Here is a 115,343-nt window from a genome sequence, read left to right on the forward strand (position 1 = left end):
TTCTGCCGCGTCATGGGTGCAACTGTAGCCACCATCGAGCTCTCGTACCCGGCAGTAACCCAGCGAACTCGGACCGATCCGGCATACCGTGGAGCAATGACCGACGAATTCGATGTCATCGTGATCGGCGGTGGGCCCGCCGGCGAGAACGCCGCCGCATACGCCATCGCCGGAAGTAATCGCACCGCCGCAATCGTGGAACACGAACTGGTCGGTGGTGAATGCTCGTATTGGGCCTGTATGCCCAGCAAGGCACTACTGCGCCCGGGGCAGGTCCTCGAGGCGGCCGACGCCTTGCCCGGGATCCCGGCCGGACCGCTGGACGTCGATGCCATTCTGAAACGGCGCGACTCGTTCACCCACAACCACGACGATTCGTCCCAGGTCGACTGGGCAACCTCCGCGGGCATCACCGTGATCAAAGGCCACGGGGTCATCGACGGCGAGCGAGCAGTGACCGTCGACGGGACCCGTAAGCTCCGTGCCCGCCAGGCCGTCGTACTCGCCACGGGAACGACCGCCACCGTCCCGAAGACACCGGGATTGCGCGAGGCACTCCCGTGGACCTCGCGCGACGCCACCAACCTGCACGAGGTTCCGTCGCGAGTGGCGGTCATCGGCGGCGGAGTGGTCGCAACTGAGTGCGCAACGTGGTTGTCGTCGTTCGGCGCTCACGTGACGTTGCTCGTGAGGGGCGATGCTCTGTTGAAATCAGCAGAACCGTTTGCCGGAACGATGGTGGCCGAAGCACTCGGCGCCCGCGGTGTGGACGTTCGACTGAGCACTGCCGTCAACTCGGTCTCACGCCCCGATGCCAAGGACACCGGCGAAGGTCACATCCACGGTGGACCCGTCAGCATCGAGACATCGTCCGGCGTGATCGAAGTCGACGAGGTCATCGTCGCGGCGGGCCGCGGGCCGACATCTGCCGATCTCGGCTTGTCCGTCATCGGCCTCGAGGACGGCAAGTACGTCACCACTGACGATCACCTCTGTGCCCAAGGTGAGTGGCTCTACGCCGTCGGCGACATCAACGGTCGTTCTCCCCTCACCCACATGGGCAAGTATCAGGCGAGAGTCTGCGGAGACGTCATCGCCGCGCGGGCCGAGAGCCGCGGACTCAGGGGACCTCGGTACACGGCGTCGGCGGACAACGGACAGGTCCCCCAGGTGGTGTTCACCTCACCCGAAATCGCCTGGGTGGGACGCACCGAGAAGAAAGCTCGCGACGACGGCTACGACGTCGAAGTCGTGGAGATCGAACTCGCCGTCGCGGGATCTTCGCTGCTGCGCGACGACTACTCGGGGCGCGCGAAGTTGGTGATCGACAAGGCCACCGACGTGATCCTCGGCGCTACCTTCGCCGGGCCCGAAGTATCCGAGCTGGTGCATGCGGCGACAATCGCGGTCGTCGGCGCCGTACCACTGGAAACTCTCTGGCATGCGGTGCCCTCGTATCCGACGGTCAGTGAAGTCTGGCTTCGATTGCTGGAGGCTCGCCGCTGACGCGCTCCCGAAGTACGTATAGTCGCGACATGGCGTCCGACATACTTGTGACCACGGCCGACGGCACCCTGCGCGGCCGCCGGGTGGGAAAACTTCGTGCCTGGCGCGGAATTCCCTACGCCCGGCCGCCGGTCGGAACACTGCGTCTGACGCGACCCCAGCCGGTCACGCCGTGGACCGGAGAACGCGACGCGACCAGGTTCGGCGACGCGTCTGTCCAACACAAGAAGGGGCTGTTGCTCGCGCCCGGGAAGTACCAGCCGAGCAGCGAGGACTGCCTGACGCTCAACGTGCTCGCCCCCGCGAACACCGGCAATACTCCGCGTCCCGTCATGGTTTTCATCCACGGTGGGGCAAACACCATCGGGACCTCGGCCACCGGCTTGTACTCGGGCGTGTCCCTCGTCGAACGCGGCGACGTCGTCTACGTCTCGATCAACTACCGACTCGGCGCTCTGGGCTACCTCGATTTCACCCCGTTCTCCACATCCGAGCGCGTATTCGACTCCAACCTCGGACTGCGCGATCAGGTCGCGGCCCTGCAGTGGGTGCAACGCAACATCGCCGCCTTCGGTGGGGATCCTGAAAAAGTCACGATTTTCGGTGAATCCGCCGGAGCCACCGCCGTCACCACCCTGATGGCGACTCCGGCCGCCAAGGGACTCTTTGCCGGCGCTATCGCCGAGAGTTCGGCTCCGGATCTGGTCTCGAGCACGCAGCGATCGCATGCCTGGGGCGCGCGTTTCGTCGAGATCCTCAATTCCGGCCTACCACCCGCGAAGGCCCTGACCTCGGCGACAGCCGTCGAATTGGGCAGAGCCGGAAGCAGACTGGGCGCCGAGGTACTCGCGAACACACCTGGACTACATCCCTTCGGACCGGTCGTCGACGGCGACTTCCTGCCGCGCTCCCCCTTGGACGCATTCAAAGAAGGATCGGCACACCAGGTGCCGATGATCATCGGCACCAACAGACGGGAGGGGACGCTGTTCCCGAAGGTGCTCGACGCACTTCCGACCAACCCGTCGCGCATCGACACCATGTTTGCCCTCACCGATCCCGAGGCCGGGAAGCGCATCCTCGCAACCTATCCCGGCTACCCGGACGAGCAGTCCGCGATCGACGTCGGCGGAGACGTCACGTTCTGGCACCCGTCCGTGGAGTTGATGCAAGCGCACGCACAATCGGCGCCGACATACGCCTACCGATTCGACTTCGCGCCGACGATGATGCGCTGGCTCGGCCTCGACGCCACACACGGATTCGAGCTGTTTGCAGTCTTCGGCATCGGTGACACCCTTGTCGGGCGCGGCCTCACCCTTCCCGGCGGTCGACGCGGACTGCGCGCAGTCACCGAATCTGTTCAGGGACACTGGCTTCACTTCGCCGAGCACGGCTCGCCGCGCGGATCGTGGCCGCGCTACGAGGGGCAGGAGCGTCGGACCATGATCTTCGACGAGATCGTCCGCGTCGAGAACGATCCCAGACGTGAACAACGCTTGGCCTGGGCGGGATACAGCGGTTACCGTAGCCACGGCACCGACATCTCCCTACCGTGACGAGCCCCCTCGAGATCACTCTCGATTCCGGGGTCGTACGCGGGCGCCTCGATCGAGGACTGCGCACCTGGCGAGCAATCCCCTACGCAACGGCCCCGACCGGTCCTTGGAGATTTCGCGCACCGCAGCCGGTCGAGGCTTGGCATGGTGTCCGCCCGGCGGAAGCATTCGGCTCTCCGTCTCCGCAGCGCAAGAGCAACTTCGACGAGAACTCACTCTTCGTCAATGTCGTGGCTCCGCAGGTACCGTCGGATTCGTTGCGACCGGTCATGGTTTTCATTCACGGCGGCGCGTACAACGGCGGGAATCCGTCGACGCCCATGTACCGCGGAACTAGCCTGGTCGAACGTGGCGACATCGTCTACGTCTCGATCCAATATCGTCTCGGCGCGTTGGGCTACCTCGATTTCAGTGAATATTCCACTGCGGAAAGATCATTCGAGACGAACCTCGGATTGCGCGATCAGATCGCCGCGCTGACGTGGGTCCAACGCAACATCGCCGCTTTCGGCGGCGACCCGAACGCCGTCACCGTCTTCGGTGAATCGTCCGGCGCCAACGCGGTCACCACTCTGATGGCAACGCCGGCGGCACGAGGGCTGTTCGCCCGGGCCATCGCTCAAAGTCCGCCGGCTGCTTCGGCATACGGAAAAGAGCGAGCGCACCGTTGGGCACGCGAGTTCCTCGAGATCGCACAGGCTCCGGATGCCGATCCGGCATCGTGGCTGCGCTCCGCTTCGGTGAAGGACCTGGTCGATGCCGGCGAAGAACTTGCGCGCCGCGGCGCGGACGAAGAACCCGGAACGCGGGCATTTGCCCCCGTGGTGGGTGACGACGTCCTTCCCGAACACCCGCTCGACGTGTTCGCCGCCGGACGCGCCCACCCCGTTCCGCTGCTCGTCGGTTCGAATCTCCACGAGGGAAGAATCTTCCCGCGCGTTCTCGACATCTTGCCTACCGACCCGGTTCGGATCGAGAAGATGTTCTCCCACACCACCCCTGAAGTGAAAGCACGTGCGCTCGCGGCGTATCCCACGTATCCGCACCGGTTTGCTGCCGCAGATCTCGGCGGCGACATCACGTTCTGGGAGCCCGCGATACTCTGCGCACAGGGTCATTGCCAGGTAGCTCCTACCTACAGTTACCGCTACGATTTTGCGCCTCGCCTGCTCAGACTCATCGGCATGGGCGCTACCCACGCCACCGAATTGCTTGCGGTCTTCGGGCGTTCGGATGCACTCACCGCGGCCTTGACAGCGGTCGGTGGGCGCCGCGGACTGACTGCGGTGACCTCCACCATGCAGCGCCACTGGATCCATTTCGCCCGCCACGGAGTGCCGGACCGGGATTGGCCCGCCTACTCCGTACCGGAGCGGCAAACAATGATCTTCGACGAGACGTCCCGAGTGGAGAACGACCCGATGGGTGAGCGTCGACGGGCTTGGATCGGCTACGAGCACAGGCGCTGAAGCCCGATCAGAAGAACTGGCCTTTCACGAAACCTGCGAGTAGGACGGCAAATCCGCCCACCTCGCCGAGAATCAGCAGAAACATCCCGAGGTGCAGGGGCGGACCGGCGGACTCGAACTGATTGTCGGTGTCCTTCATCGCACCGTGAGCGATGTAGCTGAATATCGCTGCGAGAAAGAAGAACACGACCACTGCGGCACTGGTCAGGTTGATCCACGTCGGCCACGCACTGAGTTCGACGAACACCGCGATCAGCAGCGTCGCAAACGAGTACATCAGGGCAGCGCGGTGTGCGATGTCGACATACGGATGGGCGAGGTGATTGTCCGAAGTGGCCATCTGTCGGTATTTCCAGATTCCCAGGCACAGGGAGAGAAGGAAGATCAGACCGGCCGCGAGAAGCGTCAGTGTCGTGTCGATCCCCAGCGTCATCTGCCCACCCCGCAGTGCGTTTCCAGCGAGTCACCGCTGGGTGATCCAGCCGAAGGCTTGTCGTAGACGACAACCAGCACCACCGCACGATCCGCCGACACCGACCGCATCCGGTGCGGCGTATTCGCGTCGAAGTACAAGCTGTCGCCGGCGTCGAGGTGCATCGTCTGCCCGGGGATTTCGAATTCTACGGATCCGGAATGCACGAACACGAACTCCTCTCCCGTGTGGTCCATGAACTTGGGACCCATCACCGAGGCCGGATGAACCACGAACGGCTGCATGGCCTTTCCGACCAGTGAGGGCGCGATCGGATCGTAGACGGAAGACTGCACGGAGTTGGCCGGGTCGATCACGCGGTCCTTCGCGCGCACGATCGTCATGGCATTTCCCTCCATACTGTCCGAGAACAGTTGCCCCACATCGGCGTCGAGCACACGCGCAATCTTGAGTGCCACCGCGATCGACGGGGTACTGATACCCCGCTCGACCTTGGAGAGATAGCTCTTCGTCAGACCGGTCTGCTCGGCCAGGCCCTCGAGCGTCAGACCGGCGCGACGCCGATGTGTTCGCAAAAACGCTGCCATTCGGTTCCCCTCACGAGACTTTGTGTCATCACCCTACCAATACATTGACCTGCGGCGATCAGCGATGCAGGAATCGAAGGTTGCACATTTCCGTCCTATATGACACTTTGTGTCTTATAGGTGACTGAATGTCATTGATTCCCGGGTCCCGAGAAAGGCACACCCTATGACCGACACGATGCATGCGAGCAAGCAGGAACTCATGGCCACCGCCGAGACGAAGATGCTCACCGAAGTAGCGACAGGTAGTTGGACTCTTCGACAGAAGATCGCACTGACCTGCCGGGCACTGTCGGACGCCGGCCACGACTCCGGCCTTGCCGGACAGATCTCCGCCCGCGGTGAGCAGCCAGGAACGTTTGTCACACAGCGACTCGGCCTCGGGTTCGACGAGATCACCGAGGACAACCTCCTGCTCGTCAACGAGGATCTCGAAGTCCTCGACGGGGAAGGCATGCCGAACCCCGCCAACAGGTTCCACAGTTGGATCTACCGCGCACGACCCGACGTCAACTGCATCGTCCACACACACCCGCTACATGCGACGGCGCTGTCGATGCTCGAGATTCCCCTCGTCGTCTCCCAAATGGACATCGCGCCGCTCTACGACGACTGCGCATTTCTCGCCGACTGGCCCGGGGTTCCCGTGGGAAACGAGGAGGGCGAGATCATTTCGGCTGCACTCGGCGACAAGCGGGCAATTCTGCTCGCCCACCACGGCCAACTCGTCGTCGGCAACACGGTCGAAGAGGCATGCTCTCTCGGGCATCTGATCGAGCGAGCGGCCAGACTGCAGTTGCTGGCGATGGCTGCCGGAGACATCAAGCCGCTACCGCCTCGCCTGGCGAAGGAGGCACACGATTGGACACTGACTCCTCGGCGCAGCGAGGCGAACTTCGCTTACTACGCCCGTCGCGCTCTCCGCAATCATCCCGACACACTGACCAACTGACTTTTGTTTCCCACCAACAGAACTGAGAGCCTCATGAGCAGCACCATCAAGGGAATCGTCGCCTATCCCATCACCCCGTTCGACCGGGACACCGGAGCATTCGACCCCAAGCCGCTACACACGCTCCTCGACAGCATGATCAGCAGTGGTGTCGACGCGATAGCCCCACTCGGCAGTACCGGCGAGAGCGCCTATCTCGACGATGCAGAGTGGGAGACGGTCGCTCGGGAGACTGTCGACTACGTCGACCGCCGAGTCCCCACCGTCGTCGGAGTGTCGGATCTGACGACGGCGGGAGCACTCCGCCGAGCATCGATCGCGGCAGACGCCGGAGCCGACGCAATGATGATCCTCCCCACGTCGTACTGGCATCTGGGTGAGCAGGAGATTCGTGAACACGTCACCGCGGTGGCCGATTCCGTCGACATTCCCACGATGATCTACAACAATCCGGCCACCACCGGGATCGACATGTCGCCGGAGTTTCTCGTCGATCTCGTCTCCACCGTCGACGGCATCACGATGATCAAGGAATCCACCGGCGACATCACCCGGATGAACCGCATCACCGAACTGAGCGGTGGCACGATCCCCTTCTTCAACGGCAGCAATCCTCTTGCACTGCAATCTTTCTCTGCCGGTGCAAGCGGATGGTGCACGGCAGCCCCGTGTCTGGCCCCCGAACAGGTGGTGCACTTCTGGCGTCTACTCGAATCCGGTGATCGGTCGGGTGCCGCCGCTGTGTTCGAACAGATCGAGCCGCTACTGAAGGTCCTCGTCAGTCGCGGACTGCCGTCGACGGTCAAAGCCGGGTTGGAATCTCTCGGCGTCGACGCCGGCCTTCCCCGCCGGCCCCTGCTGTCCCTCGACGACAACACCAGGACAGCTTTGTCCGACGCTCTGTCGGTGGCTCGCGGTGTAATCGTCGCGTCGTGACCTGACGTGGGAGTGGGTTCCGGCAAGATGGGATGCACACCGACCGAAGGAGGGGCACCATGTCCGTAGATTCACGGTCTGCGAGGATCGCCGTCACCGGCGCGACCGGTCATATCGGCGGACTGGTGGCCCGGTCGTTGGCCGACGCCGGTGTCCCGCAGCGGCTGATCGCACGGTCGGTCAACCGATTACCGCAGCTCCCCGGTGCCGATTCGGCCGAGACCACGTACGGGGATCAGGAGCGCGCTCTCGCGGCTCTGGCCGGAATCGACACCCTCTTCATGGTCTCGGCGGCCGAAAGCGCAGATCGCCTGGATCAGCACCGCACCTTCATCGACGCCGCAGCGGAGGCCGGGGTCAGGCACATCGTGTACACGTCTTTCCTCGGCGCTGCTCCGGACGCGACGTTCACGCTCGCTCGCGATCACTGGGTCACCGAAGAACATATCCGCGCTTCCGGGCTCGCATTCACCTTCCTGCGCGACAGCTTCTACCTCGATTTCCTACCCGCTCTCGCCGGTGAAGACGGTGTGATCCGCGGACCCGCAGGGGACGGTCTCGTCGGCGCGGTAGCGCGCTCCGACATTGCTGCCGTCGCTGTGTCGGTTCTGCAGGATCTGGATTCTCATGTCGGACAGACGTACAACCTGACCGGACGGGAGGCACTGACGCTCTCCGAGGCCGCGAGCATCATCACCGAAGTCACCGGCAAGCGAACCACGTACGTCGAGGAAACGCTCGAGGAAGCTTACGAATCGCGGGCGTCGTACAACGCACCCGCTTGGGAACTCGACGCATGGGTGTCGACGTACACCGCAATCGCGCAGGGTGAATTGGCGCTGATCACGGGCACCGTGGAGGACCTTGTCGGCCGGCCTGCGCTCACGCTGCGTGAATTCCTCACAGCAGAAACCGCCTGATGCCACCACGCAAAGCAACCACGGCACGCAAGGCTGCCGCAAAGAAGGCTGCACCGAAGAAGGCTGCACCCAAGAGGACCACGACCAGAAAGACCGCCCCGAAGAAGACTGTCGCAAAGAAGAGCTCACGCGCGACGATGCCGGATGTGCCGACTGCCGGCCCTGGTGAGAGAGTCTGGCTCCTCGACGTTCCCTTTCGGACGCCGGCGCCTGGTGCGCAATTCGTCAAGAAATGGAAGAGCTACGCGTGGGTCGGTACGGAGTTGCCCGTAGAACTCGCTCCATTCAAGGCACTCCCCTTCTCTTATCCGCAGTGGGTAGAGGACGACATCAATGACAGCACCGGTGAACGTCCCGTTGCTGCACCCAAAATTCCTCGGCCCGAGCAGGTTTCGGGGGCTGCAGCCGTCGTCGATGCCGCTCGCGCCGGCAAACGCGGGTTTCTGTTGGCAGACAATGCAGGCCTGGGTAAGACGCTGATCGCAGTGATGTCTGCCAAGACGATTGCCGAGGAGCGCGGCGAAACCAACATCCTCGTCCTCGTCGATCGACCCGCACAGATCACCATTCCGCATTGGCGCTATTCCATCGCCTCGGTGGGCGACGGTGGATTCCGCTGGTTGATCATGTCGCCTGACCAATTGAAGAAGCTGATCGCGCGAAACGGCCGCCCCAAGTACACGTTCGGTGTGGTGATTGCCGACGAGGCCCAGCTGTACAGCAACGACACACAGCGCACGGCGGCATTCGAGAAGGTCGCGCGCTTTTCGAATGCTCACGAGCAAGCGCCGTTCGTCCTGTCCGTGACGGCAACACCGGGACACACGCCGGCCGACCAGCGTTACCTGGCACCGCTTTTCGCGCAGCTGCATTCAGAACCTTCGGAGTACTGGTCCGACCTGGGCGCCAGGCTGGTCGAGTCCGGCCTTCCGCTGGACAAGTCCTACGGGAAGTGGACGTGGAGCGCAGAGGCGAAGGAATCACCTACGCTGCAATCTCGAGCGCTCGAGACCGTGCGTGGGTGGATGTCGAACAGCAAACCGCCCTTGATGATTCATCGACCGACTCCGTGGGGACCTGTTCCGCTCGACGGTATGCCGATCGACCTCACCCATGCCCAGCGCGCCGAGTACGAGACGGAGTGGGCCGAGTACGCCTACGAAATGGGATTGGCCCGCAAGAGTCGCAACATCGCGCGCGGCCGTGCGCTGGTTCTGCGCTACCGACAGAAAGCGGGCATGATCCGCGCCGAGTCGACGGCCCAGTGGGCGCAGGCGCAGGTCAAGGCAGGCAAGCAGGTGTTGGTGGCCGTCGAATTCGTCTCCACGGCAGGTGATCCACTGGTCGAGATGATCGAAGACGCCGGGATCTCGGTGGCAAAACTGTTCGGTGCGGTGCCGGACAAGGAGGGTCAACGTCTGCGGTTTCAACGCGGGGACGCACCGGTCATCGTCTTCAATGTCACGACCTCGATCTCGCTCCATGCCAACGAAGCACTCCCGGACGGCACTCACGCGTCCCCGTTGCCACGGACGGGAATCTTTCATCAACCGCGATACTCAGGGATCGCGGCAGAACAGACGTTCGGTCGGTCGCATCGCGACTACCAGACGTGCCCGTGGGTCATACCCTTCGGCGTGGGCACCAAGGAAGAGGACGTCGCCACGGTCATGTTGCGCAATCTCAATTCGGTCACAGGTCTGAAAGGTGGTGATCGATCCGGTCTGCGGTCGCTGTCCGAACTGCTCGGCGTCGAGTGGCTCGAGCCTGATGTCTTGACCTCGGAGGGTTGATCTTCCAACGACCGTCCAACGCGCACAAACGAACGGTTTCGGCGGTATGCCCCAATTCTACTCCACCAAAACCGAATTCGGCTGACCGCTTCATTCCTTTCGGGACCTTGGGACTCAGGTATCTGTGACCAGACGTGGCAGACTCTTTCGAGTCGAGGTGCACCAGCCTCGAAACAGTGCCGAGAATGCGAGGGGTCCGATGCGCAATATCTACCGGTCATTGATGCGCAATGTCGGCCATACACAATGGTTCTCGGATCTCGGCAAGGATCTGGTTCCGCTCGATCGAGCAGTGCAGAGAGTGTCGGGAGGCAAGCTCTCGCTGGTCGGAGAGAACACCGTGACTCAGCTACTGCTCACCACGACGGGCCGTAAGACCGGCCGTTCTCGAACCACGCCACTCCTGTACGCACCCGACGGCGATGCGTTTGTCGTCGTCGGTTCGAACTGGGGGCAGGATACGCATCCAGCATGGACACTCAATTTGATGGCAAACCCCACCGCAATCGTGACAGTGAAGGGCGTCGAAATACCGGTCGGTGCGAGTCTGGCGGAGGGCGCCACGCGTAAGAAGCTGTGGGAGCTCGCGACCACCACGTGGCCGCCGTACGAAACCTACGCCGATCGAGCATTCGGGCGCCAGATCCGCGTATTTCGACTCCAACCTGTCAAATAACTGCTGCCGGGCGCAGGATGGGAAGGACCACCCTGCCGATCTCAGGAGCATTCGCGAATGTCCACAGCACTGACTCACGCAGAAGACACACAGATCACAGCTTCCAACGGGCGGATCGCACTGGAGTCGAACCCCCGCCGAATTCGAGCCTTCTTCGCTGGTCACGCCGTCGCAGACACCACTCGTTCGGTATACCTTTTCGAACGCGGCCGCCTGCCGATGTACTACATCCCCCTCGCGGACGTTCGTACCGAATTCCTCGTCCCGACGTCGACGACCACCCATTGCCCATGGAAAGGTGACGCCACCTACTGGACGATCGAGATCGGGGATCGCCGGGCCGAGGACGCCGTCTGGACCTACCCTGAACAGTTCGACGGTTCCCTGGATCTGAGTGAGTACGTCGCATTCTATTGGGATCGCATGGACGCCTGGTACGAGGAGGATCAACAGGTCTTTGTCCACGCCCGCGATCCATACGTACGTATCGACGCACTCCCCTCGTCCCGCCACGTCCGGGTTTTTGTCGGCGACGTACTGGTCGCCGAGACGAGACGACCCAGACTGCTCTTCGAAACCGGACTGCCCACGCGGTACTACATTCCGAGAATCGACGTTCACAGCGAGTACTTTGCGCCGTCCCCGACCACCACGGCCTGCCCCTACAAGGGCACTGCGTCGTATCTGTCGTTCACCGGCACAACCGAACTCGCTCCGATCGAGGATCTGGCGTGGTTCTATCCGTTCACTACCGCCGAAGCGTCCGGGATCGACGACCACGTGTCGTTCTATCCCGAACGCGTCGGCAAGATCCTGGTGGACGGTGCCGAAATCTGAAAGGTGCTGGAGCCGAGAAGGTGTGGGTGCCTACCCCACTGCAACAGGGGATTCCGGGATTCGCAGTTCAGCCGTCTCCAGTCGGCGATCATGCACCCACACCATCGCCGTTGCAACGGAGAAGACCAACCCGGCGATGCATACTCCGTTCCAGCCGTACGACTTCCACACCACTGACCCCACCGCCGAGCCCACGGCAGCACCGACGAAGTAGGTGGTCATGTACACGGAATTCACACGCGAACGCGCTTCGGGGACAAGGGCGTAGATCACGTTCTGGTTGCTGACGTGCACTCCCTGCAGCGCGAGGTCGGCAAGGACGATGGCAACGAGAAACCACACCACGTGGGTGGCACCGGCGACAAAGGGAAGCCACGACACCAAGAGAATCGCGATGGCGCCGCCGGTCGCCAGCTGACCCAATCCCCGATCGGCCAGTCTGCCCGCCACCGTCGCCATCAAAGCTCCCGCCACACCGAGTAGTCCGACCAAGCCGATTTGAGTGTCGCTGTAGCCGAATTCGCCGGACAGAAGAAAGGCCATCGTCGTGAAGACGGTGCTGACAGCAGCAAAAGCCAGTCCGCCCATGGCCGATCGGGTTCTCAGGCGCGGCAAGGTCGCAGCCAACTTCCCTACCGAAGCGAGCGTTGCGCGGTAGCTTGCCTTCGGGCGATCTGCGGAATCGGAAGGCAGAGATCGCCACAATGCCACGGCCATCACCACCATCAGCACCGCCGCAACCTTGTATACCGTCGACCAACCTCCCAGTCCGGAGAGGACGCCGGCAACGCTGCGCGCCAGCAGGATTCCGATCAGCAGTCCGCTCATGATCGTGCCGACCACCTGACCGGACCTCTCAGGTTCGGCCAGTGAGGCGGCAAACGGAATGAGCACCTGGGCAGCGACCGAAAAGACTCCAGCGACAGCGATTCCCACTGCCAGCGTGGCAAAGTTGGGCGCAAATCCGCTGACCGCTTGACCGGTCGCCGCCAGCAGCATGAGCCCTACCGTCAGCTTGCGTCGGTCCACCATGTCGCCCACCGGAACCAGAAGTATCAATCCGAGTGCATACGCGACCTGCGCGATGGTCACCGTCGCGGCCGCTGCGGAGGCCGACACATTCAGGTGATCTGCGATGGAATCGAGGAGTGGCTGGTTGAAATAGTTACCGCCCGCGCACAGGCCCGTCGCCGCAGCCATCAGCAGCACTATCGGTAGTCCGAGCCTCGGACGCGCGTCGCTTGAAATCATGTCGTCAAGCATGACCGCCTACACCGACGCGCGTCTAATAGATAGATATGCATGATCTATCTCCAGAAACGATAGATTGGTGCAATGGAACTACGTCACATCCGCTACGCCCTGGCAGTCGCGGAAGACAGACACTTCAGCCGAGCAGCGTCGCGGTTGCACGTTTCCCAGTCCGCCTTGAGTGCCCAGATCAGAGACCTCGAAAAGGAACTGGGAGTCGAATTGTTCAACCGGAACAGCCGAAACGTCGGCCTGACTGCTGCAGGCGAGGTTTTTGTCGCCCGCTCCCGCGAGGTACTCGGCGCCGTGTCGAGACTCGTCAGTGATGTCTCGGCACGGAGCAACGAGCAAGTGCGGTTGACGGTCGGCACCATCACCTCGGCGGGGCGCGTCGACGTCGGACGCGCGCTGGCAGATCTGACACGGCGCCACCCTGCAATCAACATCACCGCGCGACCGTACGGCAGTGAAGTAGTTATCGAGGGAGTCCGGTCCGGTGCAATCGACGTCGGCATTGTCGGATTGGCCGCAGGTCGCCTACCCAAGAGCTTTGCCGCCGCACCGCTGTGGAGTGAACCCACCGCAGCGTTCGTTGCTCCTGACCATCCCTTCGCCCAGGCTTCGTCGATCAGGCTCGAAGACCTACGCGATCACACTCTCGTGGACTTCGCCTCCGGCAGCGAGGCCCGTGTCCAAACCGACCAAGCCTTCGCCGAATCACAGGTCCCTCGGGGAAAAACACTTGAAGCCAACTCGGTAGACCTGATCTGTTCACTGACCGCCAACGGCCTGGGCGTAGGTTTGCTCCCCCAGTCCATGAGCGCCCTGCACCCCGAATTGGTCTGTATTCCGATCACCGATGCGCCGCATCGGATCGTCCACGCAATCACCGAACCCACCCATTCGTCGGCGCTCGCCCGCGAGTTCGTCGAACTACTCGCAGCGCAGTTCGCTACTTGAGCAGTTTCGACATTCGCCTGTCCGCCAACGGTTTACCGCCGGTCTGGCACGTCGCGCAGTATTGAAAAGAGCGCTCCGCGAACGACACTTCGCGTACGACGTCACCGCACACCGGGCACGGAAGTCCGGTACGAGCATGCACTCGCATCCCCGAGCGTTTCTCACCTTTGAGCCGGGCCGCGTCCTGACCTTCCGAACGCTCGATCGCGTCGGCCAGCGTAGATCGCATCACGGCATACAACGTCGAAATCTGATCCGGCGTCAGCCGCGACGAGGTCGCGAAAGGCGAGAGTTTCGCGGTGTGGAGGATCTCGTCCGAGTAGGCGTTCCCGATACCGGCGATCAACGACTGCTCGACTATCGAGTTCTTGATCCGCGCCGACGTTCCGCCCAGAATCTGTGCGAACTCGGCTTCGGTCACAGCCATCGCGTCCGGCCCCAACCGGGCGATGCCCGGAACCTCCTGCGGATCGTTCACGACCCAGACGGCGAGGCGTTTCTTGGTGCCGGCTTCGGTGAGATCGAATGCCGGCGTCAACCCTTCGGGTGTGAAGAAATGAACGCGCAGCGCCAACGGCCCCTTCCCCGGCTTCGGCGGCGTCGCCGATGGATTGTCCAGCCAGCGCATCCAGCCGGCACGGGAGAGATGCGTGACCAACCACAACCCGTCGCAATCCAGAGCCAGATGCTTCCCGAAGCGGGCGGCGCCCGTGACGTCACGCCCCTGCAGAGCAGTGATCGGCGGATCGAAGGTCTTGAGCACACTCAATGCAGCGATGTCGACGCGTCCCACCACTGCGCCGACCGCGTGCTGACGAAGGAAACCTGCCAGCGCTTCCACCTCGGGTAGTTCAGGCATGGCAACAGACTAACGCCGACCACGGACACTCACAGCGCGCTCAGTCCGTTTCCGTCTGCAGCACCACCGAATGCCCACCGCGTGCCTTCGCGGAGTACATCGCCCGATCCGCTCGCCGCAGCAGAGTCGGGTATGCGACCAGCGCATCATCCGCTGATTCGAAAGGCCCTGCAATCTTCGCGATTCCGACGCTCATCGCCACCTCGGGATGATCGGGCGAGGTGATCGTCGAACGGAGTAGCTCATGTTCGAGTCGATGGAACGAGCGTTGATCGACCGAATCGACGATGACGAACTCGTCGCCGCCTATCCGTGCGATCAAGGCCGCCGGGCCGGCGCATTCGACCAGCCTCGATCCGACTTTTTCGATCACAGCGTCACCGACGGTATGTCCGTACTCGTCGTTGATGGCCTTGAATCGATTGATGTCGACGGCGGCGACTACCAAGAGCGCCGAGTGCGTGTACGACCGCTCCAGCAACAGTCGTACTTCGTCGGCCAGTCCCCTCCTGTTGAGCAGTCCCGTCAGTGGGTCCAATTGCGAGTTCAACGCGTCGGTGCCGAGGATGGAGAAAATGAACTGACAGGCAAAGGGAATCACGTAGATTGCCGCGCCGACCAGTACTACCAACGCGACCAGAACCGGAGCATCCACATCGTTTTCGACCACCGCCGTACGTGTCACGATGCCGATGACCACGACGAGTACCCACAACATGTGAAGGCTCTGTATTCGAGCATTGTGGAAGAACGCGATGTATCCGCCGATCACCGAGAACATCACGGCGTGTGCCAGTGCTGCAAGTGGATTGGAGTACAGCAGCATTGCGGCCGCTATTCCCACTTCCGAGTAGAGCACAAAGGCGTAAGACCAGGAACGGGAGAGATTGCGCCTCGTCGAGAGGGCGACGGCCATCATCACGGTTATGACCATGATGACTGCGTTCGCGGTGCGCGCGTGCGAAGTGGTCGGTCCCTGTGGACTGAAGCGAGTGAGGAACATGATCACGGTGACCAGCACCAACGAGCAGACGACGAGAAACCGCGAGGCGACGGTCAACCCTTTGTCCGCGAGATAGCGATTGAAGGTGTCGAATTGGTCCGGACGCCGATACCAATCGACAAGTTGAGAAGAGATCAGCCGGAACGCGGGACCCGAGAGCGGTCGTCGAGACGCCACGGCGTCCGAACGCTCAACACTCTCGGCAGATTCCATAGGGTCAGGGTAATCCAGTCAACTCCCCGCAATCAGACAATTTTCACTGTTTGCCGTCCCACATCACAACCTGATCGCCGCCGGCGGCCTTCGCGCGGTACATCGAGGCATCGGCTACTCGAAACAGTTCCGTCAACTCCTCGTCGGAAATAATCGACGACCATTCGGCAGAGGTGATCGCGACTCCGACGCTGGTGGTCACTACCGGATCACGATCGTCGATTCGCAAGTGCCTTCGCAGATTGTCTTCGAACGCAGGCGCTGCGCCGACGTCTATCGTGTCTACCAACACGAACTCGTCCCCACCGAATCTGGCGAAGAGCGCCTTCTCGCCGCCGCACCACCGCAGTCGATCAGCAATCTGGCGAAGTACGAGATCGCCTTCTTCGTGCCCCTGTGAGTCGTTGACGCTCTTGAACGAATCGACATCGACAATCGCGACGACATACGACGACTTGCTCGACGCATGCCCCGTCGCCCCCATTTCGACAACAGCTCGCTGCAGCCCGCGCCGATTCAGAAGCCCTGTCAACGGATCCACGTCCGAACTGTCCGCGTCGGAGCCGAGAAGTGAGAGGACGAACTGGCAGGCGAACGGGATGACCACGATCCCGGTGGCGATGATCAGACACAGTGCGGTGGCCAACGCAGGATCCGCGTAGACCGCAACCTTTCGGCCGACCACTGCCAGAACCACGATGGACAGCGCGATGTGAACCGCCTGGAGTCTCGCGTTGTGAAAGTACGCGATGTAACCACCGATCAGTACGAAGAGCACACACTGGATCAACCCGATGAAAGGGTCGTTGTTCAAGAACACACCGACGAATACGCCGACCTCGCAGTAGGCGACAAAGAAGTACGACCACCGACGCGTGATTTCGGGCAGAAGGCAGAAGAGCACGATCACCGCAATCGTGACGGCGATGATGACGGCGTTGACGACGCTGGTGACGTGGTTGTGCACGCCCGCGTCGCTGAAGCGCAGCAGAGTCATCGCAATGATGACCGTCGTCAGCGAGCCGATGACCAGCAATCGGACAGCTAGCTCCAGGCCCTTCGTGGCGAGGTATCGATTGAAACTGTCGAATTGATCAGGACGCCGATACCACTGAACCAGAAGGTCGAAAGCCGACTTCACAGCTGATTTTTCACGGCCACGCGGCGCGGGCAGAATCGACTGCAGTCGGTCCTGCCCGAACGATGTCATGCGCAGATCATAGGTGCGCAGACCGTCGTTCGGGATCAAGAGTGCAGGATCGAGGCGGCAAATTCAGGGTCGGTTGTCAGCGCCGAACGAGGTACGTGTCCATGATCCAACCGTGCTTCTCACGCAACTCCGCCCGGCGAGCGACGATCCGATCTTCGACGTCACGCAGTTTGCCGGAAATCAACTCCTCGTCCGGGGTCCCGAGGTACGCGCCCCACCAGATCTCGGCGTCGTTTTCGCTTACCTGAGTGAAGGTGCAATGCGCGTCGAGCATCACGACGGCATTGTCCACGCCGTCGGGCAATCCCTCGGCCAGTTTGCGGCCGGTCGTGATGTGGATGGGTTCGCCGATTCGGTTCAGGACGATCCGGTGTTGTGCAGCCAGCGACTGCACGCTGGTGATTCCCGGGATGACGGAGTAGTCGAACGAAACTCTCCCGCGAGCGAGCACGCGCTCGACGATCCGCAGAGTGCTGTCGTAGAGGGAAGGGTCACCCCAGACGAGAATCGCGCCGACGCCAGGTTCGGCCGCGAATTCCGCTTCGAATTTCGCGGCCCGACGCTCGTGCCAGTCCTCGACGACGCCCTCGTAGTCGGTCGGGGTTCGGTCCCGCGGCGGGTCCGTGATCTCGACCACCTTGTAGTCGAGGTGAACGTGCTCGTCGAGTATGCCGGTACGCAAGTCGACCAGGGCCTGCTTCTCGTCACCCTTTCCGATGATGAAGAAGGTATCGGCCCTGTTCATGGCCTTGATCGCCTGAACCGTCACCTGGTCGGGATCACCAGCACCGATACCGATCACCAAGAGTTCGCGCATGTGCCGAGGCTATATTGCCGTGCGCCTTTATTAACCGCCGGAGGTTAATAAAGGCGCACAGCAGGGCAGGCCCTAGACTGATTCCCGTGACTGTCTCCACTGCTTACGAAGACCTCCTCCGGCTCGTCATGGAGACGGGTACCGCCAAATCCGATCGAACCGGAACCGGCACCCGCAGCATCTTCGGTCACCAGATGCGTTTCGATCTTGCCGACGGCTTTCCGCTCGTCACCACCAAGAAGGTCCACCTCAAGTCGATAGTCAACGAACTCCTGTGGTTCCTGCGCGGCGACTCCAACGTGGCGTGGCTGCACGAGCACGGCGTCTCCATCTGGGACGAGTGGGCCGACGAGAACGGTGAACTCGGCCCCGTCTACGGCGTCCAGTGGCGTAGCTGGCCCACCCCTTCGGGCGAGCACATCGACCAGATCACGCAGACCGTCGAGGCTCTGCGCTCCAACCCCGATTCGCGGCGGATCATCGTTTCGGCGTGGAACGTCGCCGACATTCCGCAGATGGCCCTGGCGCCGTGCCACGCTTTCTTCCAGTTCTACGTCGCCGACGGCAAGCTCTCCTGCCAGCTGTACCAGCGCAGCGCCGACATGTTCCTCGGCGTTCCGTTCAACATCGCCAGCTACGCGCTGCTCACCCACATGATGGCCCAGCAGGCCGGACTCGACGTCGGCGAGTTCGTCTGGACCGGCGGCGACTGCCACATCTACGACAATCACGTCGACCAGGTGACCGAGCAGCTCGGCCGCGAACCGCTGCCGTTGCCGACCCTGAAGCTGAACAAGCGCGACTCCATCTTCGACTACACCTTCGAGGACGTGGAGATCGTCGACTACCAGCACCACCCCGCGATCAAAGCACCGGTAGCGGTCTGACGATGACCGATCGCACAGTCACCCTCATCTGGGCGCAGGCCCACGGCGGCGTCATCGGCGCCGACAACTCGATCCCGTGGCGCGTGTCCGAGGACATGGCTTACTTCAAACGCGTCACCATGGGCCATCCGGTAATCATGGGGCGGCGCACCTGGGACTCCATTCCATCGAAGTTCCGTCCGTTCAGCGGGCGTCGGAACATCGTCGTCACACGCGATCCGCAATGGCACGCCGAAGGCGCCGAGGTGGTCCGCAGTCTGGACGACGCCCTGGCGTTGCCGGACGGTGACGTCTTCGTCGTCGGTGGCGGGCAAATTTATTCGGCTGCACTGCCATTCGCGACGCATCTACTGGTGACCGAGATCGACCTCGACATCGCCGGTGATGCTTTTGCTCCCGAGATCGGCCCCGAATGGAACCTGAAATCCGACGAGCCCTGGCAGACCTCGGAGAAGAGCGGCCTGCGCTTCCGCTGGTTGGAGTACACGCGCTGACCGACTTCCGCCGATAACGAGGCACCTCGCGAGTGAGTCGGTCATACTCCAAGAAGGACATTCACCGCTTCCGAGAGGTCTTCGATGGACAAGAAGTCACTGACCGCTCTCGCTCGCCAACAGTTGAAACTGGCGGGCTCGGCGACCAGCGGTCGCAGTTCACAAACCGTCTACGGCGGCCACCAGCGCAGCCTGCGACAAACGGTGATCGCGCTGAGCGCCGGCAAGAGCCTCGCCGAACACGACAGTCCGGGCGAAGCCACATTGTTGGTACTGAGCGGGAAGCTGAATCTTGTATGTGGGAGCGACCAGTGGAAAGGATCCACGGGTGATTTCCTGACCGTCCCGGCCGACCGGCACAGCGTCGAAGCGCTCGAAGACGTTGCATTTCTACTGACCGTCGCCATGAAGGGCTGAAATCGGTAGCGTCTTCCGCGTGAGCGAAACCGTGATCGAAGTGTCCGTCATCGCAGCCCCGTCCGTACTCTGGCCCGCGCTGCGCGACCCGTCGCTGATTCGACGTTGGTTCGGCTGGGAGTACGACGGACTCGACGACGAAATCACCCAGATCTACTCCACCGCTGAGGCCGACCCCGAAGCGTTGACGCTGAAACTCGGAAACGGCGACCGTTTCTCACTTCGCGAACAGGACGGCAAGACGGTCGTCCGCATCGATCGGCCGGCCAAATCTGCCGACGACGACTGGTACGACGACATCACCGAGGGCTGGACGACATTCCTCCAGCTGCTCAGATTCGCAGTGGAGCACCACGGACTGGCCGAGCGTAAAACCATTTATCTCGACGGCCTTCTGCTCCCCGGTGAGAACGTGGCAAGCGTCCTCGGGTTCACCGAAATCGAATTGGAAGCGGGAAGTCGGTACGCGGTGACAATCGCTCCCGGCGACTATTTCGAAGGCGTAGTCGACTACGTCACCGACCACCAATTCGGGTTGACAGTCGAGGATCTCGGCCCTGGCCTGCTGTCTGTCGCCACCCAGTCGGTGACGGCGCAGCGGCCCGACGGAGGCATGTCCATCCTGCTGACCACCTACGACCTGAGCGATGACGAGTTCGACGAGATCAAGCATCACTGGTCGTCGTGGTGGGAAGGTCGCCGCCAGGAGAGCTGACGTTCGGTGAGGCGATATGCTTCGACCATGGTCGAAGCTTCGGGTCACAGTCCGGCACGTACGTTCGGCGAGTTGCTCGACCGCCTGGGCGATTCCAATGCCGACATACCGACACTCCACCGCCTGCTCGAGGCGGTCCTGGTGGTCGGCTCCGGCCTGGACCTCGACCTGACGCTTCAACGGATCATCACCTCTGCGACAACGGTTCTGGATTGCCGCTACGGCGCCCTGGGGGTCGCGGCGCCAGGGGGCGGGCTCTCGGAATTCGTGTACGAGGGAATCTCCGGGTCCCAACGCGCGACCATGGGACATTTCCCCGAAGGTCATGGCGTGCTGGGTGTTCTGATGAATCACCCGCAGACTTTGCGTGTGGCCCATCTCGGCGACCATCCCGAATCGGTGGGATTCCCCGCAAATCATCCACCGATGGAGAGCTTCCTCGGGGCGCCGATCATGATGCGGGGAAAGGTGTTCGGAAGCATCTACCTGACCGAGAAACGGGGACAGGCCGAGTTCACCCAGGAAGACGAGGTCATTCTCGAAGCCCTCGCCATCGCAGCCGGTATCGCTGTGGAAAACGCCCGACTGTTCGAGCAGTCACGAACTCGTGAAAGATGGCTCACCGCAACATCTGCCATCCGCTCGCGGTTGCTGGCCGGTGACTCGCTCGAGGACGGCCTGCAACTTCTTGCCAGTCGCGTTCGGGACCTGACCGGCGTCGACGACGTGATCGTGGTGATCTGCGAGAACGGCTACGCACAGGTTCACGCCGCGGCCAGCGCCCGGACCACGTCACGTGGAGTCAGAATCCCGGCGACCACTTATCCGTTCGACGTGGTGCGGAGCACTCGAAAGCTACAGGTACTCACCACTTTAGGCGCACTCACCGAACTGGTGCCGTCGGCTGGGAGTGCGGTCGTGGCACCGATGTGCGTCGCCTCGGGTGTAGTCGGCGCGGTCATCGTGGCGTCGAATTCCACCAACACGCACTGGGATCACGACGAACTGACCCGGATCGAGTCGATGGCCGAACTCGGCTCCGTTGCAATCGAGTTCGACGAGAAACAAAAGGCGCAACGCCTGTTGTCCGTTCTCGCCGACCGCGACCGCATCGCACGAGACCTGCACGACAACGTCATCCAGCGACTGTTCGCGAGCGGAATGAGCCTGCAGAGCACGCTTCCGGACGAGACCCTCCCGGAGTCGGCGCGCGCGATTGTCAAACGATCCCTCGAACAGCTCGACAAGACAGTCCGCGAGATCCGGACAACCATCTTCGATCTGCAGACTCCCACAGCCACCGATTCGTCGAGCCTGCGCCGGCGCCTCCTCGATGTCATCGGCGACGCCACCGCACAGTCCGCTGTTACCCCGAGCGTCCAATTCTCCGGCGCCATCGACACTCTGGTGAATCCCGGGATCCACCAGCACGCCGAAGCCGTGCTGCGTGAGGGGTTGAGCAACGTCCTTCGGCATGCACACGCACGCCACATCACCATCGCTGTCACCGCGGACGTCGAATTTGCGATCACGATCGAGGACGACGGCGTCGGACTCCCCTCCGACTTCCACAAGAGTGGACTGCACAATCTGGAGCGCCGCGCCGAACATTGCGGCGGTACGTGCACGATCGTCAATCACGATCCGAGCGGTGCACGCCTGCTCTGGCGAGTACCGCTCGGTCGCACCAACTCGAATCGACCGAAATCCGGTCGTTAGATCCTAGCGACTGCCGCTACGGATTTCGGTCGCCAGCACCGCAGTCTGAGTACGACGCTGCATGCCCAGCTTCGAGAGCAGACGCGTCACGTAGTTCTTGACCGTCTTCTCCGCGAGGAACAATCGCGCGCCGATCTCCCGGTTGGTGAGCCCTTCTCCGATGAGGTCGAAGACTGCTCGCTCCTGATCGGAAAGTTCGGCCAACGGATCAGCTGTACGGTCGCTGCGGATCCGCTGCATCAGCGCCTCGGTTGCACGACTGTCGAGCAGTGAACCGCCGCGCCCGACTGTGCGGACTGCAGCGACCAGATCGGTTCCGAGAATCTGCTTGAGGACGAATCCCGAGGCGCCCGCCATGATCGCGTCGAGCAACGCCTCGTCGTCGGCGTACGACGTGAGCATCAGGCAGCGGAGGTCGGGAAGCATCGAGCGGAGTTCTCGGCACAGTTCGACGCCGTTGCCGTCAGGCAGGCGTACGTCCAGAACAGCGACGTCGGCGTTGCTCTGCGGTACCGCGGCCAGCGCTTCCCCCACGGACGCCGCCTCGCCCACCACCACGAAGTCCTCGACCCCACCGAGTAGGTCGAACAATCCGCGTCTGACGATCTCGTGATCGTCGACCAGGAATATCCGCGTTGTCATCGAACCCCTCCAAAAGACATCTCACGTCGAACGGTACCGGAGACGGTGGACTCAGAACTCATGGAATGCATTCTCTTCACTTGTTGACGTGCCGGACGATGAGAACCGGGCAATCCGCGGTGTGCAGGAGCGCCCGACTGGTCGATCCGAGGAGCATTCCTGCGAATCCGCCGCGCCCGCGACTGCCGACGACTATCAACTGCGCCGTCTCCGCGTATTCGCTCAGGACTCGGACCGGACGGTCACGCGCGACGACTCTTTCGACGACGACGTCCGGGTAACGCTCGGTGAATCCGGCCAATTGCTCGGCGAGGACAACTTCCTCGCCCGTCTGGATGCTGCTCCACAGGGGGTCGTCGGGGGTGGCACCCAACGAGGGCTGCACACTCACGTCGCTCCACACGTTGACGGCAATCAAGGTGGCGCCCCGCGCGGAGGCCTGCTCGAAAGCGTGCTCGACTGCCTCGATGCTGCTTTCGGATCCATCGACACCGACGACGACGGGGCCCTCGGTCGGCGGCCGACCGTCGAGCGTCCGTCCTCGGACAACTGCAACCGGAGATTCGCCGTGCGAGACAACCGAGACCGTCGCAGAACCGACGACCAATCCGGTGAATTCGCCGTGCCCGCGAGGGCCGAGCGCAATGATGTACGCGCCCTTGGACAATTCGATCAGGCGATCGGAGACGCTGCCGTCGAGTAGTTCGGTGACGATCTCGAGGTCGTCGTCGATGCTTTGCCGCGCGAGAATCTGTGCGCTGTCCAGACGAGCGGTGGCAGTGCGCCGCAGTTCGTCCTTGAAGCTCTCGGCGAGGTAAGGCTCGGAGTAGTAGAAGGCTGGGATGTGCACCACCGTCGCGATGTGGAGCGGTCGACCGAGCGCCACCGCGGTCCTCGCCGCCCAGACGACAGCCGACGACGCCGATTCCGAACCGTCTACCGCTACGACGACGGGTTTGGTTGCACTCATGTTCGTCCCTCCACAATCGACCACAGAATCTCTTCGCCCTCACACTATTGCCCAATGACGGCAAAAAGGATTCATCAGCCGACGCGAGTCCCGAATCGGACATTGGGTGTTCGGGTGGACTGCGGCAACGGCCCCGCCAACATCCCTTTCGGGCGTCAACGAGGCCACCGGTGCCGGATTCGCACGCAAACCCTGGCTACTCGATCCACGTTAGGTGAAGAACCCGACCGGTCAGAAGTGAAAAAAGTCCTGTAAACAAGCGCCCAAAATCGGGTTTCGTACGCAGGAGATCCCGAACCACCTGCTCTGCTGTGCGCCTTTGTTAACCGCCGGCGGTTAATAAAGGCGCACAGCAGGGTCAGTCACAAATCTTGCGGAACTTCTCGATCAGCTGCACTCGGCCGTTGCGGTCGGCCGCCAACGGCGTGACGTTGAGCGTCGTGACACCGGCTTCGGCGAAGGCTGCGACGCGTTCCTTGACGTAGCTCTCGGGACCGATCAACGACACTGCGCGAACCAGTTCGTCCGGCACTGCTGCTGCGGCTTCGTCCTTCTTGCCCGCGAGGTAGAGATCCTGGATCTTCTCGGCGGCCTCTTCGTAGCCGTAGCGCACCGCGAGATCGTTGTAGAAGTTCTTGCCCTTGGCGCCCATGCCACCGATGTAGAGCGCAAGGCTCGGGCGTACCCAGTCGAGCATGTGGTCGACGTCGTCACCGATGGCCAGTGCCGGCGACGCGTACACCTGAAGCTCACCGAGGCTCGGATCGCGCTTGGCCTTGCCCTTGGCGATCGGCTCACCCCACACGCTTGCTGCCTTCTCCGGATGGAAGAAGATAGGTTCCCAGCCTTCGGCGATTTCCGCCGTCAGCTCGACGTTCTTGGGTCCGAGCGAAGCGATCAGGATCGGGATGCGCTCACGCACAGGATGATTGATCAGCTTGAGCGGCTTTCCGAGTCCGGTGCCCTTCTCGGCGGGGAGGGGAACCTGGTAGTACTTGCCCTGGTACTCGACCTTCTCGCGGCGCCATACCTGACGGCAGATCTCGACGACCTCACGTGTGCGTCCCAGCGGAGCGTCGTACTTGACGCCGTGGAACCCCTCGATCACCTGCGGTCCGGAAGCGCCCAGTCCCATCACGAAGCGACCGTTGGAGACGAAGTCCAGGCCCGCCGCCGTCATGGCGGTCAACGAAGGGGTACGGGTGTAGATCTGAAAGATTCCCGAAGCGAGTTCGATGGTCGACGTCTTGGCCGCCAGGTAACCGAGCTGGCTGACGGCGTCGAAGGAATACGCCTCCGGGACGAAGGCGATGTCGAGGCCCGCCTTCTCCAGGTCACCGACCTCTTCGACGGTTTCGGCGAACCCGCCGCTGTAGTTCAAACCCATACCGATACGCACGTTGTAACCCCAATCCTGACGATTGCTGCCGTGTGCGACGCGCACACGAGCAGTGGTACTCCCATCGAACACTTACTCACATCGAACACTACGGAACCTGAGTCCGCATTCATGTGACTACCCCGTTCATATTCGATGACCGAAATGAACGGGGTAGTGGGAGAGCCTGTCGAGGGTCAGGATTCTTCGGGGCGAACCACCATGACGGGGCACTTGGCCGAAGCGATCAGGGTGTTGCTGGTCGAGCCGAGCAACATGCCGCGGAATCCACCGCGACCACGGCTTCCGACTACGACGAGCTGCGCTTTTGCCGACCAGTCCAACAGCCGTCCGCGTGGGTTGTCGAGGTATACCTCGCGCCGGACCTTCACGTCCGGGTATTGCTCCGACCATCCGGCCAAGCTCTCGCTGAGTACCGCGTGCTCTTCCTCTTCGAGAGACTGCGGGGCAAGCGCAGCGGCCCTCGGGTCTTCGAATGCCGCACTGCCGAGGTCACTCCACACGTGCAACGCCACCAACTCGACTCCGCGGAACGACGCTTCCTCGAAAGCCGCACCGACGGCCTGGGCGCTCAATGCGCTGCCGTCGACGCCGACCACTACGGGTCCTTCCGAGGGCACCGCACCATCGCGGTCTCGGACGACGATGACCGGACACTTGCCGTGACTGGCCACACCGACCGCGGTATTGCCGAGGACTGCTGTCGCCGCCTTGCCTGACGCCGACGCTCCGACAACGACCCGCCTGGCCTGTGCCGAACTCTCGATCAGCCACTGAGTTGCGCTGCCGATGGCGATTTCGGTGTGAACTTCGAGTTTCGGATCGATCTCACGGGCGAATTGTTCCGCCTCTGCCAAGATCGCTTTTCCGGCCTCTTCGACCCATTCGTACACCCCACCCGCGTCGACGTACGGTCCGCCGAAACCGTAAGGCGCGAAGTCGAGAGCGTGGATGATGTCGAGTCGCAATTCGCGCTGGGCGGCGATTTTCGCGGCCTCGCGGAGCGCTGTGGACGCAGTGTCCGAACCCTCGACTCCGACAACAACACTGTTATGTTCGCGTGAACTCATGTGCCCACCTTCCTGAAGAAGTAACCGAGCCACTTTCACTCTAACCATCCCACTTGTCCGGCTTTTTTGGGGTCGCCCCCTCTTCATTTCGGGGACTTAGGTCCCCGAAACTGTTGACGGATAGGAGAATTAGCAGAGCAATCAGGACCAGGTGTGAACAGGATCTCCCGTCCGCATGTTCTCCACGTAACCGCGGAGCATTCCGGTGAGCGCAGTCGAGCGGTCCGCGCCCGAGGCCTCCGCGTGCGCCACTTGCTCGCGTTGCCAGGCGGCACCGGTCTGCCGATTCATGCACCGCCCTTCGATCACGCCGAGGTACCGATCGCGGGCCGCGGCGGACAATCCGAAGTCGGCCAAACCCTCGTCCGCCAACGGCAGCAGCCTTCGCAGGACCAACTCGTCGGCACCGACCCAACCGATCTCCGGCCAGTACAGGGTGGCGTCGAGTCCGTACTTGGCGCCGATGTGCAGGTTCTCTTCGGCCGCATGGAACGACATGTGCGACCACAGTGGCCGCTCCGCGTTCACCAATGCGCGAACGGTTCCGTAGTAGAAGGCCGCATTGGCCATGATGTCGACGACGGTCGGCCCGGCCGGCAGCACCCGATTCTCGATACGCAAGTGCGGCTTGCCATCCGAGCAGTCGTAGACAGGCCGATTCCAGCGATAGACCGTGCCGTTGTGCATCTGAAGCTCGCTCAACTCCGGAACCCCGCCCGCCGCGAGCACTTCCAGTGGATCGGTGTCCGAGACATCAGGGAGCAGCGCCGGGAAGTACCGTGAATTCTCCTCGAACAGGTCGAGAACCGAATGGATCCACCGCTCACCGAACCACACTCGCGGTCGCACACCTTGGTTCTTGAGCTCGAAAGTTCGGGTGTCCGTTGCCTGTTCGAAGATCGGAATGCGTGATTCGTGCCAAAGCGCCTTCCCTGCCAGGAAAGGGGAATTGGCCGCAAGCGCCACCTGTACTCCGGCCAGACACTGCGCGGCATTCCAGTGCGCTGCGAATTCTTCCGGCGCGACGCGCAGGTGCAACTGCATGGACGTACAAGCCGCCTCCGGCACCACCGAATTGGTGTCGGCCCGAAGGATTTCCACGTCGCCACCGGGTAGCGCGACACCTTCGACGTCGAGTTCGATGTCCTCTCCTCGCGCGGCAAAAATTTGCTCGTTGAGCAATTCGTAGCGCGGGTTGGCGGTGATCCACTCACGATCGAGATGCTCGAGCTGCAGTGTCGGCAGCATCCCGATCATCACCATCTCGGCGTCGTGCGCGTGGATTCGCGCGTCTGCGACGTCGAGGGACGCCCGCAGTTTCTTCTCCAATTCGAAAGTCGCATCACCGGTGAGTGGGCCGGGCTCGACGTTCATCTCGACGTTGAATTGTCCGAGCTCGGTTTGGAAAACCGCAGAGTCGTCGATGGATTCGAGCACTTCACGGTTGGACATCGCGGGCGTCATGTCGCCGGTCACGAGGTTGAACTCGATCTCCATGCCCAACAGCGGAGCGGGCTTGTCGACGGCGTCTCGGAAGTCACCACCGTCGAGCATCTGCTTCATGGCGTCGACGCACGAGCGCACCTTCTTACGAAAGAGCCTACGGTCGGCTCTGGTGAATTCTCGCGCCGTGACCTCTGCACCCATTGCGCATTCCCCCCTTCGACGATCAACGTCACTGAAGGCTATCCGTCCGGTGTCACCGACAAACGAGAACTGCGGTGGCACCGGGAAGAATTTCCCGACGCCACCGCAGTTCTCCGAAAGTTTCTTCTACGAGTTGTCGACCCAGGTGACAGCTACGCCGCGAGCCTGCAGCCACGCTGCGGGATCGACCTTTGCGCCGTTCTCGGCAACCTCGAAGTGCAGGTGCGGGCCGGTGGACTGGCCACGGTTACCCACGGTGGCGATCTGCTGGCCGGCGTTGACGCGCTGGCCGACGTTGACCTGGTAGTCGTTGACGTGGCCGTACGTGGTGACCGTGCCGTCGTCGTGCTGGACGCGGACCCAGAGGCCGAAACCTGACGCCGGGCCGGCGTCGATGACCTGGCCGTCGGCTGCAGCCAGAATCGGCGTACCGATCGGAGCCGCGATGTCGAGGCCACCGTGGTGTGCTCCCCAGCGCGAACCGAAGGTGGAGGTCAGCGTTCCGGACACCGGCTGCACGGTACGAGCTGAGGTGCCGGGGTTGATCCCAGCGAGGAACTGCTGTGCCTGCGTGTTGAGGTCGGCAGCAAAATCGGGAAGCTCGGGGATGTCGAGAGCCGGAAGTGCCGCCAATTCAGCCGGAACGACAACGCCCTCGGGAAGCAGACCCTGCGGGATTTCGATGCCGGCGATGGTCTGTGTTGCCGGCGCCGCAGCAGCGGTTCCTGCACCCATCTGGCCTGCACCGACGAGGAGCGCACCGGTAGCCGCAGCTACGACACCTGCCTTGACACCGGCACCAGGGCCAGCCGACGGGGTGCGGTGGCGGCCGCTTGCTGCCTCGGGATCGATCTCGAAGACAACATCGTCATTGCCCGTGCGGTGGTGGTTTCCCACAGTGTGTACTCCGTCAGTCGTCGGCGTGCAGCGTCCTTCTGATGAAGCCCGCTCCTCTGTCTGCCGAAGAATGTAACAGTTTGATCAAGGCGGCCGCCACCGTTACCCGATCTTGACCAAAACTATTTCTCGCCGTTCTGTCGGCTGGCGTCCAGTTCTGACTTGAATGCGTCGTATCGTGCCCGGTGAGCGGGTCGACGCCGGATGATCGCCCACGCGATGCCCAGAACCACGAACCAGATCGGCGTGACGAGAAGTGCCTGCAGGGTGTCGTCCTTGGTTGTCAGTGCCCAGAGAATGAAGACGAAGAACGCGAGCACGACCCAGCACATCACGATGCCGCCGGGCATCTTGAACTTCGACGCCTCGTGCAGGTGCGGACGACGCTTCCGGTACACCATGTAGCTCGCCAGGATGATCGTCCATACGAACATGAACAGCAGCGCCGAAATGGTCGTGACGATGGTGAAGGCCTCGATCACGGAATCGCCCGAGAACAGCAGGATCAACGACGCCAGCAGGAAGATGCACGAGAACATCAGGGCGTTCGCGGGGACCTTGCGTGAGTTCAGCTTGCCGAGGGCCCTCGGTGCGTCGCCCTCCTGCGCAAGGCCGAACACCATGCGCGAGGTGGAGTAGATACCCGAGTTGGCCGAAGATGCCGCGGAGGTCAGCACGACGAAGTTGATGACAGATGCAGCGATGCCGAGGCCGGCGAGTGTGAACATGGCGACGAACGGACTCTTGTCTGCGCTGATTTCACGCCACGGAGTCACCGCGATGATCACGGTCAGTGCAACGACGTAGAACAGCAGGACACGAATGGGGATGGAGTTGATGGCCTTCGGCAGATTCTTCTCCGGGTCCTTGGCCTCGGCTGCCGTCGTACCGACGAGCTCGATACCCACGAAGGCGAACACGGCGATCTGGAAGCCGGCGACGAAGCCCATGAATCCGGTCGGGAACATCCCGCCGTCGTTCCAGAGGTTGTCGATACCCGAGGTGGCACCGTTCGGCGCCGTGAACCCGGAGACGACCATGACGATGCCGACGACGATCAGGCTGACGATGGCGATGATCTTGATCAGCGCGAACCAGAACTCGGTTTCACCGAAAGCGCGAACGGTCGGGAGATTGAGGAGCAACAGCGCCGCGATCGTCAGCAAAGCAGGAATCCACGCCGCGAGCCCTGGCCACCAGTACTTGAAGTACCCGGAAATCGCGATGACGTCCGCGATGCCGGTGACGATCCAGCAGAACCAGTAGGTCCAGCCGGTGAAGAATCCAGCCCAGGGGCCCAGCAGATCCGCGGCGAAGTCGGAGAACGACTTGTACGCCATGTTCGAGAGCAGCAGCTCCCCCATCGCCCGCATGACGAAGAAGAGCATGAATCCGATGATCATGTACACGAAGATCACGGAAGGCCCGGCGAGCGAGATCGTCTTGCCCGATCCCATGAACAGTCCGGTGCCGATGGCACCACCGATGGCGATCAGCTGGATATGCCGGTTGGACAGCTGACGTGAGAGGTGGGGGTCTTCGCCGGACGGCTTCGTCAGGTCTGGTGTATTCGCGTGGTCGGACACGGAGGATCCCCCTCGTCGTTCGGTTCATCCGGGGCATCGAAATCGTGCCCGTCGGGGGAACCTCGGAAAATGTGCTCTCTCAAAGTACGCGTGCACTGGCTCACATCACGCATCGGAAAGCGGACGCCGATAACCTGTCGAGGTGAACACTGACAGCACGGCCCATCAAGACGGACATATCGCCGCGACGCTGTTCGATTTCTCCGGAACCCTCTTCCGTTTGGAGGAGAGCGACGATTGGACCGAGCACCTCGTCGATCACCAAGGCGATCCGCTCGACGTGCACGCTCAAGCCGAGCTGATGCGTCGGATGACCGCGCCGGTGGGCAGAACCGTGGAGATGGACGAAGCGGAGATCTACGCGTGGGAGAACCGCGACCGGGATCCGAAGTTGCATCGTCAGGCTTACCTCGACGTGTTGAGTAAGTCCGGGGTGCCCGATCCGGTTCGGGCCGAAGCTTTCTACGCCCTGCTGGTCGATCCGGATCAGTGGTCGCCGTACCCGGATACCGGCGAGGTCCTGAAGTCACTGTCGGAGAAGGGCATACGCACTGCCGTCTTGAGCAACATCGCCTTCGACATCCGTCCGGCGTTCGCCGACCGCGGCTGGGACGTCTGGGTCGACGAGTTCGTTCTCTCGTTCGAGGTGGGTGCAGTCAAGCCTGAACCGGCGATCTTCGAGTACGCCCTCGCACAACTCGATGTGGATGCGGCGCAGACTCTGATGGTCGGTGACAGCGACATCGCCGACGGCGCTGCCCGTGACGTCGGTTGCCAGTTCGCACTCGTCGATCCCCTGCCGACGACCGAACGCCCGCACGCGCTACTCGACGCAGTGCGGAAGTTCGGGCTTCTGTAGGGAGCGCTCAGACACCTTCGGTGAGTTCGCGCAACGACGCGTAGCGCTCGCGCACGTGGGGAGCTGGTTCGGCGTCGAATCGTCGCTCTTCCGGTTTCGGCCACACCGGCGGCTGCGTGTCCCCGGACAGTGCCCATGCTGCTTGCCTGCATGCCCCTTCGGCGACGTACTCACCCGGAGCAGGGATCACGACCGGCACTCCGAGAATTGCCGGCGCGATCTCACAGAGAGCGCGCGACTTCGCTCCGCCTCCCACGAGGAGAACTCGCTTCACCTCGACGCCTTGACGAACCAGGTCGTCGACGCCGTCGGCCAAGCCGCACAGGAGCCCTTCGATTGCGGCTCGTGCAAAGTGCGCAGGCGTCGAGTTCTGCAGCCGGAATCCGTGCATGGCCCCCGTGGCGTCAGGGCGGTTGGGCGTCCGTTCACCCTCGAAGTACGGAATCATGACCAGCCCGTCGTTTCCGAGGGGCGCCGTCGACGCCAACCGCGACAGTTCGGCGTGATCGACACCGAGAATGGACGCCGTCGCATCAAGAATGCGCGCGCCGTTGAGAGTGCACACCAGCGGCAAGTGCAGGCCGGTTGCGTCCGCGAATCCTGCCACGTTCCCGCCGGGATCATGCGTGGGGGTGGCCGATACAGCCGAGACGACGCCGGATGTTCCGATCGAGATGATCACGTCACCGGGAACTGCCCCCAAACCCAGTGCGGCTGCGGCATTGTCACCGGTGCCAGGCCCGACAATACCTCCGGAACGTGTACTTCCGATCTTTTCGTTCGGCGATGCAACTCGGGGAACATGCGGGGTTCGACCGCGAAATGCCAACGCCAGCAAATCTTTACGATATTCGCGCGTCGAGGCAGCATAATAGCCGGTTCCACTGGCGTCGCCCGCGTCGGTAACAAGCTCCTCGATCGAGCCGGACCCACCCAACTTCCAGGACAACCAGTCATGCGGAAGACACACCGCGGCAGTGCGATCGGCATTGCCGGGTTCGTGATCTGCCAGCCATCGAAGCTTGCTTGCCGTGACCGCGGCGACCGGAACTACACCAACTGCGTCTGCCCACGCCTTGGGTCCGCCGAGCTCTTCGACCAGATCGGTCGCAGCCTTCGCCGAGCGAGTGTCGTTCCACAGCAACGCCGGTCTGACGACCTCGCCGCCACTGTCCAGACACACCATGCCGTGCTGTTGAGCTCCGACCGATACGGCTGCGACGTCGCCGAGCCCACCCGCTGCGGCGATTGCACTGTCCATCGCCTCGAGCCAGCATGCCGGATCTATCTCGGTACCGACGGGATGCGCCGCCCGCCCTTCTCGTACCAGCTCTCCCGAATCGGCATCACGGACAATGACTTTGCACGACTGGGTAGACGAATCGATACCGGCTACGAGGGCCACACTGGCGTCCTTTCCGAAGGACCGTCAGCTCGCGTTGGCGACCGCGGGCATCCGGTTGCTGCGCTTACGCAGCGATCGCACATATTCTGCGCGCTCGGTCTCCGTCATTCCACCCCAGATGCCGTACGGCTCGTGGACGGAGAGTGCGTGTTCGCGGCACTGCTGGAGTACAGGGCACGTCGCGCAGACCTTCTTGGCGTTGCGTTCACGGTTCTCGCGGGCGTGTCCACGCTCGCCGTCCGGATGGAAGTACACCGCGGAATCGTGCCCGCGGCAGGCTCCCTGCAGCTGCCAGTCCCACACTTCGGCGGTCGGGTACGGCATCGGAAGGTGCTTGTGCATGATGGCGACCTCAATTCCTTACTCGGGTGACACGGATTCGGGTGACTCTGGGCTGACGCCGGGTCGGACTTATCGACGCCTGACCGATTGGCCGAGTCGATGTGCACAGACCGTTGCGAGTTCGCCGGTGACCGGCGGAGTCAGCGCTACGACGCCGTCGTCGAGAATTGCCTGCAGCCTGCGGAAATACTCGTCCGGGGCGAGGCCGAAGGTTACAAAGATCTCTTCGTCAGGTCCACCGTCGAACTGCTGCCACTTACGTGCGAACTCGACGATCTCTTGTGTATCGGTGCGGCTCATCAGGTTCTCCCCTGTTTGTGCGCCCTGCTTCACAGAAACTGCGACTCGTCTCCTCGGACGCCCGTGGCAGTGAGTCAAGACACAGACTATGCCTACTTCTGCTTTTTCACAAGACCTACTTACGTCTTTTTGTGGACAAAGTATGCGAACTTTCGCACGCTGAAGTTACCGACGAGGAATGCTTGAATAGGACAATGACCCGACCGTCCACGACTCCGGCTACCGCGGGAGAGGTATTCACGCTGATACGCAGCGGTTCCGCGACCACGCGCAGCGAGATCGGGAAGCTCACCGGCCTGTCCAGGACGGCGGTATCGGCCAGGGTTGCAGCACTTCAATCGCTTGGTTTGATCGCCGATGACGACGAGGGCCCGTCGACGGGCGGCCGGCCGCCGTCCACTCTCACCTTCGCGAACTCGTCCGGCGTGGTTCTCGTCGTGGCCATCGGTCGATCGCGGGCACAACTTGCCGTCACCGACCTGGCGGGCACGATCCTCGCGGCAGAAGACATCGACAAGTCGGTCGGGGTCGGCCCCGACGAACTGATGCCCGAAATTGCCGAGCATCTTTCGTCACTACTGGCCCAGGTCCACCGCGCGTCTACCGAGGTCATCGGAATCGGACTGAGCATTCCCGGAACGGTCGACGTCGCCGCGGGAGCAAGCCTCGACTCTCCGATGATGGCGGGATGGGACGGAGTCGCGCTTGCCCCCTATCTGGCATCGGTGACCACGGCTCCGCTGTTCGCGGACAACGATGCCAACGTGATGGCTCTGGCCGAATTGAGCGAGCGACGCGAGAGTGCGCCCAACCTCCTGATGATCAAGGCGTCAACCGGCCTCGGCGCAGGAATCGTCATGGGCGGAGTCCTCCAACGCGGTTCACTCGGAGCGTCCGGCGAGATCGGGCATACCAAAACCGCTGCAGCGCGGGGCATGAAGTGTCGCTGCGGCGACGTCGGCTGCGTCGAAACTGTCGCCAGCGGTTGGGCTCTCGTGCATGCCCTCCGAGATCAGGGCCGAAGCGTCGGTCACGTGCGTGATGTCGTCCGCCTCGCCCTGGACGGCGACAGCGAAGCCCGCCGGCTCATCAGAAGCAGCGGCCGACTGATCGGCGACGTCATTTCCGGCGCGGTCAATCTCCTCAATCCCGAGGTCCTGATCATCGGCGGCGACATGGCCGAGGCGGACGAACTCTTCCTCGCCGGGCTTCGGGAGTCCGTCTACGGCAACGCAACGGCGCTTGCCACCCGAAAGCTTCAGATCGCTTCGGTCAGCCACGGCGCACAATCCGGCATCCTCGGTTGTGCGGTTCTCGTCCTCGACCATCTGCTCAGCGCCAGGGAAATCGATCTGCGGATCGCGGCGTCACTCCACACGTGAGTCGCTGACTTCTCGCACGCTCCGCATCAAACAATCAGACTTTTCCGGCATCGCTTGTGTTGACGCTCACACTTCTGCATAATTCATTACCTACCGATCATTCGGTTGCCGATATCGACGATGAGATCGCGCAGGAACGCTCCGAGTCAGCCAAAAGCATGCACCGAGCACACCGGCAACGTCGCAGATCGAACAGCGTTTCTCCCCTGTTCCGACTTCGCAGTTTCACCGTGTCGGTGAACCACGTGACTGGCAGAAAGTAGCTCGATGACCACAACCAGAACTGGCACCAAGCCCGCCGCGAAGGAATACGACCGCGCCGCGATGGCGTCGATGGTCGGCACCACCGTCGAGTGGTACGACTTCTTCATCTACGCCCAAGCTGCAGCCCTGATCTTTGCCGACCTGTTCTTCAAGCCGATGGGCTCGGCAGGCCAGATCGTCTCCTACGTCACGGTCGGCATCAGCTTTGTCTTCCGTCCTCTCGGTGCCATCGTGGCCGGCTATCTCGGCGACAGGCTCGGCCGCAAACGTGTCCTGGTCGCGACGTTGGCGATGATGGGTGCCGCGACGGTTCTCATCGGCGTGCTGCCGACGTATGCATCGATCGGAATCTGGGCACCGATCCTGTTGATCCTGCTTCGCGTCGTCCAAGGATTCTCGACGGGCGGCGAATGGGGCGGGGCCGCTCTTCTTGCCGTCGAACACGCACCCACCAAGCGTCGAGGATTCTTCGGAGCGTTCGTACAGATGGGAGTACCGCTCGGAATGTTGCTCGCCACCGGCGTTTTGGCACTGTGCACGTTCACCCTCACGGACGAACAGTTCACCACCTGGGGATGGCGAGTGCCGTTCCTGCTCAGCGTCGTGTTGATCGGCGTCGGCTTCTACATTCGAAGCAAGGTCAGCGAGTCACCCGTATTCGCCGAACTCAAGGAACGCCGCACCGAGAGCAACACGCCTATCCGAACTCTGTTCAAGAAACACCCGAAGCAGGTCGTACTCGCGGCGCTGTCCTTCATCGGCACAAACGGCAACGGCTACATGGTGATCGGCGGATTCATCGTCGCGTACGCAACCAAGACCTATGGCCTGGGTAAGACCGAACTACTGATTGCCACGCTCGCAAGTGCCGTCACGTGGGGCGTTTTCACCATGATCGGCGCCTACTGGTCGGATCGACGCGGCCGCACCACGGTGATGAACGTGGGCAACCTCGCAATGGTCCTCTTCGCGGTGCCGTTCTTCCTCCTCATCGACACCGGGAATCTCGGCTGGATCTACGTGGCGATGATCCTGTTCTCGGTCGGACTCGGGCTGTCGTACGGACCTCAACCCGCGTTGTTCGCCGAACTGTTCCCGGCTTCGATCCGTTACAGCGGTGCGTCGATCTCCTATGCGGTAGGCACCATCTTCGGCGGCGCCTTTGCTCCCACCGTCGCACAGTGGCTCCTCGGCAAGACCGGTGGCACCCTTGCCATCTCGATCTACCTCGCCCTGCTGGCGGCGGTCTCGTTCGTCGCCACGATGCTCATCAAGGATCGATCAGGACGAGACCTGATGGTGTGATCGACCTGAATGTGGACGCCCAACGGCGTCGCGATGCCGGAGTTTGTCAGCCGAACTTTCGAAAGGCGAACTCCGGCAACTTCTTCGCAGCATTCGCTGTACGCACGATCTTGTGGTTCTTGCCTCGCATCAGCGCCAGTTGGATCCGCGATTCGATCCAGAACGCGCCGCGAGGCGAGCGGTTCCAGGTCTTGTGCAGCAACGTCTTCGTCGCTGCGACGGCGTCCGGCGAGCGAACCGCGATCTGCGACAGCAGTTCCTGTGCCGGCTTGATCGGATTGTCGCTGACTCCGCTCACGAACCCCCACTCGAGAGCCTGATTTCCGTCGAACAGTTCAGCAGTCATGGCGAGGCGTTTCACGACGTCCATTGCCGCGAGTTCGCGCATCGTGACCGTTCCGGTCATGTCGGGGATCAATCCCCACTTCGCCTCCATCACCGAGAACGTGCAATCGGGGGTGGTGAATCGAAAGTCTGCGGCGAGCGCCAATTGCAGTCCCCCGCCGAAGCAGTGCCCGTGAACGACCGCGATGACCGGCACGGGCAATTCGCGCCACACCCAGCACGCGCGTTGGAAGAGGTTGGTCTTCTGACCGGGAAATTTCGCGAAGGCCTTCGCCATCCGCCTCGGCTGCTTGCCCGCAGAAGCGAAGTCCAACCCGGCCGAGAATGCGTCACCCGCGCCTTGCAGAACCACGCCCCGAATCGAACGATCAGCTTCGATAGTTCGAGCGGCGTCCACCAGGGCGTCGAGCATGTCCAGATCGAGACCGTTGAGTTTCTCCGGTCGGCTGAGCGTCACGTACGCCACCGACTGCACTACCTCGACACGAACGCGATCACTCACGGCTACTCCTTCGGTTAGACATACCCCCGACGAACTTACCTGAGAGTAAGTTCGTCGGGGGTCCGTCATGCCATCTCCGCAAGAAGTTCCATGGTCACTTTGCCGGCAGGATCCGAATCAGTGGATGAAGGCACGGCCACGACGGAGTCCACTCCCGCCGCTCGGTACGCCTCGAGTTGCTCGCGGGCATCGGCCGGAGTCCCGACGATTCCCACCGTTGCCACCATCGCGTCCGAGACCTGGCTCAAGAGCTCGCGCGGCGCGGCCCCGGCCCTGGCTGCCTCGATCACATCAGCGAAGCCCGCGCGGACGAACATGTCCGAGTACCCCGGAGCAGCCAGATACGGTACGAGCCCGCGTCGAAGTTGATCGATCGACACCTGTGACGGTCCATTCTCGGCGACGGCAGCCGGTGCCCACACCGACACGAAAGGCATGCCGGTTTCCAACTCGGCAGCGATTTCCTTGCACCGTGTGATCAGGCGCCCCGCTTGCTCCGGGCTGACCAGATTGAGCACCAGTTCGTCGCCCAACTCCACCGCGGCCCGAAGCGCCTTGTCCCCGAATGCCGCAACGATCAGCCGGCCGCCCGGCGGTTGAAGTCGCAGCCGGTATCCACTGGTCCGCATCACCGTGCCGGCGACTTCACCCCGCTCGCCGTTCATGAGCGCTCGCACACCGCGGGCGGACTCCGCAAGTGCACGTGCCGCCCCGGATCTGCTTCGCCCATGCCATTTCTCGACCACGACAGTGCTGGAAGTACCCAACGCGATCGATACGTCACGCCCGGTCAGGTCGGATACCGACGCCGCCCCGATCGCGATCATCGCCGGATCACGAACCGTCACCGCGAGCGGGCCGACCACTAGTTCGGAGTGCTCGAATCCGGTGCCGACTGACGTCGCCAGAGCAAAGGCGTCGTACGTCGCCATCTCCCCCACCCACACTCGGCCGAACCCGAGTCTGTCGGCGAGGCGTGCAGTAGCGGTCACCTCCTGCGGCGGACGGTCCTGCCACAACCCCAGGGAGATGTCGATGGTCGGCAAACCTCTACTCGAAGTCGGAGACAAGACCCATTCCCTCCAACAGTGTCGGACGGTCGTAGTACTCGAGCCACTCGGTGATCCGTCCGTCTGCCATGCTGAGGATTCCGACAACAGGAACGACGCCATGGGTACCGTCGAAGTGGAAGTCGTCCACTCGCTGCACAAATACCCTTCCGTCGATCACGCCGAGAGACTCGATCTTCAGTGTGATCCGTTCACACTTGCTTGCCAGTAACGCAATTCGGCCCGCAACGGCCTCCTTGCCGACAAGAGGTTCCTGCATGACGCTGTGGAGCACACCGTCCTCGGCGAACAAGTCGACGACGCGTGTCCAGTCCATGACGTCCCACGCCTGGAACATCTCACGCGCCAACGCAAGCTTGTCACTGTCGTTCATCACACTCATGCCACACTCTTCTGTCGAAGCTCACGCTTGAGGATCTTTCCGGTCGAATTGCGCGGCAGTTCTTTCCGAATCTCCAGCCGCTCGGGAAGTTTGTACGACGCAATGCGCTTGTCCTTCAGGAACGCGACCAGAGCGTCCAGCTCGAGTTCCGTCTCGGGCCGCAGCGTGACCACTGCTGCGACGCGCTCACCGAGTACTTCGTCGGGGTCGCCGATGACGGCCACATCCGCGACGGCCGGATGCTCGGCGATCAATCCCTCCAGTTCGGCTGGGGCGATGTTCATTCCGCCGCGGATCACGAGGTCCTTCCCCCGGTCCAGGTAGCGGAGAAACTGCCCGTGATCACCGGCAATCTCGAAGATGTCTCCGGTGCAGAGGAATCCGCGTTCGTCGAACGGAGACGGCCGATCGCCGAGATAGCCGGCAAAGACCGTCGGTCCGCTGATTCGCAACTCACCCGGGTGCCCGACTTCGGTGATGTCCTCGCCGGTGACCACGTCGACCAAGCGCACGTCCATCCAGTCGGAGATTCTGGTGCTCCAGCGAAAGTTCTCGACACCGAAGCGGGGGAAGTACCGTGCGCGGTCGTCCGGATCCGGCATGTCCGCAGGCGAGGAGAGCAGACTGATGCCTTCGTTGGATCCGAAGAAGTTGATGACTCCGATTCCGTATCGCTCCTGCCATCCCCGGACCATCGGAGGTTGCAGTGGCACCGAACCCGAACCGATCCGAGTCAAGCTCGACAGGTCGACCGCCGCGAGCATCGACTCGTCGGCGAGCAGCATCCACAACAGCGCAGGCGGCGCTACCGTGTACGTCACGCGCTCGGCCTCGATCTGCCCGAGGAAAACTCGAAGATCGAACGGGTGGTGCTGTACCAGTACACATCCCGTGCGGAGCCACGGCAGGAACATTCCGTTGATTCCGGCCATGTTGACCATCGGGAACGGGTTCAGCAAGACGTCGCCGACGCCGATGTCGGGAGCGTCGATCGTGGCCCAGCAGATGGCCAGCCACTCGTAGTGCGAACGTGGGACCCCCTTCGGTTCGCTTTCGGTCCCGGAGGTCCAACAGATCGTCATCGCATCGTTGGGGTCGTTGGGATCTTCGGTGATTCGGACATCCAATTCACTGCGCTGTGTTTCGGTGGCCGCCCGAGGACTCAGCCCCACGACACCGGCCGGCAACTGGGCCGGAAGCTCGGATGCGGGAGCGTAGGCGAACACCGATCTCAGAGAGGGAATCCGGGATCTGATTGCAGCGATCTCCGTAGCAGGGAGTCTGTCACCAAAACTGGGTACGGTGACAAATGCTGCAAACGCCGCCTGGTTTGCCATTCCTTCCACTTCACGTTCGCGGTACTGCATGGGCAATGGCGAGACCACGATCCCCAGAGACCACGCTGCAAGGTAGACCTCGACCAATTCGACGGTATTGGGCATCTGCACGCCCAGAACATCTCCCCGGCCCAAACCCACCTCGGAGAAGCCGGCAGCGAGCGCGATGACTTCGCTCTCCAGTTGGTTCCAACTGAGGCGTCGCGGATCTCCGCCGGACAACTCGCTCCGGTTCGCCGGATCAACCACGGCAAGTTCGTCACCGCGTACCCGCACCTGCGCCCGGAACACCTGATCGATCGTCTCGTCGGACCACCACCCCTTCGAGGTGTATTCGTCCACCTTGACGCGAGGGTGCAATCCCCTGTGTGCCTTGTTCATTCGCGTACTCGTTTCAGTTCTCGTAACGGCCGGAAATGTCGATCACGTCGCCTTGCTTCTCGAACGCCTGGGTAGCGGCGTTCCACTCGAACGGCTGGAATGCCAGGATTCCCAATGCATGGTCCGCGGTCATCGTGAATTTGATTCCGTCGATGAACATCGGCGGGTGGTAGTCCTGCGTTCGTGCGGCACTCATGATGCTGGCGCGTGAGAGTCCGTCGGATGACTCAGAGGCCCGAGTGAAGTTGTCCACCAACAGGTCACCGATGGCCCAGCCGTTCACGGTGTAGCTGTTGGTCGGGGAATCGGCACCGTGAGCAGCCGCACCGGCCAGGTAGTCACGTACCGCCGCGTCATCCTTGTAGAGGGCGTTGTTGGGATCCTTGAGCCACACCATCACCTGCTGCCCGTCGGCAGCATCACCGGCGGGCGCATACAGCGTCGCACCGTCGACGCAGTTCGACGGTTGAATCACGGTGTCGGGCTTCCATCCGACACGTCCGATCGCCTGGGTGATCGCGAGGCAATCGGTGGTGACACCGGCCACCACCAATACCTCGGCGCCACTGGCTTTGAGGGTCGATGCCGCCGTCTTGGGGTCGGTCAGCGCCTCTTCGGCTGCGATCTCGAAGTTCGTTCCTTCGATCGCGGACTTGAAGCCGTTGGCGATCCCTTGTCCGGACTCGGTCTGGTTCGTGGCCAAGGCAACCTTGGCGCCGCTCGGATACTTCTTCTTCAGGCTTTCGACCACTACCTCCATCTCGACGCCCGGATCCGGTAGATACTCCGTGGTCCACGGAAAGTCTTCGATCACCCGGAACTCGGGCATGCCTGCCTGCGCGAAGAGCAGTGGAACACAGGCAGTGGTCTGGTCGTCCGCGATGGCGTTCAACTGGCCTGCTCCGAACGTGCCCAGAACGTCGACCTTGTCCTTCTGAATGAACTCTCCGACATTCGCTTTGGCGCGCTCCGGGGAGAAGGCATCGTCCTTGACCACGACGTCGAGCTTGACGCCGCCGACGCCGCCGGCCGCGTTCTCGACCTCGAACCGTGCTCGCATTCCTTCGATCACGTTGCCGACCGCGTCGGCGAGCGGGCCGGACGTCGGCCCACTCCACCCCACCGTGAGTTTGTCGGTGATCGGCGCCGCGGCACCACTGGGATCGCTGCAGTCGTCGACCGATACTGCTCCGGCCGAGGTCGACGTGTTGCTCTCTGCGTCGGAGTTACCTCCGCAGGCCGAAAGGAGTAGTGCCGCAGCGGCGATGACTGCGGGAATCGTGGTCTGCCTTTTCATATCGTCCAGTTCCTTGCTGTGAGTTGAGAGAAACGAGAGTGGGCGAGGGAGACGGCGCTCAGGTGCGGGGTTCACCTTCGCGATACTTGGGATGATCTGCGGGAACCACGAGGACAAACCGTCGGAGAACGCTGTTGATCCGGCCGACGATTCCGTCCGGCATCAAGAACACGATCGCGATCAGCACCGCGCCGAACACCACTCCCGACACGGGGCCGTCGGTGACGCTTCCGGTGTAGTACGGCAGGAACACCACTGCCGTCGCCCCGACGATCGGGCCGAATTGCGTTGCGATTCCGCCCAACACCAGTCCGGTGATGAACTCGATCGACTTCATCAACGAAAAGGACTCGGGTGAGAGCGCGCCGATGTACATCGTGAACAGCGAACCTGCCAGACCGGTGATCGCGCCGGAAAGTCCGAAAGCGAGAATCTTGACCCGCGCGACGTTGATGCCGTTTGCACTCGCCGCAATCTCGTTGTCGCGCACCGCAACCATTGCCAAACCGAATCGACTCTTGACGAGATTGCGGATCAGGAGCATGACCACTGCCAGCGTCACTACCGAAACCCAGAAGATCCAGAGATAGGTGTCCGCGCGGGTCAAACCCGTCCATTTCGGCGGGACCAGAAGATTCGCACGAACGACCATGCCGGCCGCGCCACCGGTGAGATCCCCGGTCTTGCGGATCACTTCGGGAAACGCCACAGCGACGGCGAGGGTAACGAGGGCCAGATACAGCCCTTTGATCCGCAAGGAGGGAAGCCCGACGAGAAGTCCTAGTACGAAACACAATACGACTGCCATCGGGATTGTGGTCAACGGCGAGTATCCGCGATCGACGATCAGAACGCCGGTCGTGTACGCGCCGAGGCCGAAGAAGGCAGAATGGCCGATCGACAGAAGTCCGGTGTACCCGCTGACGATATTCAGTCCGGCGATGGCAATCGCGATGATGAAGACACTCGTGAACTGCCCTACGCGAAACGGCGCGCTCTGCGACACGAGGAGCAGGGCACAGACGGCAGCCACCAGCAGAACCAGTTGGAGTATCCGGTACGACGTCGATCCGGCAACCACCACGCGCGGCTGCCTGACTGCCTTTTCGGCGACCGCGGGTTCATTTCTCTCGGCAAGCGTCGTCATACCCGCTCCAGTTTCTTGGTACCGAACAGTCCATTGGGTCTGACGAAGAGGATCACCACGATGATCAGTAGCGCGGATGTCTGCTGCAGCGAACCGCCGATGACCGAAATGTAGCCGCTGAGCATCGATTCCAGAACACCGATCGTCAACCCACCCACAACTGCGCCGACAAGACTGTCCAGACCGCCGAACAGCGCTGCCGCAGATGCTGCGATGAAGATCGGGAACATGGTCGTGAGGCCGAGTTGTTGCGGCGAGAGCGGAGTGACCAGGACACCGGCCAGTGCGCCGATCGCTGCCGCAACACCCCAGCCGATTGCGAGTATCCGGCTGGTCGGAACTCCGGCGAGAGTGGCAGATTCGGCATTGTCCGCGACGGCACGCATGTGCAGACCGACTCTCGTCTTGCGAAAGAGCAAGGACATCAACACAAGTAGGACAACGAGCGCAACCAGTACGCCCAGTGCGTCGCCGTACACGCGCGCGCCGCCCACTGAGATGTAGTCGGTGGGACCGTTGGGAAACGGGCTCGGCATGATCTTCGTTTCGCTCCCCCACAGCATTCCGGCCAACGAGTTGAGCCCGGTGAACAATCCCAGTGCCACTATCAGCACTGCCATGTCACTTCTACGTTGAACCGGCCGGATGAGCAGACGCTCCATCAACGCCCCGAGCAGGAAGCCGAGAGCGAGAGCCGCTCCGATCGCGGCCCAGATCGGCCAGGACATCGTTGTGAGCCACCACGCCACGAAGGTTGTGAACAGGGCCAACTCGCCCTGAGCGAAGTTGATCGTGCCGGTGGCACGGAACACCACCACGAGTGCCAGCGCGAGAATTGCGTAGATCGAGCCGTTGGTCAATCCGGAGATGAGTCGTTCGAGAAAGAGTGTCACCGTTTACTCCTGGTACCCGAGATAGGCGCTGCGCACGACGTCGTCCGAACGAAATTCCTCGGGCGTGCCGGCAGCGACGATGGTGCCTACGTCGAGCAGGAAGACCTTCGACGCGAGTTTCATCGCGAGATCGGCATTCTGTTCCACGATCAGCAGTGCAGTTCCGTCGCTCCGGTTGATCGCACCGAGCGTGTCGAACAATTCGGCGATGACGATGGGCGCCAGACCCAGGCTCGGTTCGTCGCACAAAAGCAGGGTGGGACGGCTCATCAATGCCCGCGCGACCGCGAGCATCTGCTGTTCACCGCCTGACAGCGAACCTGCCAACTGTGTGGACCTCCTCGCGAGCACCGGAAATGTCTCACACCACCGCTCGATGTCGGCCTCGATCTCCGCCTTGTCGTTGCGAAGCGCAGCGCCGACGAGCAGGTTGTCACGTACCGACAGTTGACCGAGAGTTCCACGGCCCTGTGGGACAAGGCTGACGCCGGCGGCCACGGCGCGTTCAGGTTTGGATCCGAGCGGCGAACCGTTGAAGGTGATCGTTCCCTGGTGCGGAATCAATCCGGCAAGCGCACGCATCATGGTGGTCTTGCCGGCACCGTTCGCGCCGAGAACGACAGCGACCCCGCCGGGTTCCACGTCGAGCGAAACCCCGTGCAGTACATTGCCTCGCCCGTAACCGGCATGCAGATCATCGACGCTCAGCAGGCTCATGCCGCTCGCCCCAGATAAGCATTGATCACGGCGTCGTTCTGCTGGATCTCCGCCGGAGTACCTTCAGCGATCTTGTGGCCGAAGTTCAGTGCGACAACGTGATCGGAGATACCCAGCACCAATCCCATGTGGTGTTCGACCAGAAGCGCTCCGAAGCCGAAGTCGTCGCGGAGCGAGACGATCAGTTCTCCCAGCTCCTTGACTTCGCTGTGTGTGAGCCCGCCGGCGGGCTCGTCGAGCAGAAGCAGCGAAGGCTCGGACATCAATGCTCGTGCCAGTTCGACGCGCTTGAGTGTTCCGAACGGAAGGCCTGCTGCCGGCGCGTTCGCGACGTCGACGAGTTCGAGGCGTTCGAGCAGGTACCAGGCCTTCTCTCGCAGTTCTCGGACTCGGGCGCGCGCTGGAGGCCAGCCGAGAACCCCGCTCGCCAGTCCGAAGCGGCCCCGAGACGATCCGCCGACCATGGTGTTGTCGAAGACGCTCATGCCGCTGAACAGTGCGAGATTCTGGAAGGTCCGAGCGATCCCTGCAGATGCCAATGCATAGGGCCGCAATCCCAAGAGGTCGGTTCCTTGCCAGGTGATGATACCGCGACTCGGTTCGTAAATCCTTGTGATGCAGTTGAACAGCGTGGTCTTACCAGCGCCGTTCGGCCCGATGAGTCCGCAGATCTGGCCGGCGTGGACGTCGAAGCCGACGTCGTCGAGAGCCGTGACTCCGCCGAATTCGATCGATACATCGGAGAGCGTGAGTACGACCGGGTCATTCGCGGGTTGTGCGGGTGGTGTGTTTCCAAGCATTGGTTTCACCTCCTCGTGACACTTCAATTAACAGTGTGATAGAGATTACTACAGTAAACAGAGGCACTCCGTCAACGTGCGGCCCCCGATCCGGAGCCGAGAAGGGACATCATCGTGAGGTCCAACAACATTCACGCAGTCGACAGCGGCGGGGGCCCAGACGTCAGGGACTACAGCCCGGTCGACGCTCTCGTCGCCAAGCAGGAAATCTACGAGGTTCTGGCTCGTTTCCTCCGAGCTGCCGATCGCGGCGACGTCGAGGACGCCAGGCGGTGTTATCTACCCGGCGCAACCGAAGACCACGGGGGTGTCTTCACCGGCACCGCCGACGACTACATCGACCACATCGCCGGGGCCATCACTCACCCACGGTCACTGACCACCCACGCAATGACCAACGTCCTGATCGAACTCGACGGGGACACAGCACACGTCGAGTCCTACGTGCTTGCCTTCGCACGAATCAAGCACTCGGACGGCATAGCCGACACACTCACCTCGGCGCGCCTGATCGACCGCTTCGGCTACGAGGACGGCAGGTGGGGAATCCGCCACCGCGCCCTGCGGTGGGACTGGAACCACGACATGGCCACAGCCGAAGGCTGGATCTTCGGGATGCTCGCGCCTGAAACGTCCTTGAAGAAGAGCAAGAAATTTCCCGACGACCTCATCTACACCCGGCAGACACAGGAGCACTCATGACAAGGTTTCGCGGAACGCCGATAGAGGGCGCGACTGTCCTCGTCACCGGCGCCAATCGAGGGCTCGGCTTGGCCTTCGTCCAACAGGCGAAGTCGATGGGTGCCGCCAAAATTTATGCAGGGGTGAGAAATCCCGACGAGGCGCCCGCCGAGCTGCGATCCACCGGAGCACACATCGTCGAACTCGACGTGACCGATCCAGGACTCGTCGATGCAGCGGCCAGGGAGTGCGGTGACACCACAGTGGTCGTCAACAATGCCGGACTGTTCACCGGGAATCGGTTGATCGAGGCCTACGACCAAGCGGCTGCGCGAGCCGAGATGGAGGTCAACTACTTCGGGCCTCTGACGATGATCCGCGCCTTCGCGCCGGTACTCGCCGCCCGCGGCGGAGGATCGATAGTCAACGTCCTGTCGGTGGCCGCAATCGCTCCGACCGCCTTCATGGGTGGCTATTCACCGGCCAAGGCGGCTGCTCTGTCGCTCGGCGGCATCGCTCGCGCCGAACTCGAACCGCACGGCATCACCGTCACGTCGTTGATCGTCGGCAGCGTCGACACCCGCATGGCGTCACATGTGCAGGGCCACAAGGAAAACCCTCTCGACATCGCGGCAACCGGACTCGCCGCCATGCAACGCGGCGAGTGGACGTGCGACACCGATTTCATGGCAATCGACGCGCGTGCGCGCCTGGCCCGCGACCCGATTCGGTACGAACGCGGACTGGGCAAGCTCCTCTTCGCCGGCGAACTGACCACCCGATCATGAGCGATCCGATTCGTGTTGCCCAGTGGGCGACCGGTGCCATCGGCAAGACAGCGCTACGCGGAATCATCGATCGTCCCGACCTCGAGTTGGTCGGCCTCTACGTGTACAGCGACGCCAAGGCGGGTCGAGACGCCGGTGACATCGCCAGACGAGCACCGACGGGGGTGATCGCTACACGCGACGTGGACGAGATCATCCGCTCGCGCCCACAGGTTCTCATCCACAGTCCGCGGTTGCAGATTCCGTACGAACGCCACGACGACGATCTGTGCCGTCTGCTTCGCGCCGGGATCAACGTGATCACGACGGCCGGGCAGCACTTCCCCCGCGCACACGGCACCGAACGCGAGCACATGTTCGCCCAAGCATGCAAGGAAGGCGATTCGACGCTCTTCGGGGTCGGCGTGAGCCCAGGTGTCATCGGCGAGCGATTGGCGTTGGCGCTGACGGGAACATCGATCGAACTCGACCGAATTACGATCGACGAGGTGCTCGACGCTCGCGGCATGCCTGACCCCGACTTCGCGTTCACCGTCATGGGAATGGGTTCGCCCCCGGAGGAACTGGACGGAACCGGGCCGTTGCCCTCGCTGTACGCGTCGCTGTACCTCGAGACCATCGCGTTCATGTGCGAGCGCCTGGGCGTCACCTACGACGAGGTCGTGTCCGATCACAGGGTCGTTCCGGCACGTACGGATCTCGACGTCGCCGCCGGACGCATCGCCGCGGGAACCGTCGGAACCACCGAATGGCGCTGGCACGCAATGGTCGACGGAAAGCAGTTCCTCACCCTCGCCATCATCTGGACCATGGAACCTGATCGCGACGAATACGCGGGACGGGACCAATGGGAAGTCCACCTCTTCGGCAAACCCGAGATCGTGATGACCGTCAACCTGGTCGAACCACAAGATCCGAACAGTCGCACGACAGCCGGTCAGTTCATCACTGCAGGCCCGGCACTACGCGCCGTCGAGCATGTACTCGCTGCTCCCGCCGGCATTTTCGAACCCCCTGTCTTTGCCCCCTTCAGATTGGAGCATTCAGTATGACAACTCAGCCGACGGCCGTAGGTTCGACTGCCACCCGTGAACCTGCCACCCGTGAACCTGCCGTCCGTCAACCTTCCGTGAACGCGCTCCTGCCCGACGGTCGCCCCGTGCAGAATCTGGAAGACTTGCTGCGCAGCCGGGCGATTGCCAGTCCGGAGAGCACCGCCGTCATCTCCGATGACGGGCGTACCAGTTTCCGTGAACTCGACATCGAAACAAATCGTGTCGCGAATGCACTTCTGCGCGATGGTGTTCGACCCGGCGACCGGGTGGCGTACATCGGGGCCAATGCACCGTCTTTCCTCTCCGTCCTGTACGGATCTTCGAAGATGGGCTCGATTCTGACGGCCGTCAACAATCGGCTGGCACCGGGCGAGGTCGACTACATCCTGAGCAACAGCGAGCCGACCGTCGTCGTACTCGGAGCAGGCGATGAGGGCCTCTCCGACGTCGCCGCGGCGGTCGGTAGCGTCCGGACCGTCGTCACGGTGGATGGCGCCGGAAACTCGATCTCGTGGAACGACTGGCTTTCCGGTGTCGGCGACGACGATCCGGGGTCGTCGCGCCGCCCCGACGACACAGCGCTGATCTTCTACTCGTCGGGAACCACCGGTCACCCCAAGGGAATCGAACTCACCGGCGCCAACCTCGGCCGTGCCCTCGCCACCATGTATCACCTGCTCGATCTCGACACCGACTCCGTGGCTATGTGCCCGGTTCCGTTCTTCCATGTGGCCGGACTGGGTCTCGCCCTGGTCACGACGCTCGGCGGTGGCGCTCTACTGCTCGAGACCATCGCCGGACCTCTCGAACTCGTCGCGCTGATGCAGGAGTACAAAGTCACGCATGCGGTCGCCGTTCCCGCGGTGATCAGCGTCCTGACCTCCCTTCCGGCTGTGCGCGAGGCAGATTGGAGTGCCCTGCAGTTCCTGGTCTACGGAGCCGCGCCGATGCCACTGCCCCTGTTGCAAGACGCGACCGAGGTCTTCGGGTGTAGTTTCCTGCAGGCATACGGACTCACCGAGTCGACCGGCGGCGTCACCATGCTGACCCCGGAAGATCATCGGGCGACCGACGAGTCGACCGCGCATCGGTTGAAGTCCGTCGGGCAGCCGATGTTCGGAGTGCCCATCCGCATCGTCGATCCCGTGACGCTCGAAGACGTCCCGGTCGGTACCCGCGGCGAGGTCGTCATCGGCGGCGCTCACGTCATGAAGCGTTACTGGCGTAACGAAGCAGCCACTGCGGCCACCATGTTGGACGGTGACTGGCTTCGCACCGGAGACGGCGGATCGTTCGACGAGGACGGCTATCTCTACCTCCACGACCGCCTCAAGGACATGATCGTCTCCGGCGGTGAGAACGTCTATCCGGCCGAGGTGGAGAGTGTTCTCTCCGGGCACCCCGGCATCCGCGAGGTCGCGGTAGTCGGCGTTCACTCCGATCGGTGGGGTGAGACTCCCCTTGCCGTGGTCGTTCGAGCTGCTGATTCGGATGCAACCGAAGCGGAGATCATCGAGTGGTCACGCGAGCGACTGGCTCACTTCAAGTGCCCCAGTGCAGTTCGGTTCATCGAGGAGCTGCCACGCAACGCTAGCGGGAAGCTGCTCAAGACTCGTTTGCGACAGGACTTCGCTTGAGTCCATGACACGAATTCGGGGCCGGTCGCTTCGAGCGATCGGCCCCGAATTCTGTCGTTCGATGTGAAGCACGCTCAGCGTGGGTGAATCCGGAACTCCACGCCGCCGACACTCAGCCCGGGCTCCACGGCAGACGCGCCGCTCGACGCCGCCAGATCAATTGCAGTGAGCATCGACCGCTCCCCCGGAACGAACGACACGACGCGTGATCCCAGCCTGATCGAGAGTGGTTGCGCCGAGACCGGTTTCTTTCCGAACACTTCGGCCCACAGCGTCGCCGTCCTGGCCGGATCGGGCGAGGACACGTCGACGCCGAGGATGTCGTCGACCCAGGGATCGAGGGAAACCTCCTTCTCCGTCTCATCCCAGAACCACTCGTCGGCGTCGGGAATCTCGTCGAGTTCTACGAGCAGTCCGAGATCACCGGGATGAAGTTGGACGATCCGGTGACCGTAGGCCTCGAGATCTGCCACCGTCCGAACATCGGCCGCAGCTGCACGTTCCAGATAGGGCTCGATGTTCGAAACCTGGATCGAGAGTGCATAGCCGCCCTCCCCTCCGCCCTTGCGGATCCATCTCGCCAGCGAGACCTTCTCGTCGAGCGGCGCGACGATCTCGAGAAATGCCTGCGGCCCGACGGCCAAGGTCTCGTCGGCCAAACCGATGTCTTCGAGCAGTGGATCCGCGAATCCTGGTGCCAGATTCAATGCTTCGCGCAATTGGTGACCGGTCTTGTCCACGTCTCGTGCACCGATCACCACCTGTCGCAGGATCTCCCACGTGCCCGCGTCGTGCGTGCCCGTCACAGTCCGACCGCTTCGGCGGCGGTGTCGGCACTCTGCCAGCGTCGGAGCTCGGCGCCCGGCGCCCACGTCGAGTGGGTGCCACTCGAAATTCGTTCGGGAAGGCGAAGTTTACACAACGGTCCGTCTCCGACGCGGGCAGCGTCGAAGATCAAGCAGAAGGACGCATCCTCGTTCATGTCAGTGGTCAACGTGATGAGATAGCCGTCGTCTTCAGCGGTACCACCCACGCGCGGCGCCATCGAAGTCTCGCTGCCGTACACACCGTCACCGAAGGAGAATCGTTCCTCGTTGCCCGTCAGCAGGTCGTGTTTGACCAAGCCGTCGAACAGGAACCACGACGGTTTACCAGAAGCCGCATAGGCGTATCGGTACTTCTCGCCCGCGAAATTCCCGTTCATCATGCCGAATTCGGTGATCGAGTCACTGAGTTGCTCTTCACGCGTGACTCCGGTGACCAGGTTCAAACGCCAGCGGTGAAGCCGGGTCTGCATACGATCGAGAGCGAGGAAACGGAAGGCGCGCTCCCACTGATTGCCCATACCGTTGTCCGACGGTTCCGGATCGCCCTGGTAGAAACCGTCCAGAACAATCTCGTCGCCCTCTTCGTAGGCGTTCACGAAGTGCAGGACATAGGTCGGATCGGCTTCGAACCACTTGATGTCAGAGGTATTTCCGCGGCGTGGGATGACTCCGAGACGCAGCGGGATATCGGGATGGAAATTCGCGACGTGCGCGCCCTTCTCCAGCAGAACCGGATCCCAGAACAAGGGGCAGTCGTTGAGGATCGCGTAGTTCTCCGTGAAGGCCATGTCGTGCGGCAAGCGCGGACCGGGAAGTGGGACGTCGACGTAGTGGACCAACTCGTTGGCCGAGTCCACGACGCCGTAGTGCATGTACGGCGCTTCCTTGCTGTAGTTGAAGAACAGCATTTCTCCGGTCTTGTCGTCCACCTTCGGATGCGCGGACACACCCCATTCGAAGGGGAACTTGCCGTTCCAGCTTTCCTTGCCGAGTGTCTCCGCCGACATCGGATCGAGACGATACAGATCTCCGCACTGGTAGAAGCTGGTGAGAGCAGTCCCCCGGTGAACGACGACGTCGGTGCTGGACGCGTCCTTCATCCGGGTGCGCGCACCCTTGCCGCCCTCGGGGCGACTGAGTTTGGGAGACTCGGCAAGCCCGGCCCACAACGCAGCGCCGGCATCCTGCTCGGCCGCCAAGCCGTCGGTACGTACGAATCGGTTGCGGTAGAACGACTCTCCGTCGCGAAAGCCCACGATGTGAATCATGCCGTCACCGTCGAAGGGGTGATACGCCTTCATCGAGGGATGGAGCGGATTCTCGGTGTTACGCAGGTAGACACCGTCGAGGTCTTTCGGAACCTCACCGAATACGACTTCGAGGTTGTCCGCTTTGAACTCGGTGGTCTGGGGTTGCCACGGGCCGGTGCGATACGGGTGATCGTCATCGGCGGGAAGGGTGGACAACAACTTGCCTACGATTTCGACGTCCATGGAATTCTCTTTTCGACTGATGGGGAAAGGCTGGGCTGCACTTTCAGGAAACTGCGTCGACGACAAAACTGACGGTGGTGGCCGTACTTCCACCGAAGTTGAGCGTCGCAAAGCGGCTCGCACCCTCGACTTGGAAACCGCCGGCCGTTCCCGTCACCTGATGGGCCGCGTCGAGAAGCATTCGAACACCACTGGCACCCACCGGATGACCACCGCCGATCAGACCGCCGCTGGGGTTGATCGGTAGCTTGCCGCCCATGGCGATGTCACCACTCTCGATGGCTTTCCACGACTCGCCGGGCGCGGTCAGACCGATGTGGTCGATCGCGAGATACTCACTCGCCGTGAAACAATCATGTGTTTCGATCCCGTCTATCCCGGCCAGGTCGACTCCGGCCCGGGAGAAGGCACCCATCACCGCATCCCGAACGTGTGGCATCACGTAGGGATTATCGGCGTCGCGGGCCAGCTTCTGCTCGAGACCTAAACCAACTGTCCGGTGACCCCAGCCCGCGATCTGGGCCAGCGGAGTCGCCGCGGCATCAGGATGCTCTCGGAGGTACTTGTCCGTCACCAGCACAACACCTGCGCCACCGTCGGTCACCTGACTGCAATCGAATCGTCGAACACCACCTTCCACAACGGGATTGGTGGTGTCGTCACCACCTGCATTTCCGAGTAGATCGGGCACCGCCCAACCGCGTGTCTGCGCGTTGGGGTTGTTCTTCGCGTTTGCGAAGTTGATCTGCGAGATCGCGCGAAGGTGAGATTCGTCGATCCCGTAACGCCGCCCGTACTCCTTCGACACACGGTCGAACATGTACGGCCACATGAATTTTGCTTCCTGACCTTCGTGTCCGACCCAGGCTGCAGCGCCCAGATGGCCAGCCGCGTCATCACCCGGAACCGTCTTCTCCAGTTCGATACCCATCACCAGAGCCACGTCGTAGTTGCCGGCGCGCAGGTCTGCCATCGCTGCAAGTACAGCGATACTGCCCGATGCGCACGCCGCCTCGTGCCGAGACGAGGGCACACCCCACAGGTCTGGATGCACGGTGGCGGGCATCGCGCCCAGCTGACCTTGACCGGCAAACAATTGCCCGAAGGCATTACCGACGTGGATCACCTCTATGTCGGTGGCAGGAACCTTCGCCGCGTCCAGGGTGTGGTTCACCACCTCTTCGGCAAGGTTCGCGAAATCGAGTTCCTCACGGGTGAAGTTCCGTGCGAAGTCGGATTGGTACCCGCCGAGAATCCAAATGTTCGAAACAGTCATGACCTCTCCCCTTGCCGATCCGGCCTCGGTGACGTCACCGAGATACCCGCGCAACGGCGGTTGTAATTTCACCGCAACCGTACTACAACTAGCAGAGTAACTCTACTAATTGAAGGGTTGAAAATGACTGATGCTTTTGTCCTCGACTACGTGCGAACGCCGCGCGGTCGAGCATCGGCGCGAGGCGCCCTCCACGAACACAGCCCAGTCGATCTTGTCGTCCACCTGGCCAAGGCTTTGCAGGGTCGAACGAACCTCGCCGCAGAACAGATCGACGACGTCGTTCTCGGTTGCGCATCGCAGGTGGACGAGCAGGGCGCGAACATCGCGAGAACTGCCGCACTCCTTGCCGGTTGGGGCGATTCCGTTCCCGGCGCGACCCTCAATCGTTTCTGCGCATCCGGCGTCGACGCAGTCGGCCAGAGCGCGGCCCGCATTCGCGGCGACGACGTGTCCCTCGTCGTGGCCGGTGGCGTCGAAAGTGTCTCCCGGACTCCGATGTTCAGTGATCGCGGACCGCTGTGGACCGATCCGGCAACTATCGCGCAGATCGGTTCCATCCATATGGGTGTTGCCGCCGACTTGAATGCCACGATCGAGGGGTACTCCCGCGACGAGTTGGATGCGTACGGCGTCGAAACCCAGCACAAGGCTGCCGAGGCCTGGCGCAACGGCGCATTCGAGCGGTCCGTTGTGCCTGTCCCCGGCAGAAATGGTGAAGCCGGAATCGCGCACGACGAACTGGTCAGGGCAGAGACGACGGCAGAGGGACTCGCCGCGCTGCCTCCGGCCTTCGAAGGGCTCGGCGCCGCCGGTCAGGATGCACTCGCGCTCGCCGCCTACCCTGAGGTCGGCAAGATCGAACACCTGCACACCGTCGGATCCTCTCCCGCCATGGCCGACGGCGCAGCGCTCCTACTCCTAGGATCCGAGAAAGCCGCGGCGAGAGCCGGCTTGACCCCTCGCGCACGGATCATCGGATCCGCCTCGACTTCGGTGAATCCGGTCCTCATGCTCACTGCGGGCCAGAGCGCCGTGGAGGCAGTCATCGCGCGAGCCGGGCTTCGTCCACAGGACATCGACGTGTTCGAGTTCGCAGAGGCGTTCTCCGCACTCTGCCTACGGTTCCGCCGCGATCTTGACGCCGGGCCGGACCGCATGAACCCCAACGGAGGCACGATGGCGATGGGCCATGCATTCGGCGCCACCGGAGCAATTCTCGTCGGCGCATGTGTCGACGAACTGGTACGGAGCGACGGACGCTACGGTGTGGCCGCGGTCAGCGGCGCCGCCGGTGTCGGAGTCGCGGTGCTCGTCGAACGGATCGCCTCATGACCGTCAGTTCACTCTCCGGCCGCGTTGCCGTCGTCACGGGAGGGGGTAAGGGCCTCGGCCGTGCCGTCGCACTGCATCTCGCGAGCCGAGGGGTCACGGTGATCGTCAACAATCGGAATCGCACACTCGATTCGAGCGGCCGAGGCCCTGCAGATCAGGTCGTCGACGAAATCCTCGAAACCGGTGGACAGGCCGTCGCCAACCACGACGACGTCACCGACCCCGAGGTCGGCCGAAAGTTGGTGGACGACGCTCTCACTCGGTTCGGACGACTCGACTTCTGCATCACCAGCGCCGCGGTCAGCGGTCCACAGATGCTTCATCGCACCACCGCCGAGAACCTCAGCACCGTCATCACGACAAACGTCGTCGGAACCGCACTGGTCGCCGCCGAAGCCTCCCGTGTGATGCGCGAAGCCGGATTCGGGCGCATCGTGATGATTGCCTCGACCGCAGGACTGCACGGAGAACCCACCGTGTCCGCCTACGCCGCCAGTAAGGGTGCCGTCATCGCACTGGGCCGCACCGCGGCCGGCGAAGGCGCGAGTCGCAATGTGTTCACCAATGTCGTACTGCCCTATGCCACTACGCAGATGACCGAGTCCGGAATGGACCCACGATTCATCGACATCATGGGGGCCGACCTGGTAGCCCCGGTGGTCACTGCTCTCGTCGATCCCGAGTCCACGACCAACGGGCAGGTGATCGTCACCGCAGGTAACGGAGTGCGTTCGGCCGACGCCGTCGAGGGCTCGACCGAATTCTTACCCACCACCACAGAACTCGATGCCAAAGCGCTCGACGCACTGCTCGTGACCAGCCGGCTCGGCACTCCTCACACCTATCCGAGCGCACAGGAAGCCTTCGCGGACTTCGCTTCCGAACTGCTCGACCACCACAATCAGAAAGCGCGCGCATGACCGACATCCCACTGGGCGACCTTGCACTGAACTTCGGTGTGAGCGCACTCGCCGTGCTCGTCTTCATCGCAGTCGTGATGGCCGTAGCCATCCGCATGAACAATCACTCGATCATCGACATCTGTTGGGGGCCTGGCTTTGCCGTCGTCGCCGCCGTCTCGTACCTGACGTCCATCGGATCGGACGGCAACGATCTGCGTCGCCTCGTCGTGCTGGCACTGACCGTGGTGTGGGGAATGCGACTCGGCCTCTACATCGGCTTCCGAAACCGTGGGCACGGGCAGGACAAGCGCTATACTGCCCTGCTCAAACATCAACAGGGACCGCTGGTTCCGTTCCTGATTCGCAAAATTTACGGCCTCCAGGGCGTTCTCATTCTCGTGGTGTCGCTGCCCGTCCAGTTCGCGATGTACGAGTTTCGCGCCCTCGGAGTCCTCGGCGCGATCGGCATCGCGGTCTGGACCGTCGGCTTCGTCTTCGAATCGGTTGGAGACTACCAACTTTCCCGCTTCAAAGCTGATCCGGCCAATGCCGGGAAGGTGATGGACCGTGGGCTCTGGGCCTGGACCCGCCATCCCAACTACTTCGGTGATGCATGCGTCTGGGTCGGACTGTTCATCCTCGCGCTTGGTGATCCATTGGCGCTGATCACGATCGTCTCTCCGATCGTCATGATCAAACTGCTGGTGAGCTACAGCGGTAAGGCCCTTCTCGAACGCGGCATGCGCAAGAGCAAGGGGCAGGCCTACGACGACTACGTCGCCCGGACCAGCGGATTCTTACCTCGTCCACCCCGTCCGGCACGAAACCACGCGTCGTGAGCGCCCCCACGAGTGGTCTCGCCGACGTCTTCGATCTGGAATCGACCGGCCCGGACCGGTGGCAAGGGTCGAACGACGGTGTTCGGCTGCCTCAGCTGTTCGGCGGCCAACTGGTAGCCCAGTCGATTCTCGCAGCCGGGCACACGGTTACCGACGGCAAAGCGATCAGTTCCGTCCACACCCACTTCCTTCGCCCGGGGTCGACGAATCGCGCGACCGAGTTCTCGGTAGATCGCCTTCGGGACGGAAAACGCCTGTCCACCAGAGGCGTCGACGTCCACCAGGACGGACGACTCGTCTGCCGTTCGACGGTCTCTGCCTCCTCGATCGACGAGGGCATCACTCACAGTCGCGCAGTACCTACCGCACTCCCGCCCGCTGAGTGCGTGACGTTGCAGGAGTTGGCCGAGGCAGACGGCGGGCTGGGAGAGGTGTGGGAGGAGTTCTCCGCCATCGAGATTCGTGTGTCCCCCATCGATTCGCAGGCCCCCACGACGCATTCGGCGGCGCCTCCGCGCAACATCTGGATGCGTTCGGCTCAGCGGCTGAGCGACGATCCACTGATTCACGTGGTTGCTCTCGCCTATGCCAGTGATCTGATGCTGATGGCAACCGCACTGACTCCGCACGGCTACGACATCGGGCAGGAGCACTCGCTCGACACGGACTGGACTGGTGTGTCCCTCGATCACACGATGTGGTTTCAACGCCCTGTGCGGGCGGACGAGTGGCTGCTCTTCGAGCACTCGACCCCCACAGCTCACACCGGCAGAGCAGTAGTGAATGCGGCGGTCTTCGATCGATCCGGACTCCAGATCTGCCAGATCACTCAGGAAGCGTTACTCATTGCCCGCACCGAGTGATTCCCGACTCTTTCTGCAGACCATTCGGTACGGTCTCGCGGCGCCGCAGGGTGCGCGGCCTATGATTTCGGGGTGGTACGAGTGAATGCAGCCGGATCTTCGACACCCACCGCGTCGGCGGGCGTCACCGAGTTGCCTGCCGGCGGTCCGAACGCACTGGCCGTCACGCTCGGGTTGTTGGGGGACGAGTGGAACCTCTGGATTCTGCGATTCGCCCTGTTGGGGTCGCGGCGATACAACGACTGGCTCGCCCTCGGGGGAATCTCCAACTCCGTATTGTCCTCACGGTTGGCGGTCCTGACGGCCGGCGGAATGCTCGAGCGTCGTGAGTATCAGCAGAACCCGCCCAGGCACGAATACTCGGTCACCCGCAAAGGGCAGTCGATCTGGCCCGTCCTCATCACCATGTGGTCGTGGGAGAAGCAGTGGGCGCCCAACGAAACCCAGCCGCTTCCACCACTGCGGCACAGCACCTGCGGAAACGACTTCACCCCGATCCTGCGCTGCAAGGAGTGCGGCGAGGACGTGGACGTACGATCCCTGGACTCCCAAATGGGTCCGAGTGGGGACTTCTCACGCAGTGTCCCGGAAGCAACATCGCGGCGACGCTCCACCAAGTCCGAACGCCGTCCGGAGATTCTGGCTCACACGATGGAACTTGTCGGCAATCGCTGGTCAGCGGCGATCATCGGTGCAGCTTTCCGAGGCGCTCGCCGCTACGGAGAGTTCGCCGAGATCACCGGTGCACCACCGGCGATAGTCGCGGATCGCTTGAAGCACCTCACCGAGATCGGTGTGATGGAAACGCGTCCGCTTCCGGATCGCCCACAGTGGTCGGAGTATCGACTCACCGCCAAGGGCACGGCGTATTTCCCCGTGGTGATGTGCATGATCTCCTGGGGTCAGCGTTGGTTCAGATCCGCGGACGGCCCGGACATCGTTCTCCATCACAAGGCCTGCGGTAAACGGTTCGAAGCACGCTTGGGTTGCAGTGTGTGCGGTGAAGAGTTGAGGTCTTCGGACATCGAGGCCGTCGACCTCACCACCTCGGTTCACGTACCCGGGTCCGGCTGGTCCTGAGGTCCCCGCTCAGCCGGCAGTGCGGATCCGGTCGAAGCTCCGGCCTCGGTGTTCGAGCGGCAGCCTGTCCCCTCGCCCGAACAGTTTGTTGCGCAGCGTTCCCTCGTCGTAGTCGCTCTGGTAGGCACCTCGTTTGGTCAGCTCCGGAATCACATGCTCCACAATGTCTTCGAAGGTTCCGGGAGTCACCGCGTACGCGAGATTGAAACCGTCGACGTCGGTCTCGGACACCCACTCCTGCAATTCGTCGGCGACCTCCGCGCCGGAACCGACAACGATCGGGCCGAGCCCGCCGATGCCCGCCCACTCCGCGATGTCCCCCACCGTCCATTCGCCACCTTTCTCGTCGGCCTGACGAAACGATGCGACCGCGGATTGAATGGCATTGCTCTCGACGTTCCCGATCGGCTCGTCCGCTCGGTATCCGGAGAGGTCGATTCCCATCCACCCCGAGGTGAAAACGAGCGCGCCTTCACTACTCGCGTAGCTGCGGTAGTCCTCGAGTTTCGCCTGGGCCAACTCAGGGGTTCGGTCGGTGATGATCGTCAACAGTGTGTAGATGCGGGCCGAGTACGGATCTCGCCCGACCTTCGTCAGTTCGTTTCGGATTCGGGCAACGGTGTCTTTGAGAATCGCCTTTGTCGGTGCACCGACAAAAATTGCTTCGGCATTCTCAGCGGCGAACCGCACCCCACGAGGCGACGCGCCGGCCTGGAAGATGACCGGCGTCCGCTGCGGAGAAGGTTCGGAGATGTGGATGCCCGGAACGGTGAAGTGCTTGCCTTCGTGCTCGATCGGATGAACCTTGGCGGGGTCCGTGTAGACCCCGGTGGTTCTGTCACGCACCACCGCGTCGTCTTCCCACGACGTTTCCCACAACTTGTAGAGAACTTCGAGGTACTCGTCCGCGTGGTCGTAGCGATCGTCGTGCTGGAGTTGGTCGTCCTCGCCCATGTTCCGTGCGGCCGAGGGGAGGTATCCGGTGACCACGTTCCACCCGATTCGCCCGTTCGTCAGGTGGTCGAGGGTGCTCAAGCGCCGAGCGAACGGGTAGGGATGCTCGAAAGCTGTACCTGCGGTGATCCCGAAGCCCAAGTGCTCGGTCACGGCAGCCATCGCCGACGCCAGCAGTAGCGGGTCCGAGACCGGTACCTGCGCGCCCTGCCGCAGCGCTGCGTCGTGATTGCCGCCGTACACGTCGTACGTTCCCAACACGTCGGCCAGGAACAGCCCGTCGAATCGTCCACGCTCGAGGAGCTTCGCCAATTCCGTCCAGTACCTCAGATCCGTGTACCTGGACGACTGGTCCTCCGGGTGGCGCCACAGACCTGGCGATTGGTGGGCGACGCAGTTCATGGCAAAGGCGTTGAATCGGATTCTGCGGGTCATTCCCGCACGATGCCGTGCCTGCTCCGCGGTGAACACCATTGCGATCAGTGCGATCGGTTCGGCTCCTGCTTGCACCCGGCGATACCGTCGACTTCGCGACCTCGTCGGCGGGCCGCTACACTGACTAGCGCAGCTGTGACGCCCGAGGCTTCGTGCCGACAGGTCGAGCGGATGCAACAGCAGTATCGGGAAGCGAAAACCCCGGCAGCACAGGGTTTTCAGTGCTTGTCGGTACGCTCCCCGCCCTCGTAGCTCAGGGGATAGAGCATTCCTCTCCTAAAGGAAGGGTCGCAGGTTCGAATCCTGCCGAGGGCACCAGGTGGGACTCTCCCCACATCGGCGTGACCAACGTGCCATTCTTGAATTCATGACGACGCCTCACTCCACGGCTACTCCCCCGAAGAACATGTCTTTGATCCCGGGTGGGACGTACTGGATGGGCTCCGAAGATTTCTATCCGGAAGAACGCCCAGTTCACCAGGTCACAGTCGACGGATTCTGGATGGACACGACGGCGGTGACGGTCGCCGAGTTCCGACGCTTCGTGAAGGCAACCGGCCACGTCACCACTGCTGAAATCGCCCCAGACGCCGCCGACTATCCCGACGCCGATCCAGCCCTCCTCGTCCCGGGATCGTTGGTCTTCAATTCGCCACCCGGCCCGGTTTCACTTGACGACTACACCCAGTGGTGGTCGTTCACTCCCGGCGCCGATTGGCGCCATCCCGAGGGCGCCGACAGCAACATCGGGGGACGTGAACGGCACCCCGTCACCCACGTGTCGTACTTCGACGCCCAGGCCTATGCCGCGTGGGCCGGCAAGGAACTCCCGACCGAGGCCGAGTGGGAGTTTGCCGCCCGCGGTGGACTCGATCGCCAGGCGTACGTGTGGGGCGATCACGACTCTCCGGGCGGGCGGCCCGGTGGCAACGTGTGGCAGGGCCAGTTCCCCTGGGAGAATCTGCTTGAGGACGGTTACGAGCGCACCGCTCCGGTCGGAAAGTTCCGGCCCAACGGCTACGGACTGTTCGACATGGCCGGGAACGTGTGGGAATGGACGGCCGATCACTACACGTCCGACCACGCCCACAGTTCCAAGAACGTCGCGCCGGCCTCGTCGTGCTGCATTCCTCGTAATCCCCGAGCGGAGTTCGCCACGGAGGCGTTGGTGGGCGAACCCTACGCACGACGGGTGATCAAAGGCGGCTCACATCTGTGTGCACCGAACTACTGCTTGCGATACCGCCCCGCCGCGCGGCAGGGCGAATCCGAGGAGTCCTCGACCTGCCACGTCGGCTTCCGGTGCATCATCCGCATTCCGCAGGAGTAGATCAGAAGGGCACGTCCCCCAGGATGGCCACCCGCTCCATGACGCGACGATGCGGGAAGTAGTCGCTCGCAGCGTAGTGCTGGGTGGCCCGGTTGTCCCAGAAGGCAATGGAATTCGGCGCCCACTTGAAGCGGCACTGAAAGTCCGGGACCTTGACCTGCGCGAACAATAGGTTGAGCAGATCGTTGCCTTCGACAGGATCCATATCCGGAATGTGGGTGGTGAAGAGGCTGTTGACGAACAGAGTTTTACGCCCGGTCTCCGGATGCTTACGCACCATCGGATGCAGAACCGGCGGGTACTGCTCCTTCATCTGCTCCAACTTCTCCGGGCTCATGCCGCGTCCGAAGGACGGTACAAAATCGTGGATGGCGTCCTTGCCGTCGATCAAGTCCTTGATCTCGTCGGGGAGGCAGTCGAAGGCGTTACCCATATCGGCCCAGAGCGTGTCACCACCGGCAGGCGGTACGTCGATCGCCCGAAGTACTGAACCGAGCGGCGGCGTCTTCGTCCAGGTGACGTCGACGTGCCAGATGTTCTCCGTTCCTGGACTGTCCTCTCCGCGTTCGAATCTGACGACTGCCGGGACCTCTCCCTGCGGGAGAAGTGGATGAACCTCGAGTTCACCCCAATGGGCCGCGAAGTCACGATGATTCACGCTCGAAATCGGCTGGTCCCGAAAGAACACGACCTTCCATTCGAGGAGGGCCCGACGCACGTCCTCGATCTGCTCCTCCGACGGATCATGCAGGTCGATGTCGCTGATCTCGGCACCGATGAACGGTGTGACGGGTGTCAGAGTGAACCGCTCGTACGGCCTCGATTCAACGCCTTCCGGGTTTCGCCTCATTCCGCGTGGTCCGAATTCGATTGTGTGATTGCCGATTTGGACTGTTCGTGAGGATGTAAGGGTAGCCATCGAATGACTCCGTCCTGTCGTGTCGTGTCGCGGGGTCACACGTCAGTCGACGCGTGCACCCGCTTTGCTCGTGTACGTTTGTGTGCGCTTTGGGGCGCGGTCAGTGCTCCTACCGCGAGATCGACCAGATGATCCACTGTCGTATCGAAATCTGCCTGCACAACCGGGTTTTCGTCTTCGCGGCGCTGCTCGAAGATTGCCAGAGCGGAGACGCTCATGTTGAACGTCAGATCGATCCGTTCGACCGCGACGCGGCGGGGCAGATGTGGCAATGCCCGCGTCAACCTGACGACAACTTCGTTGATCCCCTCGCTGACCTCGCGGAACTCAGCACTCTGCGTATCCACCGACGGTGAGATTCGGGCAATGAACCTCGCATAGTTGGAACCGTCGACCGTCGCCAGAAAATCTGCCAGCGGGTACAGAAAGGCTTCGACCAAAGCACGGACCAAGTCGGTCCGCCCACTGGCGTCGATGTCGTCGAGATACGTCAGTCGCGCTGCGTTGATCTGATCCATCCGATGCCGGAATACGGCCAGCACCAGACCGTCTCGCCCACCGAAGTGATACTGAACTGCAGAGTTGTTGCGCTGCCCGGCCGCAGTCGCCACGTCCCGCATGGACACTTCGTGAATACCTTGCTCGGCGAACATCCGCTCGGCGACGGCGATCATGGCGTTCTTGGCATCCAACGAGGCGGGCATACACCGACCATATAAGTCACTGTCTTAATTCCGCAAGCCCCATCCCCTGTGCGCGGTTAGGGAGTGCAGGGACTCCTTAACCACTCACGGGGGTAGTTGTCCCAGTCAACGAGACATACGCCGCCAACTGAATTCCGATCGATACGCTCCAGATTAAGACGACTGCTTAATCCGCCCGGTTTTGCACACGCCAAGGAGCCTGCTGGTGAATCGCCATTCCATTCCGATCATTCCCGAGACGCCGAACGTCGCGGCCGCCGTGTACTACCCCGATCAGAATCCCCCGTACACCCGCCCGGAACCGCTTCGCCCGCCGGCCGGGGCCCCGAACGTGCTGCTGATCATGATCGACGACGTCGGATTCGGCGCACCCTCCGCGTTCGGTGGCCCGTGCCGCACCCCCACCGCCGAGCGTTTGGCCGAAACCGGCGTGAAGTACAGCCGATTCCACACCACGGCTCTGTGCTCGCCGACGCGTGCCGCCACACTGACCGGGCGCAACCACCACAGTGTCGGTATGGGTGTCATCTCCGAAATGGCCAACGCGGCAACGGGATACAACGGGACCCGCCCCGCCTCTGCCGCCACGGTCGCACGCGTCCTACAGGGAAACGGCTATGCGACAGGTGCTTTCGGCAAGATGCACCAGACCCCGACGTGGGAGACCACCGCTGCCGGGCCGTTCGACCGTTGGCCGGTCCGTGAGGGTTTCGACAAGTTCTACGGTTTCCTCGGTGCCGAGTCCGACCAGTTCACCCCGGTTCTCTACGAGGACTTCACGATGGTCGACTTACCCAAGACACCACAGGAGGGTTACCACCTGTCCGAAGATCTCGTCGACCACGCGATCGAATGGGTCGAGGGCGTCAACACGATGGACCCCGACAAGCCGTGGTTCTGCTACCTCCCCTTCGGCGCGTGCCACGCTCCACTCCAGGTCCCGGACCGCTACCTGGACAAGTACGTCGGCGAATTCGATCACGGGTGGGATCGCCAACGCCAGATCACCCTCCAAAAGCAGAAGGAACTGGGCGTCGTCGCTCCTGACACCGAATTGGCCCCGTGGGCTCCGGGGCTCCCACACTGGGACGAACTCGACGACGACCAGAAGAAGGTCTCGGCCCGTCTGATGGAGTTGTACGCGGCATTTCTCGAGCACACCGACGACGAGGTAGGCAGGCTCGTCGACCGGTTGCAGGACATGGGTGTACTCGACAACACTCTGGTGCTCTACATGATGGGTGACAACGGCGCTTCCGCGGAAGGCGGAATGGAGGGCTCGTTCAACTACCTCGCCGGCCTCAACGGTTACAAGAGTGCGACATCCGACGTACTGGCGCGCTACGACGAATTGGGGACCGAAACCAGCTACCCGCACTATCCGGCGTCGTGGGCTCTGGCTCTCGACACCCCGTACCAGTGGGCCAAGCAGGTTGCGTCCCATTACGGCGGTACCCGGAACGGCCTGATCGCCCACTGGCCCAAGGGGATCGACAAGCCAGGCATCAGGGAGCAATGGCATCACTGCGTCGACATCACGCCGACGATCCTGGAAGCTGCCGGTATTCCGGCACCGTCCAGCGTCGACGGGGTGACCCAGAAACCGATGGAAGGCGTGGCGATGAACTACACCTTCGCCGAGCCCGACGCCGAAGAGCGCCACACCACACAGTATTTCGAGATCTTCGGCAACCGCGGAATCTACGATTACGGTTGGACCGCAGTCACGGCCCACCGCGCACCCTGGCTGATGGCCACTCACGGCCTCGAACTCACACCGATGAGCGAGGACCGTTGGGAGCTGTACGACACCTCGGTCGACTGGTCGCAGGCCCGCGATCTCGCAGACGAGCATCCCGAGATCCTGGCCCGGCTCAAGGAAAAGTTCCTCGTCGAGGCGGCCAAATATCAGGTGCTGCCGCTGGACGACAGAACGGTCGGTCGCCACGCCACCGCGGAATCACGACCCCCGCATCCGATGATGGGCCGCAAGACCCTCACGCTGTACCCACACATGAACGGTCTGGTCGAGAAAGCCGCGCCGACGTTCTTCAACCGCTCGTACACGCTGACCGCAAGTCTGGGTAGCGTCGCCGACGGCATGCTGGTCAGCCTCGGTGGCCGGTTCGGCGGATTCGCTTTGTACATACTCGATTCCGTCCCCGTCTACTGCTACAACTTCAGCGGCGGTGGTCGGACCTTCGTGCGTGGGCGCAACCCGCTGGCACCCAATGCACGCGAGGTGTCCGTCCACTTCGAGTACGACGGCGGCGGAATCGGCAAGGGTGGAACCGCAACCCTGAGCGTCGACGACGAGGTGGTCTCCGAAGGCCGGATCGAGAAGACCACTCGGGCGATCTTCAGCATGAACGAACAGCTCGACGTCGGCATCAACCGGGGAAGCCCGGTCGCGGAAGAGTTCGCGGACAAGGGCACGTTCCGCTACGGCGGCAAACTCCACAGCGTGATCGTCGACTTACGATCCACCCGAGATGTGGTGTCCGCAGAGGAACGGGAGAAAATCTCACTCGCCGTGCACTGATCGACCAGGCGACGCTCGCCGATTGTGCAGCCGCGCGCGATATCTGCCGTGCGGCTGCACAATCGCCCTGCGTCTATCCGACCGTGTACATCTGCAGGCACGGCCCCACCGGGCGAGCTTCCAGGATGTCGCGGGCCTTCTCACGCGCTGCGTTGAACTCCCAGGGCGCAGTGGTGCCCGGCACTCCGAATCGATATCTGCTCAAGGCACATGAACGCTGCGGTTCCGGTAGACGATCCAAGGCAGGTACCGCGTCGACGGAGAGCCCGCGTAAGTAGGAAACGTCGATGCTCTTGCCGCCCTCGAACCGTTCCACGTTCTTTTGCGCGATGTACGCGTCGGGGTTGAACACCGCGAAGGCCAGCAGCGCGACGGCCGAAGTGGCGAGAACAGCTGTGGGCAGCCACTTCCCGGACATCCGAATACCTGCGACGAGCAACAACACGAACACGAAGCCAAGAAGCAGCTCGGTCGCGAAGACGCTGACCCGGAGCACCGTGAAACCGTACTGATTCTCGTACAACCACATCCGGTGCACAGCGGACGCCACGATCACCAGGCTGAAAACACACAGGGCACCCAGCAGTCCGCGGGCAAGACGCCTCGATCCAGCGTCGCGGCGGTCGATGTACCGCACTGCGACGGCGATGACGAGCAGCGTCAGCACGGTAACCGCCATGAGCTGCCAGAAACCCTCACGCGCATAGTCCGCATAGGTCAGTCCATCGGTCACCTGTACGTGCTCGTCTCCCCCGAACAGCGTCTTCGTCTGTACTGCAACAAAACCGAGGAACAGCACGTTGAGTACTCCGAGCGGGACCGCCCACTCCCACATCGGCAACGGCGTCGCCTGCGCAGGTGCAAACGCGTCCACCGTCGGCGTTCTGCGGCGCAGATACACCGCAACCAGCGTGCCGAACGCCATCACGACGCCGGCAAAGATCCGTGCTCCCGGGTTCGACACCGAGATGGCAGGAGCGAAGCCGTCGAAGATCTTCGCGAACTCCGGATCCGCACTCACGAACAAAGATCCGAAAATCAGCAGGAGAAGAATCGATACTGCGCTTACGACGACAACTCGCGCCGCCGGCACCCGCGGAGCAGAGCGGGTAGCAAGTTTTCGACGACGAACGAAGTTGACCGTCCGGTGGGGTGCCCGCCAGGGAGCGACCGTTCCCAGAAGTATTCCGGTCCACGTCCGCCCGCCGATCAGAGTCCACGTGAACAGAACCCACGCAGCTACGACGCAGAGGAACACCAACCACTCCGCACCGCGAACGGCGGCAACACCCAGCAGTGCGAGCATCCCGATGGCGGCGACCCACTGCGTCACGGTCATCCGCGGCGGCGTCAGAATCCCGAAGACGATCACCACACTGGCACCCACGATCACGTACGCGATACTCGCGAACCCTGGGTCGAGGATCAGGGCCGCAAGCACCCCTACTGCGGCCGCGCCGAGGAGCATCGAGCGGGTGGCCATCGAAGTGCGATCGGGACGCCAGAACCGGCTGGAACGCTTGGGTTTTACGGCCGGCATCGGCGGTTTCGGTGGAATTACTATCGGAGCGCTCATGTGATCTCCTATGTGTCTGGTTCAATTTTTCAGGGTCGGAAGTACAGACGAATGCCGATGAAGACATGCGCCATCGCGAGATCTCTCGATCTCGTCAGGGACTTTGATTCAGTTCTGCGGCAGCACTACTCGAATGCAACAACCCGACGCGGCATCGACGACGGCAATCCTGCCGTCATGTAATTCGACCGCCCACTTCGCGATCGCGAGGCCGAGTCCGGTGCCCCCGTCGGTCGAGCCGCCGCGGATGAAGCGGTCGAACACTCGCTCACGGGCCTGTGGTTCGATGCCGGGGCCGTCGTCGTGGACGTCGAGCACCAACTCCCCCGCGCTGCCGGTACGTACTCGGATCACAACTTTGGTGTCGACGTTCCCGTGCTGAACCGCGTTGTCCACCAGGTTGGTCACCACCTGATGGAGGCGATCCGGATCGGCGACCACGGACAATTGCGGAGGCTTGACGTCTATCTCGATGTCGCCCGCACTCACACTCGACAGCTCGCGTAGGAACGGCTCGACCTCGAAACGGCGGCGTTTCAACGGCATAGCGCCACCCTCGAGTTTCGAGAGATCGAGAAGGTCGGCTACCAGCGCGCCCAGTCGTTCCGTCTGCCGCAGCGCCGATTTCATCATCGCCGGATCCGGTTCTTCGACACCGTCGACGACGTTCTCGAGCATGGCTTGCAAAGCGGTGATGGGCGTCCGTAATTCGTGGGAGACGTTGCCGATCAACTCGCGGCGGTACCGGTCGTCGGCCCCGAGGTCCTCGGCCATCCGATTGAACGCATGGGCGAGTTCGCCTACTTCGTCTCTGGAAGTCGCTCGTACTCGCCGCGAATAGTCGCCGCGCGCCATCGCCTTCGCCGCGGCCGTCATCTCGCGAAGCGGTGACGTCATCCCGTGTGCGAGCACCTGCGTAACGCCGAGAGCGACAACCAACGCCGTCAGTAGAGCAAAACGAAACGGTTGTTGCGACGTCAGCCAGAAACCACCCGCGGCGAACACCAGTGCTGCGACAACCAGGAGGCCGACCTTCACCTTGAAGGACCGCATCGGGTCCAGCGGCCGCGGCCACCGTGCAAAAAGACGGTCGACGACGCTCATCGCGGCACGTCCCAGGCGTACCCGACCCCGTGAACGGTCCGGATCACGGAAGGTCCGAGCTTGCGTCGCAGCGCCTTGACGTGGCTGTCGACGGTCCGACTGCCCGCTCCCTCACCCCAGCCCCAGATCTCCTCGAGCAGCGACTCCCGCGGGATCGCGGCTCGCGGCCGCTCCGCCAGATAGGCGATGAGATCGAATTCGGTGCGAGTCAGGTGAACTTCTTGCGCATCACGGCGCACTCGACGTTCGGTCAGGTCGATCACGACGTCACCGAACTCGAGGAGGTCGGCCACCGGGCGAGCAGCGTGCTCCGCGCGATCCGCACGCCGAAGCAGAGCCTGCACCCGGGCGACGAGCACACGCATGCTGAACGGCTTGCTCAGATAATCGTCGGCCCCGACGCCGAGACCGATCAGCATGTCCGTTTCATCGGCGCGAGCGGTCAGCATCAGCACAGGCACCGGGCGCACGGCCTGGATGCGGCGGCAGACTTCGAGTCCGTCGAATCCCGGCATCATCACGTCGAGTACCACCAGGTCGGCGGCCATCTGCTCGCAGCGGGCCACCGCGCTGGGACCGTCGAATGCCAGCTCGACGTCGTAGCCCTCGGCACGCAGCCTCGCCGCGATGGACTCGCAGATGCTGACCTCGTCGTCGACCACGAGCACTCTTCGCTGACTCATGGAACTGACTGTATTCGGCCCTCGTGGATGAACCTGGGAGGACTTGTGAAGGTTCTGTGCAGGTTCTAGAACCTGCGGATGTTGTTGATCGGCAGATCCGCCAGGGGCGTCAGTCCGGTCGGAACACCAACTCCGTAGGCGTTGAACACCATTCCGAACCCAGCGTAGATGCCGACGTGCGTCGCACCGGGGTAGAAGGTGATGACGTCGCCGGGGGCGAGGGCCCACCGGGGAACCGGCTGTCCGACGTTGGCCTGCTGTTGGCTGGTCCGTGGCAGATTCACGCCGGCCTGCCGAAACGCCCATTGCACCAGCCCGGAGCAGTCCCACGAGTTCGGCCCGACGCCGCCCCACTGGTAGGGCTTTCCGGTCTGAGTGCTCGCCGCTGCCAGCGCGATCAGCCCTGCCGGGCTCGGAATCGGAAGGGCGGCTGATCCGCTGCTGATGCTGCCCGTGCTTCCCAAGCTTCCGGAACTCCCGCTACTGCCACCGCTACCGAGGCTTCCCGGGTCGGCTGAGGCAGGGGCAGCGGAAAGCAACAGGACACTTCCGGTCAGCAAAGCCGCGACCGTTCCCGTGCGGAGTGTCGACTTCTTCATGCATCCGTCCTTCGTGGGAGTCGTTTCGGCGCGCGGCAGCGCACCTCGATAGCCGTGAACTGGTAAGACACGTGAAAACAAACACTTCGTTCGGATGTTAACGGCGTGGACGTGGTGTTCGGACAGGAATGATTAATCCGATTTGTCGGTTTTGAACAAACGGGCCTTACGTCCCGGGCTGGCAGAAGATCAGGGAATGATGGGGGATTTCCTGGATCCCGCGGCACGACAAGGTCCATAGATTCGACTCATGCGCCCATACCTGCTCGTCGCCGCGGTCATCATCGGAGCCACCACGGCACTCGTCGGTTGCTCGACGCTCCAGCGCGCAGTGGAGATTCAATCGGATCTCGACGGACTCACCAGGTCGGGTGTCGTCGGGTCGATCGCAACACTCGACGACGGCACCACGACGGCTGTCATGACCAGCGGCGTGCCCAACCGGACCAACGGCGATTCGATCGGCAAGAATGATCGCGTCCGGATCGGAAGTGTGACAAAGACATTCACAGCTTCGCTCGTTCTGCAGTTGGTCGCCGAGGGCAAGGTCGACCTCGACGCACCGATCGAGCAGTATCTCCCGGGCCTACTGCACAGCAGTGACATGGACGGCAGTGGCATCGACGGTAGCGCGATCACCGTGCGGCAACTGCTGCAACATCGCAGCGGCCTTCCCGAGTTCGCCGGAGAACCCGGCGCCGACGAATGGATTGCAGCAAACGAGAACCGAACGCTGACGCCGTCCGCCGCGGTCGCCATCGCCCTCGGCAAACCGGCGCAATTCGTCCCCGGAACGTCGTTCGTCTACACCAACACCAACTACATCGTTCTCGGAATGCTCGTCGAATCCGTGAGTGGCCGCAGCTACGCCGATGAACTCCGGTCTCGGATACTCGATCCGCTGGACTTGGAAGACACGTACCTCCCGCCGGCCGGTGAGCTCGACATCAGGGGCGATCACCTGACGGGCTATCAGGATCTCGACGGTGGCCTGACCGACGTTTCCCGCACGGAACCGTCGATCCCCTGGGCTGCCGGAGCGATGGTCTCGACGGGCACAGACCTGAACACCTTCTGGCGTGCACTACTCGACGGGCGGGTGGTGCCGGCCGAGCAGCTTGCCGAGATGACCACCCCTCAGGTCGCCGCCACCGAAGCCGAGGGACTCGGGTACGGGATGGGCGTCGGAACCGAACTTCCCTGCGGCGTCACCTATACCGGCCACAGTGGTGGGATCTACGGGTACTACACACTGTCCGGTGCGACGCCGGACCGCGCGTTCACTGTGACGCTGACGTCGACGCCGAAGGACCAGCCGGACACCGTCGCGATACTCTCGCACGCACTCTGCCCTTGACGCTGTTACCAGTATTGATGACGTTTTCCATCAGTGTCCGCGACGAAAATGACCGCGTCGGCGCCGTCCAACTCCGAAGGTTTCAGCGGCAGATGCCCTGGCAGGAGCGCCTCTCCCGCGGTGACGGACAGGTCAAGTGCTGCGCGAAGTGCGGGGGTCGGAAACAGGGCACGCCGACCGGTCGCATCGGCCAACGCTCCCTGCAGAGTGCCCGGATCACTGTCGGGGTTGGCGTCGGTTGCCACGAATACGTAGCGCTCTCCGAGGACAAGTCCGACAAGTGAGCCGGCGCTCCCCCAGCTGACCACGTCGCCGTTGACGGGCATGTCGGACGGCACTCGCAGGAGATGGGCATTGTGTGCGAAGAGCAGGATCGGCCCGCGTCGCTGCTCCTGGGCGACGACGGCCAGCAGGTTCTCGGCCATCATCTCGGCACGGAGACTGAGCAGAGTGCCGATACGATCAGGAGCGGAACTCGCCATCGCGGCGTGGTAGCGCAGAAGACCTACAGCGGTGCGTGCGTGTGCGAGGGCCAGGTCGTATCCGCCCGGGTCGGCGGGCCGCAGCACAGGTGCGGCGCGCCGCAGGACGCTGGCGAGGTCGTCCGCAATGATGCGCAGGGCACGAGCCTGATCGGAGTTGCCGACGGACGCAGCCGGTTCGAACATCGCCGCCGGGTTGGTCCAGTCGGGGTCCTGCCCGAGCAGAAGGTCGATGTCGTCGAACGAGTGCGGCCGCATCGCAGCGGGCAGGAAGTCACCTGCTGCAGACAGCGCGCCACGTGGGCTCGGTGCGCCGGAGTACTCCACCGGAGCGTCGAAGCCGTAGAAGCGAACTCGGTCGGCCGGAGCGCGGCCGTGGTTGTACTCGCGTAGCCATTCGACGAGTTCGCGGTTTCCCGGTACCGCACCGAATCCGTGGCTGAAGCCTGTGGCGAGCACCTTCTCGATGTCCGCCTCTCCCCCGTTCACGTAGTCGTTCACGAGCAAAGCCGCAAAGACATCTGTTTCGAGCACGATCGACCGATATCCTCGTTCGACCAGTTGGCCGAGAAGTTCGTTGCGCAGCAACGGAAAAGCCTTGATCCCATGAGTCGGCTCGCCGAGAGCGAGCAGAGCCGGCACCTCGGTTCGCGCTGCGAGCAGTTCGTCGACCGCACGACCAAGACTTGCCGCGTCTTCGAGTTGGCGGCCGAACTCACTCAGCGCTGGGGCAGTGGACATGATCATCCCTTTCGAAGGTGGACTGCCTTCGACAGTATCGTTGAAGATTCGGTTGAAACTTTCACTGGCAATTACCTGGGGTATACCGTGAAAAGCCTCAATCGGAGGTGATCAGTGCGGCCCATAGACCTTGCCCGTGAACACGGGTTGTCCGCACAGGCGATCCGCAACTACGACGATGCCGGCATCCTCCCTCCGAGCGAGCGCAGCACTTACGGCTACCGGCGATACACCCCAGTGCACGCGCAAGCCCTGCGCACTTTCCTCGCATTGCGCGGCGGTCACGGGCACCAGCGGGCCACGGAAATCATGCGGGCGACCAACCAGGGCGACACCGAGTCCGCCTACCGCCTGATCGACAGTGCGCACGTGACGCTGCTCGCCGAGCGAAAAACTCGCACCGAGGTAGCCACAGCGCTGGGGACTCTGTCCACCATGGCACCGGCACTGGTGCACGGTCCAGCGCTGACGGTGGGTGAGCTGGCGCGCCGTCTCGGCGTTCACCCGGCGACACTGCGCACATGGGAAGAGCACGGCATCCTGCGCCCCGAGCGCGAACGAGCAACGGGTTATCGCGAATACGGTCCGGAGTGTGTGCGCGACGCCGAGATCGCACGGCAGCTGCGGCGCGGTGGCTATCGGCTGTCGCAAGTCGCTCAGTTTCTCGATTCGCTGCGCGAGGCCGGCGGAGCAGACGCATTGTCAGCGTTCCTCGAATCCTGGCAAGACCGGCTGGCCACACGCAGTCGCAACCTTCTCGCCGGCGCAGCTCAGCTCGATGCCTATCTCACGATGCTGGATCAGACCTCGCCTGGTTGCCGATCAGCAAACGGTTGAGGCGTCAGTTCACAAGCCGCGCAAGGCTCCTCACCATCTCACCGACGGTGTCGGTCGACGGCCACGGGAATTCCGGGAGATCGGCCCGCAACATCACCTGTCCGTGCAGCGAAGTCCAGATCGATACCGCATCGACAAAAGTGTCTGTGCTGGCCGACCTCCCAGCGGCGACGCACGCGTCGAGGTTGGTCACCAGCGTGTTGAAGGCGGCCAGTCCTCGCGTATCCGATTGTGGTGACTGACCTTTCGGCCTGGACCACCCGAACAAGACCCGATACCGAGCGGGCTCGGAAATGCCGAACTCGACGTATGCCGAGCACCCGGCATACAGACCCTCGACCGGGTCGGGGTGTGCGGAAACGGCGTCGGCCACGGCGAGATGCAACTGCTCCAGCGATTCGGAGACCACCGCTTCGACAATGGCATCGCGATCGGAAAAGTGTCCGTAGATAGATGGTGCGGATATCCCGACTTCGCGAGCGACCGATCGGAGCGTCACCGCCTGATCCGATCCGGTGCGGGCGATGAGCGTCGCCGCTGCGGCGACGATCTCTCCGCGGAGCCGTGCGCCGCTTCCTCTCGGATTTCGGGCGCGAGTACTCCGAGAACCACTCGTCCCAGTTTCATCGGCATCTTCGGAAACATCACTCACCCGACAAACTTTACACATGTAAGGCGAAGGGGTACGTTCTCATCACTAAACATTCGTAAGGTTACATTCGTAAGGACATGATGAATTCCCTCGAACCCACTGACCGGCGACGATGGGCAGCACTGGGCGCCCTCTGCACATCCCTCGTCGTAGTCACGATCGACAACACCATCCTCAACACCGCTATCCCGACCCTTGCCCGCGAACTGCGGGCGACCACCGTCGACCTGCAATGGATCACCAACGCATACACATTGGCGTTCGCCGCCTTGCTCATCACGGCAGGTGGACTCGGCGCGAGATTCGGTCACCGTCGGATACTTCTGACCGGCCTCACCTTGTTCGCTCTCGGGTCAGCCTTCGCTGCCCTCTCTCACACGTCGTTGCAGCTGATCGGCTGGAGAACAGTGATGGGGGCAGCCGCCGCACTGGTCATGCCGGCGACGCTGTCACTTGTCGTCTCGATGTTCGCCCCGCACGAGAGAGGCCGGGCGATAGGAATCTGGTCTGCAACCGCCGGACTGGGAATCGCGATCGGCCCCGTAGCCGGTGGCGTACTACTCGAACATTTCAGTTGGGGAAGCGTCTTCTGGATAAACGTCCCACTGGTCGCCGGTGTGATCGCCGCGACGGTTTCTCTTGTGCCCCCGGCAAGAGGAATCACGAAGGGTTCGTTCGACATCCCCGGGCTCCTGTTATCCGCCGGCGGACTGGCTTTGATCGTGGATGCCCTCACCCAGGCAAGCCTTCGCGGATGGTCGTCGCCCGTCACGGTGCTGGAGATCGTCAGCGCAACAGCACTTCTCGCCGGATTCGTCTGGTGGGAGCTGCGGGCCTCGGCGCCGATGACCGACGTGCGCATCTTCACCAGTCGAGTGTTCAGCACCTCCAATGCCATCTTGGCCGTAACATTCTTCGCCCTTTTCGGAGTTCTCTTCACGTACACGCAATACCTCCAATTAGTTCGTGGTTACGGTCCATTGGTCGCCGGCGTCGGTGCAGTTCCGTTTGCGATAGTGATGGCGACTGTCGCCTCCAGCAGCGATCGTATGGTCGGCCGATTCGGCGTGCGCAGTTCGATCGCGACCGGTCTCGCAGTCATGTCCGCGGGACTGTTGGTCCTGTCGATCGCAGCAGATAGGTACGCACCGTTCGGAATCCTGGCTGCGATCATGGCACTGGTCGGCGCGGGGATGGGGTTGGTCATGGCTCCGGCCACAACCACGTCGATGTCTTCGGTTGCGCCCCAGCAGGCTTCGATGGCCAGTTCGATCAACAGCGTCGTGCGAGAGTTGGGTGGAGTTCTGGGCGTCGCCGTCATCGGGACGGTCGTAGCCACCGTTTTCCGGTCCCGCTTCGAACCCGGAGTCGGCACTTCCACAGCCGATCCGGCGCAGATCCATGCCGGCGCTCCCCCCGCGAGTGCCTTGACCGACGCAGCGAACCAGGCTTACACCTCGGCGATGAGTACCGGAATCCAAATCTGTGCCGCAGTCGCGTTCGTCGGTGCGTTGGCCGTCATTGCACTGTTTCCCGCACCACGTCGCCCGGTTTCTTGTCCTCCCGCAGACCTCGCCAACTCGGATGACGCAGACGCTCGGTCTTCGTCCAATCCATGAACCGCACCTCACCGACGAGTTCCGGCCTCACCCACACCGCACCCTTGCGGTCATCTGCTGGAAGTTCCTCCCCGAACGGACTTTCCTTCTGACGCAGCGGTTCCAGTGTCGCAAGTAAAGACTCCAAGTCGCGATCACTGAAGCCGGTACCGACGCGCCCAACGTAGGTCAATCCATCCTCACCCGGAATTCCCATGAGCAGCGCCCCGATCCCCTGTGCTCGATTGCCCTGCCCGGTGCGCCACCCTCCGATCACCACCTCTTGAGTGCGCCAGTTCTTCACCTTGATCCAACTCGACCCACGCCGCCCCGGAAGGTAGACCGATGCACGACGTTTGGCGACAATCCCTTCCCATCCGGCATCGGTACTCACCTCCAACGCGTTCTCCGCCGTGCCCTCGATCTGTGGAGGTACCTCGAGCTCACCGACCTTGCCCGCCAACGCATTCAACACGGTGCGCCGGTCCGAGTAGGATTTCCGCAGCAAAGACACTCCGTCGAGGTACAGAAGATCGAAGGCCAGGAACACCGGCTCCCCACCTCGCTGGAGAAGACCGAAATCGGTGACCCCCGCGTCGTTGTACGCCACCACTTCACCGTCGAGAACCACGTCATGACCGTCCAGCACCTCGGCCAACCCGGCAAGGGAGGGATAGTCCCCGGTCTTGTCGTTACCCGCGCGACTGCGAAGTGACATTGTGCCCGAATGATATTCGAGAATCACTCGGATCCCGTCCCACTTTCCTTCGAAAGCCCACTCCTGCGAGTCGAGACCTTCGAGCGTTCCAGCGGTGGCAAGCATCGGCTCGAGATTCTTGGGAAACTCCGTTCCGAAACTCGCGTTCTGATCCTTCATCAGATGCATCAACCACTGGTCACCCTTCGTCCGGATCAGCGCGAAGCGTCCCTGCACCCGTTTCCCACTGAGGCGCACGATCACCTCGTCTTCACGCCACTTCTCGGTCTCGTACGTCCCGGAATCCCAGATCGTCATCGAACCGCCGCCGTACTCCCCCTTCGGGATCGTGCCCGAGAACGTGGCGTACTCGAGCGGGTGATCCTCGGTGTGCACGGCCAACCGATTCTCTCCGGCACTGGTCGGCACGCCCTTCGGAACAGCCCAGGACACGAGCACACCATCCCGCTCCAGGCGAACGTCGTAATGCAATCGTCTGGCGTGATGTTCCTGAATCACAAAGGTATTGCCCGCTGTCTCCTTGGTCACCGCAGCAGGGATCGGCTCCGGCGTCCGGTCGGCCGACCGCTTGTTGCGATAGTGCGTCAACGTGTCGGCTACAGCCGCCGAGACCGGCGGATCCAGATCGCCCAGCAGATCACCATCGGATTCGACGCGCTCCAGAACCTCGTCGAACAACAGATGTCGTAGTTTCGGATCGTCGAGTTCGTCCCAACTGCGCGGCGCGGCAACATAGGGTTGATCGCGACCGCGCATCGAGTACGGCGCAATGGTTGTCTTGGCTGCGTTGTTCTGACTCCAGTCCACGAAAATCTTGCCTGCCCGCACATTTCGAGCCATCGTCGCGGTGACGAGATCCGGGTGAAGCTTCTCGAGTCCGGTGGCGATCTGCTTGGCGACAGTCGACGCACCGCTGCCGTCCAAGGCTCGATCCAGTGGAACGTAGAGGTGAATTCCCTTGCTACCACTGGTTACCGGATAGGCAGTCCACCCCAGAGTTGCGACCAGATCTCGAATCGACCTCGCCACCTCGGCGCACTCGGTCAATCCGACGCCTTCGCCCGGGTCGAGATCGAATACCAGTCGTGTCGCCGGACCACGCTCGGAACCGTCGAATCGCCATTGGGGAACGTGCAATTCGAGTGCGGCCTGCTGCCCCAGCCACGCCAGGGATGCAACGGAATCGAAGACCGGGTAAGTGACGACACGATCAGAATGTTGCAGCGACGCACGCGTGAGCCACTGCGGGGCAGACGACGCAAGGTTCTTCTCGAAGAAGGACTGACCGTCCACGCCATTGGGCCAACGCTTACGAGTGCCCGGTCTACCGACGACATGCGGAAGCATGACTGCGGCGATACGGGTGTAGTAGTCGATGACTTCGGCCTTCGTGGTGCCGCTCTCGGGGTAGAGGATCTTGCCCAGATTGGTCACGGACACCGTTGTGCCGTCGAGCGTGATCTGACCCCGATCCGTCGTTGCCATTTCCTCATTGTGCTGGATAGTGCTGCATCTGGCAGTAGAAATCTGGTGGATCGGAAACCTGCCGCTGCGCCAGGCCACGGGCAAGACTGGATTCTCGATGGGAGAGGAGACCACGATGACAGTTCGCAGTTCCGTGGAGCCGTTGGTCGACAACAACTGGCGGATGTTCGCCACCTGTAAGACGGTGGACCCCGCCGTGTTCTATTCGCCGGGTGAAGAACGCGGACGCAATCGGGCTGCACGGGAAAATTCCGCGAAGCAGGTGTGCTTCCGCTGCCCGGTCATTCGGGACTGCCTGACCTTTGCACTCGACACCGCTGAACCACACGGAGTATGGGGTGGGACGACACCGTCGGAGCGCCTTGCACTACGACGCTCAGCTGCGTGAACTCCGCTCACACGAGACCCCCGTCACGTTCGTACCGGACAAACAGGCAAGATGGCCTTGTGCCTATGACACGACGCGCTGTTGCCGTGACCGCGATCTTCGCTTCCTCGATCTTGTTGGGCTCGTGTTCGTCGCAGCCGGAGGCACCTGCGGCAGCGGACACCACGACCACGGTTCCCGAGGCATTCACCAAACTGCCCTCGACCACCGCCGTGGACAAGTGCGGACCACAGAGCGGGACCACCCTCGAAGACGGTGTCTTGACCATCGCCACCGATTCGCCGGCGTACGCGCCGTGGTTCGTCGACAACACTCCGTCCAACGGCAAGGGCTTCGAGGGGGCGGTGGCCCGGGCCGTCGTCGGCAAACTCGGGTACAACGCCGATCAGGTTCGCTTCACCACGGCCGCCTTCAACGACGCACTGAAACCAGGCCCCAAGGATTTCGACTTCGACGTCAATCAGTTCACGGTTTCCGGGGATCGCCGCGAGAACGTCGACTTCAGCTCGCCGTATTACGCAGTGGCGCAGTCGGTGATCGCCTCGCGCGGGAGCAAAGCCGCTGAGGCAAAGAATCTTGCGGATCTTGCCGGCTACCGACTGGGCGCTCAGACCGGTTCCACCAGCCTCGCGGCGATCACGGACACGATTGTTCCGACCACTGCGCCACGCGAGTTCGCGACCACGGACGATGCGAAAGCTGCGCTGGCCGCAGGCGAGATCGACGCACTGGTCGTCGACATCCCGACCGGATTTCACATCACCGAGAACGAACTGCCCGGGTCGGTCATCGTGGGTCAGTTTCCGCGGCCCAACGCGGTCACCGAATTCTTCGGGTTCGTGCTCGAGAAGAACAGTCCTCTGACGGCGTGCGTCTCTGCCGCCGTGGATGCGCTCTACGCCGACGGCACCCTCGAGAGACTCGCAACCGAATGGATCACGGACAGCGCCGACGCGCCAGTCCTCGAGTAGTTCAGCCGGCGCGCCCACTGATCGCGCCGACGAAGACCTTCGGGATGTCTGCCGGTGTCGGAGCGAAGTGGCTGTTGCCGCCGGTGAGAGCCGAAATCTGCTCGAGCACATCGGTATCGGCGTCATCGGTGACACCGATGGTGATGATCGGTACCGGCCGCGTCGGGTCCTGCTCGCGAGTCAGGGTGTCGAGAAGTTCCTGCAGCGAGATACTCGACGGATCATCGTTCGCACCGTCGGTCAGTAGAATCACCGAATTGATCGAGGCCGGATCGTAGGTCTGTTGCATGGACCGATACGCGGCGAGAACGCTGTCGTACAAACCTGTTCCGCCGCCGACGATCGAAGAGAGGCTGTCGATCCGAGACAGCAGTTTGCTCCGATGATCCGTGTCGCCTTCAGTTGCATCCATACGGGCGACAGGTTCGAGTTCGCGGTAGTCCGTGCCCTCGCCGAGGTCTACGGAGAATGCCCAGAGACCCAATTGTGCGTTGGCGGGAAACATTCGGATCGCAATGTCACCGGCCTGTGCAGTCGCGGCCATTCGAGTGACCCCGTCCTGCATGTAGTCCATGGACCCCGAGACGTCGACAACTGCCAGTCCACGGGAAGGCCTGGACAGAATCTCGTACCGCGCAAGCGCTTTGGCGACCACAGTCGGATCGGACGGCACCAGCGAGCCAACTTTTCCCACTCCACCGGCGACCGGCGGGGCCTGATCCGCGCCGCGGAACCCGAGGCCGGCAAGTACGGAGCGCCCGGTGTCCGATGTCAGCGCTGCCGCCAGCAGTTTGCCGGCGTCGACCGCCGCCGACGAGTCTGCACCCACACTTGCCATCGGGTAGTCCATGAAGACCGAACCGGACGACGGTACCGACGCGGTGAGTCGACTGTCCGCATGTGCGGCGAGATAAGCCTCGAAGGTCTGCTCGGTCGTCACCGCGGTCCCGCCGTCCGCGTCCACGGTTTGGATGCGTCCGGTCGAACCGGTTTCCTTCAGATTTCCGTACTGCGCTTGCGCCACCGGGACCAGGGCTGCCGAAATGGACGTGAGGTCCCCGCCCCGCGACTGGGCCTCGGCAAAGGCTGCCACGATCGGTGCGCTGGAGACGGCACTGGTGAGGGGATCGCCGATGTGCAGTGCTGGAGCGCCGAGGACATCCGTCCAAGCGGCGGGTGCCTCGCTACCCGGCGCCGAGACAGTGACAACAGGGGTGGACGCGACCGAGTTGCTGATCCGGCGAATCTCCTGCCCGCTAGCCGAAACCTTGTCCAACCATTCGCTCGAATCAGGGATCCACAGTGCGGGCGCCGAACCGTCGGCGATCGCCGCGACGGTGAGCACGGGATCTTGCGGCGTCACGCTGAGCGAGCTGCACCCGAGTTCCGTAGCGGGGATGGCAGCGGCGACAGCTTCGAGTCCCGAGGCGATCGACGGATCGGCCGCCACGGTCACGGTCTCCGGGTTCTCACAGCTGGTTGCCGTCGCCGCTGTGACAGCACTCGCACCGAGTTCTCCCTTGTCGCTGACGCTTTTGAACGTCACGGCGAATGCCGCGGTGCCACCGACTGCGACTACTGCCAAGAGTCCGATCAGAACCTGCACGGATCGAGGCATGGACGCAGGTGGTGCGCCGTACCCATGACGAGACGACATTGATCGAATCCTTTCCGGCGGGACCCGCATCAATAACCAACCGATGCCCGGTTTATCCCGCCGAAAAGAATCCTAACTCATGTTAGCGGTGAAGTAGCTCGATGTGGAAATCTCCACAACTTAGGTGTAGATCTGGACAAACTGGGCCAGCGACTTCTCCACATCGCCTTTGAGCGCCCGCGCCACACTCGAACCGATCGGGCCGAACAACGGCGCGCCGCCCAACTCGACTGTCAGCGCGAGTTCCGACCCGTCGCCCTTTGCCTTGACGTCGAGTTCGAGACCGAGCTTGACCCCGCCCTTGCCGTCTCCCTTGAGCGAGATCGCCTTCGGAACGTCGTACTTCTTGATGGTCCACCGAACGCGGTTGCGCAGGCCCTTCACAGTCACGACCGAGCTGATCTCGGTGCCGACACCCAGTTGTTCGGGAAGTTCACTGCGCCATCCGTCGTGAACCACGAGCCAGTTTTCGTATCCGCTGAGATCGGACGCCTTGTCCCACACTTCCTGAGGAGGAAGCGGAACGTCGATTTTCACTGTGAGCTTTGCCATGGCAGAACAATAAGCCCCGTGCGCCTTTTCCGTAACCAGAGGTACCAGAAAGACGCACGGGGCTTTGCCCCTCTTAGTGGCTGACTGCCTTTTCGACGCCGACGCCGGTGAGGGAGCGAACTTCCATCTCCGCCTGCTTTGCCGGATCTTCGATCTTGTTACGTCCGATGTACGTACCGACGATGCCGAGGACGAATGCCAGCGGAATCGAGACGATGCCGGGGTTCGAGAGCGGGAACCAGGCGAAGTCGGAGTTCGGGAACATCGACGACGGCTTACCCGACACCGCCGGGGAGAACACGATCAGCGTCAAGCAGCTGATCAAACCGCCGTAGATGCTGAAGAGCGCACCGGTGGTGTTGAACTTCTTCCAGAACAACGAGTAGAGCAGGGTGGGCAGGTTCGCCGAGGCCGCCACTGCGAAGGCGAGAGCCACCAGGAAGGCGATGTTCTGCCCCATCGCCATGATGCCGAGAACGATGGAGACGAGTCCGATGACCACGACGGTGATTCGAGAAACTCGAACCTGCTGCTCCTCGGTTGCGTTGCCGCGCTTGATGACACTGGCGTAGATGTCGTGAGCGAACGACGCCGAAGCAGTGATCGCGAGACCGGCAACGACGGCGAGGATGGTCGCGAACGCCACCGCGGAGATGATGCCGAGGAAGATGGTGCCACCGAGCTCGAAGGCGAGTAGCGGAGCGGCCGCGTTCTCCTTACCAGGCGCTGCCAAGATCTTGTCCGGTCCGACCATGCTGGCCGCGCCGTAGCCGAGAACCAGTGTGAACAGGTAGAAGGCACCGATGAGCGCGATCGCCCAGGTCACCGAGCGGCGAGCTTCCTTGGCAGTGGGCACCGTGTAGAAGCGCATCAGCACGTGCGGCAGGCCCGCGGTGCCGAGCACCAAAGCGATTCCGAGAGAGATGAAGTCGAGCTTCGTCATTCCGGAAAGACCGTACTTGGCACCGGGCCCGAGGATGTCGCGTCCCTGCACACCCTTGGTGGTGGAACTGTTGACCATGTCCTGCGCATTGGCGAGCAACTGAGAGAAGTTGCCGCGCACTGCCCACAGAACGAGTACGAACATGATTCCGGCTCCGGCAACCAGCAGAACTGCCTTGACCATCTGTACGTAGGTGGTGCCCTTCATGCCGCCGACCAAGACGTACACGATCATCAGCACACCCACGATCGCGACGACGATCGACTGTCCCACCTTGCCGTCGATGTTGAGCAGCAGCGCGACAAGTCCACCGGCGCCGGCCATCTGGGCAAGAAGATAGAAGAGGGAAACGGCCAGAGTGGACAGGGCTGCCGCCATGCGCACCGGACGCTGCTTGAGTCGGAAGCTCAGCACGTCGGCCATCGTGAATCTGCCCGTGTTCCTGAGCAATTCGGCGACCAGGAGCAGTGCAACCAACCAGGCGACAAGGAAGCCGATGGAGTACAGGAAGCCGTCGTAGCCGTACACGGCGATCGCACCTGCGATACCGAGGAACGATGCCGCCGAGAGGTAGTCACCGGCGATGGCGAACCCGTTCTGCGGGCCGGTGAACTGCCCACCACCGGTGTAGAAGTCGGACGCCTTCTTGGTGGTCCGGCTGGCGCGGATCACCAGCGTCATGGTCACGACGACGAAAGCGAGGAAGATCGCGATGTTGAAGGCTGGGTTTCCTACGTCCGTTCCGGACGCGGCGAGTGTGGTGATCACTATGCGGGACCTTCCAGTTCTTCACGGATGGCGGCGGAGCGGGGATCGAGCTCACGACCGGCGAACTTCACGTACCACGCGGTGATGGCGAAGGTCGTGACGAATTGCCCGAGGCCGAGGATGATGCCGAGATTGATGTTGCCGAGGACCTTGGTGGCCATGAAGTCGTGGGCATAGGTAGCCAGGACGACGTACACCGCATACCAGAGCAGGAAGAATGCAGTGATGGGGAAAACGAACTTGCGCAGACGCGTTCGGAGTTCCTGGAATTCGGGACTCGCTTGCATGTCTATGAATGCCTGGGCATCCGGGGTGCGTCGCTCTTGCGGCGACCCCTCACTGATTTCTGCTGTGGACACTGCCGGCTCCTCGCCTCGCGTGTGAAGTGAACTACGCACAGACATTAGTGAGATCGGAGTCACATGAAGACGCTGTGGCGCCAGTCACACGGTGAGCAGTCGCGCGCTGCGCCGAACGGTCAGGCAGGCGCGACCAACGGCAGAGGGTTCGGGCGGTGAAAGTCAGGGTTGGCGGAGATCGTCTTCGCGATCGGAGCCCATTCCGAGACGTTCCGGGGCGTGCATCCGCGTGAAGATTCGCGCAATATCTGCCGGTATCTGCTTCGACGACACCTTGCTCACGACGATCATCGTGAGGAACGCCAGCGGCACGCTCACCGCGGCCGGGAACGCGAAAATGGCTGCCGGCCAGCCACCGAGGACGTCCTCCGACAAACCACCCAGGACGGCGACAGTAGCGGCAGTGCCCGCAACACATCCACCGACAACCATCCCCGCCCCCGCGCCGACGGCAGTCAGACCGCGCCACCAGATACCCAATACGAGCAGTGGGCAGAGCGTCGACGCAGCGACTGCGAACACCAAACCGACGGTTCTCGAGAGGTCGACCGACACCACCGCCAGCGACAGCACGAGAGGAACGACCCCGGCCAGTAGCGCTGCAATACGGAAGTCTCGAACTCGACCACGGAGAACATCGGTACTGACGACGCCGGCGATGCTGACGAGCAATCCGGACGACGTCGACAGGAAAGCGGCGATGGCACCGGACGCCACGAGGGCTGCCAGCAGTTGTCCGCCCCACCCCGAGAACACCGAGCCCGGCAACAGCAGCACCGCCGCGTCAGAGGTGCCGGTGATCAGAAGTTGCGGGACGTACAGGCGAGCGAAAACACCGAGGAGTGTCGGAAACAGGTAGAACACGCTGACCAGACCGACAACGGCGAGCGACGTCAGACGGGCTGCCCGGCCGTCGGGGTTGGTGTAGAACCGGACGAGAACATGAGGAAGGCCGAGCGTTCCGAGGAAGGTCGCGAGCATCAGCGAGTACACCTGGTACATCGGGTGCGGCCCACCGAAACCCCAACCCGGGGTGATCCAGTCAGAGTTCTGCGCGGGCGCTCCGGCGACGACGGGGACAGCGGCTCCCGCGTCGAGGACCATGGACATGCCTTCACCGAGAGTGTGCTCCCCCGGCCCCAGGGTCATCGTGCCTTCGACCGCTCGCCCGTCGACTGTGCCGCCGCTGACCGTCACCGGCTCGGACACCTGGACGACGACGTCGGTGGTGATGTCGACGGTCGTCGCAGTGGTGACCGTCGGCGGCATCGACGCGCCGACGTCGTGGTGATCGCCGAAGAAGTAGAAGGTCAGTGCCACAGCGGGAATCGCGACGGCAGTCAGTTTCAGCCAGTACTGGAAGGCCTGAACGAAGGTGATCGAGCGCATCCCGCCGCCGACGACGTTGGCGATGACGATGACCCCGACCGCTACGCCGCCGATCCAACTGGGAACCCCGAGCAAGATATTGAGCGTCAGTCCCGCGCCTTGGAACTGTGGAATCAAATACAGGATGCACACCATCGCGACCACGAGCATCGCGAGCTTGCGCAATCGCGGTGAGCCGAGACGGAACTCGGCGAAATCGGGGACGGTATACGCACCGGAACGCCGAAGCGGCGCTGCGACGAACAGCAGCAGGGCGAGGTATCCGGCGGTGAAGCCGATGGGATACCAGAGTGCGTCGGCGCCGTACTTGGCGACCAGCCCCGCAACACCGAGAAACGAAGCAGCAGAGAGGTACTCGCCGGAGATGGCCGTCGCATTCCACCGCGCACTGACGGTTCTGGACGCGACGAGAAAGTCCGAGGTGGTACGAGCGAGCCGAACGCCGTAGATTCCGATAGCCACCGTCGCGACAGCTGCTGCCACGATGCCGAGCACCGTCAACACCGGGATAGGTTGTCCTCCCACAGTGCCGCGCTCAGTCGTCCACGATGTCGTTGAAGTCCTGCTCGTTTCGCTCCGCACGACGCACGAACACCCAACCGGTCGTCAACAGCAAGGGATACACGGCGCCGCCCATCACGAGCCACGGCAACCGGATGCCAAGGACCGCGACCTCCGACAGCGTCGGGAAGAGATGCGTCAGCAGCGGCACCGCACACAGGAGCCCGGCTGCGACGACGGCAAGGCGAATCGCCAGTCCCAACTGCGCGCGAACGAGACCGCGGATCATGGCGTCACCGACTTCGGTCTGTTCCTGCACCTCCACCCGTGTTCGCACGATCCGTGCGCCACTACGTTGCGCCAACACAACGCGCTCACGCTGCGGAGGATCGGACTGCGACGTCACCGCGACAACCAACTCTGCTTGGGCGCACGAACCAGTCGATCCTTGAGTTCACGGGTGTGTCTGCGACTGACCGGAAGCTCGACGGGAGGCTTGTCGCCGTGCGGGCGCAGACAGACCACCAAACCGCTGCCTACTGTGCGGATGCCGGTGACCAGCGCCAGAGACACCAGGTAGGAGCGGTGCACACGCAAGAAGCCCGCGTCGGCCCAGCGTGATTCGAGCGTCGAGATCGGGATGCGCACCAGGTGCGACTTTCCAGCGGTGTGCAAACGCGCGTAGTCCCCGTCGGCTTCCACCCACTCCACCGAGGAACGCTGAACGAGCGTCGTTACACCGCCCAGTTCCACCGGGATCACCTCGTCCGTGGGCGCAGCTTCGGGTTTGCTCTCACTCTTGGTGCGCCCGGCCAGCCCCACGATCCGCTGAACGGCCTGAGCGAGACGCTCCTCCCGGAGCGGTTTGAGTAGGTAGTCGACGGCGCCGAGATCGAATGCGTCAACCGCTCGATCGTCGTGCGCTGTCACGAACACCACGGGCGGTGGCGTCGCGAAATTGGAGAGGATGCCGGCCAGTTCGAGACCGTCGAGTCCGGGCATGTTGATGTCGAGAAACACCGCGTCGATGCTTCCACCGCGCAGTATCCGCAACGCTGTCGTCGCATCCGATGCCGTGTGAACGTGCGCCACCGAGTCCTCGGCGCGCAGCAAGAAGGCCAGCTCGTCGAGGGCTGGTTTCTCGTCGTCGACGGCAAGGACGGTCAGCTGGGCATCAGTGTCAGTCTCGTTCACAACAGGTCCATGTTCCCACGACGGTTTCAGCCTGATCATCGAAGGCGAGAATCAGACGTGAATACCCTGCTTGAACTTGGGAACACGCATGCTGACCTTCGTACCGGCACCCGGCGCTGTCTCCACCACGAGTCCGTAGTCGTTGCCGAACGCGGCACGAAGTCTGTCGTCGACGTTGGCCAAACCGACGTGAGCAGCTTCTCGTGCGCTGGGTCGCCCCGATCCCGACTCGATGGCGTCGAGCGAACCGGAGCGCAGTAGTTCGGGGTCCATCCCCACACCGTCGTCCTCGACGCTGATGATGCAGTCCGGTCCCTCGTCCGCAGCCACGATGCTCACGGTCCCGCCCTCCGGCTTACTCGAAATGCCGTGACGAACCGCGTTCTCGACCAGCGGCTGGAGGGCAAGGAAAGGAAGAACCACGTTGAGCACTTCGGGTGCTATCTGAAGGCGGACGTTCAGAGCCTCCCCGAATCGCGCGCGTTCGAGGGTCAGGTAACGATCGATGTTGCGCAACTCGTCGGCAAGCAGGGTGAACTCACCCGCAGATCGGAACGAGTACCGCGTGAAGTCCGCGAACTCGAGGATCAGTTCTCTGGCCCGCGCCGGATCGGTTCGAACAAACGATGCGACCGTGTTGAGCGCGTTGTAGATGAAATGAGGACTGATCTGTGCGCGCAGGGCACGCACTTCGGCTCGATCCAACAGGGCTCTGGACGCGTCGAGGTCGGCGAGTTCGATCTGACTGCAGGCATATCGTGCGACCTCGGTGACCGCTCCGAGCATTCCCGGCCACGGGTCCTCGCTGGTGACGATTCCCAGTACGCCGACCACGCCGATGTCCTCGATCAGCAGGGGCTGAGCGATCAGCGCTCGCACATGGTGATCGCTCGGTCCGCGCACCAGGTCCGAGTGCGTGACGAGTACCCGGCGTTCGCCTTCGATCGCACGAATGGCGGCGTCGTGGAATTGTTCGGACAACGCTTCGTGACGGCCGTCCCACGCCAACAGGTTTCCCGACGCGTCTGCCAGGCCCAGACCGGAGCCGCCGGTCAGCTCGCGTAGGTGAGGCGCCGCCTCGGCGGCCGAATTCTCGTCGAGTCCACGCCGAAGTGGCCGCGCGGCAAGCGAAGCCGTGTGGAGAGCGGCATGGACTGCACGTTCGGTGGGGGTGGTCACCTCACGTCTGGTGCGCATCCACACAGCCGTCAGCGCCCCGGCCACTGCGAGAATCAGCACGCTGAGAAGCGCGACCACGGCCGGACTCACCGCGAGTCCTCGTCCAGTTTCCGTATCAGTGTTTTCGGAGCCACCGTGCGGTACGCATCTTCGACGACGTCGGCTACGTCGTTCCAGAATTTCTCGTCCTTCTCGTCGGCACTCGGAACGTCGAGGTACACGCCGATCCATCCCCGGCCACCCACGTACGGAGGGACGAAGAACCTCGACGGATCACGACTGACCCAATCTGCCTGCGCCCCAGGTGGGGCCGCGGCCCAGATCGCGACGCGATCGTCGTGGTGGTGATCTGCCATGGTGACGAACTGCGGCGCCTTGCGCACGAACCACGACGCTTCACCGTGGCTGACCCGCTCGGTCGCCTCCGGCAATGCCAGTGCAAGAGCGCGGATTCGTGCCGAGGCCGTCATCGATTCACGACCCGCAGGTGTTCGGTGCCGGAACACCTGCAAATCGATCCTTCACCCACGCGACAGCTCCCGGCACAGCGGCGCCGTCCGCATGACCTTCACCCGGTCGCGCCTGGAATTCGATGACGTCACCGTCGGCGCAGGCGCGTTCGACTGCCGCCTCGGTCCATTCCGGACGGATCAGGTTGTCGTTGGTACCGACGACTACGTACATCGGACCGCTCGCGCGTTGACGGGGAAGAGCAACATCGCTGAGCCACGCGTGAATTCGGTCCGCATCCTCGGCGGTGGCCGGCCGCGTGTCGGCGGGCGTCACCTTTCCGACCAGACCCAGCTTCTCCGTCGCCCGAGAGGTCAGGCACGAGGTGAGCAGGTCGTAGTTCTGCTCGAATGCGCCGCGCACGTAGTCGGTTCGTTCGAGGTCCGGATGGGTGAGGGACAGCCCTTCGAGTACATAGGGCAGCAGCAGTTGCTGAGGCAGTGACAGATTCACCTCGGAATCACTCGAGATGATCGGCGAGATGTCCGCTGCCGGGGACAGGTTTGCTGCACCGACGAATTCGAGTCCGTCGCCGTAGGTGTCGGCCTCCTCGGCTGCCGCCCAGGATGCCTGCCCGCCTTGGGACAGCCCCAGAGTTGCCCAACGAGTCGAGGTGTCCGGAACGACGTTGCGCGCCGCTCGAACCGCGTCGATGACGTTGAACGCCGCGGTGTCCGGTTGCAGGTAAGGATGCGGGTCCGGAGTGCCGAGGCCCTCGAAGTCGGAGACAGCGACCACGTATCCCGAGTCGAGGAACGGCGCGACCAGGCCGATCGTGCCGAACAGGGTCGGCGAGGCCGACGGCGCGCAGTCGTCCGAAATACCCGTCGTGCCATGGCCGATGGAGACGATCGGCCAACCGCCCTCCGGCGGAGTTCCAGGCGGCGTGAACACCGTTCCCGACACCTGAGTCTCTCGGCCGTCGATACCGGAGGTGGAGCCGTACAGGATTTTCACCGCGCTTGCTCCGGACGCCGCCACTTCGGCTGTGCTGGTGAAGGGTTCACTGTCGAACACGACGCCACGTTGCGCACTGCTCTCGACCGACGGGGTTGTCGTGGTCGAGGTGTCGGTGACGGAGACATCCGGCGAGGCATCCGATCCGCAGCCGACGCTCACGAGAAGTGCGCTCGCCACCACGACTCCCCAGACTGCGCGAACCCGCGAACTCCGAACCGTCATACGCAGTGTTCCCCTCTATTTGCCTGCACCGCTACCTGCTCGGCGACGCCTGACACGTTCCTCTGCTGCGGCCTCTTCGATGTCGAGTCCTTCCAATACGGTACGCAATACCTCGTCGTCGAGATCTCCGTCGTCACGTGCGGCGATCAGCGCAACTCGTTGCGAGCGCAGTGACTGATGCCTGAACTTGTCGAACAGAGCTCCCGCATTCCACAAGGCGGCCTCGCGATCGGCGTCCTCGTCGACCTCCTGGAGTTGAAGCCTCGCCTGCATCGAGCGTCGTACGCGTTCGACGATCGCCTGCAGTTCCTTCCCGTCGATCCCCGGCGGAGGGTGCGCGGCCGCGTCTGCCAACGCCTTCTCTCCCGCCTTGCGAGAAATGTTGCGGGCCAACTCCATCTGTTCCTGCGTGCGCAACTGCTCGTAAGGATCCGCGACGTCGAGGCGACGGATCATGAACGGCAAGGTCGATCCCTGGATGAGCAATGTCCCGACCGCGACGATGAATGCGATCGCCTGGATGACGCCGCGTCCGGGGAACGGCTCGCCGGACGAGAGTGCAAACGGGATACCGCCGGCCGCAGCAAGAGTGACGACGCCGCGCATTCCCGCCCACGAGACCACCAGATTCTGTTTCCACGTCAGTTGATTCTCGCGATCACGGCGCAGGGTTACACCGAATCGCACACGCGAGTAGCTCAGGAACAGCCACACCGGCCGAATCACGATGACAACGGCCAGGACTGCCAGACCGTACGCGAACACGTGAAGCACCGGAAGTCCGTCGGCGACAACATCGTCGATCACGAAGCTCAGTTGCAGCCCCATGTACGCGAAGACGAACATCTCGAGGAGCGTGTCCAGGCTCGACCACACCGAGCGCTCCTGCAGCCTGGTCATGATCGACGCGTCCGTCGAATAGTGCCCGATCACCAGACCAGCGACCACGACGGCCAGAACACCGGACGCGTGTAGTTCTTCGGCGGCCAGGTAGGCAGCGAACGGAAGCACCAACCCCAAGCCGGTTTCCAGTGGAGAGTCGTACATGCGGGCACGAACGAACTTGACGACAAACGCGAGCACCAAGCCGACGACAACGCCGCCGATCACTTCGTACGCGAAGAACAACAGGGGCGAATCGGTGGCAATTCGCGTTCCGGTCACTGCTGCGACGGCGACGGTGAAGAGCGTGAGCGCGGTGGCGTCGTTGACGAGCCCCTCGCCCGTCAGGATGGCGATCACCCGTTTCGGGAGCCCGAGCTTCTGACCGACCGCCACCGCGCTGACGGCGTCGGTCGGCGCGATCACGGCCCCGAGCACCAGGGCGGCGCCGATCGTGAACTCGGGCACCATCCATTCGGCGAAGAAGGCAACCACGAACGCCGTCACCAACACCATTCCGACGCCGAGGCGCAAGATCGGGGCCAAGTTGCGTTTGAAGGTCGCCACCGAGAATTTCAGAGCGGCCGAGTAGAGAAGCGGCGGCAGGACCACACCGAGAATGACGTGGGGATCGAGTTCCGGCCGCGGCATACCGGGTATGAAGGATGCGACCGAACCTACCGTCACCAAAACCAGCGGAGCCTGCAGGTTTCGTCGATTGGACAGCCCGGTGACTGCGATGGCGGCAATGACGACCAGCAGAATCCAGGTGAAGTTCACGCGTTCATTCTGCCCGCCGACCCTGGGAGTTCACCTAGCGGACGCACAGAAGCCCGCAACCTTTTCGGTGACGGGCCCCTGAGCAACGGTGCTACCGAAAAACGGTATGCCGAATCCGGTATTACTGCTTTTCGGGAACAGCCTTCTTGGCGGCCTCAGCTGCCTTGTCGATCTGATCGCCGTACTTGTTGCCGGTCTTGTCGTCGGCGATGTCGGCGACCTTGTCGATAGCGTCGTGAACCTTGTCGGAGTTCTCCGCTGCGAGCTCCTGGCCCTTTTCGACCAATCCCTTGACGTTGTCCAAGAAACCCATGTCCGTGTCCTCTCCCGGTGCTGACGCACATCCTTCGGCGGAATCGTTCCTCCGCGCCCTTCGATTCTCACAGGTCGACGGCCTCTGCGCCAGAAAGCAGGTCCGTGCGTTCGAGCCGTGCGCAACTCGAGGTAGCGTTAACCCGCCAATAGCTGATTGACCACCCATCGACATCGACAGGTGCCCGGTTTGAATGCAGGACTGCGCGGGACGGGGAGCGACCCCTACCCCACGCGTGAACTGCTGTCCCGGTGGTGGTCGGATCGCACCGATTACACCTGGCTCCCCCGATTCCTCGACACTCGCGGGCTGACCGTTCCCGGACGCAAATTAGTCGCGGTGTGGTGTTTTCTCTTCGCCCTGATCGCGGCGACCATGCAGTTGAGCCGCTTCGGTTCCGACACCGCCCTGGCGCGGTCGATCTTCGCCCTCGGAACTATCAGTGGCGCCTATGCGGGCTACCGCTGGGCGCGTAATGAATCGTGGCCAACTTGGCGACAATCCGTGGCCTTTGTCGTCTGGGCCGACCTGTGGCTCGCCGTCACTCTCTTCCTCGCCGTACGCACCGCTTTCGTCGGAACCATCGGCTGCATCTTGTTCATCATGATCGGCTTCTATGCGGCGATAGTTCACAGCCCTCGCGTTGCCATCAGCCACATCGGTTGGGCTCTTGCTGTCTGCACGACGCTCGCTGCCATGGCGATGTCCGAGCCGGTCAACGACGACTGGGTGGTCGTGAATCTCTATCTGATGGTTGCCGGTGTGGTTTTCTCCACCGCGTGGATTCTGCAGATCGTCTGGCTGCGCCTGACCGACGACGCACGCAACGCCCACCGGGACTACCTCACCGCGACACTCAATCGCCGCGGACTCCAGGACGAGGCACAGCATCTGCTGCGCAGTGATCGAACGCAGGCTCTGATCGCACTACTCATCGACGTCGACTCGTTCAAAAACCTCAACGACACGCACGGGCACGTCGCGGGCGACGACGCGTTGACCGCTGTCGCCGACCGCCTCATCGCTGCCGCCGGACCCGATGCGGTGGTGGCTCGAATCGGTGGAGACGAGTTCGTCGTCCTGCGCGGAGTCGATCGAGGAGATATCGAGCAGGTCGCCACCGAGATACATTCGGCGGTCTCGTCCGACTCCGATCCCTATCCTGTGTCCGCCAGTACCGGCGTCAGCGTCTATCTGAGTCCCGAGACGGACTTACCGGATCGGGCTGTCAACGAACTGATCGAGCACGCAGACAATGCGATGTACCGAGCCAAGAAGCGCGGCGGCGATCGCATTGCCTGGGTGCAGATGTTCAGGCGCTGAAACTACTCACTCACTGTGGGCATGGTGATGCTCGCCGGGCAGGTCGTCGGGTGTCGCGAACATCTTTCGTTTCTCCCCGTGCAGGCGTGCGCTGATCCACCACGAGAGTTCCACGAGTACAACGCCGATCGCGCCGAGGGTGATCGCGAGCGTCGTCGCAGCGACGTTGCTCGGATCCAGTTTGAAGAACTCGCGGGTGAACGGCAGCGCGAACAGGATGAGGTATCCGGCCACCGACCCGCCGATCAGAACGAGCTTCCACCAGACGTACGGCCGAGCCACGACGGCCAGAACCCACACGGCGATCATGATCAACGTGATGAGCGCACTGGTTCCGGCCTGGATCTTCTGGGTTTCCGTCTGGTCCGGGCCTTGGTAAGCCAATACGTAGGAGATGAACGTGGTGATGCCGATGATCAGGCCCGACGGCAACGCCAGACGCATCACGCGCGAGACGAAACCGGTTCGCGCGCGCTCGTTGTTGGGTGCCAGAGACAAGATGAAGGCCGGGATACCGATCGTGAACCACGCTGCGATCGTGACGTGGCGGGGCAGGAACGGGTACGGCAGCGGTTCGAAGTCGAAGACCTGGGACAGGACGCCGGTGATGCCGATCAGGAACGCAAGCACCACCGAGTAGACGGTCTTGGTCAGGAACAGATTCGACACACGCTCGATGTTGCCGATCACTCGGCGGCCTTCCGCGACGACGTACGGGAGCGTCGCGAACTTGTTGTCCAGCAGCACGATCTGGGCCACGGCTCGGGTAGCCGGGCTGCCCGACCCCATCGAGACTCCGATGTCGGCGTCCTTGAGTGCGAGCACGTCGTTGACGCCGTCACCGGTCATCGCGACGGTATGTCCGCGAGACTGCAAGGCCGCGACCATTTCCCGCTTCTGATCCGGTCGCACTCGACCGAACGTCGTTGCTCCGTCGAGAGTGTCCGCCAGCTTTTCCTGATCGCTGGGCAGCTCTCGCGCGTCGATGGGGCGGTCGCCGCCTTCGAGTCCGAGGGATCCGGCAACGGCGCCGACGGAAACCGCGTTGTCGCCGGAAATGACCTTGACCGCGACCTTCTGGCTGGCGAAGTACTCCAACGTCTCCTGGGCGTCCGGGCGCACTTTCTGCTCGAGCACGACCAGAGCTTCGGGGGTGACGGTGCCAGGGGCGTCGGCGTCGTCGACGGGGAGGTCGCTGCTGCCGAGCATGAGGACACGAAGTCCGCTCGAACCCACTTCCTCGGCCTTGCGGGCCATTTCCGAGTCGGGATCGAGCAGCACGTCCGGGGCACCGAGTACCCAGTTGCCGTGACTGCCGTACGACTGGCCGCTCCACTTCTTCGCCGAGGAGAACGGCGCCACCGCTGTCGCTTCGCCCCACCCGGAGTCGTCGGAGAGAGACTCGCGAATCGCCAGGACACTCGCGTTGGGGCGAGGGTCGGACGCGGCCATCGCGCTCAACGCGGACTTGACCGCAGTCTCCCCCGATCCACCCGGTGCGACGTCGACCTCGGACAGCCGCATACCGTTCTCGGTCAGCGTTCCGGTCTTGTCCGCGCACACCACGTCGACACGAGCCAGACCCTCGATCGCCGGCAACTCCTGAACGAGGCACTGGCGCTTGCCCAACCGGATCACACCGACCGCAAATGCAATGGACGTCATGAGCACAAGGCCTTCGGGAACCATCGGAACCAGAGCTGCCACCATGCCGTTGAGTGCCGGTCGGATCGGCAGGCCGATCGTGAAGAGCTGATTGAAGATGATCAGCGCACCCGCCGGAATCATCAGGTAGGTGATGAACTTCAGGATCTTGTCGATGCCGCTACGCAGTTCGGAATGCACGAGGGTGAACTTGCTCGCCTCTTCGGCCAGCTTGGCCGCGTATGCATCGCCGCCGACCTTGGTGGCGCGGTATGCACCGCTGCCCGCGGCAACAAAACTGCCCGACAACACTTGCTGGCCACTCGCCTTGTGAACCGGATCGGCCTCACCGGTGAGCAGCGATTCGTCGACCTCGAGTGCAGCCGAACTGACCACCTCACCGTCGACGACTATCTGGTCACCGGATCCGAGTTCGATAATATCGTCGAGCACAACATCTTTGGGCGCCATCGCCACGGCGACGCCGTCACGCCTGACCATGGGCTTGGCCTGACTCACGATGGCCAGAGCGTCGAGCGTGCGCTTGGCGCGGATCTCCTGGATGATGCCGATACCGCTGTTCGCGATGATCAGCAGTCCGAACATGCCGTCGATGATCGAACCCGTCGCGAGCACGATCACCAACAACACGGTCAGGATCGCGTTGATGCGAGTGAAGACGTTGCCGCGAATGATGTCCTTGACCGAGCGGGACGCCCGGTCCGGTACATCGTTGGTTTGTCCCGACGCGATCCTTGCTGCAACCTGATCGGCGGTCAGACCGCGGGCGACGTCGACGTCGTCCGGCAATCGCTCAGGCGCTACCGCCACTGCTGTCTCTTCTGAACTGGTGTGCTCGTGAGCCATGGTCAAAGATTACGCACCCGGAGCAACTAATCAGGGTGCGACTCGACAGGCAACCACGTCCGCGACACTTCGCCGCTCAGCCCAGCGGTATCCACCACTTCGACGGCGGTGTCGGTGACAACGCGTCGATCCTGCCGCCCGGCATCGGGACCGACACTGTTGTGCCCGCATCTGCAGCCGACTCGTCGAGGCGAATGATCGGCTCCGACCACGAGTGAAACGCGAGGTTGAACGTCGCCCAGTGAATCGGGACGAAGACACCGCGCGACCCGTCGCCCTTGTTGAGGTCGATGTGCGTCTGCACTGCCTCTTCCGGATTCATGTGGATGTCCGGCCAGCGCACGTCGTACGCACCGACGGGGAGAAGCGTCAGATCGAAAGGCCCATAGGTTTCACCCAGCTGTTCGAAACGCGATGTGTATCCGCTGTCACCACCGAAGAAGACCCGGTGCTTCGGCCCGGCGAATACCCACGACGCCCACTGCGTCGTGTTCCGGACGAGGCCACGACCGGAGAAGTGACGAGCCTCCGTGCACGTGAGGACCAGGTCGTCGATTTTTGTCGACTCGTCCCAGTCCAATTCCACGATCCGGTTCTCGGGCACCTTCCAGTGCCGCAGGTGAGCCCCGATACCGATCGGCACGACGAACGGAGCGGTCTGTGTACGAGTCAGGGTCTTGACCGTAGCCATGTCGAGATGGTCGTAGTGATCGTGAGAGATGACTATCGCATCCACTGCAGGCAGTTCGGTCAAAGCCACCGGAGTGGGGTGCATGCGCGCGGGACCTACTGTGGCCGAGGGTGATACGCGTTCACTCCACACCGGATCGGCGAGAACGCGGTAGCCGTCGACCTCGACGAGAACGCTCGAATGGCCGTACCACGTCACCGCCGCGTCGCCGGCTGCCGCCGGTGCCAGCGGAGTGGCCAACGGAATCGGCCGACGCGGCCGACCCGTCGACCCTCGCGTGGCCATCGACTTGAACATTCCGACATCGGTGCCCGGAACCAGTGTGCTGCTGGGCTCCGAGTTGTGGAACTGGCGGTCCCGGTATCGCGGGGACATCGCCGCATACGGTTGCACCGTGTTTCGCGAGGCCCCGATCTGCGTCGGGATGCCCCATGCGGCTCGCGCCACCCACCCCGTCGCCGCGGCAACAGCAGCAACTCCGAGAACCGTCGTCTTCTTCATTCAGACGAGCGTAGCCACTATCTGCCCTGCGTGCCCGGCGCCTGTTTTCCCTGCAACCAGCTTTACTTACCCTTGAATACGGGAGGGCGGTTCTCGATGCGGGCAGCGCGGGCTTCCTGGACGTCCTCGCTGAGCCAGGCGGCGTGAAGCGCGTCGAGCTGCTCGGGAGACTGCTCCTCCATGGTGCCGTCGTCGTTCAGAACCATCTTCATGTGCCGCAACGACAGCGGTGCGAGATTCGCGATGCGGTGTGCCCATTCCTGAGCGTCGTCGAGGGTTCCGATTTTGTTGGCGAGGCCGCGAGTGAAGGCTTCTTCGGCGCCGATCTGTTCGATGCCGAGCAAAATGGTGCGCGCGGGACCGCCGCCGACCAGCGACGCGAGCCGACGCATCGTCCACTTGTCCACCGAGACACCGAGGGTGGCGGCCGGGATTCCGAAGCGAGCGCTCGGCGCTACGACGCGAAGGTCCGACGCGATGGCCAGTTGCGTGCCCGCGCCGATGGCCGGACCGTTGACGGCAGCGATGACCGGGATGGGCGCCGTGTCGATAGAGCGAAGCATCTCGAACAGGCGATCGGTGAAGCCCTCCATGTAGACGTCGCCGGAAAGGTCCGCGCCTGCACAGAACGCCGATCCCTCACCGGTGATGACGACGACGTGCGCGTGCTCGGCTACCGCCGCGTTCATCGCGTCCCGTATTGCGATGCAGAGTTCCGCGCTGAGCGCATTACGACGCTCGTGACGCTGCAACTCGATGGTCACGACGTTGCCGTCACGGGAGAACCCGATCATGTCCGCTCACTTTCGTTTCTGGAAGGCTCGACACAGGGATGTTCCGAGGCGCCGATACCGTCCGCATACTTCTCTGCAGCTAAGTTCTGTACATCAGGAGGTTAGATTACCGATGAGTACAGACGACCTTGCCGCACAGCAACCACACCCGGTTGACGTGGTGGTGATCGGCGCCGGACAGGCCGGACTCTCCGCCGCCTACTACCTGCGCAAGTTCGGAATCGAGCCCGAATCGGGGTTCGTGGTGCTCGATCATGCGTCGGGGCCGGGCGGGGCGTGGCAGTTCCGTTGGCCGAGCCTGACACTGAGCACCGTCAACGGCGTCCATGACCTCCCGGGAATGTCCTTCGCGGAAACCACCGGTACAGACGCCGAACAGGTGCCTGCATCGGTGGCGGTCCCCCACTACTTCGAACTGTACGAAAAGCAATTCGAACTTCCCGTCCACCGCCCGGTACACACGCGAGTGGTGTGTCCGAGGGAAGAGCGCCTGCGGATCGAGACCGACCAGGGAGTATTCGCGGCGCGAGGCTTGATCAACGCGACGGGGACCTGGGAGCGGCCCTTCATCCCCCACTATCGCGGGGCCGAGTCGTTCCGTGGCCGACAACTGCACACGAAGGACTATCGAACCGCTGCCGAGTTCGAAGGCAAACATGTCGTCGTGGTCGGCGGCGGGATCTCGGCCGTCCAACTGCTCGACGAGATCTCACGCGTCACGACCACTACCTGGGTGACGCGGCGCGAACCCGAGTTCCGCGACGAGCCGTTCACGCCGGACATCGGCCGCGCTGCGGTTGCCATGGTCGAAGATCGTGTACGACGCGGCCTGCCACCGGGATCCGTTGTCTCGGTGACCGGCCTCCCGGTAACGCCTGCCATCCGGGCAGCGCGAGAGCGTGGTGTGATGAATCGACTGCCGATGTTCTCCGAAATTCTTCCGAACGGCGTGAAGTGGGCCGACGGTACCGTCGTCGACGCCGATGTCATCTTGTGGTGCACCGGTTTTCGTAGCTCACTCGATCACCTGGCGCCGTTGCACCTGCGCGGACCGGGTGGCGGAATTCCGATGACCGGGCGCCTCGCCACGCAGGTCGAAGCCGACCCTCGCGTGCACCTGGTGGGATACGGACCGTCGTCGTCGACGATCGGAGCCAACCGCGCCGGCCAAGCGGCAGCGCGCGAACTGACCGCGTACCTGGGAATCGGCGAATGAACAGAATCCTTGTTCCGGGCGAAACCTGCTGGCGCATCGAACCGGCGGACAATCTTGCCTGCATCGTCGACGCCGCTGACTACTTTCATCATGCGAAGTCCGCAATGCTGCAAGCTGAAAAGCGAATCATGTTGATCGGCTGGGACTTCGACACGCGCATCAAACTCGAACCAGGCGAGCAGACTCTCGACGGCCCCAACCGGTTGGGAATGTTCCTCCGCTGGCTCGTCCGCGAGAAACCCGACCTCGAAATCCTCGTACTCAAATGGAACATCGGCGCGTTCACCGCAATCGGCCGCGGCATGACTCCCGTCTTCGTGTCCAACTGGCTGACCGACGAGCGCCTACGGTTCGAGATCGACGGCGCCCACCCGGTTGGTGCGGCGCACCATCAGAAAATCATCGTCATCGACGACGCTCTGGCGTTCTGCGGCGGCATCGACATGACTGTGGACCGCTGGGACACCTCGGATCACGTCGACCGAAACGATTATCGAATCACGCCCAGCGGAAGGCGTTACGGCCCTTGGCATGACGCAACCACGGCGGTCGACGGCAATGCGGCTGCGGCCATCGGCGAATTGGCGCGGGCACGCTGGAAATCCGCAACCGGCGAGGATCTGACACCGGTCAAGAGCACTGCGACTCCGTGGCCCGTCAATTTGGCTCCCACCTTGCGGGTGGTCGACGTAGCCGTCGCCAGAACATTGCCGGAACTCGGCGAGCGCGCGGAGGTTCGTGAGATCGAGGCGCTGTATCTCGCGGCCATCGCCGGCGCCGAACACACGCTGTACATCGAAAGCCAGTACCTCGCATCACGCACGCTGGCCGAGGCGATTGCCGCGCGTCTACGTGAGGCCGACGGGCCGGAAATCGTTCTGGTCATTCCCCGCAATGCCGATGGATGGCTCGAACAAAAGGCGATGGACGGGGCACGCCACGACCTGCTGCATTTGCTGTGGTCGGCCGATACCCACGACCGTTTCGGTGCGTTTTATCCCGTGACCTCTTCTGGCGCACCTATTTACGTACACGCCAAGGTTCTCGTGATGGACGATCGGCTCCTGCGAATCGGGTCGTCGAATCTCAACAACCGTTCGATGGGCTTCGACACCGAGTGCGACATCGCCGTCGAATCCGACGACGACGCAGATGTCGAGTTGCGCGCCTCGATCATCGGATTGAGGCGCCGGCTACTCAGCGAGCACCTCGACGTCACCGAGGAAGAAGTCGACGACGCGTCGGGTGAGCAGTCACTGTTGTCGACGGTTCGCGCTCTCTCGACCTCCGACGCTCGCAGTCTGCGCGAATTCGACCGGAACACAGTCGACGGCGAAGACCACGTGCTCGCTGAAAATGCACTGATGGATCCCGAGCGCACGCCGCCCAGACTGAGCGATCGAATCGAAGGATTGCGCCGCCTGCTCGGCAAACGCTGAGACTCTAGAACACGCGCACGCAGTGCCCGGTTGCCAGCGCGAGTTCGACGAGCGTTGCACCGTGAACACTCGGGACGAGCGCGAGGAGAAACGTATCGCTGTCGCTGTCGAGCCAGGCAAGTGAAACGCCCGTATCGGTGATGTTGTCGCCGATACGAGCGAGAAGCGATTCGAGTCCAGCAGCTCGATCGAAGGCCACGACAAGACTGTCCGCCCACTCCCACGATCCCGCCGGCGCCGACGTGAGCACTCGCAGCTGACCCAGAACCTCGGCAGCATCCTCGTTCCAGTCCACCCAGACCAGGCGTTCTTGTTCGTGCAATGCGTCGACGAGAGCAAACCACGCCATTTCCGGGTGTGGCTTCTCGAGCGTCTGTGAGTACAACTCGTTCTGTACTTCGACATACCGTTCCGGTTGGTCGATCGCGAGAGTCACACGATCGATGACAACAGCGCTGTCAGGGGCGAGCAGTTCGGCGATCGCGCGCAACGCGTCGCGAGCAGTTCCACTCACTATGGCTCCAAGTTCAATTCGGTCATCGGTGCGGTTTCCACATTCTGACATGCGTGTGCGCCTCGTTCGGACGTGTCCTCGATGTCGGGACACGAGCCAGATGCTTGCCGTGAGTTCCACGAATTCCCGGGCAGCACTACTCGCCGAGCTACCAAATTGGACTATCCGGCTATCCCATTCGCCGCACTTGTCCGTTTACCCTTTCACCTGGCCTTACAATCCGGATATAGTCATCGGCGATCCAAGAAGCCAACTGGGATGTAGCGAGCCAGCGAACAGTCTGTTACCGTTCAGCTAACTACCCCTTCTGGTCAAACCGGATCGAAGGGGTTCGGGCAATGACCCACGGGGGGTTGACGTGAAGGGGCCATGTTCCGCATGAAACACGATTCACACACGACAACCTCTTGGTGGTCGATCGGCGAATGGCGCCTGGGATGGAAGGTCATCGCCGTTCTCGCATTGCCGATGATCGTCGCCGTCGTCCTCGGAGCCCTTCGCGTTCAGACGGAACTCGAAGAAGCCGCACAGCTGAGTTCCTCGTCCGAGCGCGCCCTCGCTGAGCCCGCCGCGATCAATCTCGAATCCGCGCTGTACGAGCTCGCCGAAGCCGCATCGGCACGCACTGACACCGGCCCCGCCACACAAGCGGTTTCGGACGCAATGGATCAACTGGTCGACGCCGCGCGCGCGTTCCAGTCCGACGACGATCTCAACGACCAAGTGACTTCGGCGCTCGCAGAGAGCCGTTCCATCACGGAGGAGGTCGCCGCCGGCGCGGTGGCTCCCGCACGCTTGGTTTCGCGGGTCGGCGAAGTCTCTCGCGCACTCTCGAGCACCTTCACCAGCGTCGTCGAGCATTCTCAGCGTCCGGCGCTGCGCGAAGAGGGTGGCCGACTCTCAGCACTCTGGGATGCGCGACGAGCACTGGCCGAACAACGAATCCTCTTCGGCTCAGGTGATCCGGACCAGCAGGCTCGTACCTCGATGGTCAGTGCCGCCGGTGCCGAACTGGTCGCTCTGAACAACATTCTCGCCATCGACGGGAGCAACGACACCGTCCGGACCCTCAGCAACTCCGCTCAGAACCGGATCAACGCACTCGGATCAACCCCGTCGACCTCTCCTCTGGGGAGCCGCGTCGGTACCGATCTGAAATCCGGAAACGACCAGTACAACAGCCTGACCGACACCACCGTCACCGAGTTCGGCGATACCGTCACCGCTGAATCCAATGCAGCACGAACCGCAGCACTTCGTGACACTGCAATCGTGCTCGGCGCGGTCCTGCTGGCACTGGCCATCGCCCTCGTCATCAGCCGATCGCTCATCGATCCGATCCGTCGGCTGCGATTTGCCGCATTGCAAGCAGCACGACGCGGACTCCCCGACGCGATCGAACGAATTCGCGCAGGTGCCAGTATCGACGACGTCGACTTCGCCCGTGTACCGATCCGCACCCACGAGGAAATCGGCGAGCTTGCACGCGCGGTGGACGACATGCACGGTCAGGCCATCACGCTGGCCGGCGAGCAGGCCACCCTGCGGCGCCAGGTCAACGACATGTTCGAAACGCTGTCGAGGCGTAACAAGTCCCTCGTCGACCAGCAACTCGGTTTGATCGAACAGTTGGAGCAGGACGAAGACGACCCTCGTCGCCTCGAGAATCTGTTCCGGCTCGACCACATCGCCGCGAGAATGCGTAGAAACGGCGACAACTTGTTGGTTCTCGCCGGAACCGATGTACGCCGCGCCAGAACCGCCCCCGTCGCTCTCGGCGATATCCTTCGTGCGGCGGTATCAGGCGTCGAGGAATATCGACGCGTCGAACTCGGGCAGATACCGCCCGGAGTCGTCACCGGTCATGCTGCCCCGGACGTCGTTCACCTCATCGCTGAACTGCTCGACAATTCTCTGCGGTACTCCCCGCCGGAGACCACCGTCTCCATCAACGCTGCCCGCACCATCGACGGCTCCATGATCGTCGAGATCGCAGATCTCGGTATCGGCATGTCGCCTGCCGATATCCTCGATGCCAACGAGCGCCTCGCCGCCGGCGGCGAGATGAGCGCGGATACAGCGCGTCGCATGGGTTTGTTCGTCGTGAGCCGAATCAGTCGTCGCTACAACATCTCTGTGCGCCTGCGCCCGACGGCAACGTCGTCGACGCACAGCGGCATCACCGCAACGGTGCTCCTACCGACGTCGATACTCGATTCTTCTCGGGGACCCGAGATCCGCACGCCGCGAACCGGACCCGTGCCCACGCTCGATCGGACTCCGCCGCCCGCACCGTCTGAACCGTCCTGGTCACAGCCCGTCCCGACCGAATTGGCACCCCCGCAGCCTGCGACCAGAAGTTTCGCAGATCTCCCGCGTCGAACGCCCAGCAACAGCACCGACCGGACTGAGACGTTCGCCCCGATCACACCGCAATCCATTCCCACGACAACAGCGCCTTCGGGGTTGCCACGTCGCACTCCGGGCACAAGTGGAGTACCGGCGGTCAGTACCTCGACTCCGACCACTGCTGCACCCGCCACCTCCGTGTCGTCCTTCGCTCCTCTGCCCGATCCCGAAGGCACAAGCGCATCGACGTCCCTTCCCGTGCGTACTCCTTCGCCGGAATTCACCTCGCCGGCACAGGGTCCCGAGATCCCGGTGGGTCCACACCCGTCGACAACCCCGCCGCCACGGCACCGGCTCTCAGCCCCGACGCCGACAAACACTGCGGCGTTCTTCTCCTCGCGCACCCGTGACGGGCTCTCTGCTCGCGCATCGGCGCGCGCTGACGGCGCGGGAGACGGCAACTCGAACGGCGTACTCGCTGCCCCGAACACGATGCCGATTTTCGCCCGGATGGTGTCCGAGTGGCTCGTGGACCCGACGGCGGAGACGTCAGCTGCTTCCACCGGCAGTGCGTGGACCACCGACGCGGATCAAGGCTGGCTGGCCGCTCGGACCTCGTTCGAGATGCCGGTCACCAAGATCGCCGATTCCGGACTTCCCATTCGAGACCGCGGAGCCCGCCTGGTTCCCGGCGCAGTCGGGAGAGGTGGAACGACACAGCGCCATGCATCCAATCCGGCGGACGTCCAACGTGGTTGGAGCAGTTACCAATCCGGAGTACAACGAGGGCGTCGGCGCGCCGCCGACCATCAGCCCGATGGCGGACAGTCTTTCGAATCGTCCACGATGTTGCACAACGATGAAGGAGAACAGTGAACACTGTCGGAGCCCAAGAGACTCCCCGCGCACTCGACTGGCTGGTATCGGCTTTTGCCCGAGACGTGCCGGGTGTGAGTCACGCGATCATCGTCTCAGCCGACGGGTTGTTGACGGCCTCGAGCACACATCTTCCGCTCGATCGGGCCGATCAATTAGCCGCTGTCACTTCCGGACTCGCCAGCCTGTCCGCGGGGGCGTCACGCCTCTTCGACGGTGGAGCCGTCATGCAGTCCGTCGTCGAGATGGAGAACGGCTACCTGCTTCTCATGGGCGTCGGTAGTGGCGCTTACCTTGCCGCTCTCGCTGTCGCCGGATGCGACATCGGCCAGATCGGTTACGAAATGGCGACTCTCGTCGATCGCGTCGGCACCACCATGGACATTGCCCCGAGAACATCGCAGGGTATTTGAGTTCGATGCCTCACCATCAATCCGAGTACGACGACGCCGAACCGAGCTTGGTCCGGCCGTACGCGCTCACCGAAGGTCGGACCCTGCCGTCCATCGACCTCCCACTCGAAGCGATCATCGCGACGATCGAAGACGCGGTCTCGAACAATCTTGCACCGCAGGATATTCGTGCATCGATCGTCGCACTCTGCGAGCAGCGGATCTCGGTTGCCGAGATCGCTGCCCACCTGGGTGTTCCGATCGGAGTCGTGCGGGTACTGGTCGCCGACCTCGTAGTAGCCGGATCACTGGAAATACATGCCACTCTGCGAAGCGACGCATCTCGAGTCGAGCGACGCGAACTGATCGAAAGGACCCTCAGTGGACTTCGGGCACTCTGACTCATCGTCTCGCGTGAAATCGACAAAAATCGTGATCGCCGGGGGTTTCGGTGTTGGCAAGACAACACTTGTGGGGACCGTCTCCGAAATCGTCCCCCTTCGCACGGAGGCCATGGTCACCGACGCCAGCGACGGTATCGACAATCTCGGATCCACTCCCGACAAGAGCACCACGACGGTCGCGATGGACTTCGGGCGTATCACTCTCGCTGACGACCTGGTCCTCTATCTGTTCGGAACCCCGGGACAGCGCCGCTTCTGGTTCATGTGGGACGACCTGATCACCGGTGCGATCGGTGCGGTCATTCTGGTCGACACGCGTCGCCTGGAAGACAGCTTCGCCGCAGTCGACTTCTTCGAGGCGCGAGGCCTCCCGTTCATCGTGGCGGTCAACCGTTTCGACGGCGCACCAATCCATTCGGCGAGCGATCTCCGCCAGGCGTTGGCTCTACCCAACCGGGTTCCCATGATCGAGATTGACGCCCGAAACCGCGAATCGGCCAAACGCGCGCTGATCGCCGTCACCGAATACTCCCTCGAACGACTTGCAGCTGAAGCAGTCGTCTAGATGAATCACCAGATGCGAATCGTCGCCGAAAGGAACTGGCATGTCGGATGAAATGCACCATTTCTCGATGGGAATCTGGCTGCTCGGACTCGCCTACGTCGTGTCCGTGGTCGGGTCGGTAGTCGGCCTGGCGTGCACCAGGCATTCAGCGTCCGCGACGACAACCGCCACACGCATGCGATGGCTCGCCATGGCTGCCTTGTCGATCGGTGGCGTCGCCATCTGGCTCATGCATTTCATCGCCATGCTCGGCTTCGCGGTCCCCGGCAGTCCCATTCGATACAACCTCGGATGGACCGTGATCTCCGCGATCATCTCAGTAGGGGCCGTGTTTGTCGGCCTGCTGATCATCGGGACCGAATTTCGCTGGACGCGGCTTCTGATCGGGGGCGTGGTAACCGGTCTCGCCGTGAACATCATGCATTACACGGGTATGCGCGCCTTGCGCTTTCAGGGCGAGATCCACTACGACCTGCTCTTCGTTGCACTGTCGGTTCTCATCGCAGTCGTCGCCGGAACCGCTGCACTGTGGTTCACCATGGTGCTCGAGTCCACGATTCTGCGTTTTGTCGCCGGAATCATCATGGGCATCGCCGTCGTCGGTATGCACTACACCGGAATGGCCGCTGTCGAGGTTGTTCACGACGCGGCAGCCCCGGCGCCGCAGGGACTCGAAGTGTTCTCATTCCTCTTCCCTGTCTTCGTTCTCGGCCTGCTGGCGTTGGCAGTTCCGATTGTCGCAGTGCTGACAGCACCCAACCGTGCGACGGCACGAATGGAATCCGCCGCCGACGATCTGGCGTTCGAAGCACGAGAGTTCGCGATCTCGAACTGAGCAGAGTACGGGGCGAGTTCACGTAAATCGACAACGCCCCGTACATTTCGGGGATGGTGGATGCCGGACACAACCCCCAGCCATCGACTCGCGCAACGCTGGTCGTGATCGGTGGTTTGCCGGCCACCGGCAAGTCGACGATCGCGCGGGCGCTTGCGCAGCGTCACCAAATCCCCTTCATGCGGATCGATACCATCGAACAGGCGCTGATACGCAGCGGTATCGCTGACGCGTCCGGGACCGCCGGATACATCACCGGGTACGCGCTCGCCGCCGAACAATTGCGACTGGGACTTTCGGTCGTGGTCGAATGCGTCAACCCCGTCGAGGCGACACGAAACGCCTGGTCCGCTACCGCACAACATAATTCGGCGCGCCTGCTCGGTGTCGAGGTCATCTGTTCGGATCCCGACGAGCATCGCAGACGCGCTGAACGGCGAGTCGTCGACATCCCGGATCTCGTACTACCGACGTGGCAGGAAATTCTGGATCGAGACTACGAGCCGTGGACTACGGAACGGCTGGTGCTCGACACCGCAATCATGGACTCCGACAGTGCAGTACGACGCATCACAGCCAAGATGCTGTAGCGTGCGAGCTGCTCACAAGGTGAGAACGAAGAATGCGCTGTTCGGGTCTTCGCGGTAGTTCCCGAACGGTGGACAAGGCACGAACCCGAATTTCGCGTACAACCGGCGAGCTGGATCGAAGAACTCTTGCGTACCGGTCTCCAATTCGAGTTGCCGGTAACCTCGTTGTCTCGACTCGTCCACGACGTGTTGAAGAAGTCGCGTTCCCACGCCACGCCCCCTTGCTGCCGATGACGTTCGCATCGACTTGATCTCGCCGCCCGCCGACGACCGTTCCTTGAGTGCGACGCAACCGAGTAACTCGTCACCTTCGCTCCACAGCGTCCACATGGTCACAGAGCTATCCATCAGCCCCGTGACGTCCAGCGCGTGAACGCTGTCCGAGGGCGAGGTCGCGTGCATGTCGGCGAGATGTTCGGTGAGTAGAGCACGGACCGCATCCCGACTCAAGTCGTCAATTTCGATTCGCACAGATCCTCACTGTCCTCTTCGCTTCCGGCAGTACCGAATGAAAGTATGACTGTCCGTCACTTCGCCGAAGGCCTGGCCCGAACGTGGATGCGTTCTCCTTGGGGGCCGAACAGACTCAGTACCTCGACCGGGCCGCGCCCGTCACTGCCGAACCAATGCGGGTTTCGGGTGTCGAATTCAGCAGCTTCACCCGTACCCATCACGATGTCGTGATCGGCCAACACCAACCGCAACCTCCCCGACAACACGTACAGCCATTCGTAGCCGTCGTGCACTTGGGGATCCGGTTCCGTCTGGCTTGCCGGGATGGTCATCTTGAATGCCTGCAACCCACCCGGTTGCCGAGTCAGCGGCAATACCGTTCGCCCACTGACGCTTCGAGGCGCACTCTGGATGCGCGGATCGGCGACCTGCGGTGCCGCCACCAGTTGGTCCAACGGCACTTGGTGGGCAAGCGCGATCGGAAGCAGCAACTCCAAGCTCGGGCGACGCTCCCCCGCTTCGAGCCTCGACAGGGTGCTCTTCGAAATACCGGTGGACTCGGACAGCGCTGTGAGTGTGACGTTCCTCTGTGCACGAATGCGTTTGAGGCGCGCGCCGATCTGCGAGATGGCGGCATCGATGTGCGGACCGTTGACATTCATGGTGCCGAGTCTGACGGCGATTCCCAGAAATGGCAACATTAGTTGCTGAAGAACCCCCTCCGCGAGCAATCTGTGCTCATGCGAACACACACTGAAACTGAGATCCTCGACGCCGTGATCGTCGGCGGTGGCGCCGCCGGACTCAGCGCAGCCCTGGTGTTGGGTCGTGCTCGGCGCTCGGTCGCCGTCATCGATTCCGGCAAACCGCGCAACGCACCGGCAGCACACATGCACGGCTTCCTCTCGCGCGACGGCATGGCGCCACGTGAGTTGCTCGCCGTCGGACGCAGCGAATTGCAGACGTACGGAGTGGAATTGACACAAGATGACGTAGTCGACATCTCCTGGCGCGGTATCGAACCCGGCTTTGTCGTCGAACTTTCAGGAGGCACGACGCTCGAAACTCGTACTGTGCTGGTTGCCACCGGTCTACGGGATTCACTCCCGGAAATACCAGGCATCCAGGAGCTTTGGGGACAAAGCGTGCTCCATTGCCCGTACTGCCATGCGTACGAGATCAGCGACCAACCGATCGGCGTTCTCGGCGGCGACGCTCGCGAGATGTCACTTCACCAGGCGTTTCTACTCCGACAGTGGTCGTCGGATGTGACGTTCTTCCCCGACAAGATCTCGCTCACCCCCGACGAACGCGCGCGACTGGCTGCCCGAGGAGTGACGGTTGCCGACGGATCGGTATCTGGATTGGTCTGCGAGAAAAGCAAACTGAAAGCCGTCGAACTCGACAACGGCCAACTTGTTGCGCGCTCAGCACTGTTCGTTGCGCCGCGTTTCGTTCCGAACGACGCACATCTGACGCGACTCGGCTGCAAAACCAGCCCCACGGGATTCGTGGCTGTCGATCGTTCCGGCGCCACCAGTGTTCCTGGTATCTGGGGCGCCGGCAACGTCGTCGACCCTCGCGCTCAGGTAATCAATGCTGCGGCGGCAGGTTCGACCGCGGCAATCGCGATCAACGGATATCTGGTCGAGCAAGATGTCGAATCGGCTCTTCGTTCGACCGAGCCGGAAGGGGGCTTCTCGGCGACCGTGGAGCAACGCGTCTGCGAGTTGAACGGCGGCAGCGCCCTCCACGGCTTGTGACCGAGGCGTCTACGTCGCGGGGCCGCCGTGCAACTTCTCGTAGGCGGCCTTCTCGGCGTCGTGGCGCGAGATCTTCTTCGGGTTCTCGAGGTCGGAAGGCAAACCGTGACGCTCGAGGCGGCGCGACCTGTTCTGAGCCATGTAGGAGACCGAATAGAACAGTGCCAGAAGCACTCCGAGCAGCACCATCGATGCCCGCAGGGCCCACGGTCCGGGGAAGAGCATGAAGGCCGCGAACACTGGAATGAACGGCACCATGCTTCGGATCAGGTGACGCGGCACGGCCCAGTCACCGATCAGGTCGTTTCGTACCCAGTCCTGCATCGAATCGGGCAGTTTGCGCCCCACTGAATAACCCAACCACTGAAGAGGATTCGGGCTCGTACGTTGCTTTTTGGAAGTCACGGAAGTCACCTGTTCGGTACGCATCGACGGTACTGACGCAGTCATCACGTTTCTTTCGGATGCAGTCATCACATTTCTCTCATTGGTCCAAGGCTCCGGCGCGGAGCGCGGCCTCGTTGACCCGCGTCAGAACATTGTGGAGTTCTTCGAGTTCGGCGAGGCTGACGCCGAGCTTCGCGACAACCGCCGGCGGGATCTTCTCCGCCTCCGCGCGCAGTGCCACACCGGCTTCGGTGAGGTCCACGTCCAGTTGCCGTTCGTCGGCGCGGCTACGGGTTCGCGTGATCAGTCCGGACGCCTCGAGTCGCTTGAGGAGCGGCGACAGCGTCGGCGAATCGAGTTGCAGTGCCTGCCCGATTTCCTTGACCGCCATCGGCGACTTTCCCCACAGTGCCAGCATCACCAGGTACTGGGGATGCGTGAGGCCCATCGGCTCGAGCAGTGGCCGGTAGACGGACAGCACCGCCCGGTTCGCGACCGCAAGTGCAAAGCACACCTGCCGGTCGAGAGCCAGCGGATCATCCATCTGCGTCTGCGGAGCCTTCGTCGTCATGAATCCGATGTTATCAGATTAATTAGTGCAGAAACTATTATTGCACTAATCAATCTGGCGACGATCGTCACTCTTCTCCAACGTCGACGTGGGTTGCCCGGTGAGACCCACGTGCGCTTCCGCCCTCATTCGCTCCACCATGTGCGGGTAGTGCAGCTCGAACGCCGGACGCTCACTGCGGATGCGCGGCAACTCGGTGAAGTTGTGACGCGGCGGCGGGCAGGTGGTTGCCCACTCCAGCGAGTTTCCGTAACCCCACGGATCGTCGACGGTGACAACTTCGCCGTAGCGGTAGCTCTTGAAAACGTTCCAGATGAACGGAAGCGTCGAGGCACCGAGCACGAAGGCAAAGATCGTGGACACCGAGTTCAGCACCGTGAACCCGTCCGAGGGCAGGTAGTCGGCATAGCGACGCGGCATCCCCTCGCCGCCGAGCCAGTGCTGAACGAGGAACGTGCCGTGGAAACCGACGAACGTGGTCCAGAAGTGCCACTTGCCGAGACGCTCGTCCATCATGCGACCGGTCATCTTCGGGAACCAGAAGTAGATACCGGCGTACGTGGCGAACACGACCGTACCGAAGACCACGTAGTGGAAGTGGGCGACGACAAAATACGTGTCGGTGACATGGAAGTCGATCGGCGGGCTCGCGAGAATGACACCCGACAGACCACCGAAGAGGAAGGTGATCAGGAAGCCGACCGAGAACAGCATCGGCGACTCGAAGGTCAACTGCCCCTTCCACATCGTGCCGATCCAGTTGAAGATCTTCACACCTGTCGGCACGGCGATCAGGAACGTCATGAACGAGAAGTACGGCAGGAGAACAGCACCCGTCGCGTACATGTGGTGAGCCCACACCGCGATCGACAGAGCTGAAATCGCCAGTGTCGCATAGACCAATCCGGTGTACCCGAAGATCGGCTTACGGCTGAAGACCGGGAAGATCTCCGAGACGATGCCGAAGAACGGCAGCGCGATGATGTACACCTCGGGGTGACCGAAGAACCAGAACAGGTGCTGCCACAACAGAACTCCACCCGACGCCGGGTCGAAGATGTGTCCACCGAGGTGACGGTCGACGAACAGACCCATGAACGCAGCGGTCAGCAGCGGGAACGCCATCAAGATCAGAATGCTGGTGATGAAGATGTTCCACGTGAAGATGGACATCCGAAACATCGTCATACCTGGTGCGCGCAGGCAGATCACGGTGGTGATCATGTTGACCGCACCGAGAATGGTGCCGAGGCCACCGACCGTCAGACCGAAGACCCACAGGTCGGCGCCGACGCCGGGACTGTGCACCGCACCCGACAACGGGGTGTACGCGGTCCAACCGAAGTCGGCAGCGCCGCCCGGCGTGAGGAATCCGCCGAGAACGATGAGACCACCAAAAGTGAAGAGCCAGAACCCGAATGCGTTCAGACGCGGGAACGCCACGTCCGGGGCACCGATCTGCAGCGGAAGTATGTAGTTCGCGAAGCCGAAAACGACGGGCGTCGCATACAGCAGCAACATGATCGTGCCGTGCATGGTGAACAACTGGTTGAACTGCTCGTTCGAGAGGAACTGCATCCCGGGGACAGCCAGTTCCGCACGCATGAACAGGGCCATCAGGCCGCCGATCAGGAAGAACACGAAAGCCGTGATCATGTACATGATCCCGATCTTCTTGTGATCGGTGGTCTTGATCATGTCGAACATCCACGACCCCTTGGGATCACGGCGCTTCGGGTACGGCCGCTCCGGAATCGGCTCCAACTCTCCGGTCCGCTCGTCCGGCACCGTTGTCGTCATGCTCGCGCGTCCTCTTTCGTGCTCGATACCGCCTCAAGAACTTTCCGCACGACCATATCGCATGTTAATAGTTAATGCACAAACTAAGTGTGGCCGACGTGAGCATCTATCGAAAACCGAACGTACGCAACCTTTTGCAGATTTCGGTGAGATAAAGTCAGGCGGCGGAATAGGTCGAGGGTCCGCCGCGTTGAACAAACCCGTGACTCTTCCCGACACATCGACAGCACCCGAGGCCTCCGCGTTGCGCGGCCTCTTCGAGCCTTTCGAGGTCAAATCACTCTCGTTGCGTAACCGTTTCGCCATGGCCCCGATGACGCGCGCCTTCTCGCCGGACGGAATCCCCGGCGCCGACGTAGCCGAGTACTACCGTCGTCGCGCAGCAGGGGGTGTCGGCTTGATCATCACCGAAGGCACGTACATCCCGGACCCGGCAGCCGGCCCGCACACCCGCGTACCGCGCATCTACGGCGATTCGAGCCTGGGTGGCTGGAAGTCGGTTGTCGACGCCGTCCACGCCGAAGGCGGATCGATCATTCCTCAGCTGTGGCACCTCGGAGTCGAACGCGGCGAGAACTCACGCCTGAACCCCGAGGTCGAAACCGTCAGCCCCTCCGGCCTGGCACTGGACGGCACCCGCCTGGGACGAGAATTCACCACCTCTGACCTCGACGACTTGAAGCAGTCGTGGGTCGACGCCGCACTCAACGCGAAGAACACCGGGTTCGACGGTCTCGAGTTGCACGGAGCACATGGCTACCTGCTCGACGAATTTCTCTGGGCGGGAACCAATGTCCGAACCGACGGCTACGGCGGATCACTCGAGGCCCGCACCCGTTTCCCGGCCGAGGTCGTCGCCGCAATCCGAGAGGCCGTCGGGGACGAGTTTGCGATCGTCTACCGATTCTCGCAGTGGAAGTCCGGCCATTACGACGCTCGTATCGCCCAGAGCCCGGCAGAACTCGGCCGCATCCTCACTCCCCTGGTCGACGCCGGCGTCGACGTTCTGCATCCGTCCACGAGGCGTCATTGGGAACCGGCATTCGCTGAACTCGACGGTGAAGACGGCACACTCGGCCTCGCCGGTTGGACGAAGAAGCTGACCGGGTTGCCGACCATCACCGTCGGTTCGGTCGGACTCGATTCCGTGTTCACGACGGCATTCACCGGCGAAGCTGCATCTGCTGTCACCGGACTGGAGCGTCTCGAAGCTCAGTACGAGAGGGGTGAATTCGACATGGTTGCCATCGGGCGCGCGCTGCTCGCCGATCCCGAGTGGGTCGAGAAGCTCCGCACCGGACGCGCGGACGAGCACATCGCATTCACCGCAGAACATCGCACACACCTGAACTGACCTCGCACGACAAAACGGCACTCCCGCAATTGTGGGAGTGCCGTTTGTGGGTCTGCCGGAAGTACTAGCTGCCGAGCGTGACCGGGTCGGGGCCGATGCGGCCGGCCGGGTCGTCGAGAGCACCGATTGCGTTGATCTGTTCCGGTGTCAGTTCGAATCCGAAGACATCGAAGTTGGCGGCGATACGTTCGGGGGTCACCGACTTCGGAATCACCACGTTTCCGATCTGCAGGTGCCAGCGAATGATCACCTGAGCCGCGGTGACGCCATGAGCGTCGGCGATAGCGGTGATGACGGGGTCGCCGAGAACGGTTCCCTGTCCGAGCGGGCTCCACGCTTCCGTCGCGATTCCCTTGCCGGTGTGAAAGGCGCGCAGTTCGGCCTGGTTGAACTTGGGGTGAAGCTCGATCTGATTGAGGACCGGCACCTCACCGGTTTCGCCGATGACGCGCTCGAGGTTCTCGATGGTGAAGTTGGAAACGCCGATGGATCGAACCCGTCCGTCGGCCTTGAGCTTCTGGAATGCCTTGAACGTCTCGACGTACAGGTCCTTGGACGGAACCGGCCAGTGGATCAGGTACAGGTCGAGGTACTCGAGACCCAACTTGTCGAGGCTGGCGTCGAATGCCGCAAGCGTCGAGTCGTAGCCCTGATCGTCGTTCCACAGTTTTGTCGTGATGTAGAGGTCTTCGCGGGCGATGCCGGATTCGGCGATCGCGCGGCCGACGCCCACCTCGTTGCCGTAGATCTTGGCGGTGTCGATACTGCGGTAGCCGGTCTTCAGGGCTGTGGAGACGGCCTCCTGCGTCTCGTCGTCCGGAACCTGGAACACACCGAATCCCAGTGCGGGGATCGTCTTACCGTCGTTCAGAACAATGGTCGGTACAGAGGTCACATCGTTGGTCTCGGTCATATGTGGATCCAACGCACGGGCGCCAGGAGGCATTCCCCACCGAACCTCCTCTTCGCACCCTTGTCGCACCCGAAATGCCGGTCTACCTTGGAATACAAGTAATCGAATCGCCTCGAGAAAAGAGAGAGCGATGAATCTCGGATATCGCCTCGCCTACAAGGTCGGCGTCACTCCATGGGAGCACACCGGTCACGGCTTCGACGCTCAACTGTCCGGCCTTCTGGATGCGATTCCCCTCCCGGAAGGTGGCCGTGCACTCGATATCGGTTGCGGCACCGGACGCCATTCCATCGAGCTGGCGCAACGCGGGTGGCACGTCACCGGCGTCGATGCCGAACAGGAACCGCTGGACAAAGCGCGCATTCACGCGCGTGAAGCACACGTCGACGTCCGGTTCCTCCACGAGGACGCGGCAGACCTGCACATTGCTGTCGACGGCGGGCACATGCTGGTGCTCGACATCGGCTGTTTTCACGGGCTCACCGATCATCAACGACGCGACTACGGGAGGTCGGTCAACGCGATCACCGCACCCGGGGCGTCCATGGTGATGTTCGCATTCGGGCCAGGTCACCGTTGGCCGATGCCACATGGCGTCTCCGAGGAGGACGTCATGCGAGCATTCGACGGTTGGTCGATGGCCTCGAGTACGGCCGCCGACGTGAGTGAATCGCCACTTCCGGTCCGTGCGGCACATCCGTGCTGGTACCACCTGGTCCGTGGCTGACTGCTGTGCGCCTTTATTAACCGCCCGCGGTTAATAAAGGCGCACAGCACCGGGGATACTTCTCAGGTGACTGCAACACTGCGCATCAGCGGCCTCTCTGCTTCCCGGGGAGAACGCACCCTGTTCTCCGACCTCGACCTCACCGTTGCCCCCGGCGACGTCATCGGCCTCGTCGGCGCGAACGGCGCCGGCAAGTCGACGCTTCTCACCGCACTGGCCGGAATCGGAACTGCCGACGTCGAAGGTTCGATCATCCTCAGCCCGCCGGATGCTGCGGTCGGTTACCTCGCGCAGGAACCCGATCGCATCGAGGGTGAGACCGTCCTCGAGTTCCTCGGCCGCCGCACCGGCGTCGCCCACGCCGAGGAAGTCATGAACGCCGCAGCCGAAACCCTGGCCGAAGCCGAAGAGGATCTGTACTCCCCGGCACTGGAACGCTGGCTCGCTCTCGGCGGCGCCGACCTGCTCGAGCGCGCCGAGAAGGTGGTCGAAGAACTCGGTCTCGGAGTTCCACTCGATGCACATATGACGGCATTGTCCGGCGGTCAGGCCGCGCGCGCCGGCCTCGCGTCACTGTTGCTTTCGCGCTACGACATTCTCTTGTTGGACGAGCCCACCAACGATCTCGACCTACGCGGTCTCGAGCAGTTGGAGCGATTTGTCGCCGAGACGCGCGCAGCACTGGTTGTCGTGAGCCATGATCGCGAGTTCCTCTCGCGCACCGTCACCGGAATCGTGGAACTCGATCTGGCACAACAGGACATCGCCGTGTACGACGGCGGCTACGAGTCGTACCTCGCCGAACGCGAGATCGCCCGCCAGCACGCACGCGAGGCGTTCGAGGAATACGCAGGCACCCGCTCCGATCTCGAAGATCGCGCACAGATGCAGCGCAACTGGATGGAACACGGCGTCCGCAACGCGCGTCGTAAAGCCAAGGACAACGACAAGATCGGACGCGGATTGCGGACCGAGTCGACGGAGAAGCAAGCCGCGAAGGCACGCCAGACTCAACGTCGCATCGAGCGACTCGAAGTCGTCGAGGAACCGCGCAAGGAGTGGGAACTTCGCATGGAGATCGCGGCGGCGCCGCGGTCCGGTTCCGTTGTCGCAACCACGAACGGCGCCAAGGTAACTCGCGGTCAGTTCACGTTCGGTCCGGTCACGACGCAGATCGACTGGGGCGATCGAATTCTCGTCACGGGCGCGAACGGGGCAGGCAAGACCACCCTCCTCAACGTCCTGCTCGGCAAACTCGTCCCGGACGAGGGCATCGCGTCGCTGGGTTCCGGTGTCGCGATCGGTGAGATCGATCAGGCGCGTGGATTGTTCGAAGGTGATCAACCAGTCGTGGAGGCCTTCGGGGCACAGGTTCCGGACTGGCCCGATGCCGATGTCCGCACTCTCCTCGCCAAGTTCGGCCTGCGCGGACACCACGTACTCAGATCTGCCGCTTCCCTGTCCCCCGGCGAGAGAACAAGGGCTGCACTTGCTTTGCTCCAGGCTCGCGGCGTGAACCTACTGGTACTGGACGAGCCGACGAACCATCTCGACCTTCCGGCGATCGAACAGCTCGAGCAGGCAATGGAGTCGTTCGAGGGAACCCTCCTTCTGGTCACTCACGATCGACGCATGCTGCAGTCCACCCGAAGCACGCGCCGGTGGCGAATGGAGAACGGACAGCTCTTCGAGGAGTAGCCGATCGACTCTGCTTGCGCAGACAACCCGCGTGTGCAACTATTTATCAGGCGCACGCAATAGTTGCATGCGCGGCATAGGTGGCCCGCGGATGACATGATCCCCCGTCGAGCTGCCACATCCCAGTCCCGAAAGGCACTCTTCAATGTTGTCGATCCCCGACCGCACACTGACTCACGGAACCACCGGCGAGCCGATCACCATCCCGCAACTCGGGTACGGCGTTTTCCAGGTACCGGACGCGCAGACCGAAGAGGTCACTGCCACCGCTCTGGAGATCGGCTACCGCCACATCGACACGGCCGCGATCTACGGAAATGAAGCCGGGGTCGGCCGCGCCATCGCAGGTTCGGATATCCCTAGGTCAGAGCTGTTCGTCACCACCAAGCTGTGGAATGACGATCAGGGCCACGACCGAACACTCGCCGCTTTCGACACGAGCCTCGACAAGCTCGGACTCGACTA

Annotated in this window: 110 protein-coding genes and 1 tRNA gene (2 of these 111 only partly in view); 49 read left to right on the forward strand and 62 right to left on the reverse strand. The window is 62.6% G+C overall.

Annotation, left to right across the window (positions count from 1 at the left end):
* On the reverse strand, positions 1–14 hold the beginning of the coding sequence (locus GN300_RS02645) for an SDR family oxidoreductase (protein ID WP_063315949.1). Its footprint begins 739 nt before the window's first position; the window shows 14 of its 753 coding nt (coding positions 1–14); its start codon is at positions 12–14; the stop codon falls past the left edge of the window.
* A gap of 82 nt (positions 15–96) precedes the next feature.
* Here GN300_RS02645 and GN300_RS02650 point away from each other — a divergent pair, with 82 nt between their 5' ends.
* The 3 genes from GN300_RS02650 to GN300_RS02660 are packed head-to-tail and all read left to right on the forward strand — an operon-like array spanning position 97 to position 4,534.
* Complete coding sequence (locus tag GN300_RS02650; RefSeq protein ID WP_042449247.1) at positions 97–1,506, forward strand: NAD(P)/FAD-dependent oxidoreductase; 1,410 nt, start codon at positions 97–99, stop codon at positions 1,504–1,506.
* A 29-nt stretch (positions 1,507–1,535) separates the two neighbouring features.
* The gene (locus GN300_RS02655) at positions 1,536–3,065 is read left to right on the forward strand and encodes a carboxylesterase/lipase family protein (RefSeq protein WP_063315948.1); all 1,530 of its coding nucleotides are present in this window, start codon (positions 1,536–1,538) and stop codon (positions 3,063–3,065) included.
* Positions 3,062–4,534, forward strand: coding sequence for a carboxylesterase/lipase family protein (locus GN300_RS02660; RefSeq protein ID WP_063315947.1), 1,473 nt, complete (start codon positions 3,062–3,064; stop codon positions 4,532–4,534). Before GN300_RS02655 ends, GN300_RS02660 begins: the two co-directional genes overlap by 4 nt.
* Before the next feature lie 7 nt (positions 4,535–4,541).
* Here the strand turns inward: GN300_RS02660 and GN300_RS02665 are convergent, their stop codons facing one another.
* Complete coding sequence (locus tag GN300_RS02665; RefSeq protein WP_003946354.1) at positions 4,542–4,967, reverse strand: hypothetical protein; 426 nt, start codon at positions 4,965–4,967, stop codon at positions 4,542–4,544.
* Positions 4,964–5,554, reverse strand: a complete 591-nt coding sequence (locus tag GN300_RS02670; protein WP_003946400.1) for a helix-turn-helix domain-containing protein — start codon at positions 5,552–5,554, stop codon at positions 4,964–4,966. Before GN300_RS02670 ends, GN300_RS02665 begins: the two co-directional genes overlap by 4 nt.
* 166 nt (positions 5,555–5,720) lie before the next feature.
* Here GN300_RS02670 and GN300_RS02675 point away from each other — a divergent pair, with 166 nt between their 5' ends.
* The 6 genes from GN300_RS02675 to GN300_RS02700 all read left to right on the forward strand — a co-directional run bounded on the left by GN300_RS02675 (position 5,721) and on the right by GN300_RS02700 (position 11,668).
* A complete protein-coding gene (locus GN300_RS02675) occupies positions 5,721–6,506 on the forward strand; it encodes an aldolase (protein ID WP_063315946.1) in 786 nt (261 codons plus the stop codon).
* A 33-nt stretch (positions 6,507–6,539) separates the two neighbouring features.
* A complete protein-coding gene (locus GN300_RS02680) occupies positions 6,540–7,442 on the forward strand; it encodes a dihydrodipicolinate synthase family protein (protein ID WP_063315945.1) in 903 nt (300 codons plus the stop codon).
* Positions 7,443–7,501: 59 nt separating this feature from the next.
* Positions 7,502–8,362, forward strand: a complete 861-nt coding sequence (locus tag GN300_RS02685; RefSeq protein WP_003946390.1) for an SDR family oxidoreductase — start codon at positions 7,502–7,504, stop codon at positions 8,360–8,362.
* Positions 8,362–10,155 carry a DEAD/DEAH box helicase family protein gene (locus GN300_RS02690; RefSeq protein WP_063315944.1) on the forward strand — a complete coding sequence of 598 codons (1,794 nt, stop codon included), beginning with the start codon at positions 8,362–8,364 and terminating at the stop codon, positions 10,153–10,155. The genes GN300_RS02685 and GN300_RS02690 overlap by 1 nt, the downstream gene beginning before the upstream one ends.
* Before the next feature lie 199 nt (positions 10,156–10,354).
* Positions 10,355–10,831, forward strand: coding sequence for a nitroreductase/quinone reductase family protein (locus GN300_RS02695; protein WP_003946395.1), 477 nt, complete (start codon positions 10,355–10,357; stop codon positions 10,829–10,831).
* A 57-nt stretch (positions 10,832–10,888) separates the two neighbouring features.
* The gene (locus tag GN300_RS02700; RefSeq protein WP_063315943.1) at positions 10,889–11,668 is read left to right on the forward strand and encodes a DUF427 domain-containing protein; all 780 of its coding nucleotides are present in this window, start codon (positions 10,889–10,891) and stop codon (positions 11,666–11,668) included.
* A gap of 30 nt (positions 11,669–11,698) precedes the next feature.
* Here GN300_RS02700 and GN300_RS02705 read toward each other — a convergent pair whose 3' ends face one another.
* Positions 11,699–12,931 carry an MFS transporter gene (locus tag GN300_RS02705; RefSeq protein WP_042921334.1) on the reverse strand — a complete coding sequence of 411 codons (1,233 nt, stop codon included), beginning with the start codon at positions 12,929–12,931 and terminating at the stop codon, positions 11,699–11,701.
* Between the two features lie 72 nt (positions 12,932–13,003).
* Between GN300_RS02705 and GN300_RS02710 the strand changes: the two genes are divergently transcribed.
* Positions 13,004–13,879 (forward strand): LysR family transcriptional regulator, encoded by an 876-nt coding sequence (locus tag GN300_RS02710; RefSeq protein WP_007727651.1) that lies wholly within the window; start codon positions 13,004–13,006, stop codon positions 13,877–13,879.
* On the opposite strand, the gene GN300_RS02715 is transcribed toward GN300_RS02710, so the two are convergent.
* The 4 genes from GN300_RS02715 to cobF form a co-directional block, all read right to left on the reverse strand.
* Positions 13,872–14,738 carry an Fpg/Nei family DNA glycosylase gene (locus GN300_RS02715; RefSeq protein ID WP_007727653.1) on the reverse strand — a complete coding sequence of 289 codons (867 nt, stop codon included), beginning with the start codon at positions 14,736–14,738 and terminating at the stop codon, positions 13,872–13,874. The genes GN300_RS02710 and GN300_RS02715 overlap by 8 nt on opposite strands.
* Before the next feature lie 40 nt (positions 14,739–14,778).
* Entirely contained in the window at positions 14,779–15,954 is a 1,176-nt protein-coding gene (locus tag GN300_RS02720) for a diguanylate cyclase (RefSeq protein WP_063315942.1), read from the reverse strand.
* A 43-nt stretch (positions 15,955–15,997) separates the two neighbouring features.
* Complete coding sequence (locus GN300_RS02725) at positions 15,998–17,164, reverse strand: GGDEF domain-containing protein (RefSeq protein WP_223304416.1); 1,167 nt, start codon at positions 17,162–17,164, stop codon at positions 15,998–16,000.
* A gap of 76 nt (positions 17,165–17,240) precedes the next feature.
* The gene (gene cobF, locus GN300_RS02730; protein WP_003946376.1) at positions 17,241–17,981 is read right to left on the reverse strand and encodes a precorrin-6A synthase (deacetylating); all 741 of its coding nucleotides are present in this window, start codon (positions 17,979–17,981) and stop codon (positions 17,241–17,243) included.
* 86 nt (positions 17,982–18,067) lie between these two features.
* Between cobF and GN300_RS02735 the strand changes: the two genes are divergently transcribed.
* The 5 genes from GN300_RS02735 (at position 18,068) to GN300_RS02755 (ending at position 22,213) form a co-directional block, all read left to right on the forward strand.
* The gene (locus GN300_RS02735; protein WP_054188824.1) at positions 18,068–18,868 is read left to right on the forward strand and encodes a thymidylate synthase; all 801 of its coding nucleotides are present in this window, start codon (positions 18,068–18,070) and stop codon (positions 18,866–18,868) included.
* Positions 18,869–18,870: 2 nt separating this feature from the next.
* Positions 18,871–19,362 (forward strand): dihydrofolate reductase, encoded by a 492-nt coding sequence (locus GN300_RS02740; protein ID WP_003946393.1) that lies wholly within the window; start codon positions 18,871–18,873, stop codon positions 19,360–19,362.
* Positions 19,363–19,446: 84 nt separating this feature from the next.
* Positions 19,447–19,779: a cupin domain-containing protein gene (locus tag GN300_RS02745; RefSeq protein WP_003946336.1), complete on the forward strand. Its 333-nt coding sequence runs from the start codon at positions 19,447–19,449 to the stop codon at positions 19,777–19,779.
* Between the two features lie 19 nt (positions 19,780–19,798).
* A complete protein-coding gene (locus tag GN300_RS02750) occupies positions 19,799–20,494 on the forward strand; it encodes a hypothetical protein (protein WP_063315941.1) in 696 nt (231 codons plus the stop codon).
* Between the two features lie 27 nt (positions 20,495–20,521).
* Positions 20,522–22,213: a GAF domain-containing protein gene (locus tag GN300_RS02755; RefSeq protein ID WP_042921348.1), complete on the forward strand. Its 1,692-nt coding sequence runs from the start codon at positions 20,522–20,524 to the stop codon at positions 22,211–22,213.
* A 3-nt stretch (positions 22,214–22,216) separates the two neighbouring features.
* Here GN300_RS02755 and GN300_RS02760 read toward each other — a convergent pair whose 3' ends face one another.
* The 7 genes from GN300_RS02760 to cycA all read right to left on the reverse strand — a co-directional run bounded on the left by GN300_RS02760 (position 22,217) and on the right by cycA (position 30,424).
* Positions 22,217–22,855: a response regulator transcription factor gene (locus GN300_RS02760; protein ID WP_063315940.1), complete on the reverse strand. Its 639-nt coding sequence runs from the start codon at positions 22,853–22,855 to the stop codon at positions 22,217–22,219.
* Between the two features lie 76 nt (positions 22,856–22,931).
* Positions 22,932–23,825: a universal stress protein gene (locus GN300_RS02765; protein WP_003946389.1), complete on the reverse strand. Its 894-nt coding sequence runs from the start codon at positions 23,823–23,825 to the stop codon at positions 22,932–22,934.
* A 358-nt stretch (positions 23,826–24,183) separates the two neighbouring features.
* On the reverse strand, positions 24,184–25,224 hold the full coding sequence (locus GN300_RS02770; protein ID WP_007727670.1) for an LLM class F420-dependent oxidoreductase: 1,041 nt from the start codon (positions 25,222–25,224) through the stop codon (positions 24,184–24,186).
* 176 nt (positions 25,225–25,400) lie between these two features.
* Positions 25,401–26,294 carry a universal stress protein gene (locus GN300_RS02775; protein WP_007727672.1) on the reverse strand — a complete coding sequence of 298 codons (894 nt, stop codon included), beginning with the start codon at positions 26,292–26,294 and terminating at the stop codon, positions 25,401–25,403.
* 141 nt (positions 26,295–26,435) lie between these two features.
* Entirely contained in the window at positions 26,436–27,941 is a 1,506-nt protein-coding gene (locus tag GN300_RS02780; protein ID WP_050654664.1) for a glutamate-cysteine ligase family protein, read from the reverse strand.
* Positions 27,942–28,067: 126 nt separating this feature from the next.
* Positions 28,068–28,838: a M23 family metallopeptidase gene (locus GN300_RS02785; RefSeq protein ID WP_003946431.1), complete on the reverse strand. Its 771-nt coding sequence runs from the start codon at positions 28,836–28,838 to the stop codon at positions 28,068–28,070.
* Between the two features lie 122 nt (positions 28,839–28,960).
* A complete protein-coding gene (gene cycA / locus GN300_RS02790) occupies positions 28,961–30,424 on the reverse strand; it encodes a D-serine/D-alanine/glycine transporter (RefSeq protein ID WP_063315939.1) in 1,464 nt (487 codons plus the stop codon).
* A 142-nt stretch (positions 30,425–30,566) separates the two neighbouring features.
* On the opposite strand from cycA, the gene GN300_RS02795 reads away from it, so the two are divergent.
* Entirely contained in the window at positions 30,567–31,283 is a 717-nt protein-coding gene (locus tag GN300_RS02795; protein WP_047272587.1) for an HAD family hydrolase, read from the forward strand.
* Between the two features lie 7 nt (positions 31,284–31,290).
* On the opposite strand, the gene xylB is transcribed toward GN300_RS02795, so the two are convergent.
* The 3 genes from xylB to GN300_RS02810 all read right to left on the reverse strand — a co-directional run bounded on the left by xylB (position 31,291) and on the right by GN300_RS02810 (position 33,330).
* Positions 31,291–32,688 carry a xylulokinase gene (gene xylB / locus GN300_RS02800; protein ID WP_007727678.1) on the reverse strand — a complete coding sequence of 466 codons (1,398 nt, stop codon included), beginning with the start codon at positions 32,686–32,688 and terminating at the stop codon, positions 31,291–31,293.
* Positions 32,689–32,712: 24 nt separating this feature from the next.
* A complete protein-coding gene (locus tag GN300_RS02805; protein WP_003946343.1) occupies positions 32,713–33,030 on the reverse strand; it encodes a WhiB family transcriptional regulator in 318 nt (105 codons plus the stop codon).
* 69 nt (positions 33,031–33,099) lie between these two features.
* On the reverse strand, positions 33,100–33,330 hold the full coding sequence (locus tag GN300_RS02810; protein WP_030534904.1) for a DUF3263 domain-containing protein: 231 nt from the start codon (positions 33,328–33,330) through the stop codon (positions 33,100–33,102).
* Positions 33,331–33,524: 194 nt separating this feature from the next.
* On the opposite strand from GN300_RS02810, the gene GN300_RS02815 reads away from it, so the two are divergent.
* A complete protein-coding gene (locus tag GN300_RS02815) occupies positions 33,525–34,712 on the forward strand; it encodes an ROK family transcriptional regulator (RefSeq protein WP_003946405.1) in 1,188 nt (395 codons plus the stop codon).
* Positions 34,713–34,979: 267 nt separating this feature from the next.
* The gene (locus tag GN300_RS02820) at positions 34,980–36,281 is read left to right on the forward strand and encodes an MFS transporter (RefSeq protein ID WP_007727683.1); all 1,302 of its coding nucleotides are present in this window, start codon (positions 34,980–34,982) and stop codon (positions 36,279–36,281) included.
* A 46-nt stretch (positions 36,282–36,327) separates the two neighbouring features.
* Here GN300_RS02820 and GN300_RS02825 read toward each other — a convergent pair whose 3' ends face one another.
* The 9 genes from GN300_RS02825 to GN300_RS02865 form a co-directional block, all read right to left on the reverse strand.
* A complete protein-coding gene (locus GN300_RS02825; RefSeq protein WP_037125543.1) occupies positions 36,328–37,128 on the reverse strand; it encodes a crotonase/enoyl-CoA hydratase family protein in 801 nt (266 codons plus the stop codon).
* 65 nt (positions 37,129–37,193) lie between these two features.
* Positions 37,194–38,174 (reverse strand): LLM class F420-dependent oxidoreductase, encoded by a 981-nt coding sequence (locus tag GN300_RS02830; RefSeq protein ID WP_225320122.1) that lies wholly within the window; start codon positions 38,172–38,174, stop codon positions 37,194–37,196.
* Between the two features lie 4 nt (positions 38,175–38,178).
* On the reverse strand, positions 38,179–38,580 hold the full coding sequence (locus tag GN300_RS02835; RefSeq protein ID WP_021345212.1) for a nuclear transport factor 2 family protein: 402 nt from the start codon (positions 38,578–38,580) through the stop codon (positions 38,179–38,181).
* Complete coding sequence (locus tag GN300_RS02840; RefSeq protein ID WP_030534908.1) at positions 38,577–40,298, reverse strand: class I adenylate-forming enzyme family protein; 1,722 nt, start codon at positions 40,296–40,298, stop codon at positions 38,577–38,579. Before GN300_RS02840 ends, GN300_RS02835 begins: the two co-directional genes overlap by 4 nt.
* Positions 40,299–40,311: 13 nt before the next feature.
* Positions 40,312–41,595, reverse strand: coding sequence for an ABC transporter substrate-binding protein (locus tag GN300_RS02845; protein WP_003939841.1), 1,284 nt, complete (start codon positions 41,593–41,595; stop codon positions 40,312–40,314).
* Between the two features lie 58 nt (positions 41,596–41,653).
* On the reverse strand, positions 41,654–42,742 hold the full coding sequence (locus GN300_RS02850; RefSeq protein ID WP_030534909.1) for a branched-chain amino acid ABC transporter permease: 1,089 nt from the start codon (positions 42,740–42,742) through the stop codon (positions 41,654–41,656).
* Positions 42,739–43,635, reverse strand: a complete 897-nt coding sequence (locus GN300_RS02855) for a branched-chain amino acid ABC transporter permease (RefSeq protein ID WP_003940241.1) — start codon at positions 43,633–43,635, stop codon at positions 42,739–42,741. Before GN300_RS02855 ends, GN300_RS02850 begins: the two co-directional genes overlap by 4 nt.
* 3 nt (positions 43,636–43,638) lie before the next feature.
* Positions 43,639–44,352 carry an ABC transporter ATP-binding protein gene (locus GN300_RS02860; protein ID WP_003939931.1) on the reverse strand — a complete coding sequence of 238 codons (714 nt, stop codon included), beginning with the start codon at positions 44,350–44,352 and terminating at the stop codon, positions 43,639–43,641.
* Positions 44,349–45,152, reverse strand: coding sequence for an ABC transporter ATP-binding protein (locus GN300_RS02865; protein WP_054781450.1), 804 nt, complete (start codon positions 45,150–45,152; stop codon positions 44,349–44,351). Before GN300_RS02865 ends, GN300_RS02860 begins: the two co-directional genes overlap by 4 nt.
* Positions 45,153–45,266: 114 nt before the next feature.
* On the opposite strand from GN300_RS02865, the gene GN300_RS02870 reads away from it, so the two are divergent.
* Genes GN300_RS02870 through GN300_RS02885 form a run of 4 tightly spaced genes read left to right on the forward strand, consistent with a single transcriptional unit; the run spans position 45,267 to position 49,313 of the window.
* Positions 45,267–45,854 (forward strand): nuclear transport factor 2 family protein, encoded by a 588-nt coding sequence (locus tag GN300_RS02870; protein WP_042921371.1) that lies wholly within the window; start codon positions 45,267–45,269, stop codon positions 45,852–45,854.
* Positions 45,851–46,621, forward strand: a complete 771-nt coding sequence (locus tag GN300_RS02875) for an SDR family oxidoreductase (protein ID WP_021345218.1) — start codon at positions 45,851–45,853, stop codon at positions 46,619–46,621. The genes GN300_RS02870 and GN300_RS02875 overlap by 4 nt, the downstream gene beginning before the upstream one ends.
* Complete coding sequence (locus GN300_RS02880; RefSeq protein WP_030534912.1) at positions 46,618–47,673, forward strand: dihydrodipicolinate reductase; 1,056 nt, start codon at positions 46,618–46,620, stop codon at positions 47,671–47,673. Before GN300_RS02875 ends, GN300_RS02880 begins: the two co-directional genes overlap by 4 nt.
* Entirely contained in the window at positions 47,670–49,313 is a 1,644-nt protein-coding gene (locus GN300_RS02885; protein ID WP_051720783.1) for a long-chain-fatty-acid--CoA ligase, read from the forward strand. Before GN300_RS02880 ends, GN300_RS02885 begins: the two co-directional genes overlap by 4 nt.
* Positions 49,314–49,387: 74 nt before the next feature.
* Here the strand turns inward: GN300_RS02885 and GN300_RS02890 are convergent, their stop codons facing one another.
* Genes GN300_RS02890 through GN300_RS02900 form a run of 3 tightly spaced genes read right to left on the reverse strand, consistent with a single transcriptional unit; the run spans position 49,388 to position 52,909 of the window.
* On the reverse strand, positions 49,388–50,119 hold the full coding sequence (locus GN300_RS02890; RefSeq protein WP_021345221.1) for a hypothetical protein: 732 nt from the start codon (positions 50,117–50,119) through the stop codon (positions 49,388–49,390).
* Positions 50,116–51,633 carry a carotenoid oxygenase family protein gene (locus GN300_RS02895; RefSeq protein WP_063315938.1) on the reverse strand — a complete coding sequence of 506 codons (1,518 nt, stop codon included), beginning with the start codon at positions 51,631–51,633 and terminating at the stop codon, positions 50,116–50,118. The genes GN300_RS02890 and GN300_RS02895 overlap by 4 nt, the downstream gene beginning before the upstream one ends.
* A gap of 43 nt (positions 51,634–51,676) precedes the next feature.
* Positions 51,677–52,909, reverse strand: coding sequence for an acetyl-CoA acetyltransferase (locus tag GN300_RS02900; protein WP_030534916.1), 1,233 nt, complete (start codon positions 52,907–52,909; stop codon positions 51,677–51,679).
* 123 nt (positions 52,910–53,032) lie between these two features.
* On the opposite strand from GN300_RS02900, the gene GN300_RS02905 reads away from it, so the two are divergent.
* From GN300_RS02905 to GN300_RS02925, 5 genes are all read left to right on the forward strand, one after another.
* Positions 53,033–54,244, forward strand: coding sequence for an acetyl-CoA C-acyltransferase (locus tag GN300_RS02905; RefSeq protein WP_030534917.1), 1,212 nt, complete (start codon positions 53,033–53,035; stop codon positions 54,242–54,244).
* Positions 54,241–55,164 (forward strand): SDR family NAD(P)-dependent oxidoreductase, encoded by a 924-nt coding sequence (locus GN300_RS02910; RefSeq protein ID WP_063315937.1) that lies wholly within the window; start codon positions 54,241–54,243, stop codon positions 55,162–55,164. Before GN300_RS02905 ends, GN300_RS02910 begins: the two co-directional genes overlap by 4 nt.
* Positions 55,161–55,985: a DUF1295 domain-containing protein gene (locus tag GN300_RS02915; protein WP_003940080.1), complete on the forward strand. Its 825-nt coding sequence runs from the start codon at positions 55,161–55,163 to the stop codon at positions 55,983–55,985. Before GN300_RS02910 ends, GN300_RS02915 begins: the two co-directional genes overlap by 4 nt.
* Positions 55,982–56,848, forward strand: coding sequence for an acyl-CoA thioesterase II (locus GN300_RS02920; protein WP_063315936.1), 867 nt, complete (start codon positions 55,982–55,984; stop codon positions 56,846–56,848). Before GN300_RS02915 ends, GN300_RS02920 begins: the two co-directional genes overlap by 4 nt.
* A gap of 81 nt (positions 56,849–56,929) precedes the next feature.
* Positions 56,930–57,928 carry a helix-turn-helix domain-containing protein gene (locus tag GN300_RS02925; protein WP_003940366.1) on the forward strand — a complete coding sequence of 333 codons (999 nt, stop codon included), beginning with the start codon at positions 56,930–56,932 and terminating at the stop codon, positions 57,926–57,928.
* A gap of 9 nt (positions 57,929–57,937) precedes the next feature.
* On the opposite strand, the gene GN300_RS02930 is transcribed toward GN300_RS02925, so the two are convergent.
* Positions 57,938–59,317: an LLM class flavin-dependent oxidoreductase gene (locus GN300_RS02930; RefSeq protein ID WP_047272629.1), complete on the reverse strand. Its 1,380-nt coding sequence runs from the start codon at positions 59,315–59,317 to the stop codon at positions 57,938–57,940.
* A 242-nt stretch (positions 59,318–59,559) separates the two neighbouring features.
* Here GN300_RS02930 and GN300_RS02935 point away from each other — a divergent pair.
* Positions 59,560–59,635: transfer RNA gene (locus GN300_RS02935), tRNA-Arg, on the forward strand.
* A gap of 49 nt (positions 59,636–59,684) precedes the next feature.
* Complete coding sequence (locus tag GN300_RS02940; RefSeq protein WP_037125552.1) at positions 59,685–60,647, forward strand: formylglycine-generating enzyme family protein; 963 nt, start codon at positions 59,685–59,687, stop codon at positions 60,645–60,647.
* Position 60,648: 1 nt separating this feature from the next.
* Here GN300_RS02940 and GN300_RS02945 read toward each other — a convergent pair whose 3' ends face one another.
* Positions 60,649–61,566 (reverse strand): TauD/TfdA family dioxygenase, encoded by a 918-nt coding sequence (locus tag GN300_RS02945; RefSeq protein ID WP_030534931.1) that lies wholly within the window; start codon positions 61,564–61,566, stop codon positions 60,649–60,651.
* Positions 61,567–61,601: 35 nt separating this feature from the next.
* A complete protein-coding gene (locus GN300_RS02950) occupies positions 61,602–62,270 on the reverse strand; it encodes a TetR family transcriptional regulator (protein ID WP_054781447.1) in 669 nt (222 codons plus the stop codon).
* Between the two features lie 205 nt (positions 62,271–62,475).
* Between GN300_RS02950 and GN300_RS02955 the strand changes: the two genes are divergently transcribed.
* Positions 62,476–64,812 carry an arylsulfatase gene (locus tag GN300_RS02955; RefSeq protein WP_063315935.1) on the forward strand — a complete coding sequence of 779 codons (2,337 nt, stop codon included), beginning with the start codon at positions 62,476–62,478 and terminating at the stop codon, positions 64,810–64,812.
* 73 nt (positions 64,813–64,885) lie between these two features.
* Here GN300_RS02955 and GN300_RS02960 read toward each other — a convergent pair whose 3' ends face one another.
* The 4 genes from GN300_RS02960 to GN300_RS02975 form a co-directional block, all read right to left on the reverse strand.
* Positions 64,886–66,388 (reverse strand): DUF4173 domain-containing protein, encoded by a 1,503-nt coding sequence (locus tag GN300_RS02960; RefSeq protein ID WP_308190174.1) that lies wholly within the window; start codon positions 66,386–66,388, stop codon positions 64,886–64,888.
* Between the two features lie 108 nt (positions 66,389–66,496).
* Positions 66,497–67,492, reverse strand: a complete 996-nt coding sequence (locus tag GN300_RS02965) for a HAMP domain-containing sensor histidine kinase (RefSeq protein WP_003940274.1) — start codon at positions 67,490–67,492, stop codon at positions 66,497–66,499.
* Complete coding sequence (locus GN300_RS02970; RefSeq protein ID WP_054827298.1) at positions 67,489–68,175, reverse strand: response regulator transcription factor; 687 nt, start codon at positions 68,173–68,175, stop codon at positions 67,489–67,491. The genes GN300_RS02965 and GN300_RS02970 overlap by 4 nt, the downstream gene beginning before the upstream one ends.
* 65 nt (positions 68,176–68,240) lie before the next feature.
* Positions 68,241–68,774 carry an NlpC/P60 family protein gene (locus GN300_RS02975; RefSeq protein ID WP_020970417.1) on the reverse strand — a complete coding sequence of 178 codons (534 nt, stop codon included), beginning with the start codon at positions 68,772–68,774 and terminating at the stop codon, positions 68,241–68,243.
* A gap of 250 nt (positions 68,775–69,024) precedes the next feature.
* Between GN300_RS02975 and GN300_RS02980 the strand changes: the two genes are divergently transcribed.
* Positions 69,025–70,131 carry a serine hydrolase gene (locus GN300_RS02980; RefSeq protein ID WP_063315933.1) on the forward strand — a complete coding sequence of 369 codons (1,107 nt, stop codon included), beginning with the start codon at positions 69,025–69,027 and terminating at the stop codon, positions 70,129–70,131.
* A 5-nt stretch (positions 70,132–70,136) separates the two neighbouring features.
* Here the strand turns inward: GN300_RS02980 and GN300_RS02985 are convergent, their stop codons facing one another.
* Positions 70,137–71,360, reverse strand: a complete 1,224-nt coding sequence (locus GN300_RS02985) for an erythromycin esterase family protein (protein ID WP_082845739.1) — start codon at positions 71,358–71,360, stop codon at positions 70,137–70,139.
* 108 nt (positions 71,361–71,468) lie between these two features.
* Between GN300_RS02985 and GN300_RS02990 the strand changes: the two genes are divergently transcribed.
* Positions 71,469–72,191: a TioE family transcriptional regulator gene (locus GN300_RS02990; RefSeq protein WP_007727731.1), complete on the forward strand. Its 723-nt coding sequence runs from the start codon at positions 71,469–71,471 to the stop codon at positions 72,189–72,191.
* Positions 72,192–72,195: 4 nt separating this feature from the next.
* Here GN300_RS02990 and GN300_RS02995 read toward each other — a convergent pair whose 3' ends face one another.
* Complete coding sequence (locus GN300_RS02995; RefSeq protein ID WP_003940096.1) at positions 72,196–72,843, reverse strand: TetR/AcrR family transcriptional regulator; 648 nt, start codon at positions 72,841–72,843, stop codon at positions 72,196–72,198.
* 77 nt (positions 72,844–72,920) lie between these two features.
* Here GN300_RS02995 and GN300_RS03000 point away from each other — a divergent pair, with 77 nt between their 5' ends.
* Complete coding sequence (locus GN300_RS03000) at positions 72,921–74,462, forward strand: MFS transporter (RefSeq protein ID WP_039972841.1); 1,542 nt, start codon at positions 72,921–72,923, stop codon at positions 74,460–74,462.
* Here GN300_RS03000 and GN300_RS03005 read toward each other — a convergent pair.
* Positions 74,362–76,644: an ATP-dependent DNA ligase gene (locus GN300_RS03005; protein ID WP_003940540.1), complete on the reverse strand. Its 2,283-nt coding sequence runs from the start codon at positions 76,642–76,644 to the stop codon at positions 74,362–74,364. The genes GN300_RS03000 and GN300_RS03005 overlap by 101 nt on opposite strands.
* 115 nt (positions 76,645–76,759) lie before the next feature.
* On the opposite strand from GN300_RS03005, the gene GN300_RS03010 reads away from it, so the two are divergent.
* Positions 76,760–77,032, forward strand: coding sequence for a WhiB family transcriptional regulator (locus tag GN300_RS03010; protein ID WP_037128762.1), 273 nt, complete (start codon positions 76,760–76,762; stop codon positions 77,030–77,032).
* Between the two features lie 65 nt (positions 77,033–77,097).
* A complete protein-coding gene (locus GN300_RS03015) occupies positions 77,098–78,003 on the forward strand; it encodes a transporter substrate-binding domain-containing protein (RefSeq protein ID WP_003940429.1) in 906 nt (301 codons plus the stop codon).
* 1 nt (position 78,004) lies between these two features.
* On the opposite strand, the gene GN300_RS03020 is transcribed toward GN300_RS03015, so the two are convergent.
* The 12 genes from GN300_RS03020 to GN300_RS03075 all read right to left on the reverse strand — a co-directional run bounded on the left by GN300_RS03020 (position 78,005) and on the right by GN300_RS03075 (position 90,212).
* The gene (locus GN300_RS03020) at positions 78,005–79,660 is read right to left on the reverse strand and encodes a substrate-binding domain-containing protein (RefSeq protein ID WP_063315932.1); all 1,656 of its coding nucleotides are present in this window, start codon (positions 79,658–79,660) and stop codon (positions 78,005–78,007) included.
* Between the two features lie 120 nt (positions 79,661–79,780).
* Positions 79,781–80,212 carry an SRPBCC family protein gene (locus tag GN300_RS03025; protein ID WP_003939735.1) on the reverse strand — a complete coding sequence of 144 codons (432 nt, stop codon included), beginning with the start codon at positions 80,210–80,212 and terminating at the stop codon, positions 79,781–79,783.
* 73 nt (positions 80,213–80,285) lie between these two features.
* Positions 80,286–81,923, reverse strand: coding sequence for a cation acetate symporter (locus GN300_RS03030; RefSeq protein ID WP_007727752.1), 1,638 nt, complete (start codon positions 81,921–81,923; stop codon positions 80,286–80,288).
* Entirely contained in the window at positions 81,923–82,282 is a 360-nt protein-coding gene (locus GN300_RS03035; protein ID WP_007727754.1) for a DUF485 domain-containing protein, read from the reverse strand. The genes GN300_RS03030 and GN300_RS03035 overlap by 1 nt, the downstream gene beginning before the upstream one ends.
* A 162-nt stretch (positions 82,283–82,444) precedes the next feature.
* The gene (locus tag GN300_RS03040) at positions 82,445–84,196 is read right to left on the reverse strand and encodes a cation acetate symporter (protein ID WP_030534942.1); all 1,752 of its coding nucleotides are present in this window, start codon (positions 84,194–84,196) and stop codon (positions 82,445–82,447) included.
* 10 nt (positions 84,197–84,206) lie between these two features.
* A complete protein-coding gene (locus tag GN300_RS03045; RefSeq protein WP_003939880.1) occupies positions 84,207–84,578 on the reverse strand; it encodes a membrane protein in 372 nt (123 codons plus the stop codon).
* Complete coding sequence (locus GN300_RS03050) at positions 84,575–85,366, reverse strand: LytTR family DNA-binding domain-containing protein (protein ID WP_003939723.1); 792 nt, start codon at positions 85,364–85,366, stop codon at positions 84,575–84,577. Before GN300_RS03050 ends, GN300_RS03045 begins: the two co-directional genes overlap by 4 nt.
* 51 nt (positions 85,367–85,417) lie before the next feature.
* A complete protein-coding gene (locus GN300_RS03055) occupies positions 85,418–86,635 on the reverse strand; it encodes a sensor histidine kinase (protein ID WP_030534943.1) in 1,218 nt (405 codons plus the stop codon).
* Positions 86,632–87,015, reverse strand: coding sequence for an MmcQ/YjbR family DNA-binding protein (locus GN300_RS03060; protein WP_063315931.1), 384 nt, complete (start codon positions 87,013–87,015; stop codon positions 86,632–86,634). Before GN300_RS03060 ends, GN300_RS03055 begins: the two co-directional genes overlap by 4 nt.
* Positions 87,016–87,019: 4 nt before the next feature.
* Positions 87,020–88,237: a lipase family protein gene (locus GN300_RS03065; protein WP_030534944.1), complete on the reverse strand. Its 1,218-nt coding sequence runs from the start codon at positions 88,235–88,237 to the stop codon at positions 87,020–87,022.
* A 15-nt stretch (positions 88,238–88,252) separates the two neighbouring features.
* The gene (locus GN300_RS03070; RefSeq protein ID WP_003939739.1) at positions 88,253–89,899 is read right to left on the reverse strand and encodes a Na+/H+ antiporter; all 1,647 of its coding nucleotides are present in this window, start codon (positions 89,897–89,899) and stop codon (positions 88,253–88,255) included.
* A gap of 121 nt (positions 89,900–90,020) precedes the next feature.
* Positions 90,021–90,212 (reverse strand): antitoxin, encoded by a 192-nt coding sequence (locus GN300_RS03075; RefSeq protein WP_003940164.1) that lies wholly within the window; start codon positions 90,210–90,212, stop codon positions 90,021–90,023.
* 180 nt (positions 90,213–90,392) lie between these two features.
* On the opposite strand from GN300_RS03075, the gene GN300_RS03080 reads away from it, so the two are divergent.
* Positions 90,393–91,535 (forward strand): diguanylate cyclase, encoded by a 1,143-nt coding sequence (locus tag GN300_RS03080; RefSeq protein ID WP_063315930.1) that lies wholly within the window; start codon positions 90,393–90,395, stop codon positions 91,533–91,535.
* 6 nt (positions 91,536–91,541) lie between these two features.
* Here the strand turns inward: GN300_RS03080 and GN300_RS03085 are convergent, their stop codons facing one another.
* From GN300_RS03085 to GN300_RS03095, 3 genes are all read right to left on the reverse strand, one after another.
* Positions 91,542–94,046, reverse strand: a complete 2,505-nt coding sequence (locus GN300_RS03085) for a cation-translocating P-type ATPase (RefSeq protein WP_003940410.1) — start codon at positions 94,044–94,046, stop codon at positions 91,542–91,544.
* A 76-nt stretch (positions 94,047–94,122) separates the two neighbouring features.
* Positions 94,123–95,238, reverse strand: coding sequence for an MBL fold metallo-hydrolase (locus GN300_RS03090; protein WP_007727770.1), 1,116 nt, complete (start codon positions 95,236–95,238; stop codon positions 94,123–94,125).
* A 62-nt stretch (positions 95,239–95,300) separates the two neighbouring features.
* The gene (locus tag GN300_RS03095) at positions 95,301–96,032 is read right to left on the reverse strand and encodes an enoyl-CoA hydratase (RefSeq protein WP_003940192.1); all 732 of its coding nucleotides are present in this window, start codon (positions 96,030–96,032) and stop codon (positions 95,301–95,303) included.
* Between the two features lie 112 nt (positions 96,033–96,144).
* Here GN300_RS03095 and GN300_RS03100 point away from each other — a divergent pair, with 112 nt between their 5' ends.
* Together GN300_RS03100 and GN300_RS03105 are read left to right on the forward strand one after the other, a co-directional pair.
* Positions 96,145–97,248, forward strand: a complete 1,104-nt coding sequence (locus tag GN300_RS03100) for an NAD(P)-binding domain-containing protein (protein WP_020970433.1) — start codon at positions 96,145–96,147, stop codon at positions 97,246–97,248.
* On the forward strand, positions 97,245–98,687 hold the full coding sequence (locus GN300_RS03105) for a phospholipase D-like domain-containing protein (RefSeq protein ID WP_063315929.1): 1,443 nt from the start codon (positions 97,245–97,247) through the stop codon (positions 98,685–98,687). Before GN300_RS03100 ends, GN300_RS03105 begins: the two co-directional genes overlap by 4 nt.
* Positions 98,688–98,691: 4 nt before the next feature.
* On the opposite strand, the gene GN300_RS03110 is transcribed toward GN300_RS03105, so the two are convergent.
* A complete protein-coding gene (locus GN300_RS03110; protein WP_030534948.1) occupies positions 98,692–99,201 on the reverse strand; it encodes a hypothetical protein in 510 nt (169 codons plus the stop codon).
* A gap of 378 nt (positions 99,202–99,579) precedes the next feature.
* On the opposite strand from GN300_RS03110, the gene GN300_RS03115 reads away from it, so the two are divergent.
* From GN300_RS03115 to GN300_RS03140, 6 genes are read left to right on the forward strand one after another with little or no spacing between them, the layout of a single operon-like run.
* The gene (locus tag GN300_RS03115) at positions 99,580–102,426 is read left to right on the forward strand and encodes an ATP-binding protein (protein ID WP_233405565.1); all 2,847 of its coding nucleotides are present in this window, start codon (positions 99,580–99,582) and stop codon (positions 102,424–102,426) included.
* Positions 102,423–102,839 (forward strand): roadblock/LC7 domain-containing protein, encoded by a 417-nt coding sequence (locus GN300_RS03120; protein ID WP_003940329.1) that lies wholly within the window; start codon positions 102,423–102,425, stop codon positions 102,837–102,839. Before GN300_RS03115 ends, GN300_RS03120 begins: the two co-directional genes overlap by 4 nt.
* 5 nt (positions 102,840–102,844) lie before the next feature.
* Positions 102,845–103,219, forward strand: a complete 375-nt coding sequence (locus GN300_RS03125; RefSeq protein WP_007727785.1) for a DUF742 domain-containing protein — start codon at positions 102,845–102,847, stop codon at positions 103,217–103,219.
* Complete coding sequence (locus GN300_RS03130) at positions 103,200–103,787, forward strand: ATP/GTP-binding protein (protein WP_003940118.1); 588 nt, start codon at positions 103,200–103,202, stop codon at positions 103,785–103,787. Before GN300_RS03125 ends, GN300_RS03130 begins: the two co-directional genes overlap by 20 nt.
* 40 nt (positions 103,788–103,827) lie before the next feature.
* Complete coding sequence (locus GN300_RS03135; RefSeq protein WP_003939865.1) at positions 103,828–104,622, forward strand: MHYT domain-containing protein; 795 nt, start codon at positions 103,828–103,830, stop codon at positions 104,620–104,622.
* 53 nt (positions 104,623–104,675) lie between these two features.
* Positions 104,676–105,212 carry an AAA family ATPase gene (locus tag GN300_RS03140; RefSeq protein WP_058226099.1) on the forward strand — a complete coding sequence of 179 codons (537 nt, stop codon included), beginning with the start codon at positions 104,676–104,678 and terminating at the stop codon, positions 105,210–105,212.
* A gap of 12 nt (positions 105,213–105,224) precedes the next feature.
* Here the strand turns inward: GN300_RS03140 and GN300_RS03145 are convergent, their stop codons facing one another.
* Both GN300_RS03145 and GN300_RS03150 read right to left on the reverse strand, forming a co-directional pair.
* Positions 105,225–105,683: a GNAT family N-acetyltransferase gene (locus GN300_RS03145; protein WP_063315927.1), complete on the reverse strand. Its 459-nt coding sequence runs from the start codon at positions 105,681–105,683 to the stop codon at positions 105,225–105,227.
* 56 nt (positions 105,684–105,739) lie between these two features.
* A complete protein-coding gene (locus GN300_RS03150; RefSeq protein ID WP_082654801.1) occupies positions 105,740–106,366 on the reverse strand; it encodes a helix-turn-helix domain-containing protein in 627 nt (208 codons plus the stop codon).
* A gap of 33 nt (positions 106,367–106,399) precedes the next feature.
* On the opposite strand from GN300_RS03150, the gene GN300_RS03155 reads away from it, so the two are divergent.
* A complete protein-coding gene (locus GN300_RS03155) occupies positions 106,400–107,428 on the forward strand; it encodes an NAD(P)/FAD-dependent oxidoreductase (RefSeq protein WP_070160662.1) in 1,029 nt (342 codons plus the stop codon).
* A gap of 9 nt (positions 107,429–107,437) precedes the next feature.
* Here GN300_RS03155 and GN300_RS03160 read toward each other — a convergent pair whose 3' ends face one another.
* From GN300_RS03160 to ctaD, 3 genes are read right to left on the reverse strand one after another with little or no spacing between them, the layout of a single operon-like run.
* Complete coding sequence (locus tag GN300_RS03160) at positions 107,438–107,857, reverse strand: DUF5313 family protein (RefSeq protein ID WP_042451127.1); 420 nt, start codon at positions 107,855–107,857, stop codon at positions 107,438–107,440.
* A 55-nt stretch (positions 107,858–107,912) separates the two neighbouring features.
* Positions 107,913–108,386 (reverse strand): MarR family winged helix-turn-helix transcriptional regulator, encoded by a 474-nt coding sequence (locus GN300_RS03165; RefSeq protein WP_003939892.1) that lies wholly within the window; start codon positions 108,384–108,386, stop codon positions 107,913–107,915.
* A gap of 45 nt (positions 108,387–108,431) precedes the next feature.
* Positions 108,432–110,186 (reverse strand): cytochrome c oxidase subunit I, encoded by a 1,755-nt coding sequence (gene ctaD, locus GN300_RS03170; protein WP_046379038.1) that lies wholly within the window; start codon positions 110,184–110,186, stop codon positions 108,432–108,434.
* Between the two features lie 202 nt (positions 110,187–110,388).
* Between ctaD and GN300_RS03175 the strand changes: the two genes are divergently transcribed.
* Positions 110,389–111,540, forward strand: coding sequence for an NADH:flavin oxidoreductase (locus GN300_RS03175; RefSeq protein WP_007733403.1), 1,152 nt, complete (start codon positions 110,389–110,391; stop codon positions 111,538–111,540).
* Between the two features lie 64 nt (positions 111,541–111,604).
* Here the strand turns inward: GN300_RS03175 and GN300_RS03180 are convergent, their stop codons facing one another.
* The gene (locus tag GN300_RS03180) at positions 111,605–112,453 is read right to left on the reverse strand and encodes an aldo/keto reductase (RefSeq protein ID WP_037128502.1); all 849 of its coding nucleotides are present in this window, start codon (positions 112,451–112,453) and stop codon (positions 111,605–111,607) included.
* Positions 112,454–112,583: 130 nt separating this feature from the next.
* Here GN300_RS03180 and GN300_RS03185 point away from each other — a divergent pair, with 130 nt between their 5' ends.
* From GN300_RS03185 to GN300_RS03195, 3 genes are all read left to right on the forward strand, one after another.
* Positions 112,584–113,180, forward strand: a complete 597-nt coding sequence (locus tag GN300_RS03185; protein ID WP_063315926.1) for a class I SAM-dependent methyltransferase — start codon at positions 112,584–112,586, stop codon at positions 113,178–113,180.
* Positions 113,181–113,246: 66 nt separating this feature from the next.
* The gene (locus GN300_RS03190; RefSeq protein ID WP_030535395.1) at positions 113,247–114,878 is read left to right on the forward strand and encodes an ABC-F family ATP-binding cassette domain-containing protein; all 1,632 of its coding nucleotides are present in this window, start codon (positions 113,247–113,249) and stop codon (positions 114,876–114,878) included.
* A gap of 145 nt (positions 114,879–115,023) precedes the next feature.
* Positions 115,024–115,343, forward strand: the start of a protein-coding gene (locus GN300_RS03195) for an aldo/keto reductase (RefSeq protein ID WP_063315925.1). It continues 520 nt past the right edge of the window; the window shows 320 of its 840 coding nt (coding positions 1–320); the start codon lies at positions 115,024–115,026; the stop codon falls past the right edge of the window.

The organism is Rhodococcus sp. Ni2, assembly GCF_021352185.1.
Classification (GTDB): Bacteria; Actinomycetota; Actinomycetes; order Mycobacteriales; family Mycobacteriaceae; genus Rhodococcus_F; species Rhodococcus_F qingshengii.

Excerpts from the sequence above, each read along its gene's own strand:
- GN300_RS03015 (WP_003940429.1), top strand. The coding sequence starts at position 77,098 with ATGACACGACGCGCTGTTGCCGTGACCGCGATCTTCGCTTCCTCGATC.
- GN300_RS02655 (WP_063315948.1), top strand. The coding sequence starts at position 1,536 with ATGGCGTCCGACATACTTGTGACCACGGCCGACGGCACCCTGCGCGGC.
- GN300_RS02720 (WP_063315942.1), bottom strand. The coding sequence starts at position 15,954 with ATGGAATCTGCCGAGAGTGTTGAGCGTTCGGACGCCGTGGCGTCTCGA.
- GN300_RS03095 (WP_003940192.1), bottom strand. The coding sequence starts at position 96,032 with ATGATCGGGTTCTCCCGTGACGGCAACGTCGTGACCATCGAGTTGCAG.
- GN300_RS02930 (WP_047272629.1), bottom strand. The coding sequence starts at position 59,317 with ATGACCCGCAGAATCCGATTCAACGCCTTTGCCATGAACTGCGTCGCC.
- GN300_RS02705 (WP_042921334.1), bottom strand. The coding sequence starts at position 12,931 with ATGCTTGACGACATGATTTCAAGCGACGCGCGTCCGAGGCTCGGACTA.
- GN300_RS02950 (WP_054781447.1), bottom strand. The coding sequence starts at position 62,270 with ATGCCCGCCTCGTTGGATGCCAAGAACGCCATGATCGCCGTCGCCGAG.
- GN300_RS02665 (WP_003946354.1), bottom strand. The coding sequence starts at position 4,967 with ATGACGCTGGGGATCGACACGACACTGACGCTTCTCGCGGCCGGTCTG.
- GN300_RS02945 (WP_030534931.1), bottom strand. The coding sequence starts at position 61,566 with ATGGCTACCCTTACATCCTCACGAACAGTCCAAATCGGCAATCACACA.
- GN300_RS02760 (WP_063315940.1), bottom strand. The coding sequence starts at position 22,855 with ATGACAACGCGGATATTCCTGGTCGACGATCACGAGATCGTCAGACGC.
- GN300_RS03185 (WP_063315926.1), top strand. The coding sequence starts at position 112,584 with ATGAATCTCGGATATCGCCTCGCCTACAAGGTCGGCGTCACTCCATGG.
- GN300_RS02910 (WP_063315937.1), top strand. The coding sequence starts at position 54,241 with ATGACCGTCAGTTCACTCTCCGGCCGCGTTGCCGTCGTCACGGGAGGG.
- GN300_RS02850 (WP_030534909.1), bottom strand. The coding sequence starts at position 42,742 with ATGACGACGCTTGCCGAGAGAAATGAACCCGCGGTCGCCGAAAAGGCA.
- GN300_RS03165 (WP_003939892.1), bottom strand. The coding sequence starts at position 108,386 with ATGACGACGAAGGCTCCGCAGACGCAGATGGATGATCCGCTGGCTCTC.
- GN300_RS03140 (WP_058226099.1), top strand. The coding sequence starts at position 104,676 with ATGGTGGATGCCGGACACAACCCCCAGCCATCGACTCGCGCAACGCTG.
- GN300_RS02985 (WP_082845739.1), bottom strand. The coding sequence starts at position 71,360 with ATGATCATGTCCACTGCCCCAGCGCTGAGTGAGTTCGGCCGCCAACTC.
- GN300_RS02915 (WP_003940080.1), top strand. The coding sequence starts at position 55,161 with ATGACCGACATCCCACTGGGCGACCTTGCACTGAACTTCGGTGTGAGC.
- GN300_RS02685 (WP_003946390.1), top strand. The coding sequence starts at position 7,502 with ATGTCCGTAGATTCACGGTCTGCGAGGATCGCCGTCACCGGCGCGACC.
- GN300_RS02840 (WP_030534908.1), bottom strand. The coding sequence starts at position 40,298 with ATGAACAAGGCACACAGGGGATTGCACCCTCGCGTCAAGGTGGACGAA.
- GN300_RS02765 (WP_003946389.1), bottom strand. The coding sequence starts at position 23,825 with ATGAGTGCAACCAAACCCGTCGTCGTAGCGGTAGACGGTTCGGAATCG.
- GN300_RS03150 (WP_082654801.1), bottom strand. The coding sequence starts at position 106,366 with ATGTTGCCATTTCTGGGAATCGCCGTCAGACTCGGCACCATGAATGTC.
- GN300_RS03000 (WP_039972841.1), top strand. The coding sequence starts at position 72,921 with ATGATGAATTCCCTCGAACCCACTGACCGGCGACGATGGGCAGCACTG.
- GN300_RS02980 (WP_063315933.1), top strand. The coding sequence starts at position 69,025 with ATGCGCCCATACCTGCTCGTCGCCGCGGTCATCATCGGAGCCACCACG.
- GN300_RS02960 (WP_308190174.1), bottom strand. The coding sequence starts at position 66,388 with ATGAGCGCTCCGATAGTAATTCCACCGAAACCGCCGATGCCGGCCGTA.
- GN300_RS03100 (WP_020970433.1), top strand. The coding sequence starts at position 96,145 with ATGAGTACAGACGACCTTGCCGCACAGCAACCACACCCGGTTGACGTG.
- GN300_RS03075 (WP_003940164.1), bottom strand. The coding sequence starts at position 90,212 with ATGGGTTTCTTGGACAACGTCAAGGGATTGGTCGAAAAGGGCCAGGAG.
- GN300_RS03065 (WP_030534944.1), bottom strand. The coding sequence starts at position 88,237 with ATGACGGTTCGGAGTTCGCGGGTTCGCGCAGTCTGGGGAGTCGTGGTG.
- GN300_RS03090 (WP_007727770.1), bottom strand. The coding sequence starts at position 95,238 with ATGAAGAAGACGACGGTTCTCGGAGTTGCTGCTGTTGCCGCGGCGACG.
- GN300_RS02745 (WP_003946336.1), top strand. The coding sequence starts at position 19,447 with ATGGACAAGAAGTCACTGACCGCTCTCGCTCGCCAACAGTTGAAACTG.
- GN300_RS02695 (WP_003946395.1), top strand. The coding sequence starts at position 10,355 with ATGCGCAATATCTACCGGTCATTGATGCGCAATGTCGGCCATACACAA.
- GN300_RS02775 (WP_007727672.1), bottom strand. The coding sequence starts at position 26,294 with ATGAGTTCACGCGAACATAACAGTGTTGTTGTCGGAGTCGAGGGTTCG.
- GN300_RS02940 (WP_037125552.1), top strand. The coding sequence starts at position 59,685 with ATGACGACGCCTCACTCCACGGCTACTCCCCCGAAGAACATGTCTTTG.
- GN300_RS02780 (WP_050654664.1), bottom strand. The coding sequence starts at position 27,941 with ATGGGTGCAGAGGTCACGGCGCGAGAATTCACCAGAGCCGACCGTAGG.
- GN300_RS02970 (WP_054827298.1), bottom strand. The coding sequence starts at position 68,175 with ATGAGTCAGCGAAGAGTGCTCGTGGTCGACGACGAGGTCAGCATCTGC.
- ctaD (WP_046379038.1), bottom strand. The coding sequence starts at position 110,186 with ATGACGACAACGGTGCCGGACGAGCGGACCGGAGAGTTGGAGCCGATT.
- GN300_RS02670 (WP_003946400.1), bottom strand. The coding sequence starts at position 5,554 with ATGGCAGCGTTTTTGCGAACACATCGGCGTCGCGCCGGTCTGACGCTC.
- GN300_RS02965 (WP_003940274.1), bottom strand. The coding sequence starts at position 67,492 with ATGAGCGTCGTCGACCGTCTTTTTGCACGGTGGCCGCGGCCGCTGGAC.
- GN300_RS02905 (WP_030534917.1), top strand. The coding sequence starts at position 53,033 with ATGACTGATGCTTTTGTCCTCGACTACGTGCGAACGCCGCGCGGTCGA.
- GN300_RS02865 (WP_054781450.1), bottom strand. The coding sequence starts at position 45,152 with ATGCTTGGAAACACACCACCCGCACAACCCGCGAATGACCCGGTCGTA.
- GN300_RS02820 (WP_007727683.1), top strand. The coding sequence starts at position 34,980 with ATGACCACAACCAGAACTGGCACCAAGCCCGCCGCGAAGGAATACGAC.
- GN300_RS02710 (WP_007727651.1), top strand. The coding sequence starts at position 13,004 with ATGGAACTACGTCACATCCGCTACGCCCTGGCAGTCGCGGAAGACAGA.
- GN300_RS03115 (WP_233405565.1), top strand. The coding sequence starts at position 99,580 with ATGAAACACGATTCACACACGACAACCTCTTGGTGGTCGATCGGCGAA.
- GN300_RS02810 (WP_030534904.1), bottom strand. The coding sequence starts at position 33,330 with ATGAGCCGCACCGATACACAAGAGATCGTCGAGTTCGCACGTAAGTGG.
- GN300_RS02975 (WP_020970417.1), bottom strand. The coding sequence starts at position 68,774 with ATGAAGAAGTCGACACTCCGCACGGGAACGGTCGCGGCTTTGCTGACC.
- GN300_RS03085 (WP_003940410.1), bottom strand. The coding sequence starts at position 94,046 with ATGGCTCACGAGCACACCAGTTCAGAAGAGACAGCAGTGGCGGTAGCG.
- GN300_RS02860 (WP_003939931.1), bottom strand. The coding sequence starts at position 44,352 with ATGAGCCTGCTGAGCGTCGATGATCTGCATGCCGGTTACGGGCGAGGC.
- GN300_RS03020 (WP_063315932.1), bottom strand. The coding sequence starts at position 79,660 with ATGTCGTCTCGTCATGGGTACGGCGCACCACCTGCGTCCATGCCTCGA.
- GN300_RS02815 (WP_003946405.1), top strand. The coding sequence starts at position 33,525 with ATGACCCGACCGTCCACGACTCCGGCTACCGCGGGAGAGGTATTCACG.
- GN300_RS02895 (WP_063315938.1), bottom strand. The coding sequence starts at position 51,633 with ATGGACGTCGAAATCGTAGGCAAGTTGTTGTCCACCCTTCCCGCCGAT.
- GN300_RS02675 (WP_063315946.1), top strand. The coding sequence starts at position 5,721 with ATGACCGACACGATGCATGCGAGCAAGCAGGAACTCATGGCCACCGCC.
- GN300_RS02900 (WP_030534916.1), bottom strand. The coding sequence starts at position 52,909 with ATGACTGTTTCGAACATTTGGATTCTCGGCGGGTACCAATCCGACTTC.
- GN300_RS02725 (WP_223304416.1), bottom strand. The coding sequence starts at position 17,164 with ATGACATCGTTCGGGCAGGACCGACTGCAGTCGATTCTGCCCGCGCCG.
- GN300_RS02700 (WP_063315943.1), top strand. The coding sequence starts at position 10,889 with ATGTCCACAGCACTGACTCACGCAGAAGACACACAGATCACAGCTTCC.
- GN300_RS02880 (WP_030534912.1), top strand. The coding sequence starts at position 46,618 with ATGAGCGATCCGATTCGTGTTGCCCAGTGGGCGACCGGTGCCATCGGC.
- GN300_RS02805 (WP_003946343.1), bottom strand. The coding sequence starts at position 33,030 with ATGCACAAGCACCTTCCGATGCCGTACCCGACCGCCGAAGTGTGGGAC.
- GN300_RS03025 (WP_003939735.1), bottom strand. The coding sequence starts at position 80,212 with ATGGCAAAGCTCACAGTGAAAATCGACGTTCCGCTTCCTCCTCAGGAA.
- GN300_RS02845 (WP_003939841.1), bottom strand. The coding sequence starts at position 41,595 with ATGAAAAGGCAGACCACGATTCCCGCAGTCATCGCCGCTGCGGCACTA.
- GN300_RS03060 (WP_063315931.1), bottom strand. The coding sequence starts at position 87,015 with ATGACGGCCTCGGCACGAATCCGCGCTCTTGCACTGGCATTGCCGGAG.
- GN300_RS02835 (WP_021345212.1), bottom strand. The coding sequence starts at position 38,580 with ATGAGTGTGATGAACGACAGTGACAAGCTTGCGTTGGCGCGTGAGATG.
- GN300_RS03180 (WP_037128502.1), bottom strand. The coding sequence starts at position 112,453 with ATGACCGAGACCAACGATGTGACCTCTGTACCGACCATTGTTCTGAAC.
- GN300_RS02690 (WP_063315944.1), top strand. The coding sequence starts at position 8,362 with ATGCCACCACGCAAAGCAACCACGGCACGCAAGGCTGCCGCAAAGAAG.
- GN300_RS02885 (WP_051720783.1), top strand. The coding sequence starts at position 47,670 with ATGACAACTCAGCCGACGGCCGTAGGTTCGACTGCCACCCGTGAACCT.
- GN300_RS03005 (WP_003940540.1), bottom strand. The coding sequence starts at position 76,644 with ATGGCAACGACGGATCGGGGTCAGATCACGCTCGACGGCACAACGGTG.
- GN300_RS03105 (WP_063315929.1), top strand. The coding sequence starts at position 97,245 with ATGAACAGAATCCTTGTTCCGGGCGAAACCTGCTGGCGCATCGAACCG.
- GN300_RS02875 (WP_021345218.1), top strand. The coding sequence starts at position 45,851 with ATGACAAGGTTTCGCGGAACGCCGATAGAGGGCGCGACTGTCCTCGTC.
- GN300_RS02740 (WP_003946393.1), top strand. The coding sequence starts at position 18,871 with ATGACCGATCGCACAGTCACCCTCATCTGGGCGCAGGCCCACGGCGGC.
- GN300_RS02680 (WP_063315945.1), top strand. The coding sequence starts at position 6,540 with ATGAGCAGCACCATCAAGGGAATCGTCGCCTATCCCATCACCCCGTTC.
- cobF (WP_003946376.1), bottom strand. The coding sequence starts at position 17,981 with ATGCGCGAACTCTTGGTGATCGGTATCGGTGCTGGTGATCCCGACCAG.
- GN300_RS03010 (WP_037128762.1), top strand. The coding sequence starts at position 76,760 with ATGACAGTTCGCAGTTCCGTGGAGCCGTTGGTCGACAACAACTGGCGG.
- GN300_RS02755 (WP_042921348.1), top strand. The coding sequence starts at position 20,522 with ATGGTCGAAGCTTCGGGTCACAGTCCGGCACGTACGTTCGGCGAGTTG.
- GN300_RS02715 (WP_007727653.1), bottom strand. The coding sequence starts at position 14,738 with ATGCCTGAACTACCCGAGGTGGAAGCGCTGGCAGGTTTCCTTCGTCAG.
- GN300_RS03160 (WP_042451127.1), bottom strand. The coding sequence starts at position 107,857 with ATGCGTACCGAACAGGTGACTTCCGTGACTTCCAAAAAGCAACGTACG.
- GN300_RS03135 (WP_003939865.1), top strand. The coding sequence starts at position 103,828 with ATGTCGGATGAAATGCACCATTTCTCGATGGGAATCTGGCTGCTCGGA.
- GN300_RS02650 (WP_042449247.1), top strand. The coding sequence starts at position 97 with ATGACCGACGAATTCGATGTCATCGTGATCGGCGGTGGGCCCGCCGGC.
- GN300_RS03125 (WP_007727785.1), top strand. The coding sequence starts at position 102,845 with ATGCCTCACCATCAATCCGAGTACGACGACGCCGAACCGAGCTTGGTC.